The sequence below is a fragment of the Streptomyces sp. CC208A genome (genome assembly GCF_030010625.1).
Lineage (GTDB): Bacteria > Actinomycetota > Actinomycetes > Streptomycetales > Streptomycetaceae > Streptomyces.
Map to the genome: position 1 here is coordinate 228,211 of NZ_JASCXN010000004.1, position 110,735 is coordinate 338,945.

The following is a 110,735-nucleotide window of genomic DNA, read 5'->3' on the forward strand; positions in this document are numbered from 1 at the left end:
TCATCGACAACCACGTGCCGGTAGTGCCGCTGGGTCGGGTCGTCCTTGAGTAGCGCCAGTACGGACGACGCCATGTTCTCGAAGTCGTACACGAACCCGGCCTCGGCTCGTAGTTGCTCGTAGCGCCGATAGATCGCGAAGACGATTTCACGGTCGGACTGCTGGAGCGGCTTGCCCCGGCCGACTCGTCGCGTGCGGCCCTCCACGTATGTCTGCCGGTCGATGCCGTGCCCGACCAACCAGTGCAGTTCGTCCAAGAAGAACTCGAGCGGGCGCTTGACCAGCGCGCGACCGGGAAGTCGCGCGCGAACCTCCTCCAGCGCTTGCTCAACCGCCCTCTTCTTGAACTTGAAGATACGCACCGACGCCTTGGTGCGGTGCGCGAGGTACCCGCGGGCGAAGGTGTGGTAGGTCTCGATCTGTAGGTGCGGAGGCGCCGTGCTCATGCCCTTGAGGTAGGTCACGAGCGCCTTGTTGAAGGTGACCAACAGAGTGCGGCCTCCGATGATCGGAGCCGTGGCCAGATAGTGGGCCCGGTGGACCGCCATCGTCGTCTTGCCGCTGCCCGCTGTACCAAGAACCACACAGTGACCGCGCTCACCCAGGAAGACGACATCCCGCTGGTGACCCTTCGGTTCAGGTAACGAAAGCCCCATCGCGTCAGTATGACGCGTCCATGGCCATTCGGCATAGATGCAGCGGCACTTGCCCGACCGAACTAAGAACCCCCTTCAGGCTGCGCCCGGCCCTCAGGTCCTCGCGGACGGGACCTGGGCAGCGCGGGACAGTGTCTGGATTCCCCGGCTGCTGGTCATGGTGCTGTTCTCCGCACTCGTCGCGGCATGCGTCGGATTTCTCAAGGTCCTGGAAGGCACCCCGGCTTCTGGGGCCCTGCTCTCGTCAAGTGCAGCGTTCGGAGGAACCGCGCTGCTCTGTCTGGCCGTAGTGCCGGTAGTCCAACAGCTGCGTCAGCGCGGCTAGCCAGCCCCTTGTCGATCTTGCTGGGCCGTAAGTGAGAATCATCCTGACGCGTGAGCGATACGCGAGCGGACCGTCCGGCACGAGGTGCCACGAGCGGGATTGGGCGGGAAGCCGCGTGGCGCTGACCAGGTGGAACAGCTCCGCGCGGCAGCCTCCGGCACCGCCCGGCAAGGATTCGATCCCACTCCTAAAGCGGGTGTCGCAGGTTCGAATCCTGCCGGGGGCACAAGGGCGAAGGCCCCCTTGCCGGTTCGCGGCGAGGGGGCCTTCGGTGTGTTCGGGGTGCTGCTGCCCGCGGGGGTCTCAGTCGTTCGTGTCGAAGGTGTCCGGGATCGGGAGGGTGGACCAGTGGGGGACGGGCCAGGCCACGACGATGGCTCGGCCCACCACGTCGGTGAGGGGGACCATGCCGCCGTGGCCGTCGTTCTGGTGGTAGCGGGAGTCCTGGGAGGCCTGGCGGTGGTCGCCCATGACCCAGAGGTGGCCGGCGGGGACGGTGACCTTGAAGCGGCCGCCCTCGTCGTCGCTGCACGGGGTGTTGCCGGCGTAGACGTACGGCTCGGTCAGGGGGGTGCCGTTGAGGGTGAGGGGGCCGGTGCCGGTGCACTCCACCGTGTCGCCGGCGACGCCGATGACCCGCTTGATCAGGTGCTGTTCGCCGGCGGCGGGCATCAGGCCGACGAAGCCGAGGGCCTTCTGGACGGTCGAGGGGGGCTCCACCTGGTGGCCGGCCAGCCAGTCGGCGGGGTCGCGGAAGACGACGACCTCACCGCGGCCGGGTTCCGAGCCGAACCAGGGGGTGAACTTGTCGACCAGGACCCGGTCGTCCTCCTGGAGGGTGTTCTGCATGGAGCCCGAGGGGATCAGGAACGCCTGCACCAGGAAGGTCTTGATCAGGAACGCCAGCACCAGGGCGACCACGGCCAGGAGCGGGTACTCCGCCCAGGGGGAGAGACGACGGCGGCGGCGTTCGGGGCGGGCGTCGGACTGTTCCCCCGTCTCGGGATCCTCCGGCCTTGTCTCCGTCGCCACGTCTCCCGTTCCTCCCGCGCCCGTCACGTCCGCCGACCCCGATCCACTTGGTTCCTGCCGCATGGGACGACCCTAGGGCCCGTACCTGTGTCCGGGCAGCCCCGCCGGGGGTTCGCCCTTCTTATGAGTGACCTTATGAGTGACCCCCAGGGACCTCAGCGGAGTTCCTCCGGGCAGGCCGTGCCGCGCGGGAAGAGCTTGTACGGGGCCGCCAGGCGGTACGTGCCGGCCTTGGGGGCGATCAGTTCCGTCCACTCGTCGCCCTCCTCGTCCGGCTCCGCCTTCAGCAGGCAGCCGTGCTCGTTGGCGAAGACCTTCGGGAGCTCCGTCCCGGACTCCTCCCGGGCCAGCTTCGACGCCTCCGTCTCCTGCGGGGGCTCCAGCTTGCCGCCGTTCCCGTCCATCAGGGCCAGCCACGGCGAGTAGGGGACGCGGATCTTGATCCGGGCCGGGCGGTCGAGGCGGAGGACGACCTCGTTCTCGGCGGCGCGGTCGACCTGGGCGGGGGCCTCGGCGAGCGGCGTGGCGTCGGCGACCTCGTACAGCCGCCAGTTCGCGTCGGACCAGACCTGGTTCAGGTACGGCAGGCCCTCGGCGATCAGCTCCGCCTCCCGCTCCGCACCCGAGTCGGGGGCGCCGGTGGGGAGGACGACGTACCGGACGGCCCAGCGGTGGAGCCACTCGCGGTAGTTCACGGCGTTGAGGGTGTCGTCGTAGAAGAGCGGGTTGCGCTCCATGTCCGCCTGCCGGTTCCAGCCGCGCGCCAGGTTGATGTACGGGCTCAGCGCCGAGGACTCGCGGTGGCTGGAGGCCGGGACGACCTCCACGCGCGCCTTCCGCGCCTCCCGCACCTGGAGCTGGTTGATCAGCGGCGCCACCTCGAAGGCCCAGGAGGCGTCCGGGCGGGTGCGGATCACGTCGTCGACGCCCTTGAAGCCGATCCAGAGGTTCAGGCCGAGGAAGGCGACGGCCAGCGCGTACCAGCGGCGCGAACGCGGCCGGGTGTACGGCAGCGCCGCCAGCAGCACCACGCCCGCGAAGAGCATGGGAAGCCGCGAGATGTTCGAGCCGATCTGGGAGTCGATCAGCCAGGTCAGGAAGGTGCCGACGGTGTAGCAGGCGGCGGCCGTGCGGACCGTGCGCCAGCCCCTCGGCACGAGGACGAGGACGAGGACCCCGAAGGCCAGCGGCAGCGCCGTCGACCCGAAGGCCATGGGCTGCGTGCCGGAGAAGGGGAAGAGCCAGGCGGAGAGCGCGACGACCACGACGGGCGCGAGACCGATCGCGTACGCCCCCGGCCGCCGCTTGTTGAGGAAGAGCGCCGCCGCCACCACGCCGAGGAACAGGCCCGCCACCGGGCTGCACGCCGTCGCGAGCCCGGCGAGCGGCGCCGCCACCACGGCCTTCGCCCAGCGCTTGCGGCGCCAGCGGTGCGGCCAGCAGAAGACGGCGGCGACCGCGCCGAGGGCGAACATCATGCCGAGCCCGAAGGTCACCCGGCCGGACAGCGCGTTGCAGAGGAAGGCGAAGACGCCCGCGAGCGAGCACGCCATCGGGTTCCGCACCGCCGGGACCCGCACCAGGATCAGCGCGGTCAGGGCGGCGGAGAGCGTCCCCGCGATCATCATCGTGGAGCGCACGCCGAGGACGGACATCACGTACGGCGAGATCACGCTGTACGAGACCGGGTGCATGCCCCCGTACCAGGCCAGGTTGTACGCGGAGTCCGGGTGCCGTCCGACGAACTCGGCCCAGGCGTCCTGCGCCGCGAGGTCGCCGCCGCTGTTCGCGAAGTAGAAGAACCACAGCACGTGGAGGAGCGCGGCGACGCCCGTCGCCGCCATCACCGGGTAGCGGCGCTTGCGGCGGCGCGGCCGGGGCTGCGGAGGCGAGGCGGGCGGGGTCCGCTCGGGGGCGGAGCGCTGGTTCGGGAGCACTATTCGCGAAGGTGAAGCGGGGGTGGGGGGTACGGAGGTGGGGGTGGGTGCGGGGGACGGTGGGGTGCCGGGCTGCTCGGGTCGGGGCGTGGCGGCCGTGCTGCGGCCCGCGCGTGTCGGCTCGGCGGTGGTCACTGCGGCCCTTTCCCGTGTGTTCCCTGCGTACGCCCGTCTGTCCCGCGTCCCGCGCGGCTTCGCGTGTCGCGTCTCGTCCCTCGAAGAAGCTAACAGCCGGGCGCCCCGCGTGTCCGGGGCGCCCGCCTGATCGGTCGGCCGGTCGGCCGGCCGGTCCTCGTCGGCCGATCCGGGCCGGCCGAGGCGCCTCAGCCGATCCGCGTCAGCTTCTTGTCGAAGCCGGGCTCCACGAGGTCGGCCTGGAGCGCCACCGGGGCGCTGACCTTCCCCTCGCCCTCGCCGATCGACACCGTGCCGACGACGTCGCCGGCCTTGCCGGCGTGCGGGAGGGCCTTGCCGCCGTCGGTCAGCGCCAGCTCGACCTTCAGGCCCGGCCAGCCGACCGCCTTGATCTCCTTCGTCGCCACGACCGGCGTCCGCCCGCCCAGGCCGTCGTCGACGTAACCGACGACCTGGCCCTTCCTGACGACGGCCGCGGAGGTGACGTCGTTCTGGGCCTTCTTGATCAGCTCGTAGCTGTAGTCAAGCGACAGCTCCAGCTTGTCGTAGAGCCGCTCGGCGTTCTGCGCCCCCATCACGATGCCCAGGATGCGGTGGGTCCTGCCGTCGACGACCGTGTTCGCCGACCAGAGCAGGTTGCCGCCCGCGGGGGTGGAGGAGCCGGTCTTGATGCCGCTCACGCCCGGCTTGAGCAGCAGCCTGCTGTTGTTGTTCTCGATGTAGCCGACGCCCTCGATGGTGGCGTTCGGCATGTCCACGATCTCGCGGAACACATCGAACCGCATGACCGCCTTCGCCAGCTTCAGCTGGTCCTTCGGGGTCGAGACGGTCGAGTCGAGCAGACCGGACGGGTCGGTGTAGCGGGACTGGGTCATGCCCAGCTCCTTCGCCGCCGCGTTCATCTTGTCGACGAACGCCTGCTCCGAACCGGCGTCCCAGCGCGCGAGCAGCCGGGCCACGTTGTTGGCCGACGGGATCATCAGGAGCTGCAGGAGCTCCTTCTGCGTGTACGTCTGGCCCTTCTTGACCGGCGCGGTCGACTCGTGCGCCGACTTCCCCTGGTCCTCGGCCTTCTGGTCGACGGTGATCTCGGGGCCCTGCTGCTTCCCCTTGAGGGGGTGGTCGCGGAGGATCACGTACGCCGTCATCGTCTTCGTCACGGACGCGATCGGGGCCGGCTTCTGCGCCCCGTACGTGCCCATCGAGCCGACGCCCTCGACCTCGACCGCGCCCTGGCCGTCGGCGGGCCACGGCATCTGGAGCTCGCCGCCCTCGAAGGTGAACGTGGGCGCGGCGGAGAGCGTCAGGGCGGGCGCCGGAAGCGGCCGGACCATCTGCACGATCGCAAAGACGATCAGGAGGAGCAGGACCAGCGGGGTCCAGATGCGGATCCGGCGCAGGGTGGTGCGCCAGGCGTTCGGCGGCGGGGGCGGGGTGTTCGTCAGCTCGGCGAGCAGGTCGAGCGGGGGCAGCGGCGGGAGCGGCTGCTGCCGGGTCCGCTCGGGCTCCCCGAGCGCGGGGGAGGACGCGGCCGGGGCCGGGACGGCGGCCTTCGCCGGGGGGACCGGCTTGTCGGCGGCCGCCGGGGCCGGCTTCGGCGCCGGGGTCGAGGGGGTGGAAGTGGTCCCGGTCGCCTTCTGCTCGGCCGGGATGTCCGGGCGCAGCGGTACGAAGGTGCTCGTCCGCTCGCTGTCGGAGTCGAGGCCCCGGGGCAGCTTGAGCGCGGTCGTCGGCTGGTCCACGGCGGGCGCGGCCGGCGGCCGGACGGCCCGGAACATGGTGGTGGGCTGGTCGACCGGGGCCTCGGCCCCCGGCTCGGCGGCCGGTGCCGGCTTCGGCGCGGACTTCGAAGGCTCGGGCTTCGAAGGCTCGGACCTCGACGGCTCGGGCTTCGGCTGTTCCGGCTTCTCCTCGGCCTTCGCCCCGGGCTTCTTCGCGGCGAACCAGGACGGCTCCGGCGCCTTCGGCGTCCCGGCGGGCGTCTCAGAGGCTCGTACGGGCTCGTCGGCAGCCCCGTCGGCCTTCTCCGCGGCCTCCGGCTCCTCGTCCCCGTCCGCCGCCGTCGCGACCCACGCCGCCACGGCCCGCTTCAGACGGTCGCCCTCCGGCGTGCCCGACTCCCCCGCGGACGACTTCCCGGCGGACGACTTCCCGGCGGACGGCTCCGCCGCCGGCTTCTCGGCGTCGTCCTCCGGGGTGCGCGGCGTCAGGGTCTTGAACACCGCCGTCGGCTGGTCCACCTGATCCGGCGCGGACACCGCGGACGCCGGGGATTCCGGAGACGCCGAGGACGCCTGAGCCGCCGGGGATGCCGAGGGCGCAACCGACGACGGCGACCCCGTCGTCTTCCCCTCCGACGACCCCTGCTGCTCCGTTCTCTCGGGGGACTCGCCCGCCACCGTGCCTCCTCCATGCGTCATGCGTACGTCCGAACCGTCTACCAGTGTCCTGTGTGAACCCCTTGGCCCCCGTGCTAGACGAGAACGACATACCTACTGGTTCCCGGACGAACCACCCAGGCACTCTCGACAGATGAATGTGAGAGGGGTCACCCTGTCATTCATCCACGCGGGGAGGCATGGATGGGCAGGAGCCGCAGAACACTTCCGGAAGAGCTTCTGTTGCTCGCTCTGGACCCGGCCACGGGTACCACAGCGCAGCCGCAGTCGCTCGACCTGGGCCTCGCCGGAGCACAGCTAGTGGAGCTGGCTCTGGCAGGACGGATAGCCCCTGACGGGGATCGTATCGCCGTGGTGATGCCACGGCCGACCGGAGATCCGACTCTGGACTCCGCACTGGAACTGCTGCGCAGGCGCGGCAGTCCGGTCCGGGCCGTCCACTGGATCGGCGGGCCCCGGCTGGGGCTCCGCCAGACGTATCTCTCGCATCTGGAGCGATGCGGCATGGTGCATGCCGTGGAGGGCCAGATGTGCGGGGTGCTGCCGACGACTCGCTACCAGGCGACGGACACGGCGATCAGCCGGGAGATCAGGGCCCGGCTGGACAGTGCGATCCGCACCGGCGTACCGCCGGACCCGCGGACCGCGGCGCTCGCCGCGCTGGCCCACGCGGTCGGTCTCGGCAAGCACCTGTACCCCGGCAACGAAGGACGGTCGTCGCGGTCCCGGCTGCGCGACCTGATCCGGCACGACCCGATGGGCGGTCTGGTGGCGCACGCCGTCATGGACGTCCAGAACGGCGTGGCCGCACAGCCGCGCCGGAGCGGTACGGGCGTACCCGCCCAGCCGCGCGGCGGCATGGCCCGCGCCGCCGCCCACTGAGGCGCGCACGGCGCACGGCCGTCCGCACGACAAGCACGGCACGTACGACAAGCACGGCACGCACAGCACATCCCGCACAGCACGTCCCGCACCTCCGCACCACGCACCACGCACTTCTTCGGGAGCCGCACCGGGTGTGCGGGGCGCCTTCGGGTGCCCCGCACACCCGTGTCCCGTTCGCGCCGTCCCGTCATCCCGTTGTGGCGGTTTCCCAGCGCACGCCGCACCTTTGGTGGCAGTCTGCCAAGCAGTACGTACTCACAGCTACGCATCGCAGACAGCAGCCGGAGGTGCAGTTTCCGTGGCGTCCAGTGTCAACCCCACCGTCAGGCGACGCCGATTGGGCCAGGAGCTGCGCAAGCTCCGCGAGGGCAAGGGCATGACGGCCGAGCAGGTCGCCGAGCGCCTCCTCGTCTCCCAGTCCAAGATCAGCCGCCTCGAGAACGGCCGCCGCTCCATCAGCCAGCGCGATGTGCGCGACCTGTGCAGCGTGTACGAGGTCGAGGACGAGGCCATGGTCAACTCCCTCATGCAGATGGCCAAGGACTCGCGGCAGCAGGGCTGGTGGCACGCCTTCGGCGACATCCCGTACAGCGTCTACATCGGCCTGGAGACCGACGCGCAGAGCCTGCGCGTCTACGAGCCTCAGATCATCCCCGGCCTGCTCCAGACCCGTTCGTACGCCACCGCCGTCATCTCCGGCGCGCTGCCCGAGTCGACGCCGGCCGACATCGAGAAGCGGACCAGCGTCCGCACCCGCCGCCAGGAGCGGATCCACGACGAGGAGCGCCCGCTGCGCCTGTGGGCGGTCATCGACGAGGCCGCGCTGCGCCGGGTCGTCGGCAACAGGCAGGTGATGGTGGAGCAGCTGGAGCACCTCGTCGAGCAGTCGCACCTGCCGCACGTCACCGTGCAGGTGCTGCCCTTCGACACGGGTGCGCACCCGGGCATCAGCGGCCAGTACTCGATCCTGGAGTTCCCGGACGCCTCCGACTCCAGCGTCGTCTACATCGAGGGCGTGACGAGCGACCTGTACCTGGAGAAGGGGCCGGACGTGTCGAAGTACAGCTACATGTACGAGCACCTGCGGGCGCAGGCGCTGGGCGTGGAGCAGACGCGGGAGTTCGTGACCGACATCGCGAAGAAGTACGCGCAGGGCTGACGGCCCGAGGAGCCGCAGGCAGGTCTGCACCAGAGGGGCGGGCACGGTACACCCCCGACTCGGCTCGACGGAAGCCCGGCTGGAATATGCCACCCGGTCGTGTGAACGCCGGTCCCGTCGCTCGGGACCGGCGAGTAGCGTCGATCAGGCCGGTGGAGGTAACCCCGGCATCGACCCTAACGCCCTTCGGGCAGAACCGGAGTTGAGCACATCATGGCCATCATCCAGGGTGCGACCGACAACTGGACCAAGTCCTCCTACTCCGGCGGCAACGGCGCCTGCGTCGAGGTGAAGTCGCCGGTCGTCGCCTCCATCGCCGTCCGCGACTCCAAGGCCCCCGAGGGTCCGTCCCTCTCTTTCGGACCGGGCTCGTGGAACGCCTTCGTCGGCCAGGTGAGCAACGGGGCCCTCTGAGGTCCACAGAACCACCCGTACCGCCCTTAAGCGCCGCCCTCTCGTCCGGTCCGCCGTCCTGGCCGAGAGGGCTCGCTCATGTCCGGACCCGTTTCCGGCCCCGGAAGTCCGTCACCTCAACCGGTCCACGTACCGGTCCGTGCCCGGCACGGTGGGGATGAACGGCGCCACCAGTTCCACCCTCCCCGCCCCGCCCGCGAGGCCGCCGGCGTCGGCGAGGTCGGCGAAGTGCTCCGCCCAGCAGTCGCGCGGGTCCCGCTCCAGGAACCAGAGCAGCGTGAGCCGGGTGTCGACGCCCTCCACCTGCTTCACATACGTCATGCGGTCGCCGGGCAGCGGCGTCGGACGGAAGACGGTCACCATCGCCGCCGGCGAACCCGCGAGCCGGCGCGGGAGGTCGCGGGAGGCGAGCCGTTCGAGGAGCGCGGCCCGCTCCTCCGGCCCCGCGCAGTCCACGACCTGGAGGATCAGCCCCGCGTAGGGGTGGTCGAGGGCGTGGAAGTCGCGGGGGCCGGCCGCCCCGTCCCGGTACACCGTCGTCTCGTGGTCCTGGAAGGACGTGAAGACGTGGGTGCGGTCGTGGTGGACGCGGGCGTCCCGGTTGAGGCGCTTGTTGATGGCGACGGTCCACTTCATGTGCGCGTCGTAGCGGCCCTCGGTGATCCAGTACGTGGAGAGGTAGCAGCCGGCGGTGACCGGCTGGGCGACGGCGGACTTCTCCGGGACGCGCAGCTCCTGGAGCTCGCGGGTGGCGACCCAGCGGCGGCCCGCGTACATCCAGGGCATCGCCATCGCGCCGGCGTAGTAGTGGTCGTCCTCGTACCAGCGGTTGTACGCGTACTCGTGGCCCGGGTGCGGTTCCACCAGGGTGATCAGGGCGTGCCCCGGACGGACCCCGTACGGCCCGGTCGCGGCCAGCTCCCCGTACGCGTCGGCGTCACTCATCCACCGTCTCCCTTCCTCTTCCTCGCGCGGCTCGGGGCACCTACTCTGACGGACCGTCAGATGACTGGCCAGAGGCGGGAGGCACCCGGATGCTGCTCCAGGGGAAGACGGTCGTCGTGTCGGGCGTCGGGGCCGGGCTCGGCCACCGGGTCGCGGAGGCGGTGGTACGGGACGGCGGCAACGCGGTCCTCGGCGCCCGCACCGGGGCCAACCTCGTCAGGACGGCCGCCGCGATCGACCCGGCGGGCGGGCGCACCGCCCACCTCGCCACCGACATCACCGACGAGGCGCAGTGCCGGGCGCTGGCCGCGCTCGCCGTCGAACGGTTCGGCTCGATCGACGCGGTCGTGCACGTCGCCGCGTGGGACTCGTACTTCGGCGGGCTCGCGGACGCGGACTTCACGACCTGGCTGGGGGTCCTCGACGTCAACCTGCTCGGCACCCTGCGGATGACGCGGGCCTGCCTGCCCGCCCTGCGGGCGGCGGGCGGCGGCTCGGTCGTCTTCGTCGGCACGCAGTCGTCCGTCGCCGCGCCGACGCAGGTGCGGCAGGCGGCGTACGCGGCGTCCAAAGGCGCGCTGACCTCCGCGATGTACTCGCTCGCGCGGGAGCTGGGACCCGACCGGATCCGGGTCAACACGGTGCTGCCGGGCTGGATGTGGGGCCCGCCGGTCGAGGCGTTCGTCCACGTCACGGCAGGGGCGGAGGGGGTGCCGGAGGAGGAGGTCCTCGGCCGTCTCGCCTCCCGCATGGCGCTGCCGGAGCTGGCGACGGACGCGGACGTGGCCGAAGCGGCCGTCTTCCTCGCCTCCCCCCGCGCCCGCGCCATCACCGGTCAGTCCCTCCTCGTCAACGCGGGCGAACTCATGCGCTGACCCCGCGGGACGGCGCGCTCTCCCGGTGCGGACCGCGGGGGCGTCGTCCCGGCGGGGCACGGGCGCGTCAGGGGGTCGGGTAGCGGGTGTGCCAGGTGGGGGTGTGGAGGGCGGCGGACTGGGTCAGCTCCATCGCGAAGTCGTCCGCGAGTTCAAGGACCGTCCCCCGCCCCTCCATCCCCGCCACCCACGCCGGCGGCAGCGCCGTCTCCCCGTGCTGGGCGCCGAGCAGCGCGCCGGTGACGGCGGCGGTGACCGACGAGGGGCCGTCGTGGTTGGCGGCGAGCCGCAGCCCGTGGCGGACGTCCTCGCCGACGAGCGCGCAGTAGACGGCGGCCGCCAGCTGCCCCTCCGCGCGGTCCTCGTCCGCCCCGAGCGCCGTCACCCGGGCCGCGTCGGGGACCCCTTCGCGTACGGCTCCGAGGGCGCGGGTCAGCGCCTCCGTCACCGGTTCGTGGCCGGGGCGCGCGGCCAGCAGGCCCAGGGCCGTACCGGTCGCCGCCTCGACGGAGGCGCCGCGGGCGACGCCGTGGACGGTGACGGCGAGCGCGCCGGCGGCGAGGGTCGCGGCGGGGGCGCCGTGCGTCTGGGCGGCGCACTCGACGGCCAGCTGGCAGACGAGCTGCGGCTCCCAGCCGACGAGCAGGCCGAGGGGGGCGGACCGGGCGAGCGCGCCGGAGTCGCCGGCCTCGGGGTTCTTGGGCCGGTCCGGGGTGCCGAGCCGCTCGTCGCCGAGGCCGGTGAGGCAGGCTCGGGGCGGCCGGCGGCGCGCGTACAGCCACTCCTGGCGGCCGAGCCAGCCGTTGTCGCGGCGCCGCTCGTCGGGGCCCCAGTCGCGCTGGGTGGCCGCCCAGCGCAGATAGGCGCGGTGGATGTCGCTGGGCGGGTGCCAGACGCCCGCGTCGCGGTGGACGTGGGCGCGGATGAGGCCGTCGACGGTGAAGAGGCCCATCTGGGTGGCGGCGGTGACGGTCAGGACGCCGTCCGGGGGTTCCGCGAGGCCCGCCTCGCCGTGCGCCGTACGGAGCTCCGCGAGCGTCCGCCCGTGCGCGCCCGCGCCGAACGCGTCGCCGACGGCGGCGCCGAGCAGGCAGCCGCGGACGCGGGAGCGGAAGTCCTGCTGTTCGGTGCGGCCCCACACGGCCGCGGCAGTGGTGGCGGTCACGACGTGCCTCCCCCGTCCGAGGTCCCGTTCACCGGTCTCCGCAGCACTGTAATCGACCGGATGTGCCCGTTCGGGGGTGGGAACGTTATGTGATCGGACGCCCTTCAGGCCGCTTTTGACCACACTTCGTCTGCGATATCACTCAGCTCTCGATCACCGGCAGCAGCTCCGGCAGGTGCCCGTCGGAGGCCCGCGCCGCCGCCTGCCGCTCCGCCGGGACCTCCCCGTAGAGGGTGGTGCGGGGGCGGGAGGGGCGGCCGGCCGCCTCCGCGATGGCCTCCAGGTCGCGGATGGAGCGGTACGAGCCGTAGCTCGACCCGGCCATCCGGGAGATGGTCTCCTCCATCAGCGTCCCGCCGAGGTCGTTCGCGCCCGAGCGCAGCATCTCCGCCGCGCCCTCCGCGCCCAGTTTCACCCAACTCGTCTGGATGTTGGGGATGTGCGGGTGGAGGAGGAGGCGGGCCATCGCCGTCACCGCGCGGTTGTCGCGGACCGTCGGACCGGGGCGGGCGATGCCGGCGAGGTAGACGGGCGCGTTGGTGTGGATGAAGGGCAGGGTCACGAACTCCGTGAAGCCGCCGGTCCGCTGCTGGACGGAGGCCAGGGTGCGGAGGTGGCCGAGCCAGTGCCGGGGCTGGTCGACGTGCCCGTACATCATGGTCGACGACGACCGGATGCCCAGCTCGTGCGCGGTGGTGATCACCTCGATCCAGGTGGCGGTGGGCAGTTTGCCCTTCGTCAGCACCCAGCGGACCTCGTCGTCGAGGATCTCGGCGGCCGTGCCGGGGATCGAGTCGAGCCCGGCCTCCTTCGCCGCCGTCAGCCACTCGCGGATCGAGAGCCCGGTGCGGGACGCCCCGTTGACGACCTCCATCGGGGAGAAGGCGTGCACGTGCATCCCCGGCACGCGTTCCTTCACGGCCCGGGCGATGTCGAAGTAGGCGGTGCCGGGCAGGTCGGGGTGGATGCCGCCCTGCATGCACACCTCGACGGCGCCGACGTCCCACGCCTGCCGCGCGCGGTCGGCGACCTGGTCGAGGGAGAGGGTGTACGCGTCGGCGTCGGTCCGCCGCTGGGCGAAGGCGCAGAAGCGGCAGCCGGTGTAGCAGACGTTGGTGAAGTTGATGTTCCTGGTGACGATGTACGTCACCTCGTCGCCGGAGACCGACTTCCGCACGTCGTCGGCGACCGCGCACAGCGCGTCGAGCGCCGGCCCGTCGGCGTGGAGCAGCGCCAGGGCCTGCGGGTCGGTGAGCCGCGTCGGGTCGTCGGCGGCGACGGCCAGCGCCTCCCGCACGTCGGCGTCGATCCGCTCGGGGTCGATCCGCTCGGGGGCCATGCCGGGTGCGGCGGCCTCCTTGAGGGCCTCCCAGTCGCCGTACACCTCGTCGAAGTCGGCGCGCCGGTCGCCGGTACGGCCCTCGGTGTCGATGGTCGCGTGCAGATCGGTGCGCCCGGCGGCCGTGAACGCCTCGTCGGGCTCCTGCCACGGCAGCCCGCGCACCACGGCGTCCGGGTCGGCGAGCCCCGTCTCCGGATCGGCCAGCGCCCGCACGTGCGGCACGACCCGCGGATCCAGCCACGGCTCGCCGCGCCGCACGAACTCCGGGTACACACACAGCCGTTCGCGCAGCTCGAACCCGGCGGCGGCGGACCGCGCGGCGAGCTCGTCGATCCGGGGCCAGGGCCGCTCGGGGTTGACGTGGTCGATGGTCAGCGGGGAGACCCCGCCCCAGTCGTCGATGCCGGCCGCGATCAGCCGCTCGTACTCGGCGTCCACCAGGTTCGGCGGCGCCTGGAGGCAGGCGGACGGCCCCATGACGAGCCGGGCGACGGCCACGGCCGCGACCAGGTCGTCGAGTTCGGCGTCGGGCATCGACCGCATGGCCGTGTCCGGCTTGGCCCGGAAGTTCTGGATGATCAGTTCCTGGATGCCGTGGTAGGCCCGCGCGACGCGCCGCAGCGCGAACAGCGACTCGGCCCGCTCCTCGTATGTCTCCCCGATGCCGAGGAGCAGCCCCGAGGTGAACGGCACGGACGACCGCCCGGCGTCCTCCAACACCCGTAGCCGCACGGCCGGTTCCTTGTCAGGGGAACCGTAGTGCGGGCCGCCGGGCTCCGACCACAGCCGGGTCGCGGTCGTCTCCAGCATCATCCCCATCGACGGCGCCACCGGCTTCAGCCGCTGGAAGTCCGTCCACGACAGCACGCCCGGGTTGAGGTGCGGCAGCAGCCCGGTCTCCTCCAGGATCCGCACCGACATCGCCCGCACGTACGCGAGGGTGTCGTCGTACCCGTGCGCGTCCAGCCACTCCCGCGCCTCGGGCCACCGCTCCTCCGGCTTGTCGCCGAGGGTGATCAGCGCTTCCTTGCACCCGAGTTCGGCCCCGCGCCGGGCGATGTCCAGGACCTCGTCCGGCGACAGGAACATCCCGTGCCCCTCGCGCCGCAGCCTGCCCGGCACGGTGACGAAGGTGCAGTAGTGGCACTTGTCCCGGCAGAGCCGCGTGAGCGGTAGGAACACGCTCTTCGAGTACGTGATCACCCCGGGCCGTCCGGCGGCCTCAAGTCCCGCGTCCCGCACCCGCCCGGCGACCGCCACCAGCGCGTCCAGATCCTCGCCACGCGCCCGCAGCAGCACCGCCGCCTCACCGACGTCGAGCGCGACCCCGTCCCGCGCCCGCTTCAGCGCCCGGCGCATCGCGTTCCTGGTCGGGGGCGCGGTCTGCGAGGCGCTCCGCTGCTCAGCCTGGTGGTCCGTCATGCACCGAGCATACGAGCGCCGCCCGCGCCCGGACGAGGTCCCCGCAGGTTGACCGGCGTCCACAGGGGCGGGGCGGCCCACGACGGTCAGGGCAGATGGACGGCGTACGCGTCAAGGACCCGCAGCACCTCGTCCGCCCCGGCGGGCGGAAGCTGAAGAACGACCTCCTCGCAGCCGAGTTCCGCGTAGTGGGCGAGCTTGCCGGGGTTCGGGAGGACCGCGTACGGGACGACCTGGAGGGCCTTCGGGTCGCGCCCCGCCTCCTCCCAGGCCCGCCGCAGCACCGGCAGGTTCTCCGTCAGACCGCGCCCGCCGATCGGCAGCCAGCCGTCGGCCTGCTCGGCGACCGCCGCGAACAGCTTCGGCCCGGCCGCCCCGCCGAGCAGGACCCGCGGCGCCCCGCCGACGGGCTTCGGCCACGCCTCGGAGGCCCGTACGGAGTGCCCGAAGGCCCCCTCGTACGCCGTCGGCTCCGGCGCCCACAGCGCCCGCATCAGCGCGAGCCGGTCGCGCACGAGCTCCCGGCGGCTGCCCCAGGCGACCCCGTGGTCGGCGGCCTCCTCCCGGTTCCACCCGTACCCCAGACCGAGGGTGAACCGGCCGCCGGAGAGGTGGTCGAGCGTCGCGATCCGCTTGGCGAGCGCGATCGGATCGTGCTGCGCGAGCAGCGTGACGCCGGTGCCGAGCCCGAGCCGCTCGGTGACGGCCGCCGCCTGCCCGAGGGCGACGAAGGGGTCCAGGGTCCGCCCGTACTCCCGGGCGATCGGCCCGCCCGCCGGGTGCTCGGTGTCGGGAGAGAGGGGAATGTGGGTGTGCTCGGGCAGATACAGCCCGGCGAAGCCCCGCGCCTCCAGCTCGCGCGCGAGCCGCACGGGGGTGATGGTCTCGTCGGTCAGGAAGATCGTGGTCGAGATCCGCATGAGGGCACGGTAGGGGCTGGGGCCCCGGATGCCGAGAGGCACGACACCGGCCGGCGGCCCGGCCTCACCGATACGTGTCGAGGTCCCGCGCCGGATCCACCGCCCGCCGCTCCGCCGCCAGGGCACCGTACCCGCCGCGCTCCCACACCTTCTCGCGGAAGCGCTGGAGGGTCAGCGGGGCCCGGACCTCGCCGGGGACACCCACGAAATGGACCGTGCCGCAGCGGTGGCAGTACCAGCCGTGGGACCACAGCTCCTCGGCCCGCGCCCGGTCCCGGATCAGACGGGCGAAGGCGGCCCTGCGCCGGTACACGACGGCGAACACGAGGACGGCGACGGCCAGCGCGACCGCCGAGATCCACCCCAGGAACCCGTAGTCCGTCGAAAGCCCGGGCATCTCCCCCGTCACCTCGTACCACCCGTACGCCACGGGCTCGTCCCGGAACCAGTCCCCGGCGAAGACCCCGCCGAGGAAGGCGCCGACGGAGACGGCCGCGGCGAGGAGGCCGAGGCAGCCGAGCGCGTACGTCGGCTTCGGCGGCACCGGCGCGAGCGCGTCGGCGAGCCCCGTGGTGACCGTCCGCGTCACGGTCCGCATGTGGCCGTTCTGGTTCCGCTCGCGGCTGGTCACGGCGTCCCGGCCCGCGACGTACACGGCGGGCACGGCCTGCACGAAGTCGTCGCGCCCGCAGCCCGGGCAGGTGTGCGGCGTGTTCATCGTCGTTCCCCCCTGTCGGTAAGGGTGACAGGATCGCACCGCCATCGGTTCCCGGCCGGAATCCGGCTGCGCCGCCCCCACCCCGCCCCTACGGTGGCCCGCGTGCTGAAGCGAATCGAGACGTACTACGACACCGTCCCCCGCTCCTCCGCCCGCGCGGAGGAGTTCGGGCCCCTGACCCTGTTCGTCCGGGAGGGGGCCGACGGGTGGCCGTTCTACGCGCGGCCCGCGCTCGGGCACGGCGGCGGGGCGACCGTGGAGGACGTGGAGCGGGTACGGACCCGGCAGCGGGAGCTGGGGATGCCGGAGGCGTTCGAGTGGGTGGCGGAGACGACACCCGGCCTGCGCGCCGCGGTGGAGGCGAGCGGGCTCGTGGTCCACGAGCATCCGCTGATGGTCCTGTCGACCGCCCCGCGCCCCGCCCCGGCCCCCGCAGGCGCCCTCGTACGCACCCTGGACGCCACCGACCCTCGCCTCGCGGACGCCGTGGCGGCCCCGTACGCGGCCTTCGGCGCCACCCCGACCCCGGCGGACACCGCCCGCGTCGCCGCCCGGATCACCGCCGGCCTCACCGTCCTGGCGGCAGCCTTCGACACGGAGACCGGCGAGGCCCTGGCAGGCGGCCAGGTCCAGCCGGTCGGAGACGTGGCGGAGGTCGTAGGCGTGGGCACCCGCCCGGGGGCACGCCGCCGGGGCCTGGGCCTCGCGGTGACCGCCACGCTGGTCGCAGAGGCCAGGGCGCTCGGCGTCGACCTCGTCTTCCTCACGGCCTCGGACGCGACCGTGGAACGCCTCTACGCCCGCCTCGGCTTCCGCACCGTCGCGACCGCCCTCATCGCGGAGCCGTAACCGGTCGCGCGGGGCCGCGTTGGGACGGGCATGAAGAAGATCCTCACCGCAGCCGCCCTGACCGCCTTCGCCGCCACCGGCGGCCTCGCCTCCGCCGGAACCGCGGCGGCCGACACGGGCGGGCTGAACCTCCCATCGGTCGTCCCGCTCAGCGGCGTCCTGAACCCGAAGCCCCTGCCGCCCGCTGCCGCCGACATGCCCGCCACCAACCAGGCCGTGGAGAATCTGCTGCCCGGCCGACACTGACACGTCGTACTTCGTCGAACCTTCCCCGCCTCCTGCGGCCCCCCTCCCTGGTCCGCAGGAGGCGTTCTGGTTCTGAAGGGGAGGTCAGCGCAGTTCGCGTGTCATGCAGGCGAAGACGGGGGAGCCGGCGAACGGCTGCTGTCCGCCGATCGTCCGGTAGCCCCACGCCTCGTACACGGCCTGGACGGCGCCGTTGCCGTTGACGGGGTTGCCCACGAGGGTGACGCGGGACTTGCCGACGCCCGAGCCGAGGAACCCGCCCAGGTCGGCTGAGCTCGCCTGCTGCCGATCTTGACGTGGCTGACGAGCATGGCGTCAGATGCGGTGAGAAGTCGGCATCGAGAAGCGGCACCGCCGCAGGGGGTTCGGCGTGTTCATCGCGGACGAGGACGTTTTCGATCCTGAGGAGATGCTGACCCTCTACGGCTCGGTCGGCTGGGAAGGCTACACCTCCGATGTCGACAAGCTCTGCCGCGGCCTGCGGAACTCTCACCTCGTCATCACCGCACGAGACGGTTCAGGAACGCTCCTCGGGCTGGCCCGAACCGTCTCCGACGACGAACACATCTGCTACGTCCAGGACGTCGTGGTCGACCCTGCGCATCGCCGACAGGGCGTCGGCCGGGCCCTGGTCGAACACCTGATACGACGTTACTCGCACTGCCGCTTCTTCCTCCTGTCCACGGACCACGAGTCATCACCGGAAGGCAAGCGCAACCACGCGTTCTACCGGAGCCTCGGCTTCTTGTCCTACGAGGAGAAGCAGATGGCGGGCTTCGGACTGCCCAGGAACCGTCCCGACCTACGTGACACGGCGCCGTAGAGACTCGTCTCCCCCAGCCATGGGCGCGAGGACCTGCTCATCCTGGAAGCGCGCCGATACGCTCGCGGAGGTCCCGCGTTCTCTGCCCGAGAGCCACCGGGTGGGCGTACGCGTCGGGGACAGCGTCAGGGTGGAGGGCCGGCACCTTCCCATGTGGATCCAGAACGCGGAAAGCCTCACCGGACCGAGACGGCGACCGGCGGAGCCGGAAGGCCGGAAAGGACGAAGGCGACGGATCCCCCCACGGGCCCGCCGCCTTCGCGTTTCTGGCTGACTCAGGTGTCTGTGCGGCTCAGTCGGCGACCACCAGCGCCGGCGTCTCCTTCGTCAGGACCTCGCCCCGGAAGAAGGCGGGGCTGCGGCGCTGCATGACCAGCATGAGGACCGCGCCGAGGAGGAGGAGGCCGACTCCGATGACGAAGACGGAGCCGACGCCCAGGACCGAGGAGCCGGAGCCGTAGGCCGGGTCCCACATGTCGTAGAGGGTCTTGCCGAAGACGGCGGTCAGCATCAGGCCGCCGATGCCGGGGAGGACGCCCTTGACCATCAGGTTCGAGAAGGAGGCGGTCAGCTCCTTGCGGAAGAACCAGACGCAGGCGAAGGCGGTGATCGAGTAGTAGAAGCAGATCATCAGGCCGAGCGCGTAGATCGTGTCGACCAGGACGTTCTCGCTGACCAGGCTCATCACCGCGTAGAAGACGCCCGTCGCGACGCCTGCCACCACCGTGGCGCGGCCCGGGGTCTTGAAGCGGGGGTGGACCTTCGCGAAGGCCGGGGGGAAGGCTTCGTAGGTGCTCATCGCGAGGGCGGTGCGGGCGACCGGGATGAAGGTGGTCTGGAGGCTGGCCGCCGCCGAGGCGAGGACCGCGACGAAGAGGAGGATGCCGAGGCCGGAGCCCATGATCGGGCCGGCGAGGACGGCGAAGACGTTGTCGGCGGTGTCCGGGTTGCCGAGGCCGGTGCCGGTCTCGCCGATGCCCGCGTACATCTGTACGGCGATGGCGACGACCAGGTACGAGGCGACGATGACGACCATCGCGAGGAGGGCGGAGCGGCCGGGGGTGCGGGCGCTGCCGGTGCTCTCCTCGTTGATGGAGAGGCAGGCGTCCCAGCCCCAGTAGATGAAGATCGAGAGGGAGAGACCGGCGGTGAAGGCGGAGAAGGACTCGACGCCGAAGGGGTTCAGCCAGCTGAAGGAGAAGTCGAGCGAGCCGGCGACCTGGTCGGCCTTGCTGATGGCCATGAAGGCGAAGATCGCGATCACTGCGAGCTGGAGGCCCACCAGGGCGTACTGGACCCACTTGGTGGCCGTGATGCCGCGGTAGCTGATCGCGGTGGCGGCGGCGATGAAGACCAGGGTGGTGGCGATGTGGACGGCCTTGTTGCCGTCGAGGGCGGCGACCGAGTCGCTGCCGGTGATCTCTCCGGCGGTGAGCCAGAAGAAGGAGGTCGCCACGCCGGCGAGGTTGGAGAGGACGACGACGGTGGCGATCAGCAGGCCCCAGCCGCACATCCAGCCGATCTTGGGGCCGAAGGCCTTCACCGTCCAGGTGAAGGAGGTGCCGCAGTCGGGCAGGGCCCGGTTCAGCTCGCGGTATGCGAATGCGACGAGGAGCATCGGCAGGAAGCCCATGAGGAAGATCGCGGGCATCTGGAGTCCGACCTCGCCGACCGTGGGGCCGAGCGTGGAGGTCAGACAGTAGACGGGGGCGACGGTCGAGACGCCGATGACGGCGCCGCCCATCAGGCCGACGGAGTTCCCGCCCAGTCCCTTGTCGCGAACACCCTGGGCGTCGCCGGGCGCGTTGACGCCCCTTACCGTGTCTCCGGCCTGGGGCCGTGCTTCCACCTGAGTCATGAACAGGACGGTAAGTGCTGCGGTTTCCTTATCCGGAGGGATCAGCTCCGATCCCTTGATCGCCCGACGCCTTGTAATGGCAGGCGAAATCAGGGCACCCGCCATTGATTGAAAGATCGACCAACCCGGAGGACCGACCAACCGGTAGGCCCATCGCCGGGTGTCCGATATGCGGGAACCGCAGCTAAGCCCGAAATGTCCGTTTCTAAATTTTCCCGAGGAATTTTCCCGGGCGCCCCCGAGGGGGCGGGAACCCTTGGGGGGACTGGGCTCCGGCCTTTTGTACCGGCCGGTCAGCCCGGCCAGACCACCGCCTGGAGCTCGCTGTAGGCGTGAAGCGCGTACGAGCCCACGTCCCGCCCCACCCCGCTCTGCTTGAAGCCGCCGAAAGGCGCCTCCATGTTCCGGCCGACCGTGTTGATCCCGACCCCGCCGGCCCGCAGCCGGGCCGCGATCCGGAAGGCGCGGGCGACGTCGCCGGACCACACGTAGTCGATCAGGCCGTAGTCGCTGTCGTTCGCGAGCGCGATGCCCTCCTCCTCGTCGTCGAAGGGGACGACCACGACGACCGGGCCGAAGATCTCCTCCCGTACCACCCGCATCCCGTTCGTGCAGTCGGCGAGCAGCGTGGGCGCCACGTAGAAGCCGCGGTCCAGGCCGGGGCCCGAAGGGCGCTCGCCGCCCGCGACGACCCGCGCGCCCTCCTTCCGGCCGAGCTCCACGTACGCCTCCACCCGCTCGCGGTGGGCCGCCGAGATCACCGGGCCGACGACCGTGCCCTTCGCGGCCGGGTCGCCCACCTTCAGGTGTCCCGCGTACGCGGCCAGCTTCTCCACCAGGCGCTCGTACACGCCCCGCTGGGCGAGGACCCGGGTCGGGGCCGTGCAGATCTGGCCGCTGTAGAAGGAGAAGGTCGTGCCGATGCCGAGGACGGCGGAGTCCAGGTCGGCGTCGTCGAGGACGAGCGCCGCGCCCTTGCCGCCGAGCTCCATCAGCTGCCGTTTCATCGACCGGCCGCAGACCTCGCCGATGGCCCGGCCGACGGCGGTGGAGCCGGTGAAGGAGACCATGTCGACGTCCGGGGAGTCGACGGCCGCCTCGCCCACGGCGGGCGCGGAGCCGGTCACCAGGTTGACGACACCCGCCGGGACGCCCGCCTCCTCCAGGGCGCGGACCATCGCGAAGACCGACAGCGGGTCCTGCGGGGCCGGTTTCACCACGACCGTGTTGCCCATGGCGAGCGCCGGGGCGATCTTGCCGGCCGGGTTGGCCCAGGGGTTGTTGTACGAGGTGACACAGGTGACGACGCCGACCGGGCGCCGTACCGCGACCGCCCCGAAGACGCCCGCCCGCCCCATCGGACCGGCCTCGTTGACCTGCGGCGGCAGGGCCTCCTCGACCGGTTCCAGGGCGCCGCGCGCGTACCGGCGGAAGCGGGAGGCGCCGACCGCCACCTGCATGCCGCGGGCGGTGGCGGTGGTGGCGCCGGTCTCGGCGCGGGCGAGGGCGGTGTGGGCGTCGGCGTCCCTGGCCATGATCGCGGCGGCCCGGTCGAGGAGCGCGGCCCGGTCGCCGGGCTTGGTGCGCGACCAGGAGGCGAAGGCCTCGCGGGCCGCCGCGGCCGCCTCGTACACCTGCTTCCCGGACGCCTCGGGGGCGAGGCCGACGGGCTCCTCGGTGGCCGGGTTCACCACCTCGTAGTGGCCGCCGTCGGGCTCGGTCCACTCCCCTCCTATGTACAGGCGCTCCGTGATGCTCTCCGTGCCGCTCATCGCGTGCTCACCGTCCTCGTGTCGCGGCCCGAGCGCAGGACGCGCCCGGGGATCGCGCCGGTCACCTCGTCGTCCCGGACCGTCTCCACGCCGTTGACGTGGACGGAGACGATCCCGACGGCGCGGGAGTCCAGGCGCGGGCTGGCGCCGGGCAGGTCGTGGACGAGGGTCGCCGGGCCCGCGTCGATCCGCTCCGGGTCGAAGAGGACCAGGTCGGCGTGGTACCCCTCGGCGATCCGGCCCCGCTCGCGGAGCCCGAAGAGCCGCGCCGGGTCGTCGCTGAGCATCCGTACGGCCTGCTCAAGCGGCACCAGCTTCCGGCCGCGCAGGCAGTCGCCGAGGAAGCGGGTGGTGTACGGGGCTCCGCACATGCGGTCCAGGTGGGCGCCCGCGTCGGAGCCGCCGAGCAGGACGTCCTCGTGCTGCCAGGTCTCGGCGCGCAGCGCCCAGGAGGCCGGGTCGTTGTCGGTCGGCATCGGCCACAGGACGGTCCTCAGGTCGTCGTGGGCGCAGATCTCGACGAGGCACTGGAAGGGGTCCTGGCCGCGCTCGGCGGCGATGTCCTTCACCACCCGGCCGGTCAGGCCCTCGTTCTCGCGGCTGTACGTGTCGCCGATGACGTACCGGCCGAAGTCGGCGAGGCGCCGGAAGACGCCGGCCTCCCTGGAGTCGGCGCGGCGCAGCATCCCGGCCCGCACCTGCGGGTCGCGGAGCCTCGCGATCCGTTCGGGGACGGGGAGGGCGAGGATCTCGCCCCAGCCGGGGATGAGGTTGAGGGCGCAGAAGGTGCCGAGCGACATGTTCATGGGGGTGAGGATCGGCATGGTGAGGGCGACGATCCGGCCGCCGGACTTGCGGGCCCGTTCGGAGGCGAGGAGCTGGCGGGGGACGCGGTCGGGGACGGTGGCGTCGATGGTGAGGACGTTCCAGTTCAGCGGGCGTCCGGCGGCCGCCGACATCTCGACGAAGAGGTCGATCTCGGCGTCGGAGAAGCGGTCGAGGCAGCCGGCGAGGATCGCCTCGATCTGGGTGCCCTCGTGCTCGCCGACCGCCTTCGACAGGGCGATCAGCTCGGCGGGGGTGGCGTGCCGGGAGGCGACGGGGGCGCCGTCGCCGTCGGAGTGGGTGGCGGACTGGGTGGTGGACAGGCCCCAGGCGCCGGCCTCCATGGCCTCCTTGAGCAGGGCGGTCATCGCGGTGAGTTGCTCGGGCGTGGGTTGTCCGCCGACGGCGTCCTCGCCCATCACGTACCGGCGCAGGGCGCAGTGGCCGACCATGAACCCGGCGTTGACGGCGATCCGTCCCTCCAGGGCGTCCAGGTACTCGCCGAAGGAGGACCAGCTCCAGTCGACGCCCTCTTCGAGGGCCGCCAGGGCCATGCCCTCGACCTTGGACATCATGCGGCGGGTGTAGTCGGCGTCCTCGGGGCGGTCCGGGTGGAGCGGGGCGAGGGTGAAGCCGCAGTTGCCGCCGGCGACGGTGGTGACGCCGTGGTTCATGGAGGGGGTGGCGTACGGGTCCCAGAAGAGCTGGGCGTCGTAGTGGGTGTGCGGGTCGACGAAGCCGGGGGCGAGGACGAGGCCGTGGGCGTCCTCGGTGGTACGGGCCTGCTCACCGGGGGGCGGCAACACGATCCGTCCGTCGCGTATGCCGACGTCCGCGACGCGGGCGGGGGCGCCGGTGCCGTCCACGACGGTGGCGCCCTTGATCAGGTGGTCGAGCATGACGGTCCCTTTCTGCACGGGTGCGTTCCGCGTGGGGGCGCGGGTGCGCCCCGGACCGGGGCCGCCGCGGGGGCTCCGGCCGGGGCTGCGCGGGCGGCGGTCCGGGAAGACGCCGCCCACGTGGGGGTGTCCCTTGGTCGGAGACCTTGGGGTGGGGGTGCCCCCTGGTCGAAGACCTTGGGGGAGGGTCCGCTAGCGGCCCGCGGCCTCGCGGAAGCGGGTGGTGCGGTGGACGGGGTCCGTGTCGATCTCGGGGATCACGTGCTCGCCGATCAGCTTGATCGTGTTCATCGTGTCCTCGTAGGAGATCCCGATCGGCAGGCCGAAGGAGAGCTGGTCGGCGCCGGCCTGCTCCCAGCGGCGGCACTGGGCGAGGACCTCGCCCGGGTCGCCGCAGATCATCAGCTCCTCGGCGATGAGGAGTTCGATGATCTCGGCGGAGTACTCGGGGAGCAGCTCGGGCCACTCGGGGACGCCCTCGGGGCGGGGGAAGGTGTCGTGGTAGCGGAAGAGCAGCGACTGGAGGTAGTTGAGGCCGCCGTTCACGGCGATCTCGACGGCCTTGTCGTGGGTCTCGGCGCAGATCGCGGTGGAGGTGACCATGACGTTGTCGTTGACGAAGTCGCCGACCGCCCTGGCCTCCTTGATGGCGTTCTTGTAGGACTCGACGACCCACTCCATGTCGGAGACCTTCTGGACGCTGAAGCCGAGGACGCCGAGGCCCATCCTCCCGGCCATGGCGTAGGAGGACGGGGAGCCTGCGGCGTACCACATGGCGGGGTGGGAGGCGCCGTACGGCTTGGGGAGGATCTTGCGGGGCGGGAGCGACCAGTGCTTGCCCTGGAAGCCGGCGTACTCGTCCTGGAGCCACATCTTGGGGAACTCGGCGATGGTCTCCTCCCAGAGTTCCTTGGTGTGGTTCATGTCCGTGATGCCCGGGAAGAAGCCGAGGATCTCGTGGGAGCCCGCTCCTCGTCCGGAGCCGAACTCGAAGCGCCCCTCGGAGAGGTGGTCGAGCATGGCGACCTTCTCGGCGACCTTCACCGGGTGGTTGACGGGGGCGAGCGGGTTGAAGATGCCGGAGCCGAGGTGGATGCGCTCGGTGGCGTGGGCGAGGTAGCCCAGGTAGACGTCGTTGGCCGAGAGGTGCGAGTACTCCTCCAGGAAGTGGTGCTCGGAGGCCCAGGCGTACTTGAAGCGGGACTTGTCGGCCTGGATGACGTACTCGGTCTCCTCGATGAGGGCCTTGTGCTCGGCTTCGGGATCGGTCTCGGCGCGCTTGCCGACGTATCCCTGTACGAAGATCCCGAATTCCACGGTGGTCACCGTCCTCGTGAGTTTCTGACGTGACGTCAGATTCTTGGATGTGCCGACCCCTGTCAATACCTGACGGCTCGTCAGATGCAGCTGTCCGCTGCGGTCGGAAGAGGATGCGGTCAGAAGAGGGAGACCCCGGCCAGCCAGCCCCCGTCGACGACGAACGGCTGGCCCGTCACGTACGAGGAGTCGTCCGAGGTCAGGAAGAGGGCGAGGGCCGCCACCTCCTCCGGGCGGCCGATCCGGCCGAGCGGCACGAGCCTGCGGTACAGCTCCTCGGTGGCGGCCGGGTCCACCCCCTCCGGGTTGCTCATGGGGGTGTCGATCGCGCCGGGGCAGACCGCGTTCACCCGGATCCCCTTCGGCGCCAGTTCGAGCGCCGCCACCCGGGTCAGCCCGAGCACCGCGTGCTTGGAGGCCGCGTAGGCGCCGACCCCGGCCATCCCGGTCACCCCCGTGTACGAGGCGGTGTTGACGATCGTGCCGCCGCCGGCCGCGGCGATCTCCGGCGCCACGGCCCGGATGCCGAGGAAGCAGCCGGTCTGGTTGACGGAGACGATCGCCTGGAACTCCTCCAGGGGGGTCGAGAGCAGCTCGTTGAAGCGGAGGATGCCGGCGTTGTTCACCAGTGCGTCGATCTTCCCGAACCGCTCCTTGGCCGCCTCCACCGCCGCCGCCCACTCCTCCTCGCGGGTAACGTCCAGGTGGACGTAGGCGGCCCGCTCCTCCCCCAGCTCCTTCGCCAGGGCCTCCCCGGGGCCGTCGAGCACGTCCGCGAGGACCACCCTCGCCCCCTCGGCGGCGAAGAGCCGCGCCTCCTGCTCGCCCTGCCCGCGCGCCGCACCGGTGACGATGACGACCCGCCCGTCCAGCTTGCCCATGCCCGTACCCCTTAGAGATGAGGGGCGACCTCTTCGGCGAAGGCCGCCATCTGCTCGATGAGTTCGGTACGGCTCCGGCTGCGGAACCGCACCTGGATCTGGCCGACGCCCATCGCCCCGTACTCCCGGAGCGAGGCCGCCAGCTCCTCGGGCGCGCCGCTGAGCGTGCGCCGCCCGACCTCCCAGCCGGGGGCGCCGACGTACAGCGGCTCGGCGATCGCGCCGAAGACGAAGGGCTCCGCGAGCCCGGCCTCCTCGCGCAGCCGCCGGATCCGCCCGATCCGGCCGGCCAGCACGTCCCGGGGGTCGCCCTGCGGCAGCCAGCCGTCGCCCCTGAGCGCGGCCCGCCGCACCGCCGCCGGCGAGGAGCCGCCCACCCAGACCGGCACCCGCTCCTGGGCGGGCCGGGGCCGCTGCCCCAGGTCCTTGAAGGCGAACCGCTCCCCCGCGTGCTCCGGGTACTCCTCGGGCCCGAGCGCCGCCCGCAGCGCGTCGACCGTCTCGTCGAGCACCCCGCCGCGCCCCTCGAAGTCCGCCCCGACCGCCTCGAACTCCTCCCGCACGTGCCCGGCACCCACCCCGAGGACCAGCCGGCCGCCGGAGAGGTGGTCGACGGTCGCGTACGCCTTGGCGGTGACCAGCGGGTGCCGGAGCCCGACGACGGCGACGTGCGAGAGCAGCCGGACCCGCTCGGTGGCGGCGGCGAGGAAGGCGAGCGTGGCGACCGGGTCGTACCAGACGGTGCTCATGGCGGCGGCGAGGCGGCGCGGGATCGCCACGTGGTCGCAGCAGGCGACGTAGCCGAAGCCGTACGCGTCGGCGGCGCGGGCGACGGCGAGCAGATCGGCGGGCCCGGCGGCGGCTTCCCAGCTCTCGGCGTAGATCGCGGACTGGGACTGGACGGGCAGCTGCATCCCGTAGACCACCATGGGGACCCCCTGGACCCTGCCTCTGACGAACCGTCACGTGGGCGAGCGGGGCCCATGCTCGTACCTGACGGACCATCAGGCAAGGGGTGGGGGCGAGACCTTCGGCGCTCGCGTGTGGTCTCTCCGCGTACGCACACCCGCCCGGGCAGCGGGGAGCTGCCCGGGCGGGGAGGGGATTTCGCGGCGGTACGACGGTGCGGTCAGGTGCCGTCCGGCGCGGCCGCCGCCTTCGCGTGGCGCACGAGCGCCGATCCCGCGAGGAAGACGACGGCCATGGCGCTCAGCAGCGCCAGTGCCCTCGCCCAGGCGTAGGTGGTGCCGAGACTGGCCCCGAGCAGGTCGACGGCGCGGGCGCTCGCGACCCCGTGGAGCACGATGACGACGACGGCGATCCCCGCGGAGGCGGCCCAGGCGATCAGGGTGTCCCGGGAGGCGAGCCACACGGCGCACACCAGGGAGAGCACGCTGACGATCACGGACAGCGTCTGCGCCTCCCCGCCCGAGCGGAGGCCGGCGAGGTCCGTCGGCAGGTGGACGAGGCCGCAGACGAACAGGGCGACCGCCGCGGGCCAGCGCAGCGCCGACCGCAGGGCGGGCGAGGCGTCGTGGCTGCCGGGGCCCGTGGCCAGGGCGCTGTTCAGGACCGAGACGCGCCGTTCGGGGGCACGCCCGTCGTGCTTCTTCGCCCCGGTCTCCCGCGCAGGCCCGGTCTCCCGCGCAGGCCCGGTTTCCCGCGCCGGCCCGGTCTCCCGCGCCGCGGTGTTCCCGCCCGACGTGGGCTGCCAGTCGCTGCTGTCGGCGCCGAGGATGCCGACGAGCTGGACGACGTCCTCGATCGGCCGGCCCACCGCCGCGGCGCGGAGCGTGGTCTCGGCCTGGTGGAGGTCGTACCCCGAGGCGTTGAGCAGCGCGAGCAGCTGGCGCACCTCGCCCAGGGGGCGGGTGACGGCGGCGGCGCGGAGCGCCACGTCCGCGGGGCTGGAGAGTTCACCGGTCTCCTGGAGCCGGGCCACCAGCGCGGCGACCTCCTCCACCGGCCGCTCGGTCGCCGCCGTCCGCAGGAGGGTGTGGACGGCGTCGTCCCCGGAGTCCCCGGAACCGCCCTCCTGGTCCGGGGCGACCGTCTTCTCGGGGACGGCCGGAAGGACCGCGGCAGCGGGGTCGGCCGGCACGGCGGGGAGCAGGGCCGGGCGGTCGGGGAGGGGCGGCACGCCGGGCGCCCGGGACGGAGAGGAAGAGGAGGAAGAAGAGGAAGGGGGCGAAGACGGGGAGACAGCGGACCGGCGGGCCGGTCCCGGGGTGGATCCACTGCTCGGTTCTATGTCGTCGTCCGCCGGTGGGATGTGCGGAAGGTCGGTGGTCATGTCACAGGCTCCGTTCATGAACATCCCGGAGGGTGTCCACCATGGCTGTCTCGCGTGTGCATGAAACGCACACGTGACTACCATTGGTGCGCGTTTCATCGCACTCGGCCATCAGGGAGCCGCCTCATTGGGCCGATGAGGTGAGCGGAAGCCCGGTCAGGGCCGCCAGAGGCCCTCCGGCGTGAGCCCCAGCAGCTCGATCGCGTTGCCGCGCACGATCCGCTCGACGACGTCGGGCGCCAGGTGACCCATCTGGGCCTCGCCGACCTCCTTCGACCGGGGCCAGGTGGAGTCGGAGTGCGGGTAGTCCGTCTCGTAGAGGACGTTCCCGACGCCGATCGCGTCGAGGTTGCGAAGCCCGAAGGCGTCGTCGAAGAAGCAGCCGTACACATGGCCGGCGAAGAGCTCCGACGGCGGCCGGGTGACCTTGTCGGCGACCCCGCCCCAGGCGCGGTTCTCCTCCCAGACCACGTCCGCCCGCTCCAGGATGTACGGGATCCAGCCGATCTGGCCCTCGGCGTACATGATCCGCAGGTTCGGGAAGCGCTCGAACTTGCCGCTCATCAGCCAGTCGACCATCGAGAAGCAGCAGTTGGCGAAGGTGATCGTGGAGCCGACCGCCGGCGGGGCGTCCGCCGAGGTGGACGGCATCCGGCTGGACGAGCCGATGTGCATCGCGATGACCGTGCCGGTCTCGTCGCAGGCGCGGAGGAAGGGGTCCCAGTGGTCGGTGTGGACCGAGGGGAGGCCCAGGTGCGGCGGGATCTCGGAGAAGGCGACCGCGCGGACGCCCCGGGCGGCGTTCCGCCGCACCTCGGCGGCGGCCAGCTCGGGGTCCCAGAGGGGGATGAGGGCGAGCGGCACGAGCCGCCCGTGCGCCTCGGGCCCGCACCACTCCTCCACCATCCAGTCGTTGTACGCGCGCACGCAGAGCAGGCCGAGCTCGCGGTCGGCGGCCTCGGTGAAGGTCTGGCCGCAGAAGCGGGGGAAGGTCGGGAAGCAGAGGGCGGACTGGACGTGGTTGACGTCCATGTCGGCGAGCCGGTCGGGCACGGAGAAGGACCCCGGCCGCATCTGCTCGTAGGTGATGACTTCGAGGCGTATCTCGTCGCGGTCGTAGCCGACGGCCGTGTCGAGCCGGGTGAGGGGCCGGTGCAGGTCCTCGTACACCCACCAGTCGCCCACGGGCCCGTCGTCGCCCTTCGCGCCCATGACGGGCGCGAACTTGCCGCCGAGGAAGGTCATCTCCTTCAGCGGGGCCCGGACGATCCGCGGCCCCGTGTCGCGGTACCGGGACGGGAGCCGGTCCCGCCAGACGTGCGGGGGCTCCACGGTGTGGTCGTCCACCGAGATGATCCTGGGGAAGGTCTCCTGGGTCTCCATGCCGTTCACGGTAGCGCTGATCTGACGAACCGTCAGCTATCGTGACGGCGGGGCCCCGTCACAGCTCCTCCACAACGGTCGCCCCCATGCTGACGCGCTCCCTCCGGACAAGGCAGACTGTCCGGGGCGATACCACCGGCAGGGCAGGGGGAGCCATGGGGCAGGAGAACGGGCCGCGCGTCCCGGCGCAGGGCCCCGGCGGGAACGAGGCCGGGGCGGACTTCGGCGTACCCCGGCAGAGAAGGGGGACGGCGGGGGAAGCCGTTCCGACGGGGGTCGCGGGGCCGCCTGCGGGTTCCGCCGGAACCGCCACCGTCACCCCCGCCCCCGCCCCCACTCCCGCCCTCCGCTTCGGCGTCCTGGGCCCCGTGCGGGCCTGGCGGGACGGCGAGCCCCTGGCCACCGGTTCGCCGCAGCAGCGGGCCCTGCTCGCCGCGCTGCTCCTGCGGGGCGGCAGGACCGCCACCGCCGGCGAGCTCATCGACGCGCTCTGGGGCGAGGAGCCCCCGTCGCAGGCGCTCGCCGCGCTCCGTACGTACGCCTCCCGGCTCCGCAAGGCCCTCGGCCCCGAGGTGCTGGTCAGCGAGTCCGGCGGGTACGCCCTCCGGGCCGCGGCGCTCGACCTCACCCGGGCCCGTGAACTGGCCGCCGAGGCCGAGAAGCTGCGGGCGCGGGGCGACCGGGCCGCCGCCCGGACCCGGCTCGCCGAGGCCCTTGACCTGTGGGACGGCGAGGTGCTGGCCTCCGTGCCGGGCCCGTACGCCGAGAACCAGCGGACCCGCCTGGAGGAGTGGCGGCTCACCCTCCTGGAGACCCGCCTCGACATCGACCTGGAGATCGGCGCGCACGCCGAGGCCGTCTCCGAACTGACCGCGCTCACCGCCGCGCACCCGCTGCGCGAGCGCCTGCGCGAGCTGCTGATGCTCGCGCTCTACCGCGGCGGGCGGCAGGCGGAGGCGCTCGCCGTGTACGCGGACACCCGCAGGCTCCTCGCCGACGAGCTCGGCGTCGACCCGACCCCCGAACTCTCCCGCCTCCAGCAGCGCATCCTCCAGGGCGACGCCGAACTGGCCCGCCCCGTGGAGGAGCAGGCCCCGGCCGCCCCGCCCCTCGCCCGCCCGGCACAACTCCCGGCGACGGTCCCCGACTTCACGGGCAGGACAGCCTTCGTCAACGAACTGAGCGAGCGACTGGCCACGGCCGAGGGCTCGGTGATGGCGGTGTCGGCGCTCGCCGGGATCGGCGGCGTCGGCAAGACGACGCTCGCCGTGCACGTGGCCCACGAGGCCCGACCGCGCTTCCCCGACGGCCAGTTGTACGTGGACCTCCAGGGCGCGGGGGCGAGCGCCGCCGCGCCGGAGACGGTCCTCGGCTCCTTCCTCCGCGCCCTCGGGACGCCGGACTCGGCCATCCCCGACTCCCTGGAGGACCGGGCGGCCCTGTACCGCTCCACCCTCGACGGCCGCCGGGTCCTGGTCCTCCTCGACAACGCGCGGGACGCCGCCCAGATCCGCCCCCTGCTGCCCGGCACGGCGGGCTGCGCGGCCCTGGTGACGAGCCGCATCCGGATGGTCGACCTGGCGGGCGCGCACCTGGTGGACCTGGACGTGATGTCCCCGGAGGAGGCGCTTCAGCTCTTCACCCGGATCGTCGGGGAGGAGCGGGTCCGTTCGGAGCGCGAGGCGGCCCTGGACGTGGTCGCGGCCTGCGGTTTCCTGCCGCTGGCGATCCGCATCGCGGCCTCCCGCCTGGCGGCCCGCCGCACCTGGACGGTCTCGGTCCTGGCGGCGAAGCTGGCCGACGAGCGCCGCCGCCTGGACGAGCTCCAGGCCGGCGACCTGGCGGTGAAGGCCACCTTCGAGCTGGGCTACGGCCAGCTGGAACCGGCGCAGGCGCGGGCCTTCCGCCTCCTGGGCCTGGCCGACGGCCCGGACATCTCCCTGGCGGCGGCCGCGGCGGTCCTGGACCTCCCCCTCTGGGGCACGGAGGACCTCCTGGAGGCCCTGGTCGACACGTCCCTCGTCGAGTCGGCGGCCCCCGGCCGCTACCGCTACCACGACCTGGTCCGCCTCTACGCGCGCGCGTGCGCCGACCGCGACGAGCACCCCCCGTCGGAGAAGGAGGCCGCCCTCTCCCGCCTCCTCGACTTCTACCTCTCGACGGCGGCCAGGGTCTACGCCATCGAACGCCCCGGCGACCGCCTGGTCGACCACCTGGAGCGCACCGACTACGAGGGCCTGACCTTCACCGACCGCCACGAGGCCCAGGACTGGCTCTACGCCGAGTCCCACTGCCTCCTCGCCTGCGCCCGCCAGTCCGCCGCGTCCCTCCCGACCCTCCGCCGGGGCGTGGACCTGCTGTGGGCGTCCCTGGACCTCGGCGAATCAGGAGCCAATTCGAGGGAGTTCGAGGCGACGGGCGCCGTCCTCCGGGACGCAGCGCGCGCCTTCCGGGACGACAAGGCCGAAGGCCGTGCCCTCATGGTCCTCGCGGGCGTCCACCACACCGCCGGCCGCTTCCAGGAGGCCGACCGCGACGCCGAACTGGCGCTCCCCTGCGCGGAGAGGGCCGACGACCCGGTACCGGCCTGCTGGTCCGCCAACGCCCGGGGCATCATCGCGCTCTACCAGAACCGCTTCGCGGAGGGCGAGCAGCACCTCACCCAGGCCATCGAGCGGTTCCGGGGCATCGGCGACGAACCCGGCGAGGCGAGTGCCCTCTGCAACCTCTCGCGCATCCACCTCGCCATGGGACGGACGTCGAGCGCGATCGAACTGGCCCTCCGCGGCACCGAGATATACGACTCCATGGGCCACGCCCTGCGCGGAGCCAACGGACGGTACGCCCTGGGGCTGGCTCTCACCCAGGACAACCAGCTCGCCGCCGCGGGCGAACGCCTGCGGGAGGCCCTGACCGTCTTCGCCGACAGCCGCCAGCGGCTGTGGGAGGGCATGACGCTGTTCCGCCTCTCGGAGGTGGATCTCGCGGCCCACCGGTACGCCCAGGGGGCGTCCAACGCCGAGATGGCCCTCACGGTCCTCCGGGGCATCGGAGGCGAGTGGCGGCGGGCCAACGTGCTGACGGTCCTCGGACGCGCCCTCTTCCACCTCGGCCAGAGCGGGCGGGCGCAGGCGTGCTGGCAGGAGGCGCTGGACGTCTTCGACGCCCTCGGGGCCGCGGAGGCGGAGCAGGTACGAGAACTGCTGGCACCGGCCACGGCCGCCTAGAGCGGCCTCCGCCAGCGCGTTCATCGTTCGTTTATCGCCGCCCGGCATGCTCGTTCCCACAACAGGCCGCCGCGTCGGGGGGCAGGCGGACTGGTGACAAGGCCGGGAACCCTGGGGGTTAGGGTGATCGGCCCGAGAGATTCGGCCAGTCGTCCACGGGGGAAGACCGGTCGAATCTCCTCACATCTCTTATCCCACACGCAGGAGTTGACGAGCATGACCGATCCGCTGAAGCAGGACCCGATCATCAAGCCCATGGACATGCACGCGACCTCGACGCCCGCCGTCGACGCCATCACCGACAAGATCACGGGCTCGGGCGAGGCGGACATCACCACCAAGGACATGCACGCCACCTCCGAGCCGGCCGTCGACGCCATCACGGAGAAGGTCGTCGGCGAGGGCCACGAGGCCCCGGCCAAGTAAGCCACTCCCCACGGGGACGACGGCACCGGCGGCGACTTCGGGGGAGCCGCCGGTGCCATCCAGGGGCCCGGTCGACGGGGGAGCGCACGGTCTCGGGGGACGCCCGGCGGAACCAGGGGGGATCCGTCCGGCAGAGGCCGCGCGCAGCGCGATCGGGCCACCGACAAGAGGGGCCGGGCGGACGCCCGGCCCCTTCCGCCGTGCCACCACCCGCCCCGAAGCTCAAGCTCCGACCTCCGAGCGGTGTTTCTACGGAAGGGGTACGGGTCTGGACTGAACCCGCCCTACCACCCAGCGAGTTGGCCGGTCAAGCACGAAGAGTCGCCGACTTGCCACGGAGCGTCATATGCCCTTAGTGTGACCCTGGTACCTGTGAAAAAAGGCGACCCCCGCAAAGGTGCTACCAACACCCGCGGGGGTCTCGCCACAAGACCGCACTCTCCAAGGGGCCTCATGGCTGACTCCAATTCTAGTGACGTGGCACACCCTCTGGCCAATCCCGGCTACGGCAAACGGACCGCTTCGTACCAGGAGCCGCGCGGCCCGCAGGACTTCGCCCATCTCCCGGCCCGCGAGGCCGCCGTCGCCGCCTACGTGGACCGGCTGCCCGACGGCAGTGACATCTCCGTGAAGACGCTGGCCAAGCACCTCCCCTACGGCCAGTGCGCCCTGCGCACCTCCCTCAACCGCATCCAGCGCGCCGGCCACCTGCGCCGGGGCCGCGAGCACCTGGGCGGCAAGTGGGTCACCCGCACCTGGTTCTCCCGCACCCCCCGCGACAGCGCCTGGTGGTCCGCCTTCCAGCAGGGCGACGTCCCGAAAGAGGCCAAGAAGCAGACCCGCTCCCGCGCCTACATCCTCCTCGCCGCCCTCGGACGCGAGACCCCCGCCCTCTCCCTCTCCCACGCCGAATGCCGCTCCCTCATCCCCCTCGTCGAGGACTGGTTCGCCCGGGACGCCGACGAGGAGTACATCCTGCGCACCCTGACCAGCGGCCTCCCCCAACCCGTCCACCACCCCGCCGGCCTCGTCCGCCGCCGCCTCACCGACAAACTCCCACCCCTCCCCGTCCGCCGCGAACCCGCACCCCCACGCATCCTCGAATGCGGAAAGTGCGGTGCCCCCGGCTACGCCGACACCCTCCACGGCGGCGACTGCGCCCCCTGCCGGGGCGAAGGCCCCACGCTCCCCCGCCCCCGGCCGATTGCCCTCCCGGCCCCCCAAGTCCGCGCCCACGCCACGGAGATCCGAGAACGGCTGGAAGCCAGACGCGGCTGAGCCACGACGTCTCAGCCGATACGGGCCCCCGTCCCGCTGACACGGACGCGGGGGTCGCCGGGGCGCAGCGTCACCGTGAGTTCGCCGGGGCGGCCCAGGTCCTCGCCCTGGTGCAGGGTGAGGACGGCGTCCTCGGGGACCAGGCCGAGTTCACGGGCGTACGCGCCGAACGCGGCGGCCGCGGCGCCGGTCGCCGCGTCCTCGACGACCCCGCCGACGGGGAACGGGTCACGGACGTGGAAGACGGTGGCCGACTCCCGCCACACCAACTGGACCGTGACCAGGTCCAGGCGGTGCATCAGGGCTTCGAGGCGCGCGAAGTCGTAGGCGAGGTCCGCGAGGCGCGCGCGTGTCGCCGCCGCGAGGACGAGGTGGCGGGCGCCGGCGAACGCGACACGGGGCGGGAAGGACGGGTCGAGATCGGCGGCCGGCCAGCCGAGCGCGGCGAGCGCCTCCGTGAGGTCGGCGTCGGCGATCTTCTCGATGCGCGGCTCGACACTGGTGAGGGTGGCCATGAGGGCCCCGCCCTCCTCGGTCACCTCCACCGGTACGGTACCGGCGCGCGTCGCGAACACCAGCTCCCCGGGGCCGGTCCGCTCGGCGAGCGCGACGGCGGTCGCGATGGTGGCATGCCCGCAGAACGGCACCTCGGCCTTGGGACTGAAGTAACGGATGCCGTACACCCGCCCCTCCGGCCCGCCGAGGCCCTCCGGGGGCGCGGTCAGGAACGCGGTCTCCGAGTAACCGAGCTCGGCGGCGATGGCCTGCATGTCGCCGTCGTCCAGAGCGGTGGCGTCCAGAACGACACCGGCGGGGTTTCCACCGTCGGGGTTGCTGGAGAAGGCGGTGTATCGCAGGGTCTCGGGTCGCGGCGCGTTCGTCGTCATGCCTGCGGCAACACGGGTCGGGCCTACGACCATTCCCGGATGCGGCTGGAAGCGGGGCGGGCCGTGCCCACCGGCGAGCGAGCGGCACCCGCGGGCGCCCTTGCCCTCGACCGGCCGCCCTCCCCGCCCCCAGGTTCACACCGCGCGACCGAGATCCGAGAAGGGCTGGAAGCCCGACGCGGCTGAACCACGCCTCACCCGCCATCCCGTTCGCCGGGATCCCGAGCTGCCCCTCTATCGCCGGTGACACGGGCACCGGCACTTGTGGACGAGGAGGATCGCTCCACCGGAGTGCGGCAGGGGTACGTCTCGGGTCTGGCGGCACCACTCGTGAAGGTCTCCGTAGCCAGGCCGTCGGCCGAGTCGGCACTCGGCGGACAGGGCACGCTTCACGCCTTGGGACATCGGATGTGCTCGTACTCGACATCGGGCATTCCTTCACGGGCTCCGATGATCCTGAGGCGACGGGCCATCTCATCGGCCGCGATGATCCTCCGGCACCTCGGACACGTCTGCCCGCCCGGCGCGGCGGTTCCGTACTCGGGCACTCTTGTGGGGCGGCCGTCGGAGGCCGGTTCGGACTTCGTGGTCATGTGCGCTCCCCGCATCGGTCATGGTTGACAAATCGACGGTAGGGAAGGGAAGTTGAGGCGGAGAGAGAATATTCTCGACTATTCTCACGTGACCGTTGGGAATTCCTCGACATTCGTAAGAGGACCCGGGCACCCTGTGTCTCGTCGTTCGACTCGGAAGAGGTGATCGAGCATGACGCGAAGGCTGCGCTTCAACGGCACAGGGTCAGGCGAAGGAGGATGCCCGGCGGTCCACGAGGACTTGGAGTCGGGCGAGGTGATCGTTCACGGGCCGCCCCTGACGGAGCCGGGGGACGTGGACCAGCTCCGGCACCTGGGCGAGGGGGAGGTTGCCGTCGTCGTACCACGCGAGCTGCTGACCGACTGGGCCCCGAAGGACAGGACGCGGCAGGCGCGGATCATCGATCTCGATGCGTTCGGCAAGCTCTTCGAGAACTTTGAGCACACGGCATGGCGACTGGAGACCCGGCGCAGGTACGCGTCTGATGAATCGACCGACACCTACGGTCAGTTCATCCGGGGTGAGGCTCCTGCATGGAACCTGGAAACACCGTGGGCCCGGACCATCAGGGAGAAGACCACAGGCGGGGCGATCGTCTGCCGGGTGCGAATCGTCGATACCCCGCCCACCGACGGGCAGCGCTACCTCACGGCCCACGCCGAGAAGAACGAAGCCCTCGGAGAGGACATCCGGAACCTGTCACGTACGCGGGCCGACGCCCTCCGGGTCCCCTCCGAGGACTTCTGGTTGTTCGACAGCCGGCTCGTGGCGCTCCTGCGTTTCGACGACGAGGACAATCTCGTGGACGTGGAACTGATCACCGAGCCGGCCGAAGTCGTCCGGTACGCCATGGTCCGTGACGCGGCGTGGCACCAGGCCGTGCCCTACCGGGAGTTCACGGCAGAGCCAGGCGAGTAGAAGAAGGAACGAGTACCGGTGAGCGGCACGGACTATCAGAGGGCACGTGAGGAACTGGGGCGGAGGCTACGAGAGCTGCGCTCCGAGAGCCCTCATGGCTGTCTCACCGGTACCGCCCTGGCGCGGCTGCTCGACTGGCCGCAGTCGAAGATCAGCAAACTGGAGAACGGACGCCAGACCCCCACGGCGGAAGACCTGCGAGCGTGGGCGGACGCCACCGGACAGCCGGAGGCGTACGGGGAGCTGCACGCCCGCTTGAGAGGCTTCGAGTCGCACATCCGGTCCTGGCGGCGGCAACTCGCTTCAGGGCAACGCCCAGTGCAGGAAGCGCACAACGCGGCACAAGCGAACGCGACGGTCCTCCGAGCCTGGGAATCGTCTTGGATCGTCGGCGTCCTCCAGACCCCCGACTACGCACGCGCGGTGCTCAGCAGCTTCGCGGAACTGCACCAGACACCTCGGGATGTCGAAGAAGCGGTGCGCTCCCGCATGAGGCGGCAAGAGGGCCTGTACGACGCGAGCAAGCAGTACCACATCCTTCTGTGGGAAGGAGCGCTTCACGCCCAGGTGTGCCCTCCCGAGATCCTGGCGGCCCAGCTGGACCGCCTCATGGGCACCGTGGGCATGGATACCGTACGACTCGGGATCGTGCCTCTGGACGCCACCCTGCGGCTACCTCCCGGCAATGGCTTCTGGATCTACGACGATCGCGTGGTCACGGAGACCTGGCACGCCGAACTGTGGCTTGAAGACGCGGACACCCTGGCCACGCACCTTCGGGTGTGGGAGACACTGCACCAGTCGGCTGTCTTCGGCCCGGATGCTCAGCACGTGATCGCCCGGGCCCGCCGCTCCGTCTGGGCTTTACCTCTTTCGGGCGATGACGCTTAAGTAAGTTTCGAAGTAGTTTCAAAGTCATGGGTACCGAGAACGCGGCAGTGAACTTCTCCGAGCTGGTGAACAAGAACAAACAGACTCTCGCCCGGCTCCAGGAGTCGCCGAGACTGCTCCTGCACCGCAGAGATGGTGAGGACCTGGTCCTCACCACTGCGGCGCGGGCCGAGCAGGACCAGACCGTGGTGTCCGCAGCCACCCGGATGCTGGCCGCGATGGCGCGCCGGGAGCCCGGCAGCATGGAACTGCTCCTCGGCATACTGCCGGACGCCTTCCCGTGGGTCCGCTTCCTGCCCGAGGCCGATCTCCACGCCTTCGCCGTCGAACTGGTCGACACCATGCGCGCCGCCGACTCACTCGGCAACAGCGCGGCCGTCGCCCAGCTGCTCATCGCCTGGCAGCACACCGCCGAGGTCCACTCCGACCCCGATCTACTGGCCGCGCTGACCAGGGACCACGGCGAGGACTACGGGCCGGTACCGGACCCTCGGGACACCGCATGACCGCGGGGCGCGGCGACCGCGCCGCACCGCCGGCGCCGGACGGCCACTGGGAGGTCCGCTTCGCGGACGCGGCCTCGGCCAAGGGCTGGGAAAGCCTCGCCCAACAGGCACGGGGAGAACACCTACCGCGCCTGGATCACCATGCGTACGGCCCCCAGGCCCGTCGTGGAGACTGCCCGCCACCATCGGCTGAAGGGCAGTCTGGCCCACGGCACCCACCGGGGACAGACCTGCGAACAGTGGCAGATCGAGGTGACCGGCGGCGGCCGCGTCTGGTACCTCCTCGACACCACCCGCGACACCTGCTGGATCACCTTCGCCGGCACGGGGCATCCGCGGGCCACGGACCGCCGCTGAGAGTCGGCACGGCTCCACGCCTGGCGCGCTCAGCCGCCCGCCGGAAAGCGGGCCACCAGCAGGGCGCCCTCCTCCGAGTCCCCGATCGTGAGGGTGCCGCCGTGGGCGGTGGCCAGGTCCCGGGCGATCGGGAGGCCCAGGCCGGCGCCGCCGGTGGTGCGGGTGCGGGCCGTGTCGAGGCGGGTGAAGCGGTCGAAGACCCTGGTGCGGTCGGCGGGCGGGATGCCGGGGCCGTCGTCCTGGACCGTGAGGGTGGTGTGGGTGGGGGCCTGCGCGACCGTGACGGTCACCTCCGTACGGGCGTGGCGGCAGGCGTTGGTGAGGAGGTTGCGGAGGAGGCGGTCCAGGTGGGTCGGGTTGCCCGGCATCACCGCCGGCGCCGGGGCCTCGCAGCGTACGCGGAGGGTTTTCGCTTCCGGGAGGTGCTGGTGTTCGCGGACCAGGTCCTCCGCCAGGGCCGACAGGTCGACCGGTTCGCGGACCGGGGCCGCCGAGCCCTGGCCGGCCAGCAACAGGAGGTCGTCCGTCAGGTGTTGGAGGCGGATGACGTCCTCCGTCGCCTCCCTCACCACCTCCTGCCAGTTCTCTACCGAATCCGGGTGGCGCAGGGCCGACTCCAGTTGGGCGCGCAACGCGGCCAGGGGGCTGCGGAGTTCGTGGGCCGCGTCGGCCGTGAACTCGCGCTGGCGGGTGGCGGCGGCCTCCACGCGGTCGAGGGTCGCGTTGGTCGTGCGGGCCAGGTCCGCGATGACGTCCCCCGTCGGCGGGACCGGGACCCGGCGGTCCAGGGACTGGCCGGTGATGTCGGCCAGTTCGCGGCGGATCGCCTCCACCGGGCGCAGCGCCCTCGCGACCATGACGTGCACCAGGAAGCCCGTCAGGAGGGCCGTCAGGGGGACGCCGGTGGTGACGGCGATCCAGTAGACCTTGTCGAGCGTGTCGTGCGCGTCGTTGAGGGTCTGGAAGGTGCGGACCGCCGCGAAGAAGAGCACGCCCGTGGCGCCCGCCGCCGTCAGCGCCACCCGACCCCGGAAGGAGATCCTGGCCCCGCCCCGGCCCATCGCCGCCGCGACCGCCGCCGCCGTGATGAGGCCCGCGGAGGGGCCGACGCAGGCGATGGCCCAGCGGAACGCCTTCTCCGCGACGTCGACCTTGCCGTACTCGTTCTCGCGGACGAGCCAGAGACCGTACGCGGTGTACAGGCCGGCCGTCACGGCGGCGGCGACGGCCGCGCCCCGGAGCCGTACCCACCACGGGCCGCCCTTCCCCGCCAGGAGGCAGACGACGGCCACGTACAGGGCCCCCAGCCAGGTGCCCCAGGTGGTGATCTGCTCGATCTGCGGGCCGACCCGGTCGTCGTTGATGTGGACGGCGGGCCAGGTGGAGCGCAGGCCGGCCGCCCGGTCCGCGTACTGGAGCCAGGCCACCGCGACGCCGACGACCAGGGCGGCGGCCAGGCCGGACGCCCAGACCGGGCGGGTCGCCCACACGGGGCGGTGGGGCTCACGCACGGCCGCTCACCCGGTAGCCGGCGCCCCTCACCGTCTCGATCGTCTCCCGGCCGAAGGGGGCGTCGATCTTCTTCCGTACGGCGCTGATGTAGACGTGCACGATGTTCGGGTCGCCGGTGAAGTCCGCCGACCACACCTCGTCGAGGAGGTCGGCCACGGGCACCACCTCGTCGAGCCTCCCCAGCAGGCAGTGCAGGACGGCGAACTCCTTCGGCGTGAGGACGATCCGCTCCCGGCCGCGCCCGCAGGTGCGGCGGGCCGGGTCGAGCCACAGGTCGCCCGCCTCCAGGAGCGCGGGGACGCGGGCGCCGCCGCGGCGGACGAGGGCCCGCAGGCGGGCCTCCAGGACGACGTACGAGAACGGTTTCGCCAGGTAGTCGTCGGCGCCCGTGTCCAGGCCCTCGGCCTCGTCGTACTCGCCGTTCTTCGCGGTCAGCATCATCACCGGCACGTCGTTGCCCTCGGCGCGCAGCCGGGAGCAGACCTGGTAGCCGCTGAGGCCGGGCAGCATCAGGTCCAGCAGGACGGCGGCGTAACGGTGTTCGCGGGCGAGGTGGAGTCCGGTGACGCCGTCGTGCGTCACGTCGACCGTGTAGCCGACGGCGGTGAGGCCACGCCGCAGCGACGCGGCTATCCGTTCCTCGTCCTCGATCACCAGGATGCGCATGGTCCCGAGTATCGCCCGTCCCGGCCCCGGCCCTCCCTGAGGGAATCCTCAGGTCGCTTCAGGGGCCCCTCAGGGGCTCCCGGCGAGGCTGCGGCCATGCTCATGATCACCACGGCCGGGAGGCCCGGGGCTCCGGCGCGCCCCGGGCCCGCCGTCCTGCCCCGGACCGGGCCCGCGCTCGTCGCCGCCGCCCTCTTCCTCCTGCACACCGCCTTCGCGCTGCGCAACCACGCCCGCTTCCGGACGACCGGCTACGACCTGGGGATCTTCGGGCAGGCCGTGCGGTCGTGGGCGGAGGGGCGGCTGCCCGCCTCGGAGATCCGGACGGCGACCGCCCCGGCCGGTTTCGCGGGCGAGGCGCTGCCGCTGCTCGGGGACCACTTCCATCCGGTGCTCGCGCTCCTCGGGCCGGTGTACCGGCTGGTGCCGCACGTGGAGGTGCTGCTCGTCGCGCAGGCGGCGCTCGTCGCGGTGGCGGTGTACGTGACCGGGCGGACCGCCCAACGGCACCTGCCCGCACGGCCGTTCGCCGGGCCTGTCGTCGGCCTGGCGTGCGGGCTCGCGTGGGGCGTGCAGACGCTGGTCGGCTTCGACTTCCACGAGGTGGCGTTCGCGCTGCCGCTGCTGGCGCTGGCCTGCCGGGCGTATCTGGACGGGCGGTTGCGGGCCGCCGCCTGGTGGGCGGCGGGGCTGCTGCTCGTGAAGGAGGACCTGGGGGCGACGGCCGCCGTCCTCGGGCTGCTGATCGCGTACCGGGCGCGGGACCGGCGGGAGCGGCGGGCGGGGTGGTTCCTCGCCGGTGGGTCGGTGCTCGCCACGCTCCTCGTCCTCAAGGTGGTGATCCCGGGCTTCGCGCCCGACGGACGCTATCTGTACGCCGAGCAGGTCGGCGGCGCGTACGGGATCCTCGACGGCTGGTCCGTGAAGGTGCTCACCGTCCTCGCGCTGCTCGCCGTCACCGGCGGCCTGGTGCTGCGCAGCCCGCTGGCGTGGCTGCTGCTGCCCACGCTGGCCTGGCGGTTCACCTCGTCGGTACCGTCCCACTGGGAACCGGGGCTGCACTACTCGGCCGTGCTCGTACCGATCGCCTTCGCGGCCCTGGTGGACGCGCTGCGGCGCGGGGCGCGGCTGCCGGTGCCGGGGCTGCGCGGGGCGCGGCTCCCCCTGGCCGTACCGCTCGGAGCCGTACTCCTGCTCCTGCCCCTCCAGCCGACCGCACAGCTCGCCACCCCCGGCTTCTGGCGGGAGAGCCCGCGCGAGGCGGCGGCGCGGGCGGCGGTGGAGCGGGTTCCGGACGGGGTGCGGGTGGCGGCGAGCAACACGCTCGCCCCGCACCTGACGGACCGGACGGTGGTACGGCTCGCGGCGCCGGGGCTGCTCGACCGGGAGCCGGCCGTGGAGTGGCTGGTCCTGGATCGCGCGGACGGGTTCCCGGCGGGGGCGACGGACGGGGTGCTGTGGGAGACGGCCTCGGACCCGGCGTGGCGGGTGGTGCGGGACGAGGCCGGGATCGTCCTCCTCGCCCGCGCGGGGTGAGCGGTCAGCCGCGGGCGTAGGAGCCGAGGCCGACCAGGCAGTAGACGTACTCGTTGATGGTGGCGCCGTTCAGGGTGTAGCGGTGCGAGAAGGCGTACTCCGTCTTGGGGTTGGCGTTGCACTTGTTCATGTCGGAGGTGAAGGGGAAGGTCTGGATGACCTTGTAGTGGGCGTCCGAGGCCGAGCAGGGCACCTCCTCGACGCCGCTGACGGACTGCGCGGTCTCCGAGTCCGGCAGGGTGCCGTTGAGGCAGGTGCCCTTCCGGTACGGGTCGGGCTCCTTCTCCGTGGGGGTGGCGGTCGCGGTGGGGTCGAGGTTCAGGCCGTCGAGGTCGAGGCTGGGGAAGGGCGAGACCGAGAAGGTGGGGACGGGGCGCCGGGATTCGGGCCTGTCGTCCTTGTCGCCCTGGCTGAAGAGGTACGCGCCGCCGATCACCCCGCCGATGACGAGGAGCGGGACGAGGCAGCCCGCGACGCCGGACTTCCGCCGCTGCGGGGCCTGTCCTGCCGCGACCGTGATGCGGAGGAGGACGGTCGCGCCGGCGAGCTGGACGGGGACGAGGTCGCCGTGGCGGCAGGGCGGGACGTGGAGCCGGGTGGGGCCGGTGGCCGGCAGGTTCACCGGTATGACGACGCCGGTGGCGGCCTGCTGCGGGGTGAGCGTGAGGGGGATCTCCTGCGTGGACACCTGCTGCTCCTCGGGGAAGGATGCGGACGGGGACGGAGGGGCGCGCGTCGCCCGTATGACGTGTACACGAGGCGGGCCGGTTGCAGTCACCGACCCTTTTCCGTAATCGGATTCTAGTTCTCCGAACCGGATCCCACTCCCCCGAAGCGGCTCGTCTACCGCCTCAACTCCGCTTCCGAAGCTCCCCCTTGACGACTTTCCCGCTGGCGTTGCGAGGCAGTTCCTCCACGAACTCGACCCGCCTGGGCACCTTGTAGTTCGCCATCTCCCGCCGTGACCAGGCGATCAGGTCGTCCGCGGTGAGCGTGGCGCCCGGCCGCCGCACCACGAACGCGCACCCGACCTCCCCGAGCCGCCCGTCGGGGACGCCGATGACGGCGACGTCGGCGATGTCCGGGTGGAGGCCGAGGAGTTGCTCGATCTCGGCCGGGTAGGCGTTGAAGCCGCCAACGATGAACATGTCCTTGAGGCGGTCGGTGATCCGCAGGTTGCCCGCCTCGTCGAGGACGCCGATGTCGCCGGTGCGCAGCCAGCCGTCCGCGTCGATCGCGGCGGCCGTCGCCGCCTCGTCCTCGAAGTAGCCGCGCATCACGTTGTGGCCCCGGACCAGGACCTCGCCCGCCTCGGAGAGGCGGACCTCGGTGCCGGGGACGGGCCGGCCGGAGGTGGTGGCGATCGTCTCGTCGGGGTCGTCGCGGCGGCACATGGTGACCAGGCCGCTCGCCTCGGAGAGGCCGTACGCGGTGAGGACGGTGCCGATGCCCAGTTCGGTACGGAGGCGTTCGACGAGCCGCAGGGGGACGACGGCGGCGCCGGTGACGACCAGGCGGAGGGTGGACAGGTCGTGGGCGGCGCGGGCCGGGTGGTCGAGGAGCGACTGGTGGAGGGTGGGCGGGCCGGGGAGGACGGTGATCCGTTCGGCGGCGATGTTGGCGAGGACGGTGTCGGCGGTGAAGACGGGCTGCGGCACGATCACCGCACCGCGCATCAGGCAGGCGAGGACGCCCGCCTTGTAGCCGAAGGTGTGGAAGAAGGGGTTCACGACGAGGTAGCGGTCGCCCTCGGCGAGACCGGCGAGCGCCGCCCACTCCTCGTAGCAGCGCAGGGTCTGGGCATGGCTGATGACGGCGCCCTTGGGGCGGCCGGTGGTGCCGGAGGTGTAGACGATGTCGGAGGGACCGTCGGGGTCGACGGCGTCGGCGCGGGCCCGGACGCGTTCGGCGGGGATCCGGTCGCCGCCCGCGAGGAACGCCTTCCAGGTGGTCCAGCCGTCCTCGTCGGGCGCGGTGTCGCCGAGGACGACGACCCGTTCCAGGTGCGGCAGGGGCACTCCGGCGCGGCGCAGGGACGCGACGTACGAGGTGCCGAGGAAGGTGCCGGTGACGAAGAGGAGCCGGGCGCGGGAGCGGGCTAGGACGTCGGCGGCCTCGGTGCCCTTGAAGCGGGTGTTGAGGGGGACGAGGACGGCGCCCGCGGTGACGGCGCCGAGGGCGGCGACGATCCAGTCGAGGCTGTTGGGCGCCCAGATCGCGACCCGGTCCCCCACGCGTGTCCCGGCGGCCAGGCAGGCGGCGGCGGACCGCTCGACGCGGGCGGCGAGTTCGGCGTACGAGACGCGGGTACGGCCCTCAGCGACCGCCTCGCGCTCGCCGTACCGCTCCCCCGCCGCCCGTACGAGTCCCGGGATCGTGCCCCACTCCAGGTCACCGCGCATGACCGTACCCCCACTCTCCCTCTAGCTGACTATCCGTCAGATTAGTTGTACCCTGACGCGCTGTCAGCAGTGCTGCATCACCGCACCCATGAGGAGGTCCGGTGCTCAAGGACGCCACAGCCATCGTCGGGATCGGCCAGACACCCTTCGCGAAGCACCTCCCCGAGTCCGAGAAGACCCTCGCCTGCCGGGCGGTCCTGGCCGCCCTCGACGACGCCGGGATCGACCCCGGCGAGGTCGACGCCTTCGCCTCCTACACGATGGAGGAGACCGACGAGGTCGAGGTCGCCAAGGCCATCGGCGCCGGTGACGTCACCTTCTTCTCCAAGGTCGGCTACGGCGGCGGCGGTTCCTGCGCCACCGTCGGCCACCTCGCCGCCGCCATAGCCGCCGGTCAGGCGAGCGTCGGCGTCGCCTGGCGGTCCCGCAAGCGCGGCTCGGGCCCCCGCCCCTGGAAGAACACCGCCGTCCAGCTGCCCACCCCCGGCCAGTGGACCCGCCCCTTCGGGCTGCTCCGCCCCGCCGACGAGATCGGCATGCTCGCCCGCCGCTACATGCACGAGTACGGCGCCACCCGCGACCACCTCTTCAACGTCGCCCTCGCCTGCCGCAACCGCGCCAACCAGAACCCGGCCGCGATCATGTACGAGCGCCCGCTGACCCGCGAGATGTACATGACCTCCCGCTGGATCAGCGAACCCCTCTGCCTCTACGACAACTGCCTGGAGACCGACGGCGCCCTCGCCTGCGTCGTCGTCTCCGCCGAACGGGCCCGCGACTGCCGCCGGCGGCCCGTCTACGTCCACTCCGCCGCCCAGGGGCTGCCCGCCCAGCACCACGGCATGGTCAACTACTGGAACGACGACCCGCTCACCGGCCCCGCCTGGACCGCCGCCCGCCACCTGTGGAAGACCGCCGACTTCGGCCCGGCCGACGTGGACGTCGCCCAGATCTACGACGCCTTCACCCCCCTCGTGCCGCTCTCCCTGGAGGGCTACGGCTTCTGCGGGCGCGGCGAGGGCGGCGCCTTCACCGAGGGCGGCGCCCTCGAACTCGGCGGCCGGCTCCCCCTCAACACCGGCGGCGGCGGTCTCTCCGAGGCGTACGTGCACGGCTTCAACCTCATCACCGAGGGCGTGAAGCAGCTCCGCGGCACCTCCACCGCCCAGGTCCCCGGCGCCGCCACCTGCCTCGTCACGGCGGGTGAGGGCGTCCCCACCTCGGCCCTGCTCCTGAGGAGTTGACCGATGCTGACCCCCGTCATCGACGAAGACGGCGCCCCCTTCTGGGAGTTCACCGCGCGCGGCGAACTCCGCGTCCAGGCCTGCGCCGAACCGGGCTGCGGCGAACTCCGCTTCCCGCCCCGCCCCTGCTGCCCGCACTGCCACTCCTTCGCCACCGAATGGCGCCGGATGTCCGGCCGGGGCCGCATCTGGTCGTACGTGCTCCCGCACCCCCCGCTCCTCCCCGACTACGCCGACCAGGCCCCCTACAACGCGGTCCTCGTCGAACTCGCCGACGCCCCCCGCATCCGCCTCGCCGGCAACGTCGTCGCCGCCCCCGACGCCCGCCTCGACTCCGTCGACCCGGCCCGCCTCCGCATCGGCGCCCCCGTCCGCGTCGCCTTCACCGAGATCGACGGCATCGCCGTCCCCCGCTGGATCCTGGAGCGCGGATGACGATCACCCTGGAACGGGACAAGGCGACCGGCGTCGCCGTCGTCACCCTCGACCGCCCCGAACGCCACAACGCCCTCACCCTCGCCATGGCCCGCGAACTCGCCGCCGTCTGGCGGGCGTTCCGCTACGAGGACGAGGTACGGGCGATCGTCGTCACGGGCGCCGGCGGCCGGGCCTTCTGCACCGGCATCGACCGCGACGACGCGGGCCGGGTGCCGCAGCCCCCGTCCCCGTACACCATCGACGACCCGCTGATCACGATCGGCCCCAAGGCCAACGACCTGTGGAAACCGGTGATCGCCGCCGTCGAGGGGATGGCCTGCGGCGGCGTCTTCTACCTCCTCGGCGAGGCCGAGTTCCTCATCGCGGGCGAAACCGCCGAGTTCTTCGACCCCCACGTCACCTACGGCATGGCCAGCGCCTTCGAAACCATCCACATGGCCCAGCGGATGCCCTTCGGCGAGATCGCCCGAATGGCCCTCATGGGCTCCGCCGAACGGATCTCGGCGGGGAGGGCGTACGAGACGGGCCTGGTCAGCGAGGTGACGAAACCCGGCGAAGCCCTGCCCGCCGCGCGAAAGGCGGCAGCCGTCATCGCCTCCTACCCGACGGAAGCCGTCCAGGGCACCGTCCGCGCCCTCTGGACGGCCAAGGAGTCCCTCAGACCCCAGGCCCTCGCCCAGGCCCCGCACCTGGTGACCCTCGGCAACCTGCCGGCGGACCGGCAGACGGAGCTGTTCACGGGGCGGCGGACGGGGTACCGGACGCGGTAGGGGCCCGTACCTCGCGCAGGGCCCCTACCGCGTGCCGCTCAGGCCGTCTGCCGTCGGCGCTTCGCGACGAGCACGCGCGCCGCGAACGCCAGGGCGAAGGTCGCCGGGACGAACACGACGTCCATTCCCTGGAAGAGGGAAGCCGAGAGGACGAGGCGAACCAGGAGCAGGGCCCCGTACACCAGGGCGGTCACCAGAGCGGCGGCGGCCAACGGGTTCGACGGCTCGGAAAGAAGGAAGCGGCGCAGGGGGGAACGCGAAGCCGCCCCACTGGCCGCGGACGCCCCCAGAACGCCGTCACGCGAGAAGTCCCCCTGCGCCTTCATGCATCCCCCTGTGTCGCATGCGAGAAAAGGCTCTGGTCAGGAGCCCACGGCTCCAACACTGGAGCCGTAAAAGTCGTACCACGGCACACAGAGAGGTGGTTCGACCGGCGTCGAAGTACATCAGCTCCGGCCGCCGTGGGGGCCTACACCTCGTACGCGTCCCCGACCACGCACTTCCTCACCTTGTCGACGAGCCCGGGGCGCGCCATCTTCACGTCGAAGTCCTTCCGCTCCCCGGCACCCACCGTCACCGTCGCCGTCGCCGTGTCGACCACGGAGCCGGTGGCGCCCCGGAACTCCAGGGTCACCCGGTAGGTGGCGGTGGTGCTGTACAGGCCGTCGTTGGCGATCCGCAGCGTCGCCGTCGTGTCCGCCTTGCGGGCGGGCCTGCTCCTGCTCTTCTTCTGCGCGGGGTCCACGCAGTCGACGACGGTCACGTTCACGGTGGTGTCCGACGGGGAGGGAGAGGGCGTGGGCTCGGTGGTGTAGTCGCTGCCCGAGCCGCCGGACCCGCTCGAACCGGACCCGCTCGAACCGGAGCCGTCGTAGCCGGAGCCGGAACCGGAACCGTCGTAGCCGGAGCCCGAGCCGTAGTCGCGGTTGTTCTTCTTCGAGCTGGAGCAGCCACCTCCGCCGCTGCTCTTGCTCTTGCTCTTTCCGCTGCCGCTCTTGCCGCCCGTGCTCGTCTGGAAGCCGGTCAGCGCCAGCACCACCACCGTCAGTGCGGCGGCCATCTTCAGCCGGGTCCGTGTCATCGCCCTCTCCCCCGCGCCCCGTCTCGTCATGTGCGCGCCACACCCTAGCGGGGGGGCGCCGGTGCCGCGTGGCGGGCGCCCCGCACCGGGCGTAGCGTCGACAACGAGAGAGCCGGACCGCGAAGCCCCCGAGGAGGCCGCTCGATGATCCGCAACGTCGTCGGCTCGGTCCTGGCCCTCGCCGGAGCGACGGCCGCCGTCTGGAGCCCCTTCCGTGCCTGGTACGACGGCCGTCACGGACGCGACTACCCGATCGGGGACCTCTTCGGCGGCATCACCGACACCAAGGCCGCGGTCATCGGCTCGATCCTGCTGCCCTTCGCCTTCGCCGCCCTCGTCGCCCTCCTCGGGGTGGTGCTGCGCTCCCGGCTGCTCGTCGCCGCCGCCGGGACGGTCGTCCTCGGCTTCACCGTCCTGTGGATGGTGCGGGTCGGACAGGCCGAGGGCGGTCTGGTCCTCTCCGGCGGCGGGCGCGGCCTCGGCGACGGCGTCGCGAACGCCCTCGGCGGCGGGGTCCTGCTCCTCCTCGGCGCCCTCGTCATGTCCGGCCGGCCCAAGAGCCACCGCCTGGAACCGGCCGCACCGCCGCCCACGCACCCGACGCTCGACGGCCCGCCGGTCGCACCGCCACCCGCCGGGCCCGTGGGCGACGCCGAGACCCGGTCCATGCCGTACCCCGAGCCCCCGCCCGACCAGGGCGGTCACCACCGGGCCTAGCGCGGGACCCCGGCGCCCCGGCCGGTCGCCGTGCCCTTCGCCGCGTCGAGCGCGTACACGCAGCGGTCCTTGCTGCACGCGTACACGACCCCGCCCTTCGCCACCGGCGAGCCGGTGATCTCGCCGCCGGTGGCGAGCTTCCAGCGGAGCTGCCCGCCGGTCGCGTCCAGCGTGTAGAGGACGTGGTCGGCGGAGCCGAAGTGGACCCGGCCGTCGGCGACGACGGGGGCGCCGACCAGCTCGCCGCCGGCCGCGAACCGCCACCTGGGGGTGCCGGTGACCGCGTCCAGGGTGTAGAGCGCGCTGCCGCTGCCGACGTGCACGTTGCCGGCCGCGACGAGCACCGGCTCGGACGACTGGCGCGCCTCGGTCGCGATCCGCCACCGGTCCTGGCCGGTGGTGGCGTCGAGCGCGTACACCGTGCCGAGGTGGTCGGCGAGGTACACGCCGCCGCCGGTGACGGCCGGGCCGGGCGCGAAGGCGGGCGGCGAGAGGAAGACGGCGGGCGCCTCGAAGTGCCAGCGGACGTGCCCGGCCGCGATGTCGATCGACAGGACGCGGGTGCCGGCGGAGACGTACACGCAGCCGTCCTCGGCGGGGGCGACCCTGACCGGCACGTGCCCGCAGGAGGCGGCGTCGCCGATCGGGTACGACCAGCGTTCGGTGCCCGTCCGGGCGTCGAGGGCGCGGAGCCGGGCGTCCTGCCACACGTACACGGTGTCGCCGTGCACGGCCGGGCCCGCCTCCGGGGTCTCGAAGTCGGTCTGGCAGCCGGTGATCTCCCACAGCTTGGCGCCGTTGGACGCCTCCCAGCCCTGGACGCCGCCGCCCCGGGTGCCGGTGACGACGGTGCCCCGGTCCACCTGGAGGGAGTACACCCAGGAGTCGGTACGCAGCCGCCACCGCTCGCTGCCGTCGGCGGCGTCGAGCGCGTACAGCGTCGGCCCGTCGGAGGCGTGGATACGGCCCTGGGCCACCGCCATCGACCAGGCCACGTCCCGCGTCTTGAACTGGCGCCGGCCGCTGCCGGTGTCAAGGGCGTGCACCTCGAAGGAGGTCACGTACAGCAGGTCGCCGTCGACGACCGGCGTCCCCCACACGTCGTTGGACATGCGGAAGCGCCACGGCCGCCACTGCCCCGGCGGGGGCGGCGGGGTCGGCGTGGGCTGCGGCGGTACGACGGGGGCCTCGGGCGACGGCGCCGGTTCGCCGCCCGGCGGCCTGAGCCAGCCGGTGGCGTGCGGGTCGGCGGCCTGGCCGACGGCGACGGCCGCCCGGGTGTCGGAGACCCGGGGGCCGGGCCCGATCGGCACGGTGGCGCCGCCGAGCCGCACCGGCCCGCCGGACTGCTCGGCGGGCCCGGCGTGCCGGCCGCCCGCATGGGCGGGCTCGGGCGCGCGCGGGTCGCCCCCGTCGTACGGGACGGGCGGGCGCGGCGGCATAGGCGGCGGGGAGACCGGGGGCGGCGGGGTCGGCCGGCCACCGCGACGGATCTCGATCATCTCGACGGCGCTGCGCGGCAGCCACGCGGAGGCGGTGCCGCTGTCGTCGCTGCCCGGCCCGAAGAGGTGCGGGGCGAGCATGGCCTGGAGGTCGGCCGGGGTCGGCCGCTGGGCCACGTCCATCTGCATGCACGCGTCGATGAGGGGCCGCAGCTCCTCGGGCAGGCCCTCCAGGTCGGGGCCCTCGCGCAGCAGCATGAAGACGGTCTCGACCGGGTTGGCGCCGTGGAAGGGCGCGTGCCCGGTCGCGGCGAAGACCAGCATGGAGCCGAGCGAGAAGACGTCGCTGGCGCCGGTGACGCTGCGCGAGTCGCGGGCCTGCTCGGGCGACATGTAGGCGGGGGTGCCCACGGCGACGTTGGTCATCGTCAGCCGTGTGTTGGAGACGCCGGACGCGATGCCGAAGTCGATCACCCGGGGGCCGTCCTCGACGACGAGGACGTTCGACGGCTTGAGGTCGCGGTGGACGAGCCCGGCGCCGTGGATGGACTGCAGGGCCTCGGCGACACCGGCGGCGAGCCAGCGCACCGCCTGGGCCGGCAGCGGCCCGCACTCGTTCACTATCTCTTCCAGCGAGGGCGCGGGCACGTACGCGGTCGCGAGCCACGGCACGGCGGCGCGCGGGTCGGCGTCGACGACGGCGGCCGTGTAGAAACCGGATACCGCCCGGGCGGCCTCGACCTCCCGGGTGAAACGGACCCGGAACAGCTGGTCCTCCGCGAGCTCCGTGCGCACGGTCTTGATCGCCACCCGCCGGCCGGACGCCGACCGCGCGAGATAGACGAGACCCATGCCGCCCGCGCCGAGCCGGCCCAGCACCTCGAAGGGCCCGATGCGTCTCGGGTCGTGCTGCGTCAGCTGTTCCACTTGCCTGCCACCTCCCCGTACGGGCCATGACGGTACGGCCCGACCCCTGATTGTTCCTGTCCGGAGCCCTGGTTGCGAACCCGGGGGCGGATCGGGGTGTCACACCTCATATCGAGTGGATCGCTCACGTGGTGGCGGGCGGCTCCGGGGGGAGGGACTCGGGGGGTGTGGGGCGGGTGAGGCGGGCGGTGTCGGTGGAGAGCTCGTCGGCCTCCGGCTTGGAGACGAGGGGCTCGACGGGGGTGGGTTCGGTGTCCGGTTCGGCGAGGACGGCGAAGCGGGCGCCCTGGTTGTCGTGGAGGACGGCGATCCGGCCGTAGGGGGTGTCGACGGGGGGTTCGGCGACCCGGCCGCCGAGGCGGACGGTGGTGGAGCAGGCGTCGTCGCAGTCGCGGACCGCGAAGTAGACGAGGACGTGGCCGGGCATCTCGGCGGGGAAGGCGTCGGTGATGACGGCCCGGCCGCCGAAGGCGCTGTCGTCGCCGGGGCGGGAGCCGGGCGGGGACCAGACGCGGTAGTCGAAGCCGGGTTCCTTGCCCTCCTCCTCGGGGTCGGCCTGGCGGCCGAGCCAGCCGAAGACGGAGGCGTAGAAGGTGTCCACGGGCCCGGGACGGCGGGTGTAGATCTCCATCCAGCAGAAGGAGCCGGGTTCGTTCACGACCTCGAAGCCGTCGTCCTCGCCGGCCTGGCGCAGTCCGAGGACGGCGCCGCCGGGGTCGGCGGCGAGGGCGAGGACGCCGAAGGGGCCGACGGGGTACGGCTCCATGACCATCTGTCCGCCCGCCGCCTTGACGCGGGCGGCGACGGTGCCGGCGTCCTCGGTGGCGAGGTAGACGGTCCAGGTGGTGGGCATGCGGCCGTCCCGCTTGGGGAGGAGCCCGGCGACCCGGCGCCCGTCGAGCAGGGCCTCGTCGCGGTCCTCGTCGAAGGTCCAGCCGAAGAGCTCGCCGTAGAAGCGCTTGCCCGCCTCCAGGTCGGGGAGCTGCGCCTCCACCCAGCAGGGGGTGCCCTCTGTGAATGCCGCCATGTCTCCACGCTAGGACGGCGGGGGCGGGGGCGCGCTCCGGCGTGCGCCGTCCGGGGCGGGGAGCCGGGACCGGAGGGAGCCGGGACCGGAGGGTGTCCGCCTGGTGTTGTCCACAGCCTGTTCACAAGGGGGCGGGGTCTTCCCCGGGCGGGCGGTACGGGGAGGGGGTCGGGCGGCGTGGCGGGATCCGGTCCCTGCGGCTTCCGGGGACACCCCCGCCGACCTCGGGGAACGGGGTGCACCCCATTTGCAGTCGGCCGAATCGCGCGCAGATCCCCCCTCGGTAAGCTGACGGCATGACAGGACAAGTACGCACCGTCGACGGCCGCGTGGCCGGACGACGCGGCCAGGCGACGCGGCAGAAGCTGCTCGACTGCCTCGGTGAGATGCTCAGCTCCTCGCCGTACCGGGACGTCAAGGTGATCGACGTGGCCCGGAAGGCGGGTACTTCACCCGCGACGTTCTATCAGTACTTCCCGGACGTCGAGGGCGCCGTCCTGGAGATCGCGGAGGAAATGGCGAAGGAGGGCGCCGGGTTGACCGAACTGGTCTCCGGCCGCTCCTGGGTCGGCAAGGCGGCCTGGCAGACCTCCGAGGAACTCGTCGACGGCTTCCTCGACTTCTGGCGGAAGCACGACGCGATCCTCCGGGTCGTGGACCTCGGTGCCGCCGAGGGCGACAAGCGGTTCTACAAGATCCGCATGAAGATCCTGAACTCGGTCACCAACTCCCTGACGGACGCGGTGAAGGAGCTCCAGGCCAAGGGCAAGGTCGACAAGGAGGTCAGCGCGGCCGCCATGGCGGGCTCTCTGGTGGCGATGCTGGCCTCGGTCGCCGGCCACCAGAAGGGCTTCACCACCTGGGGCGTGAAGCAGGCCGAACTCAAGCCGAACCTGGCCCTGTTGGTGCACCTGGGCATCACCGGCAAGAAGCCGGTCAGATAACCGGGTCCAACCGGGTCCCCCGCTCCTTCACCCGTCCTGTCGTCGACGCCGACGCCGGTCGCCGCCCCTCCGTGTGGGCGGTACCGCCGTCGGCGTCGTCGTGTCCGGGCGCCGCTCACCTGCGGGTGAGGCGGAAGAGCCGGATCTCGCGGTCGACGCGGGCCTGGTAGGAGGCGTACGGGGGCCAGAAGGCGAGGACCGCCGCCCAGGCCTCCGCCCGCTCCTCCCCCGTCAGCCGTTCGGCCCGTACGGGGATGGTCTCGCCCTTCCAGCTGATGGCGGCGTCCGGGTGGGCGAGGAGGTTGGCCGTCCAGGCGGGGTGGCCGGGGCGGCCGAAGTTGGAGCCGACGAGCAGCCAGGTCCCCCGGTCGGGCTCCGGCATGCAGGCGAGCGGGGTGGTCCGCTCCCGTCCGCTCCTCGCGCCCGTGGCGGTGAGTACGACGCCGGGCAGCATCTGGGCGCTGAGCAGCGTCTTTCCCCTGGTGAGCCGGTGCACGGCCTTGTCGAGGGCGGGGATGACGCGGGGCGCGACCTTGGCGAAGGCCCGGGTGGAGGAGACCTTCTGGACGAGTTTCCTTCCTACGGGCATCAGGCCGCCGCCCCTCGGAGAAGTCCGGTGCGTTCGGCCGCGCGGGCGCGGAGGCGTCCGGCGGGGCCGAAGAGGAGTTCGTCGGCGGCGGCGCGTCCGGCGTAGCGGGGGGCGTCGCGTTCCGGGGCCTCGCCGGCGGCGGCGCGCAGGGCTTCGAGGGCCTGGGCGAGGGCGAGGGGGCCGCCCTCGGGGCCGGGTCCCGGTTCGCGGGCGGCGCAGTACGTGAGCGTGCGGGCGGCCTCGATCCGCGCGTACAGCTCGGCGAGGCGGCGCTCACCGGCGTCCAGGGCGCCGCGGGCGGCTCCGGTGGCCTCGGCGGCGAGGAGGACGGCGGCGGTACGGCCCGCGGCGGCGAGGGCGCGGGTGACGTCGGCGGGGTCCTCGGGGTCCTCGCCGAGGAGTTCGGCGCGTACGTCGCGGAGCTGGACGCCGGCCTGGGGGCGGGTGGGGTCGAGGCCGGTGCGGCGGGTGCGGACGAGGCCGGGTCCCGCGTCCCCGGCCGTCACGAGGTAGAGAAGGGTACGGCTGCGGGCGAAGCCGCCGGTGTGGGCGGCGACGAGGAGGAGTCCCGCGCTGTGCCCGTCGAGGACCTGCTCGGCCTCGCCGTAGAGGAGCCAGCCGTCGGGGGCGGGGCGTGCCTGGACGCCGCCGGCCCGGCCGTCGCCGGACCAGGCGCCGGTGGTGTTGTCGCCGGTGAGGCCGAGGGCGTGGGCGAGGGAGCCGCCGGGGACGGCGAGCGCGCAGGTGAGGCGGCCTCCGGCGATGCGGGGCAGCAGCTCGGCGCGCTGGGCGGGGGTGCCGAGGGCGGCGATCAGCGGGGCGGTGAGGGCGCTGGTGGCGAGGAGCGGGGAGGATGCGAGGGCGCGGCCGGTCTCCTCGCAGGCGAGGGCGAGTTCCGGGAGGCCACGGCCGGTGCCTCCGTACTCCTCGGGGAGAGCGAGCCCGGCGAGGCCGAGTTCGCCGGACATGCGGGCCCACAGGGCGGGGTCGTACCCCTCGGGGGTAGTGGCGGTGGCGGTGCGGGCGGCCGGGGGTCCGGCGTGCCGGGCGAGCAGCTTCCGCAGGGTGCGGCGGATCTCCCGCTGTTCCTCGGTGAGCGGTTCCTCGGTGAGCGGTTCCTCGGTGGACGCGGCGAGGTCCGCGCCGTCGGCGGTCTCCATGGAGCCCCCTCTCTATCTGACGGTCCGTCATGCTAGGCCGAGGGAAGGCCCCTTGCCAGAGAGACGCACCCCCGGATCGCGCAAATCTGATGTACCGTCAGATGCATGACCGCCCACGGCACCACCACCCCGTCCAGGCCCGCCCGGCGCCGGGTCGCCGTCGCCGGTGTCGCGCTCTCCGACTGCGGCCGGGTCGACGAGGCCACCCCGTACGCGCTGCACGCCCAGGCCGCCCGCCGCGCCCTCGCCGACAGCGGCCTCGACCGCTCCCTCGTCGACGGCCTCGCCTCCGCCGGGCTCGGCACGCTCGCGCCCGTCGAGGTCGCCGAGTACCTGGGCCTCCGCCCCACCTGGGTGGACTCCACCTCCGTCGGCGGCGCCACCTGGGAGGTCATGGCCGCCCACGCGGCCGACGCGATCGCCGCCGGGCACGCCAACGCGGTGCTCCTCGTGTACGGCTCCACCGCCCGCGCCGACATCAGGGCCCGCCGCCGCACCGCGAACCTCTCCTTCGGCGCGCGCGGCCCGCTGCAGTTCGAGGCCCCCTACGGGCACACCCTGATCGCCAAGTACGCGATGGCCGCCCGCCGTCACATGCACCAGTACGGGACCACCCTGGAGCAGCTCGCCGAGGTCGCCGTCCGGGCGCGGGCGAACGCGGCGCTCAACCCTGAGGCCATGTTCCGCGACCCGGTCACCGTCGACGAGGTCCTGTCCGGCCCGATGATCGCCGACCCCTTCACCAAGCTGCACTGCTGCATCCGCAGCGACGGGGGCTGCGCGGTGCTGCTGGTGGCGGAGGAGTACGTACCGGACACGCGGAAGGCGCCGGTCTGGGTGCTTGGCACCGGCGAGCACGTCTCCCACACGACGATGTCCGAGTGGGAGGACCTCACGGTCTCCCCCGCCGCGGTCAGCGGCCGCCTCGCCTTCGAGCGCGCCGGCGTCACCCCCGCCGACGTCGACGTCGCCGAGATCTACGACGCCTTCACCTACATGACCCTGGTCACCCTGGAGGACCTCGGCTTCTGCCCCAAGGGCGAGGGCGGCGCGTACGTGACGGAGAAGGACGCGGTGCCGGTCAACACCGACGGCGGCGGCCTCTCCGCCTGCCACCCCGGCATGCGCGGCCTCTTCCTCCTGGTCGAAGCGGTCCGCCAGCTCCGCGGCGAGGCCCCCGGCCTCCAGATCCGCCGCCCCGACGGCACCCTCCCGGAGGTGGCCCTCGCCTCCGGGACGGGCGGCTGGTTCTGCTCCTCCGGCACGGTGATCCTGGCCCGGGGCTGACCCCGCCGCGGGCCGCGCCCCCGCCTACGCTCGCCCCATGACCGACTTCCACCACGCCCTGCGTTCCCTCCGCGTCTGGGACACCGAGCTGCCCGCCTTCGACCCGGCGACCGCCCCGGACGAACCGCTCGCGCTCTTCCACGCCTGGTTCCTCGCGGCGGTCGCCGCCGGGCAGGCGGAGCCGCACACGCTCTCGCTCGCCACCGCCGACGAGGACGGGCGCCCCGACGTCCGTACCGTGATGCTGCACAACGCCGACGCGCGCGGCTGGCACTTCGCCTCGCACTCCACCAGCGCCAAGGGCCGCCAGCTCGCCGCCCGCCCCGAGGCCGCGCTCGGCTTCTACTGGCCCGTGCAGGGGCGCCAGGTCCGGGTCCGGGGACACGTCACCACCGGCACACCCGAGGAGGCGCACGCGGACCTCCACGCCCGTACCACCGGCGCCCTCGCCGCCGCGCTCACCGGCCGGCAGAGCGAGGTCCTCGACTCGCCCGAGGCCCTCGCCGAGGCGAGCGAGGCGGCCTGGCGGCGCGCCGAGGCCGAGCCGGACGCCGACGCCCCGACCTGGACCCTGTACGTCGTCGAGCCGGCCGAGGTCGAGTTCTTCCAGGGCGACGCCCGCCGCCGCCACCTCCGCCTCCGCCACCGCCGCACCCCGGACGGCTGGGTCCGCGAACTCCTCTGGCCCTGACCGCTATTCGGCGTACGCGCCCGCGCCCTCCCCGTACATCGACTCGATCTCGCGCGCGAAGTCCCGCAGCACCGCCCGCCGTCTGAGCTTCAGGGACGGCGTCAGGTGGCCCGAGGTCTCGGAGAACCCGGTCGTCAGGACGCGGAAGGCGCGGATCGACTCGGCCCGCGAGACCAGCCGGTTGGCGTCGTCCACCGCCTTCTGGACGACCTCCAACAGCTCCTCGTCCCGGGCCAGTTCCCACAGCGCCAGGTGGTCCTTCCGCCGCATCCGCCGCCAGTGCGTCAGGCCCTCGTGGTCGAGGGTGATCAGCGCGGAGACGTACGGGCGGCCGTCGCCGACCACCATGCACTGGGCGACCAGGGGGTGGGCGCGCAGCCAGTCCTCCAGCGGGGCCGGGGCCACGTTCTTGCCGGCCGAGGTGATCAGGAGGTCCTTCTTGCGGCCGGTGATGGTGAGGTAGCCGTCCTCGTCGAGGGAGCCCAGGTCGCCGGTGGGGAACCAGCCTCCGTCCGTGTGCGGGAGGGCGGTGCCGCGCCGCGCGTCCCAGTAGCCGGCGAAGACGTGCGGGCCGCTCAGCCACACCTCCCCGTCGTCGGCGATCCGCACCGCCGTGCCCGGCAGCGGCAGGCCCACCGTGCCGTTGCGCGGCGCGAGCGGCGGGGTGACCGTCGACGCGGCCGTGGTCTCCGTCAGGCCGTACCCCTCGAAGACCTCGACGCCCGCGCCCCGGAAGAACTCCGCGAGCCGTACGCCCAGCGGCGAGCCGCCGCAGATCACGTACCGCACCCGCCCGCCCAGCGCCCGCCGGATCCGGCGGTAGACCAGCGGGTCGTACAGGGCGCGTGCCACCCGCACGGAGAGCGAGGGCGCCTCGGTGCTCCCGAAGCGGCGGGCGGCCCGGGCGGCCCGGTCGAAGGCGGCGCCCCTTCCCGCGCGTTCGGCGGTGGCCCGTGCCCGGTCGTGGACCTTCTCCATCACGTACGGGATCGCGAGGAGGAACGTCGGCCGGAAGGAGGCCAGGTCGTCGAGGAGGTCCTCGCCCTCCACCGACGGCGCGTGCCCGACCCGTACCCGCGCCCGTACGCAGCCCACCGCCACCATCCGCCCGAAGACGTGCGAGAGCGGCAGGAAGAGCAGCGTGGACGGGGGGTCGCCGCCCTCGGGGGCGAAGACCGGGTGGAGGAGCCGGACCGCGTTGTCGACCTCGGCGAAGAAGTTGGCGTGGGTGAGGGCGCAGCCCTTGGGCCGGCCGGTGGTGCCCGAGGTGTAGACGAGGGTGGCGAGGGTCTCCGGGGTGAGCAGCCCCCGCCGGGCGGTCACCGCCTCGTCGGGGACCCGCCGCCCGGCCTGCCGCAGCTGCTCCACCGCCCCGGCGTCGAGGACCCACAGGTGGGCGAGGCCGGGCAGCTGCCGGCGTTCGGTGGAGACGAGCCGCGCCTGGTCGGCGTCCTCGACGACGCAGGCGACGGCCCCGGAGTCCTGGAGGATCCAGCGGGTCTGGAAGGCGGAGGAGGTCGGGTAGACGGGGACGGTGACGAGCCCGGCGGCCCAGGCGGCGAAGTCGATCAGAGTCCACTCGTAGGTGGTACGGGCCATCAGCGCGAGCCGGTCGCCGGGCCGCAACCCGTGGGCGATGAGCCCCTTGGCGACGGCGTGCACGTCGGCGGCGAACCGGGCGGCGGTGACGTCCCGCCAGGAACCTGCTTCGCCCTCCCGGGAGGACTTCCGGGAGAAGACGACGGCGTCCGGGTCCTGGCGGGCGTTGTCGTACGGCAGGTCGGCGAGGGAGCCGCGCTCCACCCGGGGCACGAGGGCGGGGGCGGAGGCCTCCCGCACCTGTCCGTCGACGAGGGTGAGGTGGACGGGGTCGTACGACACGGGCGACTCCTTGGTTCTGCGCGAGGAACGAAGGTCGTGCGTCGTGGAGCGGAAGTGCGGCCGTGCGGAGGTACGGAAGTGCGGGAGTGCGGAGGGGGTGCGGTTTTAACTAGCCGGTAACCTTACTGCGCGGTAAGGCCCAACGGGGAGACCGGCGTTCGCTTTTCAGGGACGGAGCCCCCTGATCGGCCGGGAGACACGCACGTGCCCCCCGCCCGGACGGGGCGAGGGGCACGCGGACTTCCGTGGTACGGAGCGGGCTCAGGCCGCGAGCGCGGGCTCCGGCTCCCGGTCGTCCACCGGGGACGCGGTGACGGTGTCGTACTTCTCGCGGTCGAGGATCTTCTCGCGGGAGGAGACGATCACCGGGACGAGCGCCTGACCGGCGACGTTCGTGGCCGTCCTGACCATGTCGAGGATCGGGTCGATCGCCATGAGGAGGCCGACGCCCTCCAGCGGGAGGCCCAGGGCGGAGAGCGTCAGGGTCAGCATGACTGTCGCGCCGGTCAGACCGGCGGTGGCCGCCGAGCCGATGACCGAGACGAAGACGATCAGCAGGTACTCCTTGATGCCCAGCTGCACGTCGAAGATCTGCGCGATGAAGATCGCGGCGAGCGCCGGGTAGATCGCGGCGCAGCCGTCCATCTTGGTGGTGGCGCCGAACGGGACGGCGAAGGAGGCGTACTCCTTCGGGACGCCGAGGCGCTCGGTGACCTTCTGGGTGACCGGCATGGTGCCGACCGAGGAGCGGGAGACGAAGGCCAGCTGGATGGCGGGCCAGGCGCCCTTGAAGAACTGGAGCGGGCTGAGCTTGGCGACGGTGGCGAGCAGCAGCGGGTAGACGCCGAAGAGGACCAGGGCGCAGCCGATGTAGATGCCGGCGGTGAGGGTGGCGTACTTGCCGATCAGGTCCCAGCCGTAGTTGACGATGGCACGGCCGATGAGACCGGCGGTGCCGATCGGCGCGAGGCGGATGACCCACCACAGGGCCTTCTGGAGCAGCGCCAGGACCGACTCGGAGAGGCTGAGGATCGGCTGGGCCTTCTCGCCGAGCTTGAGGGCGGCGATGCCGGCGACGGCGGCCATGAAGACGATCTGGAGGACGTTCAGCTCGGTGAAGGGCGTGATGACGTCCGTCGGCACGATGCCGGTGAGGAAGTCGATCCAGCTGCCCTTGTTCTCGGGCGCCTTGCCGTCCGCCGGGGTGAGGCCGGTGCCGGCGCCGGGGTTGGTGAGCAGACCGATCGTGAGGCCGATCGCGACCGCGATCAGCGAGGTGATCATGAACCAGAGGAGGGTCTGGGCGGCGAGGCGGGCCGCGTTGTTGACCTTCCGGAGGTTGGTGATCGACACCAGGATCGCGAAGAAGACGAGCGGGGCGACGGCCAGCTTGAGCAGCTGGACGAAGATGCCGCCGACCTGGCTCAGGGTCTCCTTGAGCCAGTCGACGTCCTGACTGCGGGCGAGCCACCCGAGCAGGACGCCGAGCACGAGACCGGCGACGATCTGGGCCCAGAAGGGGACCTTGGGTATACGCGCGGAAACGGACGCGGACGCGGACACGGACACACTCCACAGGTGCGTATGGGGAAACACGGGGACGGGGGTGCGGCACACGCGGATTCACGCGGGCCGCTGCATGATGCCGGGTCAGAGCGCGCGGCAACAGACCGCGGACATACAGCGGCAGAGATCGACGTGCAGGCGCGCCACGAGCGGGGTGCTCGGGGCGTCGAAGGGGCGCACTGCTGTCGTCATGGCCGACACGTTAACACTTGAACTTTGAGAACCTCAAAGCTGTTCTTTGGGATGGAAACGGGCCGTGAGGCGCCGAGAACCCTTGGAAACGCAGAACACCCCTGACCAGAGCCTTGGAAGCGCACGGTCAGGGGTGCGGCGGGTGTGAGGAACCTTACGCGGCCCTCACGGACGGGCGTCGGCCTCACCGCCGTCAGCCCTTCTTCAGCTCCTCTTCAGCTCTTCGGCGAGCATCACGAGGATGCCGCTGGGGCCTCGGAGGTACGTGAGCTTGTAGACGTCCTCGTAGGTCGCCACCCCGCGAAGCGGACGGCACCCGTGCCTCGCGGCCACCTCCAGGGCCTCGTCGAGGTCGTCGACCGAGAAGGCGACGCGATGCATGCCGATCTCGTGGGGGCGGGTGGGCTCCGTCTCGATCGCTTCGGGGTGGATGTACTCGAAGAGCTCAAGGCGACCGTGCCCGTCCGGCGTCTGGAGCATCGCGATCTTGGCGTGATTGCCGTCGAGGCCGACGGCGGTGTCGGTCCACTCGCCGCTGACCGTGTCCCGGCCGACGACCGTGAGGCCGAGGTCGGTGAAGAAGGAGATCGCCGCTTCGAGGTCGCGAACGGCGATCCCGACGTTCTCAAGTTTGATGGCCATGCACCGAATGCTAACGATCCGGGCATACCAGGCGCCTGCCGTCAGCGGCCGAGCGCGCCGCCCTTGACGCCCTGCACGAAGGAGGCGAACGCGGAGGCGCCCACGGTCAGGACGGGGCCGGCCGGGTTCTTCGAGTCACGGACGGGGACGACACCGTGCGCGGCGACGAGGTTGACGGCGGTCTCCACGCAGGCGCCACCGTTGTTGCTGTAGGAGGACTTGAACCACTGCGGAGCATCGGTCATTTGAGAACAGCCCTTCCGTGCCTCGTGGTGGATCTGCGCACGCCTGACGGTACGGCCCCGCCCCGCCCCTGAGAAGGGCGCGACGGGGCCAGCCGGGGTCAGGCGAGTACGCCGTCCTTGACGCCCTGGACGAAGGAGGCGAACGCGGAGGCGCCCACGGTCACGATCGGGCCGGCCGGGTTCTTCGAGTCACGGACGGGGACGACACCGTGCGCGGCGACGAGGTTGACGGCGGTCTCCACGCAGGCGCCACCGTTGTCACTGTAGGAGGACTTGAACCACTGCGGAGAGTCGGTCGTCACGGGTAAGCCTTTCGTGCCTCGCGGATCAGAGCCACCGACGCCGCGTGTGGAAGGGCTTCGGCTTGAAGCTGATGGTAGTCCTTCAACAGGTCGAATACGGACGCGGTTTCACGCTCCAGATGCCCCCGAATCTGCGATTCCGCGTAGGCCATCACAGACACGTCTGGCAGCGTCAGCAGGTACACCGGGAGGCTGAGCGCGCGGCGTTCTCCTATCGAGAACGGAGCGATCTGGAGCACGGTGTGCGGCTGGTCGGCGAACTCCAGCAGCCGGTCGAGCTGCGCGCCCATGATCTCCGGCCCGCCGACCTCCCTCCGGATGCAGCTCTCGTCCATCACCACCAGCATCGCCGGAGGGCGGGGGCGTACGAGGGCCTGCTGCCTGCCCTCCAGGACCGCGACACGGTCGTCCGCCTGCTCGGGCGTGATCGACCCCCGTCGCACCGCGCTGTCCGCGAGGCAGCGGGCGTACTCCGGGGTCTGGACGAGGCCCGGGATGATCCCGATCTCGTACAGGCGGATCTCCACGGCCCGGCTCTCGTGGTCGGCGTACTCCGAGAAGCCCTCCAGGAGGATGCCGAAGCGCAGTTTCCGCCACTCGTTCTGGAACTTCTCGCCGGTCTCCAACGCGGCGTCCGCCTTGCGCGAGAAAGGCAAGGTAGGCATCTTGCGGCCGGTTTCGACGGACGAGATGTGGGTGGAGGAGTACCCCATCCGTTCACCCATCTCGTCCTGGGAGAAGCCCCGTTCCATCCGTACCCTGCGCAGAAGCGCCCCGTAGGCCGCTTGCGGTGACGCGCTGGGGTCCAACTCCTTGACGTTAGCCAACCTTTCGTCCTCCCCTGGAACGTTGAAAGGATTTCTGACCGTCGGTCACTCTCAGAGCTCCCGGTAGTGGAAATGCTACGGAGAGGAGCGGCCGTGCGTGACGAGACCGAGCAGATCCAGCAGACGGCACAAACCGAACAGATGGCGCAGGTCGAACGGGCCGCCGCGCAACCGACGGTCCCCCTTCCCGCCCTCGGCGCGTTCGTGGTCGACACGCGCTTCGCCGGAGCCAGAGCGGGGCGGGTCGCCGGTCACGAGGCGGGGGCGGGGACCGTACGCCTCGTACCGCCGGGCGGTGGGGCGTGGTGGAACGCTCCCCGGGCGGACCTCCGTCCGCCCACGGTGGAGGAGTGGGCGAGGATCCGCGTCCTCATCACCCCCGTACGGCCCCTGCGGCGGGAGGACGACGAGCACCAGCGCTGCCCGGACCGGGCTCCGGTGGTGCTGACGGCCGGCGCCGGACCGGACCCCGAGCCGGTCGAGGGGTGCGCGCTGTGCGCCCTGCTCGCGCGGTGGCGCGCCGAGCTGCGGGAGGGGCCGGGGGCGGACTGGTCGGCGGCGACGGACTGTTCCGTGGAGATCGGGAACCACCCGCACACCCCGCCGAAGCTGACGGCGGTCTTCCCCTCGCCGCTCCGCGACCGGGACTGACATGCGGCCCGGAGACATGGCCGTACGGCCCGCCCACCGGATGGGCATGCACCCGGGCCCCGAGTCCGAGGCGACGGTGACCGCCCGATGCCTGGACGGCGGCGGATGCGCCTGGGAGACGGAGCCGACGAATCAGGCGCCCGCCGCGCGTCTGGCCTGCGAGACGCACACCGCCGACACCGGGCACGCGGTGTTCGCGGTGGTGGTGGAGTACGTCGCCCTCGTGACGGCGACCGCGACGACCACGACCGCGCCGTGACCGCTCAGCGGAAGAGGATCAGACCGCGTCCTCGCGGGTGCGGTTGGCGTCCAGGCGGTTCTTCGCGCGGCCGACCTTCTCGACGATCTCGGCGCTCATGGTGTCGCGCTGCTTGCGGAGCAGGACGAAGCTCAGGGGGGCGGAGATGACGATGGCGAGGAGCAGCACCCAGAGGAGGTTGGAGTCGCCGAGGCCGCGCGGGAGCGCGCCGACGTAGACGAGGCCCCACAGGGCGAAGAAGCAGCCTGCGAAGATGCCGAGTCGCATCAGCGAGTAGCGGAGCATGTCCGTCCTTCCTTCCCGTTCGGCCCCTATGTCCCCTACGGGGTGAGCGCACCTCCAGTGAAGCACGGGAAGGGGTGCTCACCGGCGGCGGGGGCGGGCGCGGCCTTTCCGGGGCGGGTGCGAGGTGACCCGCGTCACGGCGTGTCACAGGGGTCGGCGGCCCGGTGTCTTGAGGTCGGACCCCTTCGGAAAGGCAGGTCACCTCATGTCCGCTCGATCCGCTCTCGCAGCCGCCACCACCGTCGCTGCCGCCACCACCGTCACCGCCGTCACCGCCGCCGTCCTGGTCGGCGGCATCGCGCTCGCCGGGCCGGCCGTCGCCGCGACCGCCGCCCCCTCGGCCGAGCCGCTGGCCGCGAGCGTCTACACCGTGAGCGTCGGCCGGGTCGGGGCCTCCCTGTCCGCGCTGGTCGGCCTCCTCGGCACGGCGGGCGGCGGCCTCGCCCTGACCCGCCCCCGTACCGGGCAGGGCCGCGTCGCCGCCTGGGCCCGCCGGAACGGGGCCGTCACGGCGCTCGTGACCGGGCTCGTCGCCCTGGCCGTCGGCGGGGCGGTCGCGGCGACCGCCGACGGCGGTCTCGGCACCGGCACCGGCCTCGGCGGCGCCTACTTCGCCATGGTGCTCGGCCTGACCGCCCTCGCCCTCGGCCGGACGGCCCGGTCCCGCACCCGCGCCCAGGGCCGCCCCACCCGCTGACGCCGTCCCCGCCCGCCCCGTCCCGAACCGACAGGAGAAAAGCCCATGAAGCACCGCATCGTCGTCCTCGGCGCCGGTTACGCCGGAGCCTACGTCGCCGGAAACCTGGCCCGCCGCCTCTCCCCGGCGGACGTCGAGATCACCGTCGTCAACGCCGAGCCGGACTTCGTCCAGCGGCTGCGGCTGCACCAGCTCGCGGCCGGCCAGAAGATCGAGGCCCCCCAGCTCACCGACGTCTTCGCGGGCACGGGCGTACGGCTCCGCCTGGGCCGCGTCACCGCCCTCGACCCCGAGCGCCGGACCGTCACCGTGACCGACACCGCGACCGATGCCGGCTCCACCACCGACGCTCTCCCGTACGACACCCTCCTCTACGCGCTCGGCAGCCGCGTCGCCGACCACGGCGTCCCCGGCGTCCCCGAGCACGCCTTCGACGTCGCCTCCCGCCCCTCGGCGCTGCGCCTGCGCGAGCGCCTGGACGCCCTGGGCGGGCGCCGCGAAGGCGGCCGCGTCCTGGTGGTCGGCGACGGCCTGACCGGCATCGAGACCGCCACCGAGATCGCCGAGTCCCGGCCCGGCCTGTCGGTGACGCTGGTCGCGCGGGGCGAGCTGGGCGACCGGCTCTCCGACGGCGCCCGCGCCCACCTGCGCCGGGCCTGCGACCGCCTCGGCATCACCGTCCTGGAGCACACCCGCGTCGAAGCGGTCGAGGCGGCGCAGGTGCGGTGCGCCGACGGCACCGCCCTGGCGTCCGACGCGACCGTGTGGGCGGCCGGCTTCGCGGCCGGCCCGGTCGCCTCCGCCAGTGGCCTCGACGTCACCGGGGACGGCCGGATCGTGGTCGACCGCCACATGCGGTCGGTCTCGCACCCGGACGTGTACGCCGCAGGTGACAGCGCCTACGTCATCGGCGACAACGGCCTGCCGCTGCCGATGTCCTGCGCCTCGGCCGGCTACACCGGCATGCAGGCCACGCACGCGATCATGAGCCGCCTGACCGGCCGCGAGGTCAAGAACACCAAGCTGGAGTACGTGGCCAACCACATCAGCCTCGGGCGGCGGGACGCGATCTTCCAGCTGGTCGACGAGGAGGCGCGCGCGAAGCCGAAGTACCTGAGCGGCCGGAAGGCGGTACGGATCAAGGCGGCCATCCTCCGGATCTCGCTGTGGACCACCTCGCACCCGACCTTCGGCCTGCCCACCCGCAGGCACCGCGCGACGAGCACCACACCGGCTCCCGCCCCCGCGCCCACGCCCGCGCCTGTGGTCACGCCCTCCGGAGCCCTTGAGCCCACCAAGGGGTAATAGCTAAGCTATCCCTATGCCCCTTACCTTCGAGGTCGATCCGGCGGTCGACCAGTCCCTGACCGACGGCGTCCTCGCCCTCTGGGCCGACGTGTCCAACGCGGGCGGCGCCGTCGGATTCGTCCCGCCCGTCACCCCGGCGGAGATCCGCCCCGCCCTCCTCAAGCACCTCACCGGGATGACCCAGGGCACCACCCGGCTCCTGGTCGGGCGCGACGAGGAGGGGGAGATCGCCGCCACCGCCTTCCTCGTCCTCAACAGCCACCGCCTGATGACCCATTGGGTGTGGCTGTACACGGTGATGGTGCATCCGCGCCACCAGGGCAAGGGGTACGGTCTCGACCTCATGGCGGCCGTCGAGCACACCGCCCGTACCGCCCCCGGCTTCGAGGGGATCGAGGCCATCCGGCTCGGCGTCCGCGGCGGCACCGGCGTCGACTCCTTCTACGCGAAGGCCGGTTACAAGGAGGTCGGGCGCGTCCCCGGCGCCATCCGTGTGGGCCCCGGTGATGACCGCGACGACATCACCATGCTGCTGCCCCTGACCTGAGCCGGCCCGCCTCGGTCTACGCTGTCGCGCACCACGCGAAGTCGATCTTCGCGTGGTGTCGGACCCGTAGTCAGAGGAGTGATCCCGATCTTCGCATCTCCCCTTCCCCGTACAGGACTTCGCCGCATGGGCCTTCGCCGTATGGGCGCGGCCGTCCTCCTGGCCGGTGCCATGCTCCTGCCCGGCGCCGGCACCGCCGTCGCCGAGGACACCGTCCCGGTCGTCACCGGAGCGGTGTTCAACAACCCCAAGGGCACCGTGACGGAGCAGAACGCCGTCAAGGACCACATCATCAACGCGATCCGCCGGACCGAGTCCGGGCGGGTCATCCGCAGCGCCCTCTACGCCCTGAACGACCAGGCGTACACCGACGCCCTGGTGGCCGCCCACCAGAGGAACGTCAACGTCCGGGTGGTCCTGGACGTGAAGTACGCGGACTCGGCGGCCGCGAAGAACCTCATCTCGGCCCTCGGCAAGGACAAGACCGCCCGCTCCTGGGTCTACGTCTGCAAGAAGTACCCCAGCAATCCCGACAGCACCATAGGCGGCTGCATCGCCACCGCGGACGACATCGACAAGCCGCGGAACCACAACAAGTTCTTCACGTTCTCCCGCACCGGCACGGTGGCGGGGGTCGAGGAGGACGTGGTCATCCAGACCTCCGCCAACCAGACCGCGCTCAACACCGCCAAGTACTGGAACAACGCCTACACCGTCGTCGGCAACACCGCCCTGTACACGGCCTACGTCGACTACTTCAACGACCTGGCCTCGGGCGTGAAGAACAGCAACTACTACACCACCGCCAAGGTCGGCACCGAGAAGTACTACTTCTTCCCGCAGGGCAGCGGTGACGTCGTCGTCGACATCCTCAAGAACGTCTCCTGCACCGGCAACACCACGGTCGGCACGCCCACCAGCCACCGCTCCATCGTGCGCGTGGCGGCCTTCGCGCTGCACCGCCCCGCGGTCGCGAACACCCTCGTCACGCTCGCGGGCCAGGGCTGCAGGATCGAGGTCGTCTACGCCGAGGGCAGCGCGGTCTCCACCCTCAAGGGCCGCGCCAACATCACGCTCAAGCAGCTGAACGCCGACGGTTACCTCGTCCATTCCAAGTACCTGACGATCGAGGGCAACTACGCGGGCCACCCCGACACCAAGTGGACCTTCACCGGCTCCCACAACCTGGACGAGTCCTCCCTCACCGAGCAGGACGAGGCCATGATCCGTCTGGAGGGCGCGGCCCCTCACGACGCGTACGCGCGCAACTTCGCGATGCTGCTGAACTACGCCACGCCGGCGGTCTGAGCGGTCCGAGCGGTCCGAGCAGTCTGAACCCCGGGCGGGCCGACACCGTCGGCCCGCCCGGGCACGAAGCCGTCAGACCCGCATCGGCTGCGGCGACTCGCGCCGCCCCGCGTCCGGCCCCGGGTACTCGCGGATGATCTCGTACCGGGTGTTCCGCTCGACCGGCCGGAAACCGGCGTCGCGGATCAGCTCCAGCAGGTCCTCGCGGGTGAGCTTGTTCGGCGTGCCGTAGTTGTCGGCGTCGTGCGTGATCTTGTACTCGACCACCGAGCCGTCCATGTCGTCGGCGCCGTGCTGGAGCGCGAGCTGCGCGGTCTGGACGCCGTGCATGACCCAGAAGACCTTGACGTGCGGCACGTTGTCGAAGAGGAGCCGGGAGACCGCGAAGGTCTTCAGGGCCTCCGCGCCGGTCGCCATCGTCGTGCGCGCCTGGAGCCTGTTGCGTACCTTGCCGTCCTGCATGTCGACGAAGTCGTGCTGGTAGCGCAGCGGGATGAAGACCTGGAAGCCGCCGGTCTCGTCCTGGAGCTCGCGCAGCCGCAGCACGTGGTCGACGCGGTGGCGCGGCTCCTCGATGTGCCCGTACAGCATCGTCGAGGGGGTCTTCAGGCCCTTCTCGTGGGCGAGGCGGTGGATCCGGGACCAGTCCTCCCAGTGGGTGCGGTGGTCCACGATGTGCTGCCGGACCTCCCAGTCGAAGATCTCGGCGCCGCCGCCGGTCAGCGACTCCAGGCCGGCCTCGATCAGCTCGTCGAGGATCTCGGAGGCCGAGAGGCCGCTGATCGTCTCGAAGTGGTGGATCTCGGTGGCGGTGAAGGCCTTGAGGGAGACGTTCGGCAGGGCCTTCTTCAGCTCGGAGAGGGAGCGCGGGTAGTACCGCCAGGGCAGGTTGGGGTGGAGCCCGTTGACGATGTGCAGCTCGGTGAGGTTCTCGCTCTCCATCGCCTTGGCGAGGCGGACCGCCTCCTCGATGCGCATCGTGTACGCGTCCTTCTCGCCCGGCTTGCGCTGGAACGAGCAGTAGGCGCAGGAGGCGGTGCAGACGTTGGTCATGTTCAGATGCCGGTTGACATTGAAGTGGACCACGTCGCCGTTCTTGCGGGTCCTGACCTCGTGGGCCAGTCCGCCGAGCCAGGCAAGGTCGTCGGACTCGTAGAGGGCGATGCCGTCCTCGCGGCTCAGCCGTTCACCGTCCCGGACCTTCTGCTCCAGCTCACGCTTGAGCCCCGCGTCCATACGGTCGCCTCCCATGTATCCGAATCCGACGAAATCAGGCTCACCCACCGTACTCTCAGACCTCTTCCGGCAGGTCCCCGACCCGGTTCTCCCACTTGGTGGAGAGGACGATCGTGGTGCGCGTGCGGGAGACGCCCTTGGTGCCGGAGAGGCGGCGGATCGTCTTCTCCAGGCCGTCGACGTCGCTGGCGCGGACCTTGAGCATGTAGGAGTCGTCGCCGGCGATGAACCAGCAGTCCTCGATCTCGGCGAGGTCCTTCAGGCGGCGGGCCACGTCCTCGTGGTCGGCGGCGTCGGAGAGCGAGATGCCGATGAGGGCGGTGACGCCCAGGCCGAGGGAGGCGGCGTCCACGGTGGCGCGGTAGCCGGTGATGACCCCGGCCGCCTCCAGGCGGTTGATGCGGTCGGTGACGGAGGGGCCGGAGAGCCCGACGAGCCGTCCCAGCTCGGCGTACGAGGCGCGGCCGTTCTCGCGCAGGGCCTGGATGAGCTGCCTGTCCACGGCGTCCATAGGTATACGACCTTCCATTGTCCAGCGGTACCGCAAGTTTAGGTATAGAATCTAAGGCATGCAGGGCAGTCGCCCTGCGAATCTTTCAACAGATCAAAGACGATCTTTCAGGAGTGAGAACACCGTGTACACGATCGAGATGGCCTACGCCCGTATGCGCGAGCTGCAGGACCTGGCCAACCGCTCGCGTGCCCACCAGTCCGCCCCCGCCTCGAAGCGCGCCCACAAGAAGGCCGCGAAGAAGCGCTAACCGGCACGGGACGCTCCCCCGGGACGCTCCCTCCGGAAGGCCCCCTCGGGCCCTCCCCCGGACGCTCCCCCGAGCTCTCCCCGCCACCGGCGGTACAGCTCGTGCGGCACCCCCGCCGCGTCGAGCACCCGCCCCGCGACGAAGTCCACCAGCTCCTGGATGTGCGTCGCCCCCGCGTAGAACGCCGGAGAGGCGGGCAGCACCACGGCGCCCGCCTCGTCCAGCGCCACCATCTGCTTCAGCGTCTGCCCGCTCAGCGGGGTCTCCCGCACCGCGACCACCAGCGGCCGCCGCTCCTTGAGCGTCACGCTCGCCGCCCGCTGCAGCAGGTCCTTCGAAAGCCCCAGCGCGATCCCCGCCACGGCGGCCGTCGACGCCGGCACGACCAGCATCCCCTTGGCCGGGTACGACCCCGAGGACGGCCCCGCCGCCAGATCGCCGGCCGGCCAGTACCTCACCGCGCCGACGTCCGCGTCGAAGGCGTCCGGCTTCCCGTCCGCCCCCCGCGCCAGCCAGGCCGCCAGGTCCTCCCGCCAGTACGCGTCCCGGAACGCGATCCCCGTCTCGTCGAGCAGCGTCAGCCGCGAGGCCCGCGAGACCACCAGGTCGACGCTCTCCCCCGCGGCGAGCAGCCCCCTCAGCACGGAAGCGGCGTACGGCGTCCCCGACGCCCCGGAGACCCCCACGATCCAGGGGATGCGCTTGCCGTCGTTCATGGCGCCGAGCCTAGAGGGTGAGCCCGCGGACCAGCAGGTCGAGCAGGGCGCAGAGGAAGAGGGAGATGCCGATGAAACCGTTGGTCGTGAAGAACGCCCGGTTCAGGCGCGACAGGTCGTGCGGCTTCACGATCGAGTGCTCGTAGCAGAAGGCCGCGGCCACGATCACCAGGCCGATCCAGAAGAACAGCCCCGCGCCGGTGACCAGGGCGTACCAGACGAGCAGCCCGGTGGTCACGACCGCCGAGGCCCGCGCGCCCCACAGCGCCGCCGGGATGCCGAAGCGGGCCGGCACCGACATCACGCCCTGCGCCCGGTCCGCCTGCACGTCCTGGCAGGCGAAGATCAGGTCGAAGCCGCCGATCCAGATGCCGACCGCGAGCCCCAGGATCACCGCGTCCCACGACCACTCCCCGGTCACCGCGAGCCAGGCGCCGATCGGCCCGATGGCCTGGGCGAGGCCGAGGATGGCGTGCGGGAAGTTCGTGAACCGCTTGCCGTACGGGTAGACCACCATCGGGATGACGGCCAGCGGCGCGAGCGCCAGGCAGAGCGGGTTGAGCAGCGCGGCGGCGCCGAGGAAGACGACGACCGCGATCCCGGCCCCGGTCCACGCCGACCGCACCGACACCGCGCCCGTGACCAGCTCCCGGCCGGCGGTCCGCGGATTACGCGCGTCGATCTCCCGGTCGATGATCCGGTTGCAGGCCATCGCGAAGGTCCGCAGGCCCACCATGCAGACGGTGACGAGGAAGAGCGTCCACCAGTGGATCCTCCTGTCGAGCTGGAACATCGCGGTGAGGGAGGCGATGTAGGCGAAGGGCAGCGCGAAGACCGAGTGCTCGATCATCACGAGCCGCAGGAACGCCCTCGTACGCCCCGGCTGAGCGCCCGGGACGGCGGCGGTGGCCATCACAGCCCGTACTCCGGATCACCCTCGCGGAGGCGGGGAAACCCCGGCTCCGCGCCGTCCGAGCCCGTCATGCCGCGTCCCCTCACAGCCCGTACTCCTTCCAACGGCGGTCCACCAGGGCCGCCGTCGCCGGGTCCGACTCCACCATGTCCGGCCAGCCGCCGTCCCGGGTGTAGCCCTCCTCCGGCAGCTTCCTCGTCGCGTCGATGCCCGCCTTGCCGCCCCAGAACTGCTGGTAGGAGGCGTGGTCGAGGTGGTCGACGGGCCCCTCGACGACGGTCAGGTCGCGGGCGTAGTCGGTGTTCCCGAGCGCCCGCCAGGCCACCTCGTGCAGGTCGTGCACGTCGCAGTCCTTGTCGACCACGACGATCAGCTTGGTCAGCGACATCATGTGGGCGCCCCAGATGGCGTGCATGACCTTCTGCGCGTGCTTCGGGTACTTCTTGTCGATCGAGACGATCGCGCAGTTGTGGAAGCCGCCCGACTCCGGCAGGTGGTAGTCGACGATGTCCGGCACGATGATCTTGAGGAGCGGCAGGAAGAAACGCTCCGTCGCACGCCCGAGCGGACCGTCCTCGGTCGGCGGCCGGCCGACCACGATCGACTGGAGCAGCGGCCGCTTCCGCATCGTCACGCAGTCGATCCTCAGGGCCGGGAAGGGCTCCTGCGGGGTGTAGAAGCCGGTGTGGTCGCCGAAGGGCCCCTCCGGCAGCATCTCGCCCGGCTCCAGCCAGCCCTCGATCACGACCTCGGCCTGCGCCGGGACCTGGAGCGGCACGGTCTTGCAGTCGACCATCTCGATCCGCTTGCCCTGCACGAAGCCGGCGAAGAGGTACTCGTCGATGTCGCCGGGCAGCGGCGCGGTGGAGGCGTACGTCACGGCCGGCGGGCAGCCGAAGGCGATGGCGACCGGCAGCCGCTCGCCGCGCTCGGCGGCCACCGCGTAGTGGTTCCGGCTGTCCTTGTGGATCTGCCAGTGCATGCCGATGGTGCGCTTGTCGTGCCGCTGGAGCCGGTAGAGGCCCAGGTTCCGCACGCCCGTCTCCGGGTGCCTGGTGTGGGTGAGCCCCAGGTTGAAGAAGGAGCCGCCGTCCTTCGGCCAGGTGAAGAGCGCGGGCAGCTTGTCGAGGTCGACGTCGTCACCGGTGAGGACGACCTCCTGCACGGGAGCGTCCTTCACCTTCTTCGGCGGCACGTGGACCATCGAGCCCAGCTTGCCGAAGGCCTCCCGGACACCGACGAAGCCGTGCGGCAGCTCCGGCTTCAGAAGACCGCCGATCTTCTCGCTGATCTCCTCGTACGACTTCAGGCCGAGCGCCTTGAGCAGCCGCCGGTCCGTGCCGAACACGTTCATCGCGAGGGGCATGGCGGACCCCTTCACGTTCTCGAAGAGGAGCGCGGGCCCTCCCGCCTTGTTCACCCGGTCGACGATCTCCCCGACCTCCAGGTACGGATCGACTTCGGCCTTGATGCGCTTGAGGTCGCCTTCGCGCTCGAGCGCCCTGAGCAGCGAGCGGAGATCGTCGTAAGCCATACGGGCAAGTATCGGTCACCGGCTAGGCTGGACCTGTCACCGGGGCCGACTCGACGCGCCCCCGCCACCGCTTCCAGGGGGCTTTTCCACATGCTCAGGGCGCTGATGTTCCTCCTGCCACTGGCGCTGCTCATCTACGCCTTCATCGACTGTCTGAACACACCCGAGGACGAGGTCAAGCACCTGCCCAAGGTGGTCTGGGTCCTCGTGATCCTCCTCTTCCCGCTGGTCGGCTCGGTGGGCTGGATCGCGGCGGGGAAGGAACGGCACCGCATCGGCGGTGGCGGCCGGGGCGGCCGCTGGGTCGCGCCCGACGACAACCCCGAGTTCCTGAAGTCCCTCGGCGACTCCGACGAGAAGCCCGGGGAGAAGCCGGGCGGGCGCGGCCGGCAGGACGAGGAGCTGTTCAAGGAGTGGGAGGACGACCTGCGCCGCCGCGAGGACGAGCTGAAGCGGCGCGAGCGCGAGGACGGCGGCGAGGAGAAGGGCGCGTGAGCGTCGTCACGCGGACCTCCTGTACGCGGACCTCCTGATGGAACTACGCCTCCTCGCCACCTTCGAGAAGGTCGCCGAAGTCCTCTCCTTCACGCGCGCCGCCGCCGACCTCGGCTACGCCCAGTCCAGCGTGACCGCCCAGATCAGGACCCTGGAGACCTCCCTCGGCACCGAGCTGTTCGACCGGCTCGGCGGCCGCATCCGCCTCACCGAGGCCGGCGAGCGGCTGCTGCCGTACGCACGCCGCATGGCCGAGCTGGCCGAGGAGGCGCGGGCGGCCGTCGCCGCCGGGGAACCGGCCGGGACGATCACCATCGGCACGATGGAGTCGCTGACCACCTACCGCCTCCCGCCGCTCCTGGAGTACGTCCACCACCGCCACCCCGCCGTACGCCTCGCCCTGCGCCCCACCCTCGGCGACGCGACCCGGCAGGCCCTGCGGCAGGGCACGTACGACCTGGGCTTCCTGATGGAGGCGGAGACCACCCACGAGGGCCTGGACTCCGAGGTCCTGGCACCGGAGCCGTTGGCCCTGATCGCGTCCCCGGACCACCCCCTGGCAGCCCGTACGCAGCTGACCACGGCAGACCTGACGGAAGCCGCCCTGGTGGGCACCGAACCGGGCTGCGCCTACCGGGACCTCTTCGAGGCGGAGCTGGCGGCGGGGGCATCCTCGGGCCCGGAGTTCCTGGAGTTCGGCACGATCGAGGCGAGCAAACGGGCGGTCGCCGCCGGCCTCGGGATAGCCCTGCTGCCCCGGATCACCGTCCAGGAGGAACTGGCGTCCGGGGCACTGGTGGCGCTCGACTGGGAGCCGCCGTTCACGCTCTTCACGCAGCTCGCGTGGCGACGGGGGAAGCGGCTTCCTGCGCACGTCCGCCTGTTCGTGGAGCAGGCGCGGCGGCTCGCGCGAGAGTCACCCTGAGGCTGGCGAGGACGATCAGCGGCACGCCGAGCGCCTGCACGAGCCCGATGTGGTGCCCGTACACCGCCCAGTCGACGAGCATCGCGACCGCCGGGTAGGTGAAGGCGAGGACGGCGATCTTCGCGGTGGGCAGCTTGGCGTAGGCCGCGTACATGAGCACGTACATCACCCCGGTGTGCACGAGCCCGAGCCCCACCAGCCAGACCCACCCGCTCCCGAGCCCGGACACCGCCCCGAGGTCGGCGAAGGGCAGCAGCAGCGGCACCCCGGCGGCGACCTGCACGAGAGCGATCAGATGCGGCCTTACGCCGCCGATCCTCTTCGTCACGAAGGTGGCGAGGGCGTACAGCACGGCGGCGGCGAGCGCGTACCCGAGCCCCTGGAGGGAGGCGGTGTCCCCCGGCCGCACACCGGAGACGAGGACGAGCCCGACGAAGGCGACCGCCAGCCACCCCAGCTTCCCGGCGGGGATCCGCTCCCGCAGGAAGAACGCGCTGAGCAGCACGAGGAAGAACGGCTGCGTGTGGTACACGACGGTGGCGAGCGAGATGGAGGAGGCGGCGTACGCCTCGAACAGGAACACCCAGTTGAAGACGATGAACACCCCGCCGAGGACGGCGAGTCCGAAGGACCGCGCGGTGAATCCGTGCCCGGTGAAGTAGCCGCGGGCCAGGCTGTACAGCCCGAGCGCGACCGCCCCGAAGAGGCACCGGAAGAACACCACCTCGAAGGGCGAGGCGCCCGACTCGACGACGAAGACACCGAGGGTGCCGGACAGCACCATGGCGAGGGTCAGTTCGAGGGTTCCCCTGGTCTCGTTTCTCATGCGAACGACGCTACGGAGAGGGGCGGGGGCCGGTCCACGAGCCAGTGGGGCGTCCTCCCGATGGGGGCGATCGGCGGAGCCGATGGGCTCTCCCCGCCCTCACTGGCCGCGCCCGGCGCGTGGCCGACACCCGACGGCGTGCGGGCGGGCCGCATGCCAGGCGCGTACACAGGCACCCGTCGGCACAACAACCGGACGTGGCCGGTCAGTCCTGCCGGAACGCCAGTCGGGCTGAGGCCGTGTGCTCGCCCTCTCGCACCTCGGGCGCGGCCATAAGGGCAGGGCGTCCTCAGAGGTAGGTCACCTGGAGGACGTATCCGCACTCGTAGCGCGGGACGAGGAGGAAGACGAACATCCCGCCGGGAACACGCACGTGTTCGCTCCTGGGGTTCTCTCCCTGGAACAGGGCCCCGTCGAGGTAGAGGGCTTCCGCCGCTCTGACCAGCTCATCGGCCCTCTTCTCCACTTCGGCGACGAAGGCCGGCGGAGCGCCTCCGATGACGTGCTCCTCGCTGGGGTCGTACTCCCACCTCCAGCTCACCCACCCACCGCCTTGTGCGCGGCACGGATGATGTCCCCGGCCGCCCGTACGTGCCGACGGCTCTCTTCCGGGTCCTCGGCGATCTGCGCCAGGTATTCGGCGCGGCGCAGTTCGCGGGCGGTGTCGGGGAACCGCTCGATCTCGATGACGGCGGCCCACTGGCTCAGGAACATGCGCAGAGGGGTGATGTCGCTCTGTTCGATGGCCTCCGTCACGGCCGCGCGCTGGCTGGCGTCCATCTCGGGCAACCGCTCGGGAGCGACGACCGCGAGGGCTGCCCGCAGGGCGGCGGGAGTCCGTTCGGGGCGTGGGATGAGTTCTCCGGCGTAGTCGGGCTGTGTCGTCACCATGTCCTCCAAGGGGTGTCGGTCAGCGTATCCAGCCAGAGCGCGGCCTGTGCCGACCACGCTCGTACGGGCGCGGGACGGGCGAGACCCGTTACGGCGCCTCACGTGCCGGGCACCGGATGGCACGGGCACCCGCACACGAGGTACCGCACTCCCGGTACGCCACTGTCACGGCGTACGTGGTTACGGCAGCGGTCGTGACGGCCGACCATGCAGCGCGGCGACCGGAACTCCAGCTCGGGCTCCGTCGTAAGGACGCGGGCCAGCAGGGAAACACTCGCCGCGTCAGCGATCTCCGGTGTCACCCACCAGCCGTCGCCCGCGCGATCGCGGTGCAGCCCTTCGTGCCCCACGGGGAGCACGCAGACCGCACCGCCCCACACCGGGCGCACCACCTCCGCGACGGCAAAGACGGACCGCCGCGCCCCGCAGCGGCTCATCGAACGCCTCCGGCGTGGATGTTCCGGTGGTCGACGTACACCCCGACCGTCGCCAGCCACAACGCCCGTCGCCCCCGCTTGCGATATCGCTGACCCTCTGGCGGAGGAGAGGGCTCCCCTTCTGGTCCTCGGCGCCCGGTTCGTTCACCGCCCGGTCTCTTCCCAGGTCTCGAACCACCGGTCGAGGAACTTCCGCCAGCCGGCCTCGGAGCGGGCTTGGAGGGCCGGACTCAGGTCCGTCGGCGGTACGGGAGTACCGGGCCGCGGTTCGTCAGGATCCGTCGTCTCCATGAGCCTAACCTTAAGCGCACACCACTTTAAGCGGTAAGTCATTAAGGGTGAGTGAGGGTGGTGGCGGGCGAGGAAGTAGGGTCGCTGACAACAGTGAGCTGGAGGTAGGAACATGTCGGGCGATGCGTGGATCAGCGAGACCGCGCCGTACCTGGCCCCGCGCGAGCCCGGCCAGAGCGACGCGTGGACCGATGAGGCCGCTCGCCGGGGGCGCCGTGGCGGCCAACGGCTTCTCCAGACGGGCGAAGCGGACGCCCCCGATGCCGTCCGCGCCGCCCTGGGGCTGTCCGCCGCCGAGCTCGTGGTCGTCAGGCGTCGGCTGATCCTGCTGGACGACCGGCCCGTGGAACTGACCGACTCCTACTATCCCGTCTCCATCGCGGGCGGCACGCCCCTCGCGGAACCGCGCAAGGTACCCGGCGGCGCCGTCACCCTCCTCAAGGAGCTGGGGTACGTCGGCGCCGAGGTCGTCGAGGACGTGAGCGCCGCCCTCGCCACGGCGGAGGAGCGCGAGCACCTGGGGCTGCCCGAGGGGAGTGCCGTCCTGCGGCTGCTCCGCCTGACGCGTACCGCCGACGGGACACCGATGGAGGCGGCCCTGATGACCATGCCGGCCGGGCGGCACCTCACGTACCGGCTCGGGAAGCAGGGCGCGTGATGGCGAAGGAGTTCACAGACCCGAGATCGCCGCACCAGAGGATCGCGGCGGAGATCCGGCGGCGGATCATCCGGGGAGAGCTCTCGCCGGGAAGCAAGCTGGGGTCCACGGCCGAACTGATGGAGCAGTACGGCGGCGTGGCCAACACGACCGTCCAGAAGGCCCTCCAGATGCTGAAGGCCGAGGGGCTTCTCGAAGGGCTCCCCGGCAAGGGCGTGTACGTGCGGCAGCACGCGCAGCAGTCCATCGAGCCGGTCTCCTGCATGAAGCCGGCCGGGCCGGGCGAGCCCTACCCGTGGGTGTCCGAGGCCGCGCGGCGGCAGCAGGCGGGCAAGGTGCGGCTCCTCGACGTCGAGGTCGTCGTCCCGCCGCAGGAAGTGGCCGCAGCCCTGCGGTTGGAGGACGGCGAGCGGGCCGTGCTCCGCAAGCAGATCCTGTTCCTGGACGAGGAGCCGACGGAGCTCACGCGGTCGTACTACCCGCTCGGCCTGGTCGAGGGCACGGCCGTGCTGGAGAAGAAGCGGATTCGGGGTGGCACACCGGCGCTGCTCGACTCGATGGGCTTTCCCCCGCGCGAGTTCGTGGACGAGCTGTCGTCCGAGATCCCGACGGAGGAAGAGGTCGTCGCGCTGGAACTTCCGAAGGACATGCCCGTCCTCGTCGCCTTCCGGGTGGTGTACTCCGACGGCGGACGTCCGATCGAGGCCACACTGATGACGAAGGCGGCGCACCGGTACCGGATGCGCTACAGGCTGCCTGTGACGTAGCGCGCCTCGGCGGCGGGGGACCGGAATACCTCCCCGTGCGGCGGAGTTGGCAACCGGTACCCCACGAGACCGGAGCGCACAGACATGACCCTCGACGCCGTACACGTACCGGATCGCTCGTTCCTCTTCGTCCTCGGCAGCTCCCGTGCCGGCGGGAACTCCGAGATACTCGCCCGGGCCGCCGCCGCGCACCTGCCCGCCGGGGCAGCGCAGCGGTGGGTGGATCTGAACGACCTCGACCTGCCCGACTTCCGGGACGGGCGGCACGAGGGTGGCGGGCGGCTGGTCACGGCGGACGAGGAGATGTTGCGGGAGGCCACGATGGAGGCCAGCGACATCGTCATCGTCTCGCCGCTCTACTGGTACAGCCTCTCCGCCCAGGCCAAGCGCTACCTGGACTACTGGTCGGGGTGGCTGAACGTGCCCGGATCGGACTTCAAGGGGCGCATGGCGGGCGGCACGCTGTGGGGGGTCACCGCCATGGCGCACGACGAGCACGTCGTCGCGGACGGGCTGGTGACCGGCCTGAGCCATTCGGCGGCCTATCTGCGGATGCGGTTCGGCGGGGTGCTGACGGGGACGGGCTCCCGGCCCGGGCGGGTGCGGGCCGACGAGCAGGCGATGAACCGTGCCCGGACCTTCTTCCGGAGTGAGGCGCCGCTCGCCCGCTTCCCCTATGAGTCCTCCGAGGTCGCGGTCGTGTGACGTCGGACGTCCCTCGGGGAAGAAGTCACCCCATGGATCTTCAGGAACAGGACCGCCGGTGGCTCGCCACCGCCCTCGCCGAGGCCCGCGCCGGGTTCGCCGAGGGCGGGGTGCCGATCGGGGCCGCGCTCTACGGGGCGGACGGGACGCTGCTCGGGCGTGGGCACAACCGGCGCGTGCAGGACGGGGACCCTTCGGCGCACGCCGAGACCGACGCCTTCCGGGACGCCGGCCGGCAGCGCTCGTACCGGGGGACGACGATGGTGACGACGCTCTCGCCCTGCTGGTACTGCTCCGGGCTCGTGCGGCAGTTCGGGATCTCGCGGGTCGTCGTCGGGGAGGCGGAGACCTTTCACGGCGGGCACGACTGGCTCGCCGGGCACGGGGTCGAGGTCGTGGTCCTCGACGATCCCGAATGCGTCGCCCTGATGCGGGAGTTCATCGCCGCCGAACCCGCTCTGTGGCACGAGGACATCGGGGAGGCGTGAGATCGCCCTACCGGCGGTAGCCCCCAATCCCGCCAATCCCTGGCCTCCTCCCAACTCCCCGCCGATAATCGTTATTTGACGCTGTGACGGGGCACAACTCGTGTGAATCGGGGGGTGGCGGGTGGACAGAGAGCTGTACGGCCGCGAGGCGGTCCTGGAAGCGCGCGGGCTCGCCGCCCGGCTCGTCGGGCTCGGGCCGTACGGGGAGGGTCGCGTGCCCTTCGAGCACGGGGAGGATCCGCCCGTCACCGTCTTCACCGGCGGGCGCGGCATGGGCAAGACCGTGCTGCTCAAGGAGGTCCGCAACCGGTACCGCGGCTTCACCCCGCTCGCGCTGCTCGACTGCGCCCGGATCGAGGAGCCCGCCGACCACGGGGCCGGCTGGTCGCCGGTCACCGGGGCCCTCGGCGAGCTGGCCGTGCAGCTCGGGCAGCGGGGCGAGGCCGTCAGGGCCGTGCCCTTTCCCCGACTGGCGCTCGGGCTCGTCGCCGTCACCTCGGTCGGGTGGACCCGGGAGGACGACGAGGGGGCCCGCCGGGACCTGCTGCGGCTCGGACCGCTGCTCGGCACCGTGGACGCCGGGCGGGCCGCCGCCGCCTCCTGGGTCGGCAACGTCCTCGCCAGGCTCGCCGGGACCGCCGCCGAGGCCGGCGCGCCGTTCGCGGGGCTGGTCGCCGAGGCCACCGTCGAGACCTTCGTCGAGGAGTTCTTCGGTCTCTTCCGGCGGGCCCCCGAGGACTGGTTCGGCGGCTACCGCACCGCCGGCGGCCGGGGCCGCGCCGGGCTCCAGCAGCTCGCCGCCGACTTCGCCCAGGGCGGGCCGCGCCGCGAGGAGGCCGAGGCGTTCCTCGTCCTCACCCTCACCGAGGACCTGCTCCGCGCCTACACCGGGCTGCACCGCGGCGGCCGCGTCGGGCGCCCCCTGCTCCTCCTCGACAACGCCCACGAACCCGTCGGCCGCGCCCTGGTCGAACCGATTCTGCGGGCCCGCGCCGACGGCCGCCGCGACCGTACCGTCGTCCTCGCCGCCTCCCGGCTCCGCGAGCACGACGCCTTACGCCACGCCACCCGCGTCCGGCTGCCGGAGACCGCCCACCAGGCCCCGTGCCCGCGCACCAGCCGGGTCGGCTCCGGGCTCCTCGCCGTCGACCTCACCCCGCTCACCCCCGTCCAGGCCCGCACCGCCTTCGACCGCCGCGACCGGGCGGGGTACGCCCCGGCCACGCTCTCCCGGGCCGTCCACCGGCTCACCGGCGGCCGGCCCCTCGGCGTCGACCTGCTGGCCCGCGCCGTCGCCGAGGTCCCGCCCGCCGACCGCACCGCGCTCACCCCCGCCGACCTCCTCGACCTCACCGTGGAGCTCCGCGAGGACAGCGCGCCCGTCCCGGCCGCCCCCGCCCTGCTCGCCGCCCTCCTGCCGGTGCCCCGGACGGAGCCGTACGCGGTCCTCGCCGCCGCCCACGACGAGGAGTCCGCCCGCCGCCTCGCCCAGGCCCGGCTGCCCGGCGAGTCCCGCGAGGGCGACGTCGCCCTCCGCGTCCGCGACCGGCTGCGCGCCGAGCACGGCACCGAGCGGCCCGGCCACTTCGTCGGCGACCCGCTGCTTCGCGCCCTGCTGCTGCACCGGCTCCGCTTCGAGGACGCCGACCACCCCCACTACTCCGCCTGGCGGGCCGTCCACGAGACCCTCCGCCGCCACTACGGGCCGCAGCCCGGCCCGTACCGGCTCCACCACGACCTGGCCCTCGGCGAGACCGCCGAGGCCGTCGCCCACCTGCGGCTCACCTTTCCCGGGCCGGACGTCCTCGGCTGGCTCGGCCGGCTGCGGTTCATCGGCTCCGCCCCGTACCCGCGCGAGCGCGGCCGCGCCCGTACCGACCCCGACCCGCGCCGGGCCGTCGCCCTCGGCCAGGGACCCGATCCGGCGCTCCCCGAGGGACTCGACCGGGAGTCCGCCGAACTGCACCTGTCCGTACGGCGGTTGCTGCACGCCGTATGGCTGCTCACCGATCCGCTCGCGCTGCCCGACGAGGAGGTCACCGAGCTGCTGGCGTACGAACTGCGCCGGCTCTCCGGCCGCCACCTCACCGGCAGCGGTCCACTGTGGGACGCGGCCGGCCACTGGCCGCGGGACATCCGCGCCTGGCGGGAGCTCTCGCTGCCGCCCGGCCGCGAGGACGGAGTCTGACGCCATGCTCGACCGACTGCGCCGCCGCTTCTTCTGGACCCCCCGGCAGAAGCTCCTCACCCTGCTCGTCGCGACCGCCCTCGTCGTCGGCATCGGCGGCTACGGGCTCACGAAGTACCTCGCCCCGGAGGACCGTTCCTGCGCCCCCGGGGTCGACCGGCCCGCCGGCAGCGAGGAGTGCGTCGGCGTCAACGGGACCGGACACGACTTCCGTGTCCCCGCCCTCACCGCGATCACCGCCGCCATCGGCCGCGAGAACGCCTCCCTCAAGGAGGGCGAGTACGTCACCGTCGCCGTCCTGCTGCCGATCACCGCCACCGACCCCGGCACCGCCACCAAGATCCTCCGCGAGCTCCAGGGCGCCTACGCCTACCAGTACCGGGCCAACCACGAGTCCAACAGCCAGACCCCCAGGATCCGGCTCGCCCTCGCCAACACCGGCAACCGCAACGCCCACTGGCGCACGGTCGTCGACCGGCTCACCGCCATGACCGGTGCCCCCGACCGGCTCCGCGCCGTCTCCGGCGTCGCCACCTCCTCCCCCGAGGTACGGGAGGCGGTCACCGCCCTCACCGGCGCCGGGATCGCCGTCGTCGGCACCACCATCACCGCCGACGACCTCGCCAACGGCCCCGGCCGCAACCCCTTCCCCGGCCTCGCCCGGGTCTCCCCCACCAACAGCGACGAGGCGAAGGCCCTCGCCCACTTCGGCAAGGTCGACGCCTCCCGCGCGATCCTCGTCCAGGACTCCCGCACCGGCGACCACTACATCGACACCCTGCGGTCCGCCTTCGCCGCCTCCCTCAAGGGCGCCCCCTACGAGCCGCAGCTCTACACCTCGCCGGAGGACAACACCCAGGAGGGCCACACCGCCAACACCTTCCGCCAGATCACCCACCTGATCTGCGACACCCGAGCCGAGACCGTCTTCTTCGCCGGCCGCCACACCCAGCTGCGCCAGTTCATCAACGCGCTCGGCTCCCGCGGCTGCGCCGACCGCTCCTTCACCGTCCTCACCGGCGACGAGGGCTCCTACCTCGGCGCCGACGAGAAGCTGAACCGCGCGGCCCTCCGCAAGAAGCTCACCGTCCGGTACGCGGCGCTCGCCCACCCCGACGCCTGGAAGCCCGCACCGGGCCGGACGGTACCGGAGACCGGCGGCTCGGTCGTCGCCTTCGAGACCTTCCTGACCGACATCGCCCGCGCCGACGCGAAGCCGGTACCGCTCAGGGACGGGCAGGCGATCATCGCGTACGACGCGATGGCGACAGCCGTCCACGCGATCCGCCAGGCCACCCCCGCCGACGCCCCCTACCCGGAGCTCGCCGACGTCGGCACCCAGTGGCCGCAGGTCAAGGGCTCGCTGCGGGTGCAGGGCGCGAGCGGCTGGATCTGCCTGGACAACCACGGCAACCCGTACAACAAGGCGGTCCCGATCGTGGAGCTCGCCCCCGACGGCACCCAGCGCTTCGTCCAGACCGCCTGGCCGGAGGGCAAGCCCCCGGCGGCCTCCTGCCTGCCGCCGAAGAAGGGGTAGTCGTAGCTTCTAGGGCACCCACCTGGGCCAGGGCGCCTCGTCCCTGGCGTACAGCTCCCGCAGCTCGGCGCGGCGGTCGGGCGTCCAGTCCCGCCAGTCCGTCGGCCGCCCGTCCAGTGCGTCCCGCAGCCCCTCGAAGCGCTCGTGCCAGTCGGCCAGGCGGTCCAGCATGAGCTCCCGGTCGCCGCGGAACTCGTGGGTGAAACGCAGCACGGTCGACCCTCCGCCGGCGGCCGGTTCCAGATGGAACCGGATCCGCTCGTGCGGAGGACCGACCGTGTACTCGGCCACGCGGTCCATGTCCCAGGCGGTCACCCGCCCGGAGAGTTCCGTGCCGCTGTCGAGGCGGCGGAGGACGACCCGCCCGCCGAGCCTCGGCTCCAGCGGATCCGCCGCGCCGAACCAGGACGGCAGCCCCTCGGGCGAGGCGACCGCCGCCCACACCACCGGCTGCGGGTGCGGCAGCTCGATCGCGTACCGCAGCAGGTGCGTGTCGCCGTCGTGGGTCTCGCTCCTGCCCCGGGGTATCTCGGTCATACCTCCAGCGTGGCCCCGCTGAGGGGGCCGTGCCAGCTCAGACGCCCGCGTAGGAGTGCAGGCTGTTGACGAAGATGTTCACACCGTAGTAGTTGAAGAGGAAACAGGCGAAGGCGACGAGCGCGATGTACGCGGCCTTGCGGCCCTTCCAGCCGGCCGTGGCCCGGGCGTGCAGGTAGGCGGCGTACCCGACCCAGGTGATGAAGGACCAGACCTCCTTGGCGTCCCAGCCCCAGTAGCGGCCCCACGCGTCACCGGCCCAGATGGCGCCCGCGATGATCGTGAAGGTCCACAGCGGGAAGATCGCCGCGTTGACCCGGTAGGCGAACTTGTCGAGGGTGGCGGCGGCGGGCAGCCGCTCCAGGACGGAGCGGGCGAAGCGGCCCGGCGTGCCGCCGCCCGCGAGCTTGTTCTCGTACGAGTCGCGGAAGAGGTACAGCAGGGTGGCGACGGCGCCGAGGTAGAGCACGGCGCCGCAGAAGATCGCGGTGGAGACGTGGATCCACAGCCAGTACGAGTCGAGGGCCGGGACCAGCTGGTCGCTCTCGGTGTACAGCAGGGTGGTCGCCACGCCCAGGTCGAGCAGGACCGTCGTCACCAGCGGCAGGCCGATCCAGCGGACGTTCCTCCCCGCGAGCAGGAAGGCCAGGTAGACGCCGACCGCCACGGTGGAGAAGGTGGTGGAGAACTCGTACATGTTGCCCCAGGGGGCGCGCTGCACGGAGACCGCGCGGGCGATCACGCCGACCGCTTCCAGGGCGAAGGCGAGGACGGTGAGCGCGACGGCGATCCGGCCGTACAGGTCGCCCTTGACGGTGCCGCCGGCCGCGCCGGGGCCGTCGGGGACGTCGCGGGCACCGGCGGCGGAGCGGGTGACGATCTTCGGCTTCTCCAGGACGGTGGTGCCACCGGCCTTCTTGACCTGCACCGACACCGTGGCCTTGGGCTCCGGCCGCGTCAGCGCGGCGGCGGTGCGGCCGACCTTGCTGCGGCTGCCGAACACCCACTCGGCGATGTGGGCGAGGAAGGCCAGGGTGTAGACGGCCATCGAGGCGTAGACGAACTCGTTGCTGAGCTGCGCCAGGCTTTCGTTGGTCTCGGCGGCGAGGATCACTTCTCGACCCCTTCTGATGCGTCTGCGTCTTCTGATGCGTCGGCGTCGGCTTCTGCTTCGGCGGGTTCCGGCGCCGGGGGCGCCTGGGCGGTGAGCGCGACCGCGAGATCGGCGAGCTCCTCGGGCAGCTTGGCGGACTCGCCGCGGCCGAGGCCCGCCATCTCGACGACGGTCACGCCGTCCTCACCGCGGACGGCCCGGATCCAGATCCGGCGCCGCTGGATGAAGAGCGAGCCGGTGAGCCCGGCGATCGCGGCGACGGCGCCGGTGAGGGCGAGGCCGTTGCCCGGCTGCTGGGTGACCTGGAAGGACGCCCACTCCTTGATCTCCTTCTCGAAGGTGATCGAACCGGCGCCGTCGGGCAGGGTCATCGTCTCGCCGGGTCGCAGCCGCTTGGCGACGCCGGTGCCCTCGCCGATCTCGAACTGGGTCATCTTGGAGGTGTCGAGCTGGTACACGTTCTGCGGCAGGCCGGAGTCGACGCCCAGGCTGCCGTAGTAGCCGGTGAGCGCCATCACGGGGAAGTCGAGGGCGGGGAACTGGGAGAACATGCTGCCCTGCCCGTCACCCGCGAAGGTGGGCACGAAGAAGGCCTGGAAGCCGAGCTGTTCCTTCTCCCCGTTCTTGTTGCGGTAGCCGTCCATCACCTTGATCGCACCGGTGGAGGTGACGTTGTTGTCGATGGGCAGCAGCGGGACGGCGCCGTGGAAGACGGTCTTCCCCTTGCCGTCCTTGACGGTGACGACCGGCGCGTAGCCGTGGGCGAGCAGGAAGACCTTGGAGTCGCCGATCTTCAGCGGCTCGTTGACCCGGATGACCGCCTTCTTGTCCTTGCCGTCGGCCTGGCTGTAGGTGACGGCCGCCTCGAAGGTGCGGGGGGTGCCGCGCTGCGGGCCGCTCTGCTCGTACGTACCGGTGAAGGTGTCCAGGGTGAAGCTGAACGGTTCCAGCTCGTCGACGCCGAACTGGGAGCCGGACTTGAAGTCGTCGTACTGGCTGAGCGTGTTGGAGAAGCCCTCGCCCTCGACGATCAGCTTGCCGCCCTCGGACTTGAAGAGCACGCCCCAGGCGAAGGCGATCAGCATCACGATCAGGGCCAGGTGGAAGACCAGGTTGCCGGCCTCGCGGAGGTAGCCCTTCTCGGCGGCGACGGCGTCCCCGGCCGTACGGCTCCGGAAACGGCGTCCCTTGAGGAGGGCGAGGGCCGCCTCGCGGACCTCCTCGGGGTCGGCCTCGGTGCGCCAGGTCGTGTACGCGGGGAGGCGGGTGAGCCGCTTGGGGGCGCCCGGCGGCAGGCCGCGCAGCTGGCCGACGAACTGCCAGGTGCGCGGGACGATGCAGCCGATGAGGGAGACGAAGAGCAGGATGTAGATCGCGGAGAACCACACCGAGCTGTAGACGTCGAAGAGCTGGAGCTTCTCGTAGAGCGGGGTGAGCGTCTCGTGCGCCGCCTTGAAGTCGGCGACCTTCATCTCGTCCGCGCTGGTCTGCGGGATGAGGGAGCCGGGGACGGCGCCGAGGGAGAGCAGGAAGAGCAGGATCAGCGCCACCCGCATGGAGGTGAGCTGGCGCCAGAACCAGCGGATCCAGCCGACGACGCCGAGGGCGGGGCCGCCGATGGCGCTGTCTTCCCGCGGGGCGGTGGACAGGTCCGCGCCCGCGGTGTCGGCCGCATCCGGCGCATCCGGTGTATCCGGCGTATCCGGCGTATCAGTCATTTCGGTCTTGCTCATGGATCAGATTCCCACCGTGAAACCGCTGGACCAGCCCTGCATCGTGGAGACCATGCTGTCCCAGACGCCCGTGAGGAGCAGGACACCGGTGACGATCATCATGGCGCCGCCGATCCGCATCACCCACGCGTAGTGCTTCTTCACCCAGCCGAAGGCGCCGAGCGCCTTGCGGAAGGCGACGGCGGCGAGGACGAAGGGGACGCCGAGGCCGAGGCAGTACGCGAGGGCCAGTATCGCCCCGCGTCCGGCGCTGGCCTGTTCGATCGCGAGCGCGTTGACCGCCGCGAGGGTCGGGCCGATGCACGGGGTCCAGCCGATGCCGAACAGCGCACCGAGGAACGGGGCGCCGACGAGGCCCGCGGCGGGCTTCTTGTGGAAGCGGAACTCGCGCTGGGTGAACCAGGGCATCAGGCCGGCGAAGAAGAGGCCCAGCAGGATCATCAGGACACCGAGGACGGTGCTCAGGGTGTCGCCGTACCCCTGGAGGGTGGCACCGAACTGGCCGAAGAGGGCGCCGCCGGAGACGAAGACGGCGGTGAAGCCGAGGACGAAGAGGGAGGCGCCGGCGGTCATCCGGCCGCGGCGGTTCTCGGCGAGGTCGGCGCCGGAGACGCCCGTCACGTAACTGAGGTAGCCGGGGACGAGCGGGAGCACACACGGCGAGAAGAAGGAGACCAGGCCCGCCAGGAGGGCGACGGGCACGGCGAGCAGGAGGGCTCCGCTGGTGACGGTCTCGTTCACCGGCTCACTTCTCCCGGAGCAGCGGGTCGATCATCGACCGCAGCTTGGTCTCGTCGAGGGCCATGAGCGCGCGGGCGGCGATCTTGCCCTCCTTGTCGAGGACGACGGTGGAGGGGATGCCCTTGGGGCTGAGGGTGCCCTTGGGGAATCCGAAGAGGATCAGCTTGCCGTCGCGGTCGTAGATGCTGGGGTAGGGGACCTTGTAGTCGTCCTCGAAGGCGAGGGCCTGCTGCTTGTTGCCGTCGCGGGTGTTGAGGCCGACGAAGGCCACGTCCTGGTCCTTGAGGTCGTTGGCGACCTTGACGAAGTGGGGGGCCTCGGCGCGGCACGGGCCGCACCAGGAGCCCCACACGTTGAGGACGACGACCTTGCCCTTGAGGTCGGCGACGTCGAGCCGCTCGCCGTCCAGCGTCTCGCCGGCGATCTCGTTGATGCCGGCGCGTTCGCCCTTGGCGACGGTGGAGACGCCGCCCTTGCTGGTGACGAAGTTGGTGTTGCCGCCGCCCGACGTGCCGTTGTCGTCGCCGCCGCAGGCGGAGAGCGCGAGGGCGGCGGACAGCACGCCGACGGCGGCGAGGGCGCGTCGGGGGGCACGGCGGAGGCCACGGCTAAGGCTCATGTGAAAAGTTTCGCATGGGCGTTTGGGGGATCTTGGGCACCCCCACTACGTGCCCGGAACACCCCTTGTCAAGATCGGCTAAGGGATCGCCTGGGCGTCCGGGGTACGAGCTCAGGCGGCCTTGAGGTACGAGCTCAGACAGCCTTGAGGTACGAGCTCAGGCGGCCTTGAGGTACGAGCTCCAGCCGCCGGCCGGCTTCTGGCCGACGTCGAGGCCCCGGAGACGAGCGAGGATACGGGGATCCTGGGCGTCCATCCAGTCGGTGAACTGGCGGAACGAGACGAGCCGGACGTCCTTCTTCCCGGCCATCGCCTTGATGGCGTCCTCGACGGCGTCCATGTAGATGCCGCCGTTCCACTGCTCGAAGTGGTTGCCGACGAAGAAGGGCGCGCGGTTGGTCTCGTACGCGCGCGTGAAGCCGGCGAGCAGTGCGTCGGTGGCCTGCTTGCGCCAGCCGGGATAACGGGAGGGCATGCCCTGGGTCGAGTTCTTCGACTGGTTGGCGAGCATGTTGTAGTCCATGGACAGGACCTCGAAGGAGTGGCCGGGGAAGGGCACGGCCTGGAGGGGGAAGTCCCAGATGCCCTGGCGCTTGACCGGCCAGGTCTGGCGGCCGCCGGGCGAGCTGGCGTCGTAGCGCCAGCCGAGGCGCTTGGCGGTGGGCAGCAGGTTGTCCTGGCCGAGGAGGCAGGGAGTGCGGCCGCCGACGAGCTCCTTGGAGTAGTCGAAGGGCAGCGGGTCGAGCTCGGTCCAGCCGCTGTTGGTCTTCCACTCGGTGACGAACTTCACCGCCTGGTCGATCTCGCTCTGCCACTGGGCCGGGGTCCAGTTGCCGACGGAGCCGGAGCCGCCGCAGAAGTGCCCGTTGAAGTGGGTGCCGATCTCGTGGCCCTCGAGCCAGGCCTGGCGGACGTACTTGAGGGTGTCCTTGATGTGGTCGTCGGTGAGGTAGCCGATGTCGGAGGCGCCGACGCGGTTGTTCGGCGGCCGGTAGAGGTTCTTCTTCGACTCGGGGAGGAGGTAGATCCCGGAGAGGAAGAAGGTCATCGCCACGTCGTGGTTCTTGGCGAGTTCGAGGAAGCGCGGGAAGAGGCCGTTGCCGACCTCGCCGGCGCCGTCCCAGGAGAAGATCACGAACTGGGGCGGGGTCTGGCCGGGTTCGAGCGGGACGGGGGTGTCGGGCTGGTGCGGCTGCTTGCCGGTGTCCGCGGTGGAACCGTCACCGATGAGACGGACGTCGTCCTTGGTCGGGGTGGGCGTGGTGGCGCCGGTGCCGGTCGAGGGGGCGCCCCCCTTGTCCGGTCCGGAACTGCCCTTGCCGCCCTGCCCCTTGTCACTGCACCCAGCGATCCCGAGCGCGGCGGCCGCTCCGACTCCCGCCCCGAGAAGACCCCTTCGACTGATCCCGCGCATGTCATCCCCATTCGCGCTGCTGCATGAGCCGTATGACCCGAAACATCATCCAAACCGACAATGAGTGAGATGCAGGGATGAACACGGAGGTTCCGGCCACTCGCACAAAAATTTCAGGTCGTACGAAAACTTCAGGGCGTCCGGATGACATGTACATCATCCGAACGCCCTGAACTGTGGACCGGCGGGAGCCTCCTGTCCAGAGGCCGTCCGCCCTCCGGTGGGGACTACGGGGTGGGGCCTGCGGGGGACTATGGGGTGGGACTACGGCGGCTACGCGCCGAAGGCCTTCGCCTTCCCCTTCACCGGCTTGGCACCGGCCCGCAGGTGCACCGGCACCAGGTCGATCGCGGGCTCGCTGTACCCGACCGAGACGATCTTGTCGCCCTTGTACGTGAACGAGGTCAGCGAGGCCAGCGTGCACTGCCGGCGCCGCGGGTCGTGCCACAGCCGGCGCCGCTCCACGAAGGACCGCACGATCCAGATCGGCAGCTGGTGGCTGACGAGCACCGCCTCGTGACCGCGCGCCGCGTCCTTCGCCGCGTCCAGCGCCGCCATCATCCGCACGACCTGCTCGATGTACGGCTCGCCCCACGACGGCCGGAACGGATTGGTGAGGTGCTTCCAGTTGGCCGGCTTCTTCAGCGCCCCGTCGCCGACGCCGAAGGTCTTGCCCTCGAAGACGTTCGCCGCCTCGATAAGGCGTGAGTCGGTGGCCAGGTCGAGGCCGTGCGCCTTGGCGATCGGGGTGGCCGTCTCCTGCGCCCGCTCCAGCGGGGAGGCGACGACGTACGTGATGTCCCGCTCGGCCAGCGACTCGGCGACCCGGTCCGCCATCTTCCGGCCCAGCTCGGAGAGGTGGTAGCCGGCCCGGCGCCCGTACAGCACACCGTCCGGGTTGTGCACCTCGCCGTGGCGCATGAGGTGGACGACGGTGATGTCCTGGTCGCCCTTCACGGCCTCGGCGTTCTTCGCGTTCTCGCTCATGCGGTGGCCTCCGCGGCGGCGCGGGCGGCGGCCGGCAGCGCGGCGGCGATCCGCTCGACCGCGCGCTCGTCGTGCGCGGCCGAGACGAACCACGACTCGAAGGCCGACGGCGGCAGGTAGACGCCGTCCGCGAGCATCGAGTGGAAGAAGGCGTTGAAGCGGAAGGCCTCCTGCTTCTTCGCCTCGTCGTAGTTCCGCACCTCGTCGGCGGTGAAGAAGACCGAGAACATGTTGGACGCGGTCTGCAGCCGGTGCGCCACGCCCTCCTTGGCGAGCGCGCCGGTGACCAGGCCCTGGATCTCCTCCGAGACCGCGTTCACCTTCTCGTACGCGGCGTCGTCGAGCAGCCGCAGCTGCGCGAGCCCGGCGGCGGTGGCGATCGGGTTACCGGAGAGGGTGCCCGCCTGGTAGACCGGGCCCGCGGGGGCGAGGTGGCCCATGACGTCGGCGCGGCCGCCGAAGGCCGCCGCCGGGAAGCCGCCGCCCATGACCTTGCCGAAGGTCATCAGGTCGGGCTTCACGCCGTCCACGCCGTACCAGCCGGCCCGGCTCGTCCGGAAGCCGGTCATGACCTCGTCGGAGATGTACAGCGCGCCGTTCTCCCGGCACAGGTCCGCCAGGCCCTGGTTGAAGCCGGGCAGCGGCGGGACGACGCCCATGTTGCCCGGGGACGCCTCGGTGATCACACAGGCGATCTCGCCGGGGCGCGCGGCGAACGCGGCGCGCACGGCCTCCAGGTCGTTGTACGGCAGCACGATCGTGTCACCGGCCTGCGCGCCGGTCACGCCGGGCGTGTCGGGCAGCCCGAAGGTCGCGACGCCGGAACCGGCGGCGGCGAGCAGCGCGTCCACGTGGCCGTGGTAGCAGCCCGCGAACTTGACGACCTTCGCGCGCCCGGTGAACCCGCGGGCGAGCCGGATGGCGGACATCGTCGCCTCGGTGCCGGAGGAGACCAGGCGCACCTGCTCGACCGGCTCCACGCGGGCCACGATCTCCTCGGCGAGCGCGACCTCGCCCTCACCGGGGGTGCCGAAGGAGGTGCCGCGGGCCACGGCGGCCTGCACGGCGGCGGTCACCTCGGGGTGGGCGTGGCCGAGAATCATCGGTCCCCAGGAGCAGACGAGGTCGACGTACTCGCGACCGTCCGCATCGGTGAGGTACGGACCGGTGCCGGACACCATGAACCGGGGCGTTCCACCCACAGCCCGGAAGGCCCGCACCGGTGAGTTCACGCCGCCGGGCGTCACAAGGGACGCGCGGTCGAAAAGCGTCTGTGAGACTGGGGCTTCGTATGAATACGACACAGTGATCCTGACCTGCGAGTACGACGTCTGGTACGGAGGGACGGTGTGGGCACCCTGTGAATCAGGCCGGGGCGGCTGTCCTCCACGTCTGCGAAACTGGGGCGACTGGGGCGTCATAGGGATGGCTCACACAATCCATGGTGTCAGAGGCCACGTCGTTTCTTGCGGACAGGTGTTTCACCGTAAGAACGTGGGGGAGGTCACTGACACGGTGATCGGGTTGCGCGGCGGGGTCGTGTTGCCGAGAAAAAGCAGTCGGGTGGAGATATGCATCGCGGTGGCGGACCGGGCGAGGGGACGGACGACCTGGGTCCGGAGCCTGTCCGGCGGGGGAGGCACCGGCGTCGACGGGCCGAGGACCCGGCCGCGCCGGACGATCGCGTGTCCCCTGAGCAGCCCCCGGCGGATCCGCCCCTCGGAGGCCGCGGCTTGGCGGTGACGTACAAGTACTTCGGCGCGCCCGACGGCGCCACCGCGGCCCGCGTGCCGATCTCGATGCGCCCGGAGGAGCTGGGCGGCGACGAGCTCGGCATGGGCGGCATGTTCTCCAAGATCAAGCCCGAGACGATAGCGGCGATGGTCCTCACCGGCATCCAGGGCCTGCCGCTGCACAAGGTCCCCCCGCTGGAACTGGTCGTCCTGCACCCCGACTACGCGGTGGTGAAGCTCCCCACGACCGTGGTCGACCCGCTGCGCGCGATCGGCGAGGAGTCGGTCGGCGCCGCCGCCTTCATCTGGTCCACCGTCCCCGACCGCGGCGGCCCCCGCGACGCCTTCGACGTCTACCAGCTGCTCCACGAGTGGCAGGACTTCTCCGTCCGCCTCCACGAGGCCGGCCACCAGCCGTACTGCCTGGTCTGGCCCTGACGGCTGGCTCTTCCGCGTTTCCGACCGTCATAGCGCATGAAATTAGGACGAATCGGATGTAATGCGTGGAGGCCGGTGCACACAGGCGCCGTACGAGGAGGACCCCCGCCGTGACCGCAGTACGAACGTCCGCAGCCCGCATGCCCGGAGCACGCACCGGCACGAGTGCCGGCGTCGGCAGGCCCATGCAGCTCTCCGAGGTCGCCGCCCGCACCGAACTGCCCCTGCGCACCATCCGGCAGTACGAGGACTGCGGCCTCGTCGGCCCCTCGGCCGCCTCCCCGGGCGGCTTCCCGCTCTACACGGACGACGACGTGGCCCGGCTGATGGTGATCCGCCGCATGCAGCCCCTCGGCTTCGGCCTCGCCGAGGCCCGCGAACTCCTCACCGCCATGGACCGCCTGGCCGCCGACCTCCCCGACACGGACACCGCCCTCGACCCGGCCGAACGCGCCACCCTCGTCGCCCGCGTCCGCCGCTACGAGCAGGCCGCCACCGCCCGCGTCGCCGCCCTACGCCTGGAACTGGCCCGCGCCGAAGAATTCGCCACCTCCCTCCGCTCCCACCTCACAGCCTGACCGGCCTGACCCGCCTGACCGACGGCGCGCGGCTGGGGCAACCGGCCGAAGCCCGCGGCTGAGGTCCGCTGCCGGGGTCCGGGGCTGAGGTCCGCTGCCGGGGCACTCGGCTGGGGTCTGTGGTCGGAACTCCCGGCCGGGGACTCGACCGGGGCCCGCTGCCGGAGCTCCCGGCCGAGGGGGCTCGGTCGGGGGACTCCGACCGAGCCCACGACCGGAGCGCTCGGTCCCGGGGGCTCGACCTTGAGAGGAGGTCCCCGGGGCTCGATTCCAGGGGGCGGTCCCGGGAGGGCGGTCCCGGGGCTCGGTTCCAGGGGGCGGTCCCGGGAGGGCGGTCCCGGGGCTCGATCCCAGGAGGCAGTCCCGGGGAGGACGGTCCCTGGGGTCCGGTCCCTGGAGGGGGCCGTGGGGGACAGTCCCTGGGGGCGGGAAGCGGCGGTCCGGGGGCGGAGGCAGGGCCGACGGGCGAAGGCGGGGTCAGGGGCGCAGGGCCTCGGCCAGGGTGCGGAAGAAGCGGGCGTAGGCGGTCGGGCTCGGCGGGATCTCCGGATTCCACGGCACCAGCCGGGCACCCGCCGGCAGCCGCTCCGGGCCCTCGGGCCGGCCCGCATGGGCCCTGCTGTCGTACAGGACCAGCGCGGGGGCGAGATCGAGGGCCCGGTCCCACCCCGTGGTCAGCCAGTTCGCGCCGGGCCCCGGGCCCGGGTCGAGCAGCCGGACGCCCAGTCCGGCCAGCCGCGCCAGTTCCGGCCAGGCCGCCGGACGCGCCAGATGCACCTGCTCGGCACCGGCCCCGGAGAGCGCCAGCACCCCACACCCGGCCCCCGCCGCCGTGGCCGCTACCCGCACCTCGGCCTCCGCCGCCACCAGTTCCCCCGCGCCCGGCACCGGGACCGGGGCTCCGAGCGCCGCTCCCAGCTCTCCGAAGCGGCCGATGATCGCCGGCAGAGCGAGGTCGTTGCCGACGGAGAGCGCCGCCAAGGGCACCCCCAGCCTCTCCGCGACCCCCTCGTCCACGGCGTACGGGCTCTTCCCGTCATAGGTGACGTCCACCACCAGCTCCGGCTGCAGCTCCCGCAGCCGCTCCTTCGCCAGGTCCGGCCCCGGCCCCAGGTACGGAACCCCGGCCGCCGTGAGCCCGCCGTCCTTCGCCGGGTCCGGCTCCGCCCCGTCGTGCCCGGAGCCGTACACCGCGACCGGCGTCACCCCCAGGTCGAGCAGGGCGGCCCCGGCCCGTATGTAGGCGAGGACCCGCGCGGGCCCGGCCGGCGCCCTCAGCTCCGCTCCCCTGTCGTCCGTGAAACCCCATCCGTGCGCACCCGTTCCGGACATGCGGCTGCTCCCTCCCGGCCGGAATCTGCCTCCCCCGCCACCTTCGAGCGCTTCCCCGCCCGGCACAAGAGGGCCTCCCTCTCCAGCGCAGGGGGCCTCCCCTCCGGTCCAAGGGATCTCCGCCCTCCGGTGTGAGAGGCCCCTCGCCGAGACCGCCGCCCGACCGCCCCGGCCGGGACTCAGGTCCCGAACCCCCTGCCGAAAGTCCCTCACCCCGGTGTCAACTGAACGGGTCGGGAGGAAGCAGCAGGAATCACCTTTCCCGCCGTGCCCACACGCCACCTGCCAGGGTGTGCGCCGTGCGTCGGCCATTTCGCCCCGGAGCCACCGTCATGTCCGTGCCCGGCCCGTTCTCCGACCCCCGTGTCCTCGCCCTCTTCGCCCTGCTCGCCGTCGTCACCGGCGTCCGGCTGACGAGGGGCCTGCGCGCCCGCCGCCGGTCCCGCGCGCGGACGCCGTTGGACCGCGTCTGGCACCCGCAGGAGTCGGTACCGCTGACCCCGGCGGAGGAGCTCGCCTTCGGCGAGGTCGTCTCCCGCCTCTCCCTCACCTCTTCGGGCCGCCTGCGCTGACGCCCCTCCCGTTCTCTCAGCCGGCCGGCCAGGCCCGCGGGTCGCGGCCCGTCGTCGCCAGCAGCCGCTCGAGGGCGCTCGCCCCGGCCGGCAGGTCGACGGCCTCGGCGAAGACGTTCATCTTCCGGGCCATCGGCGCCATCCGCTCCACCTCGTCCGCCAGCCCGGCCACCACCACCGGATCCGGCACGAACTCCCGTCCGGTCGCCCGTGCCAGATCCCACCCGTGCACAGTGAGGTCGAGCAGCACCATCGAGCCGACCGTCCGGGCCGGCAGCCCCATCGCCCCCGCGGTCCCCTCCTCGGCCCCCGGCGCCGCCCACGCTTCCACCAGCCGCCTGGTCTCCGCCGCGAACTCCCCCCGCCAGCCCGGCTCCGCGACCCGGTCCGGGGTCGTGGAGAAGTCGGCCTCCTGCTTGGCCGCCAGCGCCTGGAAGTTCACGACGACCGAGAACAGGTGGTTCAGCAGCGCGCGCACGTCGTACTCGGCGCAGGGCGTGGGCGCGCCGAGCGAGACGTCCTCCGTGCTTTCGACCAGGGGGACGGCCAGGTCGGCGGCGGCGCGGAGCAGATCGCCGATGCGGTGATCCATGTTCTCGATGGCAAGGTGCGTGTCGTCGCTGCGAACGCTGGTGTCGTCGGTGCCCGAGTGCGTGTCGTCGTACGTCATGACCCCGACGCTAGGAAAACTCCCCGGGCCGGTCTTGAAGAAACGCGTCACGGCCCCTGACCCGCCCCGGATCCCCACCCCTAGGGGCAGCACGGGCCAAGGCTCGGCCGGCCCCACCCCCCTCCGGCAGCCCGGGGCGTCCGACTGCCCGAGGCGTCCGACGACTGCCCGACACGTTCGACTGCTCCTAGGATCGACGCCATGCCCGACTCCGCCCCGCGCCGGGACACTCGGGGCATCGTCGCCCCGGCCGAACTGTTCTCCCGCGTCCGCTTCCGCCGGCACGCCCCGGCACCGGAGCTGCGCCCGTATCTGGAGCACTACTGGCTGATCGACTGGGCGCTGCCGGAGCCGTACACCACCCAGGTCGTCCCGCACCCGTCGGTGAACATCGTCTTCGAGCAGTACGAACCACTCGGCTCCTTCTCCCCTTTCCCTTCTCTCGCCCGCTCGGCGGCCGAGGTCTCCGGAATCGGGCTCAGGCTCTTCACGAAGCGGCTCGAAGGGGCGGGCCGGGTCTGCGGGGTGCAGTTCCGGCCCGGCGGCTTCCGCCCCTTCGCCCCGGCGTGGCCGGTCTCGGCCTGGACGGGCCGCCGGGTCCCGCTGCCCGAGGTCTTCCCCGGCACCACCGCGTTCTCCGGCGGCCGAGCCACCGACGAAACCGTCCTCTCCGCCGTCCTCGGAGGACGCAGGACTGCTGCGCGCGCTGAACGCCCCGGAGCTGATGGAGCACCTGGGCGGCCCGGAGACCGAGGAGCAGCTGGACCGCCGCCACCGCCGGTACGTGGACCTGAGCACCGACACCACGGGCAGGGGCCGGATGTCCCGGATCGTGCTGCTGCCGGAGGAGCGGGCCCTGGGCAACATCGGCTTGTGGGTGAGCACCTGGCAGGACGAACCGGTGTACGAGACGGGCTGGGCGGTGCTGCCGGGCTTCCAGGGCCGCGGCGTCGCGACCCTGGCCGCGCGCGCGGTGGCGGAGCGGGCCCGGGCCGCGGGCCTCCACCGCCACCTGTACGCCTTCCCGTCGGTGGAGAACGCCGCGTCGAACGCGGTGTGCCGCAAAGCAGGCTTCGACCTGCTCGGGGAGCAGGACCTCGAGTACCCGCCGGGTCGGCCGATGCGCTGCAACGTCTGGCGGCTCGACCTGGGAGCTACCGAGGCTCGGTGAGCGGCCGGACGAAGTGGAAGGCCACGATGTCGAAGCGCTCACGCAGGTAGAAGCGGTGGGCATCGGTGCGCTGGGTGCCGGAATCGAGGTTCAGCTCGTGGCAGCCGGCCGCGCGGGCGTGGCCCTCCAGATGGGCGATGAGCGCGTGGCCCACGCCGGTGGAGCGGACTGCGGAGGCGGTCACCAGGTCGTCGACGTACAGCTGGCTGAGCGAGCTGGTGTTGAAGACGAGCCGCCAGCCGGCCGCGCCGACGCAGCGGCCGTCGTCGCCGTAGGCGGCCGAGAACCGCAGCCCCTGCGCGTGGCCGCGCTCGTACACCTCCCGGAAGAGGGCGGGGGTGAGGTGCGGGCGGAGCTCGACGAGGACCGGCAGGAGGTCGCTCTCCAGCCGGGGGTCGCCGGGTTCGAGGTCGATGATCTTCATGCGGGGACGGTAACCCAGCCACGCCCGCCTCCCGTCGGCACCTACCGACGCCCACCCCCGCCAGCACCCGGCCCCGTCGCCAGCCGGCAGGCTCCGCCCCGCCACCGGCCACCGCGACCCCGCCCGGAAATGCCTGGCCCCCCGTCCCGGCCCGATGCGATCCTGTCCCCGTGAACGGACCGGAGATCCAGATCAGTTTCGCCCCCGGCCTGGCCATCTTCGTCGCCGCCGAGCGGCGCTCGGGACGGACCACCGTGGCCACCGACGGCGTCTCCTCTCTGGGCCACGTCGTCGAGTCCCTCGGCGTCCCGCTCACCGAGGCGGGCCGGCTCCTCGTCGACGGCCGCCCGGTGGCCCCCTCGCACGTGCCGACGGCCGGTGAGACCGTCGAGGTCGAGGGCGTCGTCCGCCCGCAGCCGGTGCCCGGCGCGCCCCTCCGGTTCCTGCTCGACGTGCACCTGGGCACCCTGGCCCGGCGGCTGCGACTCCTTGGTGTCGACGCCGCGTACGAGAGCGAGGACATCGGCGACCCGGCCCTCGCCGCGCTCTCCGCACGGGAGCGGCGGGTCATGCTCTCCCGCGACCGGGGGCTGCTGCGCCGCCGCGAACTGTGGGCGGGGGCGTACGTGTACAGCGACCGGCCCGACGACCAGCTCCGTGACGTCCTGGAGCGCTTCGCGCCGCCGCTGGCGCCCTGGACCCGCTGCACCGCCTGCAACGGGCTCCTGACGGAGACCGGCAAGGACGAGGTCCGCGCGCGTCTGGAGCGGGGCACCGAGAAGACGTACGACGTCTTCGCCCAGTGCGAGGAGTGCGACCGGGTCTACTGGCGGGGCGCGCACCACGCCCGCCTGGAGGCGATCGTCGACGAGGCGGTACGGGAGTTCGGCGCCGCCGCCTCGTGACAGAGCCCGCCTCCCCTCAGGGGGTTTCGGCGGTGAGGTACCTCTGCACGGTCGGCGCCAGCCAGGCCACCACCTCGTCCCGGCTCATGTCGACGGCCGGCGGCAGGCGGAGCACATAGCGGGCGAGCGCCATGCCGAGGATCTGGGAGGCGACGAGCGCGGCCCTGGCCGGGGCCTCCTCCGGTCTCGGGCAGACGCCGAGGGCGACGGGGCCGAGCTGTGCCCCGAAGATCGACTGCATGCGGACGGCGCCGGCCTCGTTGGTGACACCGACCCTGAGCAGGCCGGTGAGCACGTCGTCCCGCTCCCAGCGGTCGAGGAAGTGGTTCACGAGGACGGCCCCGATGTGCTGGGAGGGCAGCGCGCCGATGGCGGGCAGGGCCAGGTCGATCTCGGAGGCGGCGGCGAACAGCCCCTCCTTGTTGCCGTAGTAGCGCATGACCATCGAGGGGTCGATCCCGGCGTCGCGGGCGATGGCCCGGATCGTGGCGCGCTCGTACCCGTCGGCGGCGAAGCGCTCGCGGGCGGCCTCCAGGATCGCGGCCCGGGTGGTGTCGGAGCGTCGTGCGGTCTTCATGCCCACAACTGTAGGCCAACAGGTGTTGACACGCCACGCGAGAGACCTCTACGGTGGTCAACAAGCGTAGGCCAACAAGCGTTGACCGATCGGAGGCCAGCCATGAGCACCACCGACACCACCAACAGCGACCGCCACGACACCGACGTCATCGTCGTCGGCGCCGGGCCCACCGGACTCCTCCTCGCCGGCGACCTCGCCGCCGCCGGACTCGACGTCACCCTCGTCGAACGCCGCCCCGCCGGCCGCTCCAACCTCACCCGCGCCTTCGGCGTGCACGCCCGCACCCTGGAACTCCTCGACAACCGCGGCCTCGCCGACGCCCTGGAGGCCACTGGCACCCCCATCACCCGGATGCGGCTCTTCGGTCATCTCTCCCTCGACCTCACCCGCCTCCCCTCCCGCTTCGACCACCTCCTCATCACCCCCCAGTACGAGGTGGAGCACCTCCTCGAAAAGCGCGCCACCACCGCCGGCGTCACCTTCCGCCACGGCACCGCCCTGGAAGCCCTCCACCAGGACGCCGACGGCGTCACCGCCGAGCTCACCGGCCCGGACGGCCCCCTCACCCTCCGCGCCCGCCACCTCGTCGGCACCGACGGACACCGCAGCACCGTCCGCACCGCCCTCGGACTCCCCTTCCCCGGCACCAGCGTCATCCGCTCCATCGTCCTCGCCGACGTCCGGCTCGCCGGCGAACCCGCCGCCTCCCTCACCGTCAGCGGCTCCGACAGCGCCTTCGCCTTCATCGCCCCCTTCGGCGACGGCTGGTACCGCGTCATGGGCTGGGACCGCACCCGCCAGGTCCCCGACAGCGAGCCCGTCGACCTCGACGAGGTCCGCGACATCGCCCGCCGCGCCCTCGGCACCGACCACGGCATGCACGACGCCCGCTGGATCTCCCGCTTCCACAGCGACGAGCGCCAGGTCCCCGCCTACCGCGTCGGCCGCGTCTTCCTCGCCGGCGACGCCGCCCACGTCCACTCCCCCGCCGGGGGCCAGGGCATGAACACCGGCCTCCAGGACGCCGCCAACCTCTCCTGGAAGCTCATCGCCGTCCACCGCGGCGAAGCCCCCGACCCCGAAGCCCTCCTCGACAGCTACCAGGCCGAACGCCACCCCGTCGGCGCCACGGTCCTGCGCACCAGCGGCGCCATCGTCCGCCTCGCCATGGCCCACACCCCCGCCACCCGCGCCCTGCGCACCCTCGCCACCACCACCCTGAACACCCTCCCTCCCGCCTCCGCCAAGGCCCTCGGCACCCTCAGCGGCCTCGGCATCTCCTACGCCCCCGCCCCCGGCGCCGGCCGCACCTCCGGCCGCCGCGCCCCCGACGTACAGCTCCGCGAGGGCCGCCTCCACGAACTGCTGCGCGCGGGCGAGTTCGTCCTCATCGCCCCCGAGGGCACCACCCCGGCCCTGCCGCCGATCGCCCCGACCACCGCCGCCCGCGTCGTCCGCGCCACCTGGACCGACCCCACCCGCCACACCACCGTCCTCGTCCGCCCCGACGGCTACGTCCTGTGGACCGACCGGTGACCGACCCCGCCCCGCCGGAGCCGGCCCCCTCAGAAGACGTACGGGTCCCCGGTCGCGAGCACCAGCACCCGGTGCCGGTCGTTGAAGGGGTTCCGGTCGACCCCACCGGACCGCCAGGCCGTACCGACCTCCACCGTCAGCTCCTGCGGTCGGCCCATCGCCCTCAGATCCAACGCCAGCTCCACCCCCGCCCCACCGCCCGGCAGCGCACCCGTCCGACAGGACACCACCCGGGCACTGCTCCACAGACACCCCGGCGGCAGCTCCTGACCACCCGCCATCGGCGCGGAGAAGGCCAACCGGACGGTGGCGTCCGCGACATCGGACGGACCGTGGTTCTCCGTCACCAGCCACACCCCGACCCGCCCGTCCCACAGCGACACATGACCGTGATGAGCCAGATCCGCCTCGGCCTCGGCCTCGACCACCTCGCCCACCACGTCGCCCCCCACGTCACCGGCCGCGCCGACGGCCGTCCCGGCACCCAGCACCACGAGCGCCGCGAGCGCGGCCCCCAGCACACCCTTCGACATCGCACGCATAAGGAGAAAATACCCACGAACCATCCCACTGTCTGACAATCCGTCAGCCCGCGTGTCCCTTTCCGACCGCCGCCTATCCTGACCACCACAGAGACCGACCACCTGTGCGAGGAGCCCCGCCATGTCCGCCCCCATCGCCGTCATCACCGGAGCGAGCAGCGGCATCGGCGCCGCCACAGCCCGGCAGCTGGCCGCCGCCGGCTACCGCGTGGTCCTCACCGCCCGCCGCAAGGACCGCATCGAAGCCCTCGCCGCCGAGATCAACGACGCCGGCCACCAGGCCACCGCCTACGCCCTCGACGTCACCGACCGCGCCGCCGTCGACGAGTTCGCCACCGCCTTCCGCACCCTCGCCGTCCTCGTCAACAACGCCGGCGGCGCCCTCGGCCTCGACCCCGTCGCCACCGCCGACCCCGAGGACTGGCGCCGCATGTACGAGGTCAACGTCCTCGGCACCCTCCACATGACCCAGGCCCTGCTGCCCGCCCTCACCGCGAGCGGCGACGGCACCGTGGTCGTCCTCTCCTCCACCGCGGGCCACGGCACCTACGAAGGCGGCGCCGGCTACGTCGCCGCCAAGAACGGCGCCCGCGTCCTCGCCGAGACCCTCCGCCTGGAGATCGTCGGCACCCCCGTCCGCGTCATCGAGATCGCCCCCGGCCTGGTCAAGACCGAAGAGTTCGCCACCACCCGCTTCCGCGGCGACACCGACCGCGCCGCGGCCGTCTACGCCGGCGTCGCCGCCCCCCTCACCGCCGACGACGTCGCCGACACCATCACCTGGGCCTGCACCCGCCCCCCGCACGTCAACATCGACCTCCTGGTGGTCCGCCCCCGAGCCCAGGCCTCCAACACCAAGCTCCACCGCGAACTCTGAGCCGAACGGGTGAACCCACCCGATCACCCGGACGACACCCGTAAACCCGACCTACCGTCGAAGACAACTCCATACAGAACGGCCCTCGACCGGGATTGCGGTCCCGGCCGAGGGCCTCACCACCAGGAAGGTGCAACTTCCCATGGCTGGACAGGACCTTAGCGCGCCCGCGCGGCGTTTCATGGACCTCGAAGACCCCGAGTACGCCTACATGTTCGACTTCCTCCAGGCCGACGGACACCTGTCGGAAGGAACCCGTCAGCGCGGGTGCCTCGCGGTCGAGATCAACGCGCGGGACGCCCACATCCTCCGCGAGTTCCAGCGGCTGACCCCGCACAACAGCACCATCACCGAGCGCACCCGCTCGACGAACTTCTCGACGGAGCACCACTCAGCCACCTGGTCCCTGTGCTCGCTGGAGGCGCGCACCACGCTCAACCAGCTCGGGCTGCCCTACGGGAAGAAGTCCACCCGGATCAAGCCGCCCCGCGTCGAGTTCTCCCGCCGTGACTATCTCCGGGGCGTCATCGACGCTGACGGCTCCGTCGGCCACACCGGCCAGGGCTTCCCCTTCGTCTCCCTCACCACGTCGAGCGCGGCAATCGGGGCCTATCTCTGCCACTACGCGAAAAAGACCATCGGCGCCGAACGCCGCCTCGCCCGCCGCAACACACGGGACGGCGTCTACAACGTCATGTACCAGAAGGAAGCCGCGCAGGAGTTGTGCGCCCATCTCTACTACCCGGGCTGCCTCAGCCTGGACCGTAAGCGGCTCGCCGCCGAGGCGTTGGCCTCGTGGACACGCCCCGCCGGCATGAAGGTCCGCCCTCCCCGACGCCCCTGGACGGCCGAGGAAGACCAGGTCCTCATGAACGCCCCCACGCTCGCGGTCGCCGCATCCGAACTCGGCCGGTCCCAGAGTTCCTGCCAGGTTCGCCGCTGGCGGCTGGTCAACGGCATCCGCTGACCAGAGCAGAGGCCCCGCGTCACACGCGGGGCCTCGCCTTTCTCCCGGCCCCGTGGGTCAGCCCTTCACGTTGACGACCTGCTTCAGCTTCGCGACGACCTCGACCAGGTCCCGCTGCTGCTCCATCACCTGCTCGATCGACTTGTAGGCGCCGGGGATCTCGTCCAGCACGCCGGAATCCTTGCGGCACTCCACGCCCCGCGTCTGCTCCTCCAGGTCCCGGACCGTGAAGCGCCTCTTCGCCGCGCTGCGGCTCATCTTCCGGCCGGCGCCGTGCGAGGCCGAGTTGAACGCGGCCTCGTTGCCGAGCCCCTTCACGATGTACGAGCTGGTGCCCATCGAGCCCGGGATGATGCCGAAGTCACCGCGCCCGGCACGGATCGCGCCCTTCCGCGTGACCAGCAGGTCCATTCCGTCGTAGCGCTCCTCGGCCACGTAGTTGTGGTGGCAGGAGATCTCCTGCTCGAAGCTCACCTTCGCCTTCCGGAACTCCTTGCGGATCACTTCCTTCAGGAGCGCCATCATGATCGCGCGGTTGTACTTCGCGTACTCCTGCGCCCAGTAGAGGTCGCTCCGGTAGTCCGCCATCTGCGGGGTGTCCGCGACGAAGACCGCCAGGTCACGGTCGACCAGCCCCTGGTTGTGCGGCAGCTTCTGGGCCACACCGATGTGGTACTCAGCCAGCTCCTTGCCGATGTTGCGGGAGCCCGAATGCAGCATGAGCCAGATTGCCCCAGATTGGTCGAAACATACCTCTATCAGGTGGTTGCCCGAGCCGAGTGTTCCCATCTGCAACGCAGCCCGCTCCCGCCGGAACTTCACCGTGTCCGCCACCCCGTCGAACCGCGCCCAGAAGTCGTCCCAGCCCCCCGTCGGGAACTGGTACAGCCGCTTCGGGTCGACCTCCTCGCGGTGCATGCCTCGGCCCACCGGGATCGCCTGTTCGATCTTGGAGCGGAGGCGGGAGAGGTCGCCCGGGAGGTCGTTCGCGGTCAGGGAGGTCTTCACGGCGGACATGCCGCAGCCGATGTCCACGCCGACCGCCGCCGGGCAGACCGCGTCCCGCATGGCGATCACCGAGCCGACCGTGGCGCCCTTGCCGTAATGCACGTCCGGCATGACCGCGAGGCCCTTGATCCACGGCAGCGTCGCCACGTTCTGCAGCTGCCGCATCGCGCCGCCCTCCACCGTGGAAGGATCGGCCCACATCCGGATGGGCACCCGCGCACCCGGGACCTCTACGTACGACATACTCCCTCGATTCCCCCAAAAAGCCTGATAACGCAAAAACCGGAGCCAAAGCCCGTACACGTGACGGCGGACCGGCATCAACGGCTGTGCGTGCGATAGACATTGTGTCCATCCGCCTTCTGTCGGCGGCAAACAGTTTTCGGGGAAGTCTTCGGGAGAAGGGAGCCTGGGACGGTGCAGGGAAAGAGGAAGTCACCCGGTCGCTCCCCCGGCACCCTCCTGGGCCTCGGCACCGGTCTCGCCGTCACGCTCGGCGCCCTGACCGGCTGCTCGTCCGCCGGTACCACCGAGGACGTCACCCTCGACGCCAAGGCGGGGGTCGCCGCCGCGCCCGTCGCGCCGCCCGGCCGCTACCGCACCCTCTTCGAGCCCTGCGGCGCCGTCCCCCAGGCGACCCTCCGCGAGCTGCTCCCCGGCACCGCCGCTCTGGCCGAGCCCGAGCGGGCCAAGGCGCTCCGGGGCACCGCCGCCGTCACGTACGAAACCGACCGGCGTGTCGGCTGCTCCTGGAACGCGGACACGGAGGGCGGGGCGCACCGGCTGGTGCTCGACGTGGAGCGGGTGGTCTCGTACGACCCGACGGTGAGCGACGCCGCGCGGGCGCAGGACGTCTACAGCCGCAAGCAGCTCACGGCCGGGATCGCCGTACCGACGACGCCCCCTCCGACGCCCACGGTCACCGCCACCTCCACCACTACCCCTACGGGTACGGCCGCCACCCCCACCGACGCTCCGTCCGGCCCCGCCGATCCGTCCGCGCCGGCGACGACCGGGCTTGAGCCGCGGCTGCTGAGCGGTCTCGGCGACACCGCGTTCGTCGACGACAGGCTCGGCACGGCGGGCAGGAGCGGGCACCAGCGGGTCGTGAGCGTGGTGTTCCGCACATCGAATGTGATCGTGACCGTCGAGTACCAGCAGCGTACGACGGGGGTGGAGACGACCCCGGACAGCAAGGAACTGCAGGACAGGGCGCAGAATCTGGCCCGGCTGCTGGCCGACCGGCTGGAGGAGTAGCCGACGGTCCGGTGTTCCGGGCGGGTCCCCGCGCGGGCAGCCGGTCGGCGGGGGGACCACGTAACGTGTCGGCGTATCCAGGGCCGCCTTCCGGCGCCGGCCGTACGACAAGCGACTGAAGGAACCATGCAGCGATCAGCTTCGCGACTCACCCGCATTCTCGCCGCCGCCGCCGTCCCGGTGATGCTCGTCGTCGCCGGCTGCTCCTCGGACTCGGGCAGCGGAAGTGGCAGCGGCGGGGCCGGTGACGCCGGTGCGGCGCAGGGCACGGCGACCGCGACCGCGTCACCGACCCCTTCTCCGACGCCGACGGTCGAGCCCGCGAAGTTCTCGAAGCTGCCGCTGGCGTGCCAGGCGATCGCGGAGAAGACGTCGGCTTCGCTGGTCCCGAAGGCGAAGAGCCCGAAGGGGACGGCCGCGGCCTCCACGGATCTGTCGCACCGGGGCGGCTGCTCGTGGAACGGTCTGGAGGACAAGGGCGTCAAGGGCTCGCAGTACCGCTGGCTGGACGTGTCGTTCTACCGGTACGACTCCGAGGTGTCGCTGGGCAGCGGTCAGCAGCGGGCGCAGGAGAACTTCGTCAAGGAGCTCGGGAAGGTCCAGGCCACCGAGGGCGCGAAGAAGCTGAGCACGGTGTCGGCGGCGGGCATCGGTGACGAGGCGAAGACCGTCACGTACACGGTGAAGAAGACCGGCGAGGACTTCGTGTACGCCTCGGTCGTGGCGCGTACGGGCAATGTGCTGGTGCTGCTGTCGTACAACGGTGCCGGGTACGCGGGGGCGGAGACGCCGGAGGCGAAGAAGATCGTCGAGGGTGCGACGAAGGCGGCGAAGGAAGCGGTGGCCGCGGTGGCCACGGCCAACAAGTAGCGGCCGATCGGTAGTCGTATCCGCTGGTCGGTGCGGTCGATCGAGGACGGCCGCACCGGGTAGTGACACAAATCGACACAGACAGGCGTGTGTGAGCGGAGCCCGTTCCTCCCCAGGGGGTCGGGCTTCGCTCATGTGTGCCACTCTGGGGCCCGCGAGACGTCGAAACACGGGAGGGGATCGCGGGTGGCCGCGATGGAGCTGACACGCACACACCGCATACTCATCGGGCTCGTCATCGGCGGCGCGGTGATCATCGCGGGGATCGGTTTCGCGGGTTCGTACGCGGCCGTGCGCGAGCTTGCCGTGCACAAGGGCTTCGGTACGTTCTCGTACTTCTTCCCGATCGGCATCGACGCGGGCATCTGTGTGCTGCTCGCCCTGGATCTGCTGCTGACGTGGCTGCGGATCCCGTTCCCGCTGCTGCGGCAGACGGCGTGGATCCTGACGGCGGCGACGATCGCGTTCAACGGTGCGGCGGCGTGGCCGGATCCGCTGGGCGTGGGCATGCACGCGGTGATTCCGGTGCTGTTCGTGGTGGCGGTCGAGGCGGCGCGGCACGCGGTGGGCCGGATCGCGGACATCACGGCGGACAAGCACATGGAGGGGGTGCGGCTGACCCGCTGGCTGCTGTCGCCGGTGCCGACCTTCCGGCTGTGGCGGCGGATGAAGCTGTGGGAGCTGCGCTCGTACGACCAGGTGATCAAGCTGGAGCAGGAACGGTTGATCTACCAGGCGCGGCTCCAGGCCCGTTTCGGCCGTGGCTGGCGGCGGAAGGCGCCGGTGGAGGCGTTGATGCCGCTGCGTCTGGCCCGATACGGCGTCCCGCTGGCGGAGACGGCTCCGGCGGGTCTGGCGGCGGCAGGTATAGATCCGGTCCTGCTGCCCCCGAACCCCGCCCTGGTCGCGGCCCAGGCCCAGGTCCAGGCCCCGCAGCCGGTGGCGGTGGCGCAGGCCCCCGCTCCTGCCCCCGCGCCGCAGGAGCTTCCGGCGGGGCAGCCCCGGGAGCAGGATCAGCCCTCCCAGGAGCAGGTCCCGCAGGAGCAGCCCCACCCGAACCACGAGAGCCCGTGGTTCGACGCCCAACAGGTCACCCCGGAGGGGTACGGAGGCACGTACAGCCCGCAGGCCGCGTCCCTTCCGGAGGATCCGCAGGAGCCGCAGGCGGCGGAGGCTCCGCAGGCGCGGCCTGCGCAGACGCAGGCTCCGCAGGCGCAGGCTCCGCAGGCGCCGGTGCCTCACGTCGCGGACGACCGTGAGCCGGCGCTCCCGGAGGAGTTCGTCCAGTACCCGGAGCAGCCGGAGTACGCGGAGCCGCAGGCCGAGGCGCCGACGGACAACCTCCAGGAGACCGTCTACAAGGTCACGTACGGCTTCGTGCAGGAGTACAACCGCTTCCCCACCCCGTACGAGCTGGAGCAGATGGTGGCGGAGGCGTACGGCCTCCAGCAGTTCCCGGCCACGCAGGCCGAGCTGCTCCAGCGGCTGACGCCGGAGGTGCAGGAGCGCATCCTCCAGGACATGGCGGCCTACGACACCCCCTGACCCCTACACGCCGAAGGGCCGCCCCGGTCGAACAGGGGCGGCCCTTCGCGTCACCTGGGTCAGGTCACGCGCCGAGCAGCTTGCGCACGCGGTCCGCGCCGACGGCGAGGAGCAGGGTGGGCAGGCGGGGGCCCGTCTCGCGGCTCACGAGGAGCTTGTAGAGGAGGGCGAAGAAGGAGCGCTGGGCGACCTTCAGCTCGGGGGTGGGCTTGGCCTCGGGGGTGAGGCCTGCCATGACCTTGGGGACGCCGTAGACCAGGGTGGTCAGGCCGTCGAGGGACCAGTGGCTGTCCAGGCCCTCCAGGAGGAGGCGGAGGGATTCGCGGCCCTCGGCGTCCAGGGAGGCGAGGAGCTCGGTGTCGGGCTCCTCGCGGACGATGGTGCGCTGGTCGGCCGGGACCTGGGTGGTGATCCAGTTCTCGGCGCGGTCGAGACGCGGGCGGACCTCGTCGAGGGAGGTGACGGGGTTCTCCGGGTCGAGGTCGGTGAGGATCCGGAGGGTCTGCTCGTCGTGGCCGGCGGTGATGTCGACGACGGAGGCGAGGGTGCGGTACGGGAGGGGGCGCGGGGTGCGCGGAAGCTCGCCGGCGGCGGTGCGGGCGGCACGCGCGTGGGCGGCGGCGTCGGCGGGCAGGGCGGTGCCGTCGGCGACCTTGGCCTCCAGCTTGTCCCACTCGTCGTAGAGCCGCTGGATCTCCTGGTCGAAGGCGATCTTGAAGGACTGGTTGGGGCGGCGGCGGGCGTAGAGCCAGCGGAGGAGCTGCGGCTCCATGATCTCCAGGGCGTCGGCGGCGGTGGGGACGCCTCCCTTGGAGGAGGACATCTTGGCCATGCCGCTGATGCCGACGAAGGCGTACATGGGGCCGATGGGCTGGACGCCGTCGAAGATGGAGACGATCTGGCCGCCGACCTGGAAGGAGGAGCCGGGCGAGGAGTGGTCGACGCCGGAGGGCTCGAAGATGACGCCCTCGTAGGCCCAGCGCATGGGCCAGTCGACCTTCCACACGAGCTTGCCGCGGTTGAACTCGCTGAGCTTCACGGTCTCGGCGAAGCCGCAGGCGGTGCAGGTGTAGGCGAGCTCGGTGGTGTCGTCGTCGTAGGAGGTGACGGTGGTGAGGTCCTTCTCGCACCGGCCGCAGTAGGGCTTGTACGGGAAGTAGCCGGCGCCGCCGCCGGAGCCGTCGTCCTCGCCGGCCGCGCCGGAGCCCTCGGCGGCTTCCAGCTCGGCTTCGTCGAGCGGCTTCTGCGACTGCTTCTTGGGGGCCTTCTTCGTCCGGTACTGGTCGAGGATGGCGTCGATGTCGGCGCGGTGGCGCATGGCGTGCAGGATCTGCTCGCGGTAGGCGCCGGAGGTGTACTGCTCGGTCTGGCTGATCGGGTCGTACTCGACGCCGAGCTCGGCCAGGGCCTCGACCATGGCGGCCTTGAAGTGCTCGGCCCAGTTGGGGTGGGGCGAGCCGGCGGGGGCGGGGACGGAGGTCAGGGGCTTGCCGATGTGGTCGGCCCAGGTCTCGTCGATGCCCTCGACGCCGTTCGGCACCTTGCGGTAGCGGTCGTAGTCGTCCCACGAGATGAGGTGGCGGACGGTGTGGCCGCGGCGGCGGATCTCGTCGGCGACCAGGTGCGGGGTCATGACCTCGCGGAGGTTGCCGAGGTGGATCGGGCCGGAGGGGGAGAGGCCGGAGGCGACGACGACCGGTTTGCCAGGCGCACGTCGCTCCGACTCGGTGATGACCTCGTCCGCGAAACGGGAGACCCAGTCGGTCTCGGTGCTGCTCTGAGCCACGGTCGGTACGTCCTTCTTTCCAGATCCTCGCGGGAATCCGCTCGAAGCTTTCGGATGCCTTACGACAGCCATTGTCCCAGACGGATCCGGGGACCCCGAGGTTGTCCACAGCCGGGACTCTCATGGGGGAGGGCTTGTCCACGCGGGTGGGACTTGCCCACAGGCGTCCACAGGCGGGGAAAACACGTTGCCCGCCCATGGGACACTTGACAAGCGATATAGACCCCCGGGACACCCGGACACGACACAACAGGAACGGAAGCTCATGGCCTCGGTCCCTTCCCTCGCTTCGACCGTGCAGCAGCGCCTCGCGGAAGGCCTCTCGGCAGCCCTGCCGGAGGCCGGTTCCGCCGACCCGCTGCTGCGACGAAGCGACCGGGCCGATTTCCAGGCCAACGGCATCCTGGCGCTGGCCAAGCGGTTCAAGGGCAATCCGCGTGAGCTGGCGGCGAAGGTCGTCGAGGCGATCCCGGCGAACGACGTGCTGAAGGAGATCGAGGTCTCGGGCCCCGGCTTCCTCAACATCACGGTGTCGGACGCGGCGATCGTGGAGACGCTGGCGGCCCGTGCCGCCGACGCGCGCCTCGGTGTGCCGCTGAACGAGTCGGCGGGCACGACGGTCATCGACTACGCGCAGCCGAACGTGGCGAAGGAGATGCACGTCGGGCACCTCCGGTCGGCGGTGATCGGTGCGGCGATGGTGGAGATCCTGGAGTTCACGGGCGAGACCGTGGTGCGCCGGCACCACATCGGCGACTGGGGCACCCAGTTCGGCATGCTCATCCAGTACCTGATCGAGCACCCGCACGAGCTGGACCACAAGTCCGGCGACGCGGAGGTCTCCGGCGAGGAGGCCATGTCGAACCTGAACCGGCTGTACAAGGCGTCCCGTGCCCTGTTCGACGCGGACGAGGAGTTCAAGACGCGGGCACGCGCCCGCGTGGTGGACCTCCAGGCCGGTGACGAGGAGACCCTCGCCCTGTGGCAGCGGTTCGTGGACGAGTCGAAGATCTACTTCTACTCGGTCTTCGAGAAGCTCGACATGGACATCCGGGACCCCGACATCGTGGGCGAGTCCGGCTACAACGACATGCTGCAGGAGACCTGCCGGCTCCTGGAGGAGTCGGGGGTCGCGGTCCGCTCCGAGGGCGCGCTGTGCGTGTTCTTCGACGACGTCAAGGGCCCGGACGGCAACCCGGTCCCGCTGATCGTGCAGAAGTCCGACGGCGGTTTCGGCTACGCGGCGACGGACCTGTCCGCGATCCGCGACCGGGTGCGGAACCTGAAGGCGTCGACGCTGCTGTACGTGGTGGACGCGCGCCAGTCGCTGCACTTCAAGATGGTCTTCGAGACGGCCCGCCGGGCGGGCTGGCTGAACGACGAGGTGAAGGCCGTCCAGCTGGCCTTCGGCACGGTCCTCGGCAAGGACGGCAAGCCGTTCAAGACGCGTGAGGGCGAGACGGTCCGGCTGGTGGACCTGCTGGACGAGGCGATCGAGCGTGCCTCGGCCGTGGTCCGCGAGAAGGCCCAGGACCTCACGGAGGAGGAGATCGCCGAGCGGGGTGCCCAGGTGGGCATCGGCGCGGTGAAGTACGCGGACCTGTCGACCTCGGCGGCCCGTGACTACAAGTTCGACCTGGACCAGATGGTCTCGCTCAACGGCGACACGTCGGTGTACCTCCAGTACGCGTACGCCCGTATCCAGTCGATCCTGCGGAAGGCAGGGGAC

At 72.0% G+C, this 110,735-nt stretch carries 109 protein-coding genes and 1 pseudogene (2 of these 110 only partly in view); 50 read left to right on the forward strand and 60 right to left on the reverse strand.

Annotated elements, in window-relative coordinates; translation table 11 throughout:
- The 4 genes from QK442_RS07205 to QK442_RS07220 form a co-directional block, all read right to left on the reverse strand.
- Window positions 1-656, reverse strand: the beginning of a protein-coding gene (locus QK442_RS07205; RefSeq protein WP_282692994.1) for a DEAD/DEAH box helicase. The gene continues 745 nt to the left of window position 1, outside the view; only the first 656 of its 1,401 coding nucleotides appear in the window; it begins with the start codon at window positions 654-656; the stop codon falls past the left edge of the window.
- 628 nt (window positions 657-1,284) lie between these two features.
- Window positions 1,285-2,013 carry a signal peptidase I gene (gene lepB / locus QK442_RS07210; protein WP_282692995.1) on the reverse strand — a complete coding sequence of 243 codons (729 nt, stop codon included), beginning with the start codon at window positions 2,011-2,013 and terminating at the stop codon, window positions 1,285-1,287.
- 155 nt (window positions 2,014-2,168) lie between these two features.
- Window positions 2,169-4,085 (reverse strand): MFS transporter, encoded by a 1,917-nt coding sequence (locus tag QK442_RS07215; RefSeq protein WP_282692996.1) that lies wholly within the window; start codon window positions 4,083-4,085, stop codon window positions 2,169-2,171.
- Between the two features lie 188 nt (window positions 4,086-4,273).
- Window positions 4,274-6,343, reverse strand: a complete 2,070-nt coding sequence (locus tag QK442_RS07220) for a serine hydrolase (RefSeq protein WP_349239635.1) — start codon at window positions 6,341-6,343, stop codon at window positions 4,274-4,276.
- Window positions 6,344-6,667: 324 nt separating this feature from the next.
- Between QK442_RS07220 and QK442_RS07225 the strand changes: the two genes are divergently transcribed.
- From QK442_RS07225 to QK442_RS07235, 3 genes are all read left to right on the forward strand, one after another.
- On the forward strand, window positions 6,668-7,366 hold the full coding sequence (locus QK442_RS07225) for a GPP34 family phosphoprotein (RefSeq protein ID WP_282692998.1): 699 nt from the start codon (window positions 6,668-6,670) through the stop codon (window positions 7,364-7,366).
- 301 nt (window positions 7,367-7,667) lie between these two features.
- Window positions 7,668-8,528 (forward strand): helix-turn-helix transcriptional regulator, encoded by an 861-nt coding sequence (locus tag QK442_RS07230; protein WP_282692999.1) that lies wholly within the window; start codon window positions 7,668-7,670, stop codon window positions 8,526-8,528.
- A gap of 213 nt (window positions 8,529-8,741) precedes the next feature.
- A complete protein-coding gene (locus tag QK442_RS07235; RefSeq protein WP_282693000.1) occupies window positions 8,742-8,942 on the forward strand; it encodes a DUF397 domain-containing protein in 201 nt (66 codons plus the stop codon).
- A 111-nt stretch (window positions 8,943-9,053) separates the two neighbouring features.
- Here QK442_RS07235 and QK442_RS07240 read toward each other — a convergent pair whose 3' ends face one another.
- A complete protein-coding gene (locus tag QK442_RS07240) occupies window positions 9,054-9,887 on the reverse strand; it encodes a hypothetical protein (protein WP_282693001.1) in 834 nt (277 codons plus the stop codon).
- A gap of 89 nt (window positions 9,888-9,976) precedes the next feature.
- Between QK442_RS07240 and QK442_RS07245 the strand changes: the two genes are divergently transcribed.
- Window positions 9,977-10,762, forward strand: a complete 786-nt coding sequence (locus tag QK442_RS07245; RefSeq protein ID WP_282693002.1) for an SDR family oxidoreductase — start codon at window positions 9,977-9,979, stop codon at window positions 10,760-10,762.
- Between the two features lie 67 nt (window positions 10,763-10,829).
- Here QK442_RS07245 and QK442_RS07250 read toward each other — a convergent pair whose 3' ends face one another.
- The 4 genes from QK442_RS07250 to QK442_RS07265 form a co-directional block, all read right to left on the reverse strand.
- Complete coding sequence (locus QK442_RS07250; protein ID WP_282693003.1) at window positions 10,830-11,927, reverse strand: ADP-ribosylglycohydrolase family protein; 1,098 nt, start codon at window positions 11,925-11,927, stop codon at window positions 10,830-10,832.
- A 142-nt stretch (window positions 11,928-12,069) separates the two neighbouring features.
- Entirely contained in the window at window positions 12,070-14,691 is a 2,622-nt protein-coding gene (locus tag QK442_RS07255; RefSeq protein WP_282693004.1) for a bifunctional FO biosynthesis protein CofGH, read from the reverse strand.
- Between the two features lie 86 nt (window positions 14,692-14,777).
- A complete protein-coding gene (locus QK442_RS07260) occupies window positions 14,778-15,611 on the reverse strand; it encodes a TIGR03619 family F420-dependent LLM class oxidoreductase (RefSeq protein ID WP_282693005.1) in 834 nt (277 codons plus the stop codon).
- 64 nt (window positions 15,612-15,675) lie between these two features.
- Window positions 15,676-16,329 carry a hypothetical protein gene (locus QK442_RS07265; RefSeq protein ID WP_282693006.1) on the reverse strand — a complete coding sequence of 218 codons (654 nt, stop codon included), beginning with the start codon at window positions 16,327-16,329 and terminating at the stop codon, window positions 15,676-15,678.
- 93 nt (window positions 16,330-16,422) lie between these two features.
- On the opposite strand from QK442_RS07265, the gene QK442_RS07270 reads away from it, so the two are divergent.
- Window positions 16,423-17,178 carry a GNAT family N-acetyltransferase gene (locus tag QK442_RS07270; RefSeq protein WP_282693007.1) on the forward strand — a complete coding sequence of 252 codons (756 nt, stop codon included), beginning with the start codon at window positions 16,423-16,425 and terminating at the stop codon, window positions 17,176-17,178.
- 30 nt (window positions 17,179-17,208) lie between these two features.
- Complete coding sequence (locus QK442_RS07275) at window positions 17,209-17,424, forward strand: hypothetical protein (RefSeq protein ID WP_282693008.1); 216 nt, start codon at window positions 17,209-17,211, stop codon at window positions 17,422-17,424.
- An 84-nt stretch (window positions 17,425-17,508) separates the two neighbouring features.
- Here the strand turns inward: QK442_RS07275 and QK442_RS07280 are convergent, their stop codons facing one another.
- Window positions 17,509-17,640, reverse strand: a complete 132-nt coding sequence (locus tag QK442_RS07280) for an acetyltransferase (RefSeq protein ID WP_282693009.1) — start codon at window positions 17,638-17,640, stop codon at window positions 17,509-17,511.
- Between the two features lie 154 nt (window positions 17,641-17,794).
- On the opposite strand from QK442_RS07280, the gene QK442_RS07285 reads away from it, so the two are divergent.
- Window positions 17,795-18,247, forward strand: a complete 453-nt coding sequence (locus QK442_RS07285) for a GNAT family N-acetyltransferase (RefSeq protein ID WP_282693010.1) — start codon at window positions 17,795-17,797, stop codon at window positions 18,245-18,247.
- A 292-nt stretch (window positions 18,248-18,539) separates the two neighbouring features.
- On the opposite strand, the gene QK442_RS07290 is transcribed toward QK442_RS07285, so the two are convergent.
- From QK442_RS07290 to QK442_RS07325, 8 genes are all read right to left on the reverse strand, one after another.
- Window positions 18,540-20,105: an APC family permease gene (locus QK442_RS07290; protein ID WP_282693011.1), complete on the reverse strand. Its 1,566-nt coding sequence runs from the start codon at window positions 20,103-20,105 to the stop codon at window positions 18,540-18,542.
- 293 nt (window positions 20,106-20,398) lie between these two features.
- Window positions 20,399-21,877 (reverse strand): aldehyde dehydrogenase family protein, encoded by a 1,479-nt coding sequence (locus QK442_RS07295; protein WP_282693012.1) that lies wholly within the window; start codon window positions 21,875-21,877, stop codon window positions 20,399-20,401.
- Window positions 21,874-23,601, reverse strand: coding sequence for a D-aminoacylase (locus QK442_RS07300; protein ID WP_282693013.1), 1,728 nt, complete (start codon window positions 23,599-23,601; stop codon window positions 21,874-21,876). The genes QK442_RS07295 and QK442_RS07300 overlap by 4 nt, the downstream gene beginning before the upstream one ends.
- A gap of 192 nt (window positions 23,602-23,793) precedes the next feature.
- Window positions 23,794-24,918: an LLM class flavin-dependent oxidoreductase gene (locus tag QK442_RS07305; RefSeq protein WP_282693014.1), complete on the reverse strand. Its 1,125-nt coding sequence runs from the start codon at window positions 24,916-24,918 to the stop codon at window positions 23,794-23,796.
- 119 nt (window positions 24,919-25,037) lie between these two features.
- Window positions 25,038-25,799, reverse strand: a complete 762-nt coding sequence (locus QK442_RS07310; protein WP_282693015.1) for an SDR family NAD(P)-dependent oxidoreductase — start codon at window positions 25,797-25,799, stop codon at window positions 25,038-25,040.
- An 11-nt stretch (window positions 25,800-25,810) separates the two neighbouring features.
- Window positions 25,811-26,728, reverse strand: coding sequence for a TIGR03619 family F420-dependent LLM class oxidoreductase (locus tag QK442_RS07315; RefSeq protein ID WP_282693016.1), 918 nt, complete (start codon window positions 26,726-26,728; stop codon window positions 25,811-25,813).
- 200 nt (window positions 26,729-26,928) lie between these two features.
- Entirely contained in the window at window positions 26,929-27,939 is a 1,011-nt protein-coding gene (locus QK442_RS07320) for a hypothetical protein (protein WP_282693017.1), read from the reverse strand.
- A gap of 309 nt (window positions 27,940-28,248) precedes the next feature.
- On the reverse strand, window positions 28,249-29,475 hold the full coding sequence (locus QK442_RS07325; RefSeq protein ID WP_282693018.1) for an amidohydrolase family protein: 1,227 nt from the start codon (window positions 29,473-29,475) through the stop codon (window positions 28,249-28,251).
- A 155-nt stretch (window positions 29,476-29,630) separates the two neighbouring features.
- Between QK442_RS07325 and QK442_RS07330 the strand changes: the two genes are divergently transcribed.
- The 3 genes from QK442_RS07330 (at window position 29,631) to QK442_RS07340 (ending at window position 34,406) form a co-directional block, all read left to right on the forward strand.
- Complete coding sequence (locus QK442_RS07330; protein ID WP_282693019.1) at window positions 29,631-32,702, forward strand: BTAD domain-containing putative transcriptional regulator; 3,072 nt, start codon at window positions 29,631-29,633, stop codon at window positions 32,700-32,702.
- Window positions 32,703-32,918: 216 nt separating this feature from the next.
- Window positions 32,919-33,128 (forward strand): hypothetical protein, encoded by a 210-nt coding sequence (locus QK442_RS07335; RefSeq protein WP_282693020.1) that lies wholly within the window; start codon window positions 32,919-32,921, stop codon window positions 33,126-33,128.
- Between the two features lie 453 nt (window positions 33,129-33,581).
- Window positions 33,582-34,406, forward strand: a complete 825-nt coding sequence (locus tag QK442_RS07340) for a hypothetical protein (protein ID WP_282693021.1) — start codon at window positions 33,582-33,584, stop codon at window positions 34,404-34,406.
- A gap of 11 nt (window positions 34,407-34,417) precedes the next feature.
- Here the strand turns inward: QK442_RS07340 and QK442_RS07345 are convergent, their stop codons facing one another.
- Window positions 34,418-35,293 carry a PhzF family phenazine biosynthesis isomerase gene (locus QK442_RS07345; RefSeq protein WP_282693022.1) on the reverse strand — a complete coding sequence of 292 codons (876 nt, stop codon included), beginning with the start codon at window positions 35,291-35,293 and terminating at the stop codon, window positions 34,418-34,420.
- A gap of 765 nt (window positions 35,294-36,058) precedes the next feature.
- On the opposite strand from QK442_RS07345, the gene QK442_RS07350 reads away from it, so the two are divergent.
- The 4 genes from QK442_RS07350 (at window position 36,059) to QK442_RS07365 (ending at window position 38,559) form a co-directional block, all read left to right on the forward strand.
- On the forward strand, window positions 36,059-36,805 hold the full coding sequence (locus QK442_RS07350) for a DUF6879 family protein (protein WP_282693023.1): 747 nt from the start codon (window positions 36,059-36,061) through the stop codon (window positions 36,803-36,805).
- A gap of 18 nt (window positions 36,806-36,823) precedes the next feature.
- Window positions 36,824-37,696, forward strand: a complete 873-nt coding sequence (locus QK442_RS07355) for a helix-turn-helix transcriptional regulator (RefSeq protein ID WP_282693024.1) — start codon at window positions 36,824-36,826, stop codon at window positions 37,694-37,696.
- A 26-nt stretch (window positions 37,697-37,722) separates the two neighbouring features.
- Window positions 37,723-38,202, forward strand: a complete 480-nt coding sequence (locus QK442_RS07360) for a hypothetical protein (RefSeq protein ID WP_282693025.1) — start codon at window positions 37,723-37,725, stop codon at window positions 38,200-38,202.
- 141 nt (window positions 38,203-38,343) lie between these two features.
- Window positions 38,344-38,559: a hypothetical protein gene (locus QK442_RS07365; protein ID WP_282693026.1), complete on the forward strand. Its 216-nt coding sequence runs from the start codon at window positions 38,344-38,346 to the stop codon at window positions 38,557-38,559.
- A gap of 29 nt (window positions 38,560-38,588) precedes the next feature.
- Here the strand turns inward: QK442_RS07365 and QK442_RS07370 are convergent, their stop codons facing one another.
- Window positions 38,589-40,070, reverse strand: a complete 1,482-nt coding sequence (locus tag QK442_RS07370; protein ID WP_282693027.1) for a HAMP domain-containing sensor histidine kinase — start codon at window positions 40,068-40,070, stop codon at window positions 38,589-38,591.
- Window positions 40,063-40,737: a response regulator transcription factor gene (locus QK442_RS07375; RefSeq protein WP_282693028.1), complete on the reverse strand. Its 675-nt coding sequence runs from the start codon at window positions 40,735-40,737 to the stop codon at window positions 40,063-40,065. The genes QK442_RS07370 and QK442_RS07375 overlap by 8 nt, the downstream gene beginning before the upstream one ends.
- A gap of 96 nt (window positions 40,738-40,833) precedes the next feature.
- Here QK442_RS07375 and QK442_RS07380 point away from each other — a divergent pair, with 96 nt between their 5' ends.
- Window positions 40,834-42,273 carry a DUF2079 domain-containing protein gene (locus QK442_RS07380; RefSeq protein WP_282693029.1) on the forward strand — a complete coding sequence of 480 codons (1,440 nt, stop codon included), beginning with the start codon at window positions 40,834-40,836 and terminating at the stop codon, window positions 42,271-42,273.
- Between the two features lie 4 nt (window positions 42,274-42,277).
- Here the strand turns inward: QK442_RS07380 and QK442_RS07385 are convergent, their stop codons facing one another.
- Together QK442_RS07385 and QK442_RS07390 are read right to left on the reverse strand one after the other, a co-directional pair.
- Window positions 42,278-42,961: a hypothetical protein gene (locus QK442_RS07385; RefSeq protein WP_282693030.1), complete on the reverse strand. Its 684-nt coding sequence runs from the start codon at window positions 42,959-42,961 to the stop codon at window positions 42,278-42,280.
- A gap of 163 nt (window positions 42,962-43,124) precedes the next feature.
- Window positions 43,125-44,675: a FadD3 family acyl-CoA ligase gene (locus QK442_RS07390; RefSeq protein ID WP_282693031.1), complete on the reverse strand. Its 1,551-nt coding sequence runs from the start codon at window positions 44,673-44,675 to the stop codon at window positions 43,125-43,127.
- Between the two features lie 101 nt (window positions 44,676-44,776).
- On the opposite strand from QK442_RS07390, the gene QK442_RS07395 reads away from it, so the two are divergent.
- From QK442_RS07395 to QK442_RS07405, 3 genes are read left to right on the forward strand one after another with little or no spacing between them, the layout of a single operon-like run.
- A complete protein-coding gene (locus QK442_RS07395; protein ID WP_282693032.1) occupies window positions 44,777-45,919 on the forward strand; it encodes a lipid-transfer protein in 1,143 nt (380 codons plus the stop codon).
- A gap of 3 nt (window positions 45,920-45,922) precedes the next feature.
- A complete protein-coding gene (locus QK442_RS07400) occupies window positions 45,923-46,354 on the forward strand; it encodes an OB-fold domain-containing protein (RefSeq protein ID WP_282693033.1) in 432 nt (143 codons plus the stop codon).
- Window positions 46,351-47,127: an enoyl-CoA hydratase/isomerase family protein gene (locus QK442_RS07405; protein ID WP_282693034.1), complete on the forward strand. Its 777-nt coding sequence runs from the start codon at window positions 46,351-46,353 to the stop codon at window positions 47,125-47,127. The genes QK442_RS07400 and QK442_RS07405 overlap by 4 nt, the downstream gene beginning before the upstream one ends.
- A 38-nt stretch (window positions 47,128-47,165) precedes the next feature.
- Here the strand turns inward: QK442_RS07405 and QK442_RS07410 are convergent, their stop codons facing one another.
- Complete coding sequence (locus QK442_RS07410) at window positions 47,166-47,453, reverse strand: hypothetical protein (RefSeq protein ID WP_282693035.1); 288 nt, start codon at window positions 47,451-47,453, stop codon at window positions 47,166-47,168.
- Between the two features lie 143 nt (window positions 47,454-47,596).
- Entirely contained in the window at window positions 47,597-48,208 is a 612-nt protein-coding gene (locus tag QK442_RS07415; RefSeq protein WP_282693036.1) for a hypothetical protein, read from the reverse strand.
- Window positions 48,209-48,352: 144 nt separating this feature from the next.
- On the opposite strand from QK442_RS07415, the gene QK442_RS07420 reads away from it, so the two are divergent.
- The gene (locus QK442_RS07420) at window positions 48,353-48,925 is read left to right on the forward strand and encodes a hypothetical protein (RefSeq protein ID WP_282693037.1); all 573 of its coding nucleotides are present in this window, start codon (window positions 48,353-48,355) and stop codon (window positions 48,923-48,925) included.
- On the opposite strand, the gene QK442_RS07425 is transcribed toward QK442_RS07420, so the two are convergent.
- Window positions 48,922-51,294 (reverse strand): PQQ-binding-like beta-propeller repeat protein, encoded by a 2,373-nt coding sequence (locus tag QK442_RS07425; RefSeq protein WP_282693038.1) that lies wholly within the window; start codon window positions 51,292-51,294, stop codon window positions 48,922-48,924. The genes QK442_RS07420 and QK442_RS07425 overlap by 4 nt on opposite strands.
- Window positions 51,295-51,418: 124 nt before the next feature.
- Window positions 51,419-52,321: a VOC family protein gene (locus tag QK442_RS07430; RefSeq protein WP_282693039.1), complete on the reverse strand. Its 903-nt coding sequence runs from the start codon at window positions 52,319-52,321 to the stop codon at window positions 51,419-51,421.
- Between the two features lie 296 nt (window positions 52,322-52,617).
- Here QK442_RS07430 and QK442_RS07435 point away from each other — a divergent pair, with 296 nt between their 5' ends.
- On the forward strand, window positions 52,618-53,265 hold the full coding sequence (locus QK442_RS07435) for a TetR family transcriptional regulator (RefSeq protein ID WP_282693040.1): 648 nt from the start codon (window positions 52,618-52,620) through the stop codon (window positions 53,263-53,265).
- A 115-nt stretch (window positions 53,266-53,380) separates the two neighbouring features.
- On the opposite strand, the gene QK442_RS07440 is transcribed toward QK442_RS07435, so the two are convergent.
- Both QK442_RS07440 and QK442_RS07445 read right to left on the reverse strand, forming a co-directional pair.
- Window positions 53,381-53,854 (reverse strand): nitroreductase family deazaflavin-dependent oxidoreductase, encoded by a 474-nt coding sequence (locus QK442_RS07440; RefSeq protein WP_282693041.1) that lies wholly within the window; start codon window positions 53,852-53,854, stop codon window positions 53,381-53,383.
- A complete protein-coding gene (locus QK442_RS07445) occupies window positions 53,854-55,014 on the reverse strand; it encodes an acyl-CoA dehydrogenase family protein (protein ID WP_282693042.1) in 1,161 nt (386 codons plus the stop codon). The genes QK442_RS07440 and QK442_RS07445 overlap by 1 nt, the downstream gene beginning before the upstream one ends.
- 105 nt (window positions 55,015-55,119) lie before the next feature.
- Between QK442_RS07445 and QK442_RS07450 the strand changes: the two genes are divergently transcribed.
- Both QK442_RS07450 and QK442_RS07455 read left to right on the forward strand, forming a co-directional pair.
- Entirely contained in the window at window positions 55,120-56,301 is a 1,182-nt protein-coding gene (locus QK442_RS07450) for an acetyl-CoA acetyltransferase (RefSeq protein WP_282693043.1), read from the forward strand.
- A gap of 37 nt (window positions 56,302-56,338) precedes the next feature.
- A complete protein-coding gene (locus tag QK442_RS07455) occupies window positions 56,339-56,992 on the forward strand; it encodes a pyridoxal 5'-phosphate synthase (RefSeq protein WP_282693044.1) in 654 nt (217 codons plus the stop codon).
- Window positions 56,993-56,995: 3 nt separating this feature from the next.
- Here QK442_RS07455 and QK442_RS07460 read toward each other — a convergent pair whose 3' ends face one another.
- The 6 genes from QK442_RS07460 to QK442_RS07485 form a co-directional block, all read right to left on the reverse strand.
- Window positions 56,996-58,873, reverse strand: a complete 1,878-nt coding sequence (locus tag QK442_RS07460; protein ID WP_282693045.1) for an AMP-dependent synthetase/ligase — start codon at window positions 58,871-58,873, stop codon at window positions 56,996-56,998.
- Between the two features lie 261 nt (window positions 58,874-59,134).
- Window positions 59,135-60,442, reverse strand: a complete 1,308-nt coding sequence (locus tag QK442_RS07465) for a dicarboxylate/amino acid:cation symporter (protein ID WP_282693046.1) — start codon at window positions 60,440-60,442, stop codon at window positions 59,135-59,137.
- Window positions 60,443-60,835: 393 nt separating this feature from the next.
- Window positions 60,836-61,273, reverse strand: a complete 438-nt coding sequence (locus QK442_RS07470; protein ID WP_282693047.1) for a VOC family protein — start codon at window positions 61,271-61,273, stop codon at window positions 60,836-60,838.
- 41 nt (window positions 61,274-61,314) lie between these two features.
- A complete protein-coding gene (locus QK442_RS07475) occupies window positions 61,315-61,518 on the reverse strand; it encodes a DUF397 domain-containing protein (protein ID WP_282693048.1) in 204 nt (67 codons plus the stop codon).
- Between the two features lie 98 nt (window positions 61,519-61,616).
- Window positions 61,617-61,820 carry a DUF397 domain-containing protein gene (locus QK442_RS07480; protein WP_282693049.1) on the reverse strand — a complete coding sequence of 68 codons (204 nt, stop codon included), beginning with the start codon at window positions 61,818-61,820 and terminating at the stop codon, window positions 61,617-61,619.
- On the reverse strand, window positions 61,817-62,647 hold the full coding sequence (locus QK442_RS07485; protein ID WP_282693050.1) for a helix-turn-helix transcriptional regulator: 831 nt from the start codon (window positions 62,645-62,647) through the stop codon (window positions 61,817-61,819). The genes QK442_RS07480 and QK442_RS07485 overlap by 4 nt, the downstream gene beginning before the upstream one ends.
- A gap of 93 nt (window positions 62,648-62,740) precedes the next feature.
- On the opposite strand from QK442_RS07485, the gene QK442_RS07490 reads away from it, so the two are divergent.
- Both QK442_RS07490 and QK442_RS07495 read left to right on the forward strand, forming a co-directional pair.
- Window positions 62,741-63,298 carry a hypothetical protein gene (locus QK442_RS07490; protein WP_282693051.1) on the forward strand — a complete coding sequence of 186 codons (558 nt, stop codon included), beginning with the start codon at window positions 62,741-62,743 and terminating at the stop codon, window positions 63,296-63,298.
- Between the two features lies 1 nt (window position 63,299).
- Window positions 63,300-63,557 carry a hypothetical protein gene (locus QK442_RS07495; RefSeq protein ID WP_282693052.1) on the forward strand — a complete coding sequence of 86 codons (258 nt, stop codon included), beginning with the start codon at window positions 63,300-63,302 and terminating at the stop codon, window positions 63,555-63,557.
- Window positions 63,558-63,575: 18 nt separating this feature from the next.
- On the opposite strand, the gene QK442_RS07500 is transcribed toward QK442_RS07495, so the two are convergent.
- On the reverse strand, window positions 63,576-63,842 hold the full coding sequence (locus tag QK442_RS07500) for a DUF4229 domain-containing protein (RefSeq protein ID WP_282693053.1): 267 nt from the start codon (window positions 63,840-63,842) through the stop codon (window positions 63,576-63,578).
- Window positions 63,843-64,047: 205 nt separating this feature from the next.
- Here QK442_RS07500 and QK442_RS07505 point away from each other — a divergent pair, with 205 nt between their 5' ends.
- The 4 genes from QK442_RS07505 to QK442_RS07520 all read left to right on the forward strand — a co-directional run bounded on the left by QK442_RS07505 (window position 64,048) and on the right by QK442_RS07520 (window position 67,702).
- On the forward strand, window positions 64,048-64,539 hold the full coding sequence (locus QK442_RS07505) for a DUF6223 family protein (protein WP_282693054.1): 492 nt from the start codon (window positions 64,048-64,050) through the stop codon (window positions 64,537-64,539).
- Window positions 64,540-64,584: 45 nt separating this feature from the next.
- Window positions 64,585-65,844 (forward strand): FAD-dependent oxidoreductase, encoded by a 1,260-nt coding sequence (locus QK442_RS07510; protein WP_282693055.1) that lies wholly within the window; start codon window positions 64,585-64,587, stop codon window positions 65,842-65,844.
- Window positions 65,845-65,860: 16 nt separating this feature from the next.
- Entirely contained in the window at window positions 65,861-66,394 is a 534-nt protein-coding gene (locus QK442_RS07515) for a GNAT family N-acetyltransferase (protein ID WP_282693056.1), read from the forward strand.
- 126 nt (window positions 66,395-66,520) lie between these two features.
- On the forward strand, window positions 66,521-67,702 hold the full coding sequence (locus QK442_RS07520) for a phospholipase D-like domain-containing protein (RefSeq protein WP_282693057.1): 1,182 nt from the start codon (window positions 66,521-66,523) through the stop codon (window positions 67,700-67,702).
- A 72-nt stretch (window positions 67,703-67,774) separates the two neighbouring features.
- Here the strand turns inward: QK442_RS07520 and mqnE are convergent, their stop codons facing one another.
- Together mqnE and QK442_RS07530 are read right to left on the reverse strand one after the other, a co-directional pair.
- Window positions 67,775-68,938, reverse strand: a complete 1,164-nt coding sequence (mqnE, locus tag QK442_RS07525; protein ID WP_282693127.1) for an aminofutalosine synthase MqnE — start codon at window positions 68,936-68,938, stop codon at window positions 67,775-67,777.
- Window positions 68,939-68,993: 55 nt separating this feature from the next.
- On the reverse strand, window positions 68,994-69,449 hold the full coding sequence (locus QK442_RS07530; RefSeq protein WP_282693058.1) for an Lrp/AsnC family transcriptional regulator: 456 nt from the start codon (window positions 69,447-69,449) through the stop codon (window positions 68,994-68,996).
- Between the two features lie 124 nt (window positions 69,450-69,573).
- Here QK442_RS07530 and QK442_RS07535 point away from each other — a divergent pair, with 124 nt between their 5' ends.
- The gene (locus tag QK442_RS07535) at window positions 69,574-69,699 is read left to right on the forward strand and encodes a hypothetical protein (RefSeq protein ID WP_282693133.1); all 126 of its coding nucleotides are present in this window, start codon (window positions 69,574-69,576) and stop codon (window positions 69,697-69,699) included.
- Here the strand turns inward: QK442_RS07535 and QK442_RS07540 are convergent.
- The 3 genes from QK442_RS07540 to QK442_RS07550 form a co-directional block, all read right to left on the reverse strand.
- The gene (locus QK442_RS07540; RefSeq protein ID WP_282693059.1) at window positions 69,696-70,415 is read right to left on the reverse strand and encodes a UbiX family flavin prenyltransferase; all 720 of its coding nucleotides are present in this window, start codon (window positions 70,413-70,415) and stop codon (window positions 69,696-69,698) included. The genes QK442_RS07535 and QK442_RS07540 overlap by 4 nt on opposite strands.
- A gap of 10 nt (window positions 70,416-70,425) precedes the next feature.
- On the reverse strand, window positions 70,426-71,328 hold the full coding sequence (mqnP, locus tag QK442_RS07545; RefSeq protein ID WP_282693060.1) for a menaquinone biosynthesis prenyltransferase MqnP: 903 nt from the start codon (window positions 71,326-71,328) through the stop codon (window positions 70,426-70,428).
- 82 nt (window positions 71,329-71,410) lie between these two features.
- A complete protein-coding gene (locus tag QK442_RS07550; protein WP_282693061.1) occupies window positions 71,411-72,862 on the reverse strand; it encodes a menaquinone biosynthesis decarboxylase in 1,452 nt (483 codons plus the stop codon).
- Between the two features lie 90 nt (window positions 72,863-72,952).
- Between QK442_RS07550 and QK442_RS07555 the strand changes: the two genes are divergently transcribed.
- Window positions 72,953-73,357: a PLD nuclease N-terminal domain-containing protein gene (locus QK442_RS07555; RefSeq protein ID WP_282693062.1), complete on the forward strand. Its 405-nt coding sequence runs from the start codon at window positions 72,953-72,955 to the stop codon at window positions 73,355-73,357.
- A gap of 37 nt (window positions 73,358-73,394) precedes the next feature.
- Window positions 73,395-74,282 (forward strand): LysR family transcriptional regulator, encoded by an 888-nt coding sequence (locus QK442_RS07560; RefSeq protein WP_282693063.1) that lies wholly within the window; start codon window positions 73,395-73,397, stop codon window positions 74,280-74,282.
- Here the strand turns inward: QK442_RS07560 and QK442_RS07565 are convergent.
- The 4 genes from QK442_RS07565 to QK442_RS07580 all read right to left on the reverse strand — a co-directional run bounded on the left by QK442_RS07565 (window position 74,188) and on the right by QK442_RS07580 (window position 76,727).
- Window positions 74,188-75,108, reverse strand: a complete 921-nt coding sequence (locus tag QK442_RS07565; protein ID WP_282693064.1) for a DMT family transporter — start codon at window positions 75,106-75,108, stop codon at window positions 74,188-74,190. The two genes, QK442_RS07560 and QK442_RS07565, sit on opposite strands and share 95 nt — an antisense overlap.
- Before the next feature lie 289 nt (window positions 75,109-75,397).
- Window positions 75,398-75,649, reverse strand: a complete 252-nt coding sequence (locus QK442_RS07570) for a hypothetical protein (RefSeq protein ID WP_282693065.1) — start codon at window positions 75,647-75,649, stop codon at window positions 75,398-75,400.
- On the reverse strand, window positions 75,646-75,999 hold the full coding sequence (locus QK442_RS07575; protein WP_282693066.1) for a DUF6247 family protein: 354 nt from the start codon (window positions 75,997-75,999) through the stop codon (window positions 75,646-75,648). Before QK442_RS07575 ends, QK442_RS07570 begins: the two co-directional genes overlap by 4 nt.
- Before the next feature lie 581 nt (window positions 76,000-76,580).
- Window positions 76,581-76,727, reverse strand: a complete 147-nt coding sequence (locus QK442_RS07580) for a hypothetical protein (protein ID WP_282693067.1) — start codon at window positions 76,725-76,727, stop codon at window positions 76,581-76,583.
- 112 nt (window positions 76,728-76,839) lie between these two features.
- Here QK442_RS07580 and QK442_RS07585 point away from each other — a divergent pair, with 112 nt between their 5' ends.
- From QK442_RS07585 to QK442_RS07610, 6 genes are all read left to right on the forward strand, one after another.
- Complete coding sequence (locus QK442_RS07585) at window positions 76,840-77,385, forward strand: UTRA domain-containing protein (protein ID WP_282693068.1); 546 nt, start codon at window positions 76,840-76,842, stop codon at window positions 77,383-77,385.
- Window positions 77,385-78,152: a GntR family transcriptional regulator gene (locus QK442_RS07590; RefSeq protein ID WP_282693069.1), complete on the forward strand. Its 768-nt coding sequence runs from the start codon at window positions 77,385-77,387 to the stop codon at window positions 78,150-78,152. The genes QK442_RS07585 and QK442_RS07590 overlap by 1 nt, the downstream gene beginning before the upstream one ends.
- Window positions 78,153-78,236: 84 nt before the next feature.
- A complete protein-coding gene (locus tag QK442_RS07595; RefSeq protein ID WP_282693070.1) occupies window positions 78,237-78,857 on the forward strand; it encodes an NAD(P)H-dependent oxidoreductase in 621 nt (206 codons plus the stop codon).
- A 32-nt stretch (window positions 78,858-78,889) separates the two neighbouring features.
- Window positions 78,890-79,345 (forward strand): nucleoside deaminase, encoded by a 456-nt coding sequence (locus QK442_RS07600; protein WP_282693071.1) that lies wholly within the window; start codon window positions 78,890-78,892, stop codon window positions 79,343-79,345.
- Between the two features lie 121 nt (window positions 79,346-79,466).
- Window positions 79,467-81,533, forward strand: a complete 2,067-nt coding sequence (locus QK442_RS07605; protein ID WP_282693072.1) for a hypothetical protein — start codon at window positions 79,467-79,469, stop codon at window positions 81,531-81,533.
- A 4-nt stretch (window positions 81,534-81,537) separates the two neighbouring features.
- Window positions 81,538-83,070 (forward strand): hypothetical protein, encoded by a 1,533-nt coding sequence (locus QK442_RS07610; RefSeq protein ID WP_282693073.1) that lies wholly within the window; start codon window positions 81,538-81,540, stop codon window positions 83,068-83,070.
- 9 nt (window positions 83,071-83,079) lie between these two features.
- Here the strand turns inward: QK442_RS07610 and QK442_RS07615 are convergent, their stop codons facing one another.
- The 8 genes from QK442_RS07615 to hemL all read right to left on the reverse strand — a co-directional run bounded on the left by QK442_RS07615 (window position 83,080) and on the right by hemL (window position 91,519).
- Window positions 83,080-83,607, reverse strand: a complete 528-nt coding sequence (locus QK442_RS07615; protein ID WP_282693074.1) for an SRPBCC domain-containing protein — start codon at window positions 83,605-83,607, stop codon at window positions 83,080-83,082.
- Window positions 83,608-83,644: 37 nt separating this feature from the next.
- Window positions 83,645-84,721, reverse strand: a complete 1,077-nt coding sequence (gene ccsB / locus QK442_RS07620) for a c-type cytochrome biogenesis protein CcsB (RefSeq protein ID WP_282693075.1) — start codon at window positions 84,719-84,721, stop codon at window positions 83,645-83,647.
- A complete protein-coding gene (locus QK442_RS07625; RefSeq protein ID WP_282693128.1) occupies window positions 84,718-86,439 on the reverse strand; it encodes a cytochrome c biogenesis protein ResB in 1,722 nt (573 codons plus the stop codon). The genes ccsB and QK442_RS07625 overlap by 4 nt, the downstream gene beginning before the upstream one ends.
- 18 nt (window positions 86,440-86,457) lie before the next feature.
- The gene (locus QK442_RS07630; RefSeq protein WP_282693076.1) at window positions 86,458-87,195 is read right to left on the reverse strand and encodes a cytochrome c biogenesis protein CcdA; all 738 of its coding nucleotides are present in this window, start codon (window positions 87,193-87,195) and stop codon (window positions 86,458-86,460) included.
- A gap of 4 nt (window positions 87,196-87,199) precedes the next feature.
- Window positions 87,200-87,814 (reverse strand): TlpA disulfide reductase family protein, encoded by a 615-nt coding sequence (locus QK442_RS07635; RefSeq protein ID WP_282693077.1) that lies wholly within the window; start codon window positions 87,812-87,814, stop codon window positions 87,200-87,202.
- Between the two features lie 157 nt (window positions 87,815-87,971).
- Entirely contained in the window at window positions 87,972-89,228 is a 1,257-nt protein-coding gene (locus QK442_RS07640; RefSeq protein ID WP_282693078.1) for a hypothetical protein, read from the reverse strand.
- A gap of 273 nt (window positions 89,229-89,501) precedes the next feature.
- Window positions 89,502-90,215 (reverse strand): histidine phosphatase family protein, encoded by a 714-nt coding sequence (locus QK442_RS07645; protein WP_282693079.1) that lies wholly within the window; start codon window positions 90,213-90,215, stop codon window positions 89,502-89,504.
- Complete coding sequence (hemL, locus tag QK442_RS07650) at window positions 90,212-91,519, reverse strand: glutamate-1-semialdehyde 2,1-aminomutase (RefSeq protein WP_282693080.1); 1,308 nt, start codon at window positions 91,517-91,519, stop codon at window positions 90,212-90,214. The genes QK442_RS07645 and hemL overlap by 4 nt, the downstream gene beginning before the upstream one ends.
- A 267-nt stretch (window positions 91,520-91,786) precedes the next feature.
- Here hemL and QK442_RS07655 point away from each other — a divergent pair, with 267 nt between their 5' ends.
- Window positions 91,787-92,386, forward strand: coding sequence for a hypothetical protein (locus QK442_RS07655; protein ID WP_282693081.1), 600 nt, complete (start codon window positions 91,787-91,789; stop codon window positions 92,384-92,386).
- A gap of 185 nt (window positions 92,387-92,571) precedes the next feature.
- On the forward strand, window positions 92,572-92,964 hold the full coding sequence (locus QK442_RS07660) for a MerR family transcriptional regulator (protein ID WP_282693129.1): 393 nt from the start codon (window positions 92,572-92,574) through the stop codon (window positions 92,962-92,964).
- A gap of 477 nt (window positions 92,965-93,441) precedes the next feature.
- On the opposite strand, the gene QK442_RS07665 is transcribed toward QK442_RS07660, so the two are convergent.
- On the reverse strand, window positions 93,442-94,296 hold the full coding sequence (locus tag QK442_RS07665; protein WP_282693082.1) for an ABC transporter substrate-binding protein: 855 nt from the start codon (window positions 94,294-94,296) through the stop codon (window positions 93,442-93,444).
- Window positions 94,297-94,628: 332 nt separating this feature from the next.
- On the opposite strand from QK442_RS07665, the gene QK442_RS07670 reads away from it, so the two are divergent.
- Window positions 94,629-94,868: a hypothetical protein gene (locus QK442_RS07670; RefSeq protein WP_282693083.1), complete on the forward strand. Its 240-nt coding sequence runs from the start codon at window positions 94,629-94,631 to the stop codon at window positions 94,866-94,868.
- Window positions 94,869-94,884: 16 nt separating this feature from the next.
- Here QK442_RS07670 and QK442_RS07675 read toward each other — a convergent pair whose 3' ends face one another.
- Entirely contained in the window at window positions 94,885-95,460 is a 576-nt protein-coding gene (locus tag QK442_RS07675; RefSeq protein ID WP_282693130.1) for a TIGR03086 family metal-binding protein, read from the reverse strand.
- Window positions 95,461-95,739: 279 nt separating this feature from the next.
- On the opposite strand from QK442_RS07675, the pseudogene QK442_RS07680 reads away from it, so the two are divergent.
- Together QK442_RS07680 and QK442_RS07685 are read left to right on the forward strand one after the other, a co-directional pair.
- Window positions 95,740-96,159: pseudogene (locus QK442_RS07680) on the forward strand (DUF6597 domain-containing transcriptional factor); the annotation flags it as partial.
- Window positions 96,160-96,232: 73 nt separating this feature from the next.
- Window positions 96,233-96,709 carry a GNAT family N-acetyltransferase gene (locus tag QK442_RS07685; RefSeq protein ID WP_282693131.1) on the forward strand — a complete coding sequence of 159 codons (477 nt, stop codon included), beginning with the start codon at window positions 96,233-96,235 and terminating at the stop codon, window positions 96,707-96,709.
- Here QK442_RS07685 and QK442_RS07690 read toward each other — a convergent pair.
- Entirely contained in the window at window positions 96,693-97,133 is a 441-nt protein-coding gene (locus tag QK442_RS07690; RefSeq protein WP_282693084.1) for a GNAT family N-acetyltransferase, read from the reverse strand. The two genes, QK442_RS07685 and QK442_RS07690, sit on opposite strands and share 17 nt — an antisense overlap.
- A gap of 170 nt (window positions 97,134-97,303) precedes the next feature.
- Here QK442_RS07690 and QK442_RS07695 point away from each other — a divergent pair, with 170 nt between their 5' ends.
- Window positions 97,304-98,038: a Mut7-C RNAse domain-containing protein gene (locus tag QK442_RS07695; protein WP_282693085.1), complete on the forward strand. Its 735-nt coding sequence runs from the start codon at window positions 97,304-97,306 to the stop codon at window positions 98,036-98,038.
- A 16-nt stretch (window positions 98,039-98,054) separates the two neighbouring features.
- Here QK442_RS07695 and QK442_RS07700 read toward each other — a convergent pair whose 3' ends face one another.
- On the reverse strand, window positions 98,055-98,615 hold the full coding sequence (locus tag QK442_RS07700) for a TetR family transcriptional regulator (RefSeq protein WP_282693086.1): 561 nt from the start codon (window positions 98,613-98,615) through the stop codon (window positions 98,055-98,057).
- 102 nt (window positions 98,616-98,717) lie between these two features.
- Between QK442_RS07700 and QK442_RS07705 the strand changes: the two genes are divergently transcribed.
- Window positions 98,718-100,154, forward strand: coding sequence for an FAD-dependent oxidoreductase (locus tag QK442_RS07705; protein WP_282693087.1), 1,437 nt, complete (start codon window positions 98,718-98,720; stop codon window positions 100,152-100,154).
- 29 nt (window positions 100,155-100,183) lie between these two features.
- Here QK442_RS07705 and QK442_RS07710 read toward each other — a convergent pair whose 3' ends face one another.
- Complete coding sequence (locus QK442_RS07710) at window positions 100,184-100,696, reverse strand: hypothetical protein (protein WP_282693088.1); 513 nt, start codon at window positions 100,694-100,696, stop codon at window positions 100,184-100,186.
- A 121-nt stretch (window positions 100,697-100,817) separates the two neighbouring features.
- On the opposite strand from QK442_RS07710, the gene QK442_RS07715 reads away from it, so the two are divergent.
- Entirely contained in the window at window positions 100,818-101,573 is a 756-nt protein-coding gene (locus QK442_RS07715) for an SDR family oxidoreductase (RefSeq protein ID WP_282693089.1), read from the forward strand.
- Between the two features lie 142 nt (window positions 101,574-101,715).
- The gene (locus QK442_RS07720) at window positions 101,716-102,540 is read left to right on the forward strand and encodes an LAGLIDADG family homing endonuclease (RefSeq protein ID WP_282693090.1); all 825 of its coding nucleotides are present in this window, start codon (window positions 101,716-101,718) and stop codon (window positions 102,538-102,540) included.
- A gap of 57 nt (window positions 102,541-102,597) precedes the next feature.
- On the opposite strand, the gene QK442_RS07725 is transcribed toward QK442_RS07720, so the two are convergent.
- Window positions 102,598-103,791 carry an RtcB family protein gene (locus QK442_RS07725; protein ID WP_282693091.1) on the reverse strand — a complete coding sequence of 398 codons (1,194 nt, stop codon included), beginning with the start codon at window positions 103,789-103,791 and terminating at the stop codon, window positions 102,598-102,600.
- A 174-nt stretch (window positions 103,792-103,965) separates the two neighbouring features.
- Here QK442_RS07725 and QK442_RS07730 point away from each other — a divergent pair, with 174 nt between their 5' ends.
- The 3 genes from QK442_RS07730 (at window position 103,966) to QK442_RS07740 (ending at window position 107,220) form a co-directional block, all read left to right on the forward strand.
- Window positions 103,966-104,805 carry a DUF3558 domain-containing protein gene (locus QK442_RS07730; protein WP_282693092.1) on the forward strand — a complete coding sequence of 280 codons (840 nt, stop codon included), beginning with the start codon at window positions 103,966-103,968 and terminating at the stop codon, window positions 104,803-104,805.
- Window positions 104,806-104,931: 126 nt separating this feature from the next.
- A complete protein-coding gene (locus QK442_RS07735) occupies window positions 104,932-105,675 on the forward strand; it encodes a DUF3558 domain-containing protein (RefSeq protein WP_282693093.1) in 744 nt (247 codons plus the stop codon).
- Between the two features lie 186 nt (window positions 105,676-105,861).
- Window positions 105,862-107,220: a DUF2637 domain-containing protein gene (locus QK442_RS07740; RefSeq protein ID WP_282693094.1), complete on the forward strand. Its 1,359-nt coding sequence runs from the start codon at window positions 105,862-105,864 to the stop codon at window positions 107,218-107,220.
- Window positions 107,221-107,284: 64 nt separating this feature from the next.
- On the opposite strand, the gene lysS is transcribed toward QK442_RS07740, so the two are convergent.
- On the reverse strand, window positions 107,285-109,006 hold the full coding sequence (gene lysS, locus QK442_RS07745) for a lysine--tRNA ligase (protein WP_282693095.1): 1,722 nt from the start codon (window positions 109,004-109,006) through the stop codon (window positions 107,285-107,287).
- A gap of 265 nt (window positions 109,007-109,271) precedes the next feature.
- Here lysS and argS point away from each other — a divergent pair, with 265 nt between their 5' ends.
- Window positions 109,272-110,735, forward strand: partial view of an arginine--tRNA ligase gene (gene argS / locus QK442_RS07750; protein WP_282693096.1) — the 5' portion only. The gene runs 300 nt beyond the window's last position; 1,464 of the gene's 1,764 nt are visible here — the first part of the coding sequence; it begins with the start codon at window positions 109,272-109,274; its stop codon lies off the right edge, out of view.

Coding starts and splice junctions, on each gene's coding strand:
- QK442_RS07565 (WP_282693064.1), bottom strand. CDS start 75,108: ATGAGAAACGAGACCAGGGGAACCCTCGAACTGACCCTCGCCATGGTG.
- QK442_RS07505 (WP_282693054.1), top strand. CDS start 64,048: ATGTCCGCTCGATCCGCTCTCGCAGCCGCCACCACCGTCGCTGCCGCC.
- QK442_RS07315 (WP_282693016.1), bottom strand. CDS start 26,728: ATGGTGGTCTACGGGATGCAGCTGCCCGTCCAGTCCCAGTCCGCGATC.
- QK442_RS07420 (WP_282693037.1), top strand. CDS start 48,353: ATGATCCGCAACGTCGTCGGCTCGGTCCTGGCCCTCGCCGGAGCGACG.
- QK442_RS07290 (WP_282693011.1), bottom strand. CDS start 20,105: ATGACTCAGGTGGAAGCACGGCCCCAGGCCGGAGACACGGTAAGGGGC.
- QK442_RS07530 (WP_282693058.1), bottom strand. CDS start 69,449: ATGGACGCCGTGGACAGGCAGCTCATCCAGGCCCTGCGCGAGAACGGC.
- QK442_RS07475 (WP_282693048.1), bottom strand. CDS start 61,518: ATGACCGATGCTCCGCAGTGGTTCAAGTCCTCCTACAGCAACAACGGT.
- QK442_RS07365 (WP_282693026.1), top strand. CDS start 38,344: ATGCGTACGGCCCCCAGGCCCGTCGTGGAGACTGCCCGCCACCATCGG.
- QK442_RS07645 (WP_282693079.1), bottom strand. CDS start 90,215: ATGAGCGAGAACGCGAAGAACGCCGAGGCCGTGAAGGGCGACCAGGAC.
- QK442_RS07235 (WP_282693000.1), top strand. CDS start 8,742: ATGGCCATCATCCAGGGTGCGACCGACAACTGGACCAAGTCCTCCTAC.
- QK442_RS07350 (WP_282693023.1), top strand. CDS start 36,059: ATGACGCGAAGGCTGCGCTTCAACGGCACAGGGTCAGGCGAAGGAGGA.
- QK442_RS07690 (WP_282693084.1), bottom strand. CDS start 97,133: ATGAAGATCATCGACCTCGAACCCGGCGACCCCCGGCTGGAGAGCGAC.
- QK442_RS07580 (WP_282693067.1), bottom strand. CDS start 76,727: ATGGAGACGACGGATCCTGACGAACCGCGGCCCGGTACTCCCGTACCG.
- QK442_RS07415 (WP_282693036.1), bottom strand. CDS start 48,208: ATGACACGGACCCGGCTGAAGATGGCCGCCGCACTGACGGTGGTGGTG.
- QK442_RS07515 (WP_282693056.1), top strand. CDS start 65,861: ATGCCCCTTACCTTCGAGGTCGATCCGGCGGTCGACCAGTCCCTGACC.
- QK442_RS07610 (WP_282693073.1), top strand. CDS start 81,538: ATGCTCGACCGACTGCGCCGCCGCTTCTTCTGGACCCCCCGGCAGAAG.
- QK442_RS07380 (WP_282693029.1), top strand. CDS start 40,834: ATGCTCATGATCACCACGGCCGGGAGGCCCGGGGCTCCGGCGCGCCCC.
- QK442_RS07635 (WP_282693077.1), bottom strand. CDS start 87,814: ATGAGCCTTAGCCGTGGCCTCCGCCGTGCCCCCCGACGCGCCCTCGCC.
- QK442_RS07550 (WP_282693061.1), bottom strand. CDS start 72,862: ATGGCTTACGACGATCTCCGCTCGCTGCTCAGGGCGCTCGAGCGCGAA.
- QK442_RS07715 (WP_282693089.1), top strand. CDS start 100,818: ATGTCCGCCCCCATCGCCGTCATCACCGGAGCGAGCAGCGGCATCGGC.
- QK442_RS07735 (WP_282693093.1), top strand. CDS start 104,932: ATGCAGCGATCAGCTTCGCGACTCACCCGCATTCTCGCCGCCGCCGCC.
- QK442_RS07405 (WP_282693034.1), top strand. CDS start 46,351: ATGACGATCACCCTGGAACGGGACAAGGCGACCGGCGTCGCCGTCGTC.
- QK442_RS07375 (WP_282693028.1), bottom strand. CDS start 40,737: ATGCGCATCCTGGTGATCGAGGACGAGGAACGGATAGCCGCGTCGCTG.
- QK442_RS07585 (WP_282693068.1), top strand. CDS start 76,840: ATGTCGGGCGATGCGTGGATCAGCGAGACCGCGCCGTACCTGGCCCCG.
- QK442_RS07430 (WP_282693039.1), bottom strand. CDS start 52,321: ATGGCGGCATTCACAGAGGGCACCCCCTGCTGGGTGGAGGCGCAGCTC.
- QK442_RS07705 (WP_282693087.1), top strand. CDS start 98,718: ATGAGCACCACCGACACCACCAACAGCGACCGCCACGACACCGACGTC.
- QK442_RS07360 (WP_282693025.1), top strand. CDS start 37,723: ATGGGTACCGAGAACGCGGCAGTGAACTTCTCCGAGCTGGTGAACAAG.
- QK442_RS07675 (WP_282693130.1), bottom strand. CDS start 95,460: ATGGATCACCGCATCGGCGATCTGCTCCGCGCCGCCGCCGACCTGGCC.
- QK442_RS07340 (WP_282693021.1), top strand. CDS start 33,582: ATGGCTGACTCCAATTCTAGTGACGTGGCACACCCTCTGGCCAATCCC.
- QK442_RS07660 (WP_282693129.1), top strand. CDS start 92,572: ATGCAGCTCTCCGAGGTCGCCGCCCGCACCGAACTGCCCCTGCGCACC.
- QK442_RS07575 (WP_282693066.1), bottom strand. CDS start 75,999: ATGGTGACGACACAGCCCGACTACGCCGGAGAACTCATCCCACGCCCC.
- QK442_RS07400 (WP_282693033.1), top strand. CDS start 45,923: ATGCTGACCCCCGTCATCGACGAAGACGGCGCCCCCTTCTGGGAGTTC.
- QK442_RS07310 (WP_282693015.1), bottom strand. CDS start 25,799: ATGGGCAAGCTGGACGGGCGGGTCGTCATCGTCACCGGTGCGGCGCGC.
- QK442_RS07595 (WP_282693070.1), top strand. CDS start 78,237: ATGACCCTCGACGCCGTACACGTACCGGATCGCTCGTTCCTCTTCGTC.
- QK442_RS07225 (WP_282692998.1), top strand. CDS start 6,668: ATGGGCAGGAGCCGCAGAACACTTCCGGAAGAGCTTCTGTTGCTCGCT.
- QK442_RS07240 (WP_282693001.1), bottom strand. CDS start 9,887: ATGAGTGACGCCGACGCGTACGGGGAGCTGGCCGCGACCGGGCCGTAC.
- mqnE (WP_282693127.1), bottom strand. CDS start 68,938: ATGGACGCGGGGCTCAAGCGTGAGCTGGAGCAGAAGGTCCGGGACGGT.
- QK442_RS07520 (WP_282693057.1), top strand. CDS start 66,521: ATGGGCCTTCGCCGTATGGGCGCGGCCGTCCTCCTGGCCGGTGCCATG.
- QK442_RS07720 (WP_282693090.1), top strand. CDS start 101,716: ATGGCTGGACAGGACCTTAGCGCGCCCGCGCGGCGTTTCATGGACCTC.
- QK442_RS07435 (WP_282693040.1), top strand. CDS start 52,618: ATGACAGGACAAGTACGCACCGTCGACGGCCGCGTGGCCGGACGACGC.
- QK442_RS07325 (WP_282693018.1), bottom strand. CDS start 29,475: ATGGAGACCCAGGAGACCTTCCCCAGGATCATCTCGGTGGACGACCAC.
- QK442_RS07295 (WP_282693012.1), bottom strand. CDS start 21,877: ATGAGCGGCACGGAGAGCATCACGGAGCGCCTGTACATAGGAGGGGAG.
- QK442_RS07555 (WP_282693062.1), top strand. CDS start 72,953: ATGCTCAGGGCGCTGATGTTCCTCCTGCCACTGGCGCTGCTCATCTAC.
- QK442_RS07330 (WP_282693019.1), top strand. CDS start 29,631: ATGGGGCAGGAGAACGGGCCGCGCGTCCCGGCGCAGGGCCCCGGCGGG.
- QK442_RS07540 (WP_282693059.1), bottom strand. CDS start 70,415: ATGAACGACGGCAAGCGCATCCCCTGGATCGTGGGGGTCTCCGGGGCG.
- QK442_RS07640 (WP_282693078.1), bottom strand. CDS start 89,228: ATGCGCGGGATCAGTCGAAGGGGTCTTCTCGGGGCGGGAGTCGGAGCG.
- QK442_RS07615 (WP_282693074.1), bottom strand. CDS start 83,607: ATGACCGAGATACCCCGGGGCAGGAGCGAGACCCACGACGGCGACACG.
- QK442_RS07245 (WP_282693002.1), top strand. CDS start 9,977: ATGCTGCTCCAGGGGAAGACGGTCGTCGTGTCGGGCGTCGGGGCCGGG.
- mqnP (WP_282693060.1), bottom strand. CDS start 71,328: ATGGCCACCGCCGCCGTCCCGGGCGCTCAGCCGGGGCGTACGAGGGCG.
- QK442_RS07665 (WP_282693082.1), bottom strand. CDS start 94,296: ATGTCCGGAACGGGTGCGCACGGATGGGGTTTCACGGACGACAGGGGA.
- QK442_RS07625 (WP_282693128.1), bottom strand. CDS start 86,439: ATGACTGATACGCCGGATACGCCGGATACACCGGATGCGCCGGATGCG.
- QK442_RS07600 (WP_282693071.1), top strand. CDS start 78,890: ATGGATCTTCAGGAACAGGACCGCCGGTGGCTCGCCACCGCCCTCGCC.
- QK442_RS07590 (WP_282693069.1), top strand. CDS start 77,385: ATGGCGAAGGAGTTCACAGACCCGAGATCGCCGCACCAGAGGATCGCG.
- QK442_RS07470 (WP_282693047.1), bottom strand. CDS start 61,273: ATGGCCATCAAACTTGAGAACGTCGGGATCGCCGTTCGCGACCTCGAA.
- QK442_RS07510 (WP_282693055.1), top strand. CDS start 64,585: ATGAAGCACCGCATCGTCGTCCTCGGCGCCGGTTACGCCGGAGCCTAC.
- QK442_RS07445 (WP_282693042.1), bottom strand. CDS start 55,014: ATGGAGACCGCCGACGGCGCGGACCTCGCCGCGTCCACCGAGGAACCG.
- QK442_RS07450 (WP_282693043.1), top strand. CDS start 55,120: ATGACCGCCCACGGCACCACCACCCCGTCCAGGCCCGCCCGGCGCCGG.
- QK442_RS07275 (WP_282693008.1), top strand. CDS start 17,209: ATGAAGAAGATCCTCACCGCAGCCGCCCTGACCGCCTTCGCCGCCACC.
- QK442_RS07255 (WP_282693004.1), bottom strand. CDS start 14,691: ATGACGGACCACCAGGCTGAGCAGCGGAGCGCCTCGCAGACCGCGCCC.
- QK442_RS07265 (WP_282693006.1), bottom strand. CDS start 16,329: ATGAACACGCCGCACACCTGCCCGGGCTGCGGGCGCGACGACTTCGTG.
- QK442_RS07670 (WP_282693083.1), top strand. CDS start 94,629: ATGTCCGTGCCCGGCCCGTTCTCCGACCCCCGTGTCCTCGCCCTCTTC.
- QK442_RS07345 (WP_282693022.1), bottom strand. CDS start 35,293: ATGACGACGAACGCGCCGCGACCCGAGACCCTGCGATACACCGCCTTC.
- QK442_RS07410 (WP_282693035.1), bottom strand. CDS start 47,453: ATGAAGGCGCAGGGGGACTTCTCGCGTGACGGCGTTCTGGGGGCGTCC.
- QK442_RS07655 (WP_282693081.1), top strand. CDS start 91,787: ATGCATCGCGGTGGCGGACCGGGCGAGGGGACGGACGACCTGGGTCCG.
- QK442_RS07335 (WP_282693020.1), top strand. CDS start 32,919: ATGACCGATCCGCTGAAGCAGGACCCGATCATCAAGCCCATGGACATG.
- QK442_RS07440 (WP_282693041.1), bottom strand. CDS start 53,854: ATGCCCGTAGGAAGGAAACTCGTCCAGAAGGTCTCCTCCACCCGGGCC.
- QK442_RS07560 (WP_282693063.1), top strand. CDS start 73,395: ATGGAACTACGCCTCCTCGCCACCTTCGAGAAGGTCGCCGAAGTCCTC.
- QK442_RS07260 (WP_282693005.1), bottom strand. CDS start 15,611: ATGCGGATCTCGACCACGATCTTCCTGACCGACGAGACCATCACCCCC.
- QK442_RS07500 (WP_282693053.1), bottom strand. CDS start 63,842: ATGCTCCGCTACTCGCTGATGCGACTCGGCATCTTCGCAGGCTGCTTC.
- QK442_RS07725 (WP_282693091.1), bottom strand. CDS start 103,791: ATGTCGTACGTAGAGGTCCCGGGTGCGCGGGTGCCCATCCGGATGTGG.
- QK442_RS07300 (WP_282693013.1), bottom strand. CDS start 23,601: ATGCTCGACCACCTGATCAAGGGCGCCACCGTCGTGGACGGCACCGGC.
- QK442_RS07495 (WP_282693052.1), top strand. CDS start 63,300: ATGCGGCCCGGAGACATGGCCGTACGGCCCGCCCACCGGATGGGCATG.
- QK442_RS07710 (WP_282693088.1), bottom strand. CDS start 100,696: ATGCGTGCGATGTCGAAGGGTGTGCTGGGGGCCGCGCTCGCGGCGCTC.
- QK442_RS07390 (WP_282693031.1), bottom strand. CDS start 44,675: ATGCGCGGTGACCTGGAGTGGGGCACGATCCCGGGACTCGTACGGGCG.
- QK442_RS07455 (WP_282693044.1), top strand. CDS start 56,339: ATGACCGACTTCCACCACGCCCTGCGTTCCCTCCGCGTCTGGGACACC.
- QK442_RS07700 (WP_282693086.1), bottom strand. CDS start 98,615: ATGAAGACCGCACGACGCTCCGACACCACCCGGGCCGCGATCCTGGAG.